General features: G+C 72.5%; 106 protein-coding genes and 2 pseudogenes (1 of these 108 only partly in view). 60 read left to right on the top strand and 48 right to left on the bottom strand.

Going from position 1 to position 114444, the window contains the following annotated elements:
- The 3 genes in view from CLV43_RS06575 to CLV43_RS06565 are tightly spaced (at most 22 nt apart) and all read left to right on the top strand, a layout consistent with a single transcriptional unit that may run on beyond the window.
- A protein-coding gene (locus CLV43_RS06575; protein WP_245886242.1) for an acetaldehyde dehydrogenase (acetylating) crosses the window boundary here: on the top strand, window positions 1-192 show its 3' portion. It extends 681 nt beyond the left edge of the window; only the last 192 of its 873 coding nucleotides appear in the window; its start codon lies off the left edge, out of view; it ends in the stop codon at window positions 190-192.
- The gene (dmpG, locus tag CLV43_RS06570) at window positions 189-1214 is read left to right on the top strand and encodes a 4-hydroxy-2-oxovalerate aldolase (protein ID WP_211304262.1); all 1026 of its coding nucleotides are present in this window, start codon (window positions 189-191) and stop codon (window positions 1212-1214) included. Before CLV43_RS06575 ends, dmpG begins: the two co-directional genes overlap by 4 nt.
- A 22-nt stretch (window positions 1215-1236) precedes the next feature.
- On the top strand, window positions 1237-1926 hold the full coding sequence (locus CLV43_RS06565) for a GOLPH3/VPS74 family protein (protein ID WP_211304261.1): 690 nt from the start codon (window positions 1237-1239) through the stop codon (window positions 1924-1926).
- A 35-nt stretch (window positions 1927-1961) separates the two neighbouring features.
- Here the strand turns inward: CLV43_RS06565 and CLV43_RS06560 are convergent, their stop codons facing one another.
- Both CLV43_RS06560 and CLV43_RS06555 read right to left on the bottom strand, forming a co-directional pair.
- Window positions 1962-3413, bottom strand: a complete 1452-nt coding sequence (locus CLV43_RS06560) for a protein adenylyltransferase SelO (protein WP_106186155.1) — start codon at window positions 3411-3413, stop codon at window positions 1962-1964.
- A gap of 40 nt (window positions 3414-3453) precedes the next feature.
- A complete protein-coding gene (locus tag CLV43_RS06555; RefSeq protein ID WP_106186154.1) occupies window positions 3454-4194 on the bottom strand; it encodes a LysR family transcriptional regulator substrate-binding protein in 741 nt (246 codons plus the stop codon).
- Window positions 4195-4252: 58 nt separating this feature from the next.
- Here CLV43_RS06555 and CLV43_RS06550 point away from each other — a divergent pair, with 58 nt between their 5' ends.
- Complete coding sequence (locus CLV43_RS06550) at window positions 4253-4651, top strand: DUF5997 family protein (protein ID WP_106186153.1); 399 nt, start codon at window positions 4253-4255, stop codon at window positions 4649-4651.
- 9 nt (window positions 4652-4660) lie between these two features.
- Here the strand turns inward: CLV43_RS06550 and CLV43_RS06545 are convergent, their stop codons facing one another.
- The 3 genes from CLV43_RS06545 to CLV43_RS06535 form a co-directional block, all read right to left on the bottom strand.
- The gene (locus CLV43_RS06545) at window positions 4661-5632 is read right to left on the bottom strand and encodes a GlxA family transcriptional regulator (protein WP_106186787.1); all 972 of its coding nucleotides are present in this window, start codon (window positions 5630-5632) and stop codon (window positions 4661-4663) included.
- A gap of 227 nt (window positions 5633-5859) precedes the next feature.
- Entirely contained in the window at window positions 5860-8634 is a 2775-nt protein-coding gene (locus tag CLV43_RS06540; protein ID WP_106186152.1) for an AfsR/SARP family transcriptional regulator, read from the bottom strand.
- Window positions 8635-8832: 198 nt separating this feature from the next.
- Window positions 8833-9345, bottom strand: coding sequence for a GNAT family N-acetyltransferase (locus CLV43_RS06535; protein WP_106186151.1), 513 nt, complete (start codon window positions 9343-9345; stop codon window positions 8833-8835).
- 235 nt (window positions 9346-9580) lie between these two features.
- Between CLV43_RS06535 and mptB the strand changes: the two genes are divergently transcribed.
- Both mptB and lnt read left to right on the top strand, forming a co-directional pair.
- Window positions 9581-11095 (top strand): polyprenol phosphomannose-dependent alpha 1,6 mannosyltransferase MptB, encoded by a 1515-nt coding sequence (gene mptB, locus CLV43_RS06530; protein ID WP_170155717.1) that lies wholly within the window; start codon window positions 9581-9583, stop codon window positions 11093-11095.
- Window positions 11088-12608: an apolipoprotein N-acyltransferase gene (gene lnt, locus CLV43_RS06525; RefSeq protein WP_106186785.1), complete on the top strand. Its 1521-nt coding sequence runs from the start codon at window positions 11088-11090 to the stop codon at window positions 12606-12608. Before mptB ends, lnt begins: the two co-directional genes overlap by 8 nt.
- 48 nt (window positions 12609-12656) lie before the next feature.
- Here lnt and katG read toward each other — a convergent pair whose 3' ends face one another.
- From katG to CLV43_RS06510, 3 genes are all read right to left on the bottom strand, one after another.
- On the bottom strand, window positions 12657-14891 hold the full coding sequence (gene katG, locus CLV43_RS06520; RefSeq protein ID WP_106186150.1) for a catalase/peroxidase HPI: 2235 nt from the start codon (window positions 14889-14891) through the stop codon (window positions 12657-12659).
- A 21-nt stretch (window positions 14892-14912) separates the two neighbouring features.
- Window positions 14913-15347 carry a Fur family transcriptional regulator gene (locus tag CLV43_RS06515; RefSeq protein ID WP_106186149.1) on the bottom strand — a complete coding sequence of 145 codons (435 nt, stop codon included), beginning with the start codon at window positions 15345-15347 and terminating at the stop codon, window positions 14913-14915.
- 61 nt (window positions 15348-15408) lie between these two features.
- Window positions 15409-16626 (bottom strand): cysteine desulfurase-like protein, encoded by a 1218-nt coding sequence (locus tag CLV43_RS06510; protein WP_106186148.1) that lies wholly within the window; start codon window positions 16624-16626, stop codon window positions 15409-15411.
- 106 nt (window positions 16627-16732) lie between these two features.
- On the opposite strand from CLV43_RS06510, the gene CLV43_RS06505 reads away from it, so the two are divergent.
- Window positions 16733-17941: a GNAT family N-acetyltransferase gene (locus tag CLV43_RS06505; RefSeq protein ID WP_106186147.1), complete on the top strand. Its 1209-nt coding sequence runs from the start codon at window positions 16733-16735 to the stop codon at window positions 17939-17941.
- A gap of 7 nt (window positions 17942-17948) precedes the next feature.
- Here the strand turns inward: CLV43_RS06505 and CLV43_RS06500 are convergent, their stop codons facing one another.
- Window positions 17949-18587, bottom strand: coding sequence for a response regulator (locus CLV43_RS06500; protein WP_106186146.1), 639 nt, complete (start codon window positions 18585-18587; stop codon window positions 17949-17951).
- The gene (locus CLV43_RS06495; protein WP_146174662.1) at window positions 18584-19738 is read right to left on the bottom strand and encodes a sensor histidine kinase; all 1155 of its coding nucleotides are present in this window, start codon (window positions 19736-19738) and stop codon (window positions 18584-18586) included. Before CLV43_RS06495 ends, CLV43_RS06500 begins: the two co-directional genes overlap by 4 nt.
- A gap of 162 nt (window positions 19739-19900) precedes the next feature.
- On the opposite strand from CLV43_RS06495, the gene CLV43_RS06490 reads away from it, so the two are divergent.
- Together CLV43_RS06490 and CLV43_RS06485 are read left to right on the top strand one after the other, a co-directional pair.
- On the top strand, window positions 19901-20356 hold the full coding sequence (locus CLV43_RS06490; RefSeq protein ID WP_106186144.1) for a hypothetical protein: 456 nt from the start codon (window positions 19901-19903) through the stop codon (window positions 20354-20356).
- A gap of 104 nt (window positions 20357-20460) precedes the next feature.
- On the top strand, window positions 20461-20649 hold the full coding sequence (locus CLV43_RS06485; protein ID WP_106186143.1) for a hypothetical protein: 189 nt from the start codon (window positions 20461-20463) through the stop codon (window positions 20647-20649).
- A 73-nt stretch (window positions 20650-20722) separates the two neighbouring features.
- On the opposite strand, the gene CLV43_RS06480 is transcribed toward CLV43_RS06485, so the two are convergent.
- The 3 genes from CLV43_RS06480 to CLV43_RS06470 form a co-directional block, all read right to left on the bottom strand.
- Window positions 20723-21577: an NAD(P)H-binding protein gene (locus CLV43_RS06480; protein WP_106186142.1), complete on the bottom strand. Its 855-nt coding sequence runs from the start codon at window positions 21575-21577 to the stop codon at window positions 20723-20725.
- A 120-nt stretch (window positions 21578-21697) separates the two neighbouring features.
- On the bottom strand, window positions 21698-22675 hold the full coding sequence (locus tag CLV43_RS06475) for an acetylxylan esterase (RefSeq protein WP_106186141.1): 978 nt from the start codon (window positions 22673-22675) through the stop codon (window positions 21698-21700).
- A 2-nt stretch (window positions 22676-22677) separates the two neighbouring features.
- Window positions 22678-23739, bottom strand: a complete 1062-nt coding sequence (locus tag CLV43_RS06470; RefSeq protein ID WP_106186140.1) for a LacI family DNA-binding transcriptional regulator — start codon at window positions 23737-23739, stop codon at window positions 22678-22680.
- A 290-nt stretch (window positions 23740-24029) separates the two neighbouring features.
- Between CLV43_RS06470 and CLV43_RS47635 the strand changes: the two genes are divergently transcribed.
- From CLV43_RS47635 to CLV43_RS06435, 7 genes are all read left to right on the top strand, one after another.
- A complete protein-coding gene (locus tag CLV43_RS47635) occupies window positions 24030-24203 on the top strand; it encodes a hypothetical protein (RefSeq protein WP_170155716.1) in 174 nt (57 codons plus the stop codon).
- The gene (locus CLV43_RS06460; protein WP_106186138.1) at window positions 24200-25177 is read left to right on the top strand and encodes an ABC transporter permease; all 978 of its coding nucleotides are present in this window, start codon (window positions 24200-24202) and stop codon (window positions 25175-25177) included. Before CLV43_RS47635 ends, CLV43_RS06460 begins: the two co-directional genes overlap by 4 nt.
- Window positions 25174-26109, top strand: coding sequence for a carbohydrate ABC transporter permease (locus CLV43_RS06455; protein WP_211304259.1), 936 nt, complete (start codon window positions 25174-25176; stop codon window positions 26107-26109). Before CLV43_RS06460 ends, CLV43_RS06455 begins: the two co-directional genes overlap by 4 nt.
- Before the next feature lie 53 nt (window positions 26110-26162).
- Complete coding sequence (locus tag CLV43_RS06450) at window positions 26163-27788, top strand: ABC transporter substrate-binding protein (protein WP_106186137.1); 1626 nt, start codon at window positions 26163-26165, stop codon at window positions 27786-27788.
- Between the two features lie 64 nt (window positions 27789-27852).
- Window positions 27853-29367: a GH39 family glycosyl hydrolase gene (locus CLV43_RS06445; RefSeq protein ID WP_106186136.1), complete on the top strand. Its 1515-nt coding sequence runs from the start codon at window positions 27853-27855 to the stop codon at window positions 29365-29367.
- On the top strand, window positions 29364-30050 hold the full coding sequence (locus CLV43_RS06440) for a glycosyl transferase (protein WP_106186135.1): 687 nt from the start codon (window positions 29364-29366) through the stop codon (window positions 30048-30050). Before CLV43_RS06445 ends, CLV43_RS06440 begins: the two co-directional genes overlap by 4 nt.
- A complete protein-coding gene (locus CLV43_RS06435; RefSeq protein WP_106186134.1) occupies window positions 30047-32062 on the top strand; it encodes a beta-galactosidase in 2016 nt (671 codons plus the stop codon). The genes CLV43_RS06440 and CLV43_RS06435 overlap by 4 nt, the downstream gene beginning before the upstream one ends.
- On the opposite strand, the gene CLV43_RS06430 is transcribed toward CLV43_RS06435, so the two are convergent.
- From CLV43_RS06430 to CLV43_RS06405, 6 genes are all read right to left on the bottom strand, one after another.
- Window positions 32056-33804, bottom strand: a complete 1749-nt coding sequence (locus CLV43_RS06430) for an alpha-glucuronidase (RefSeq protein WP_245886193.1) — start codon at window positions 33802-33804, stop codon at window positions 32056-32058. The genes CLV43_RS06435 and CLV43_RS06430 overlap by 7 nt on opposite strands.
- A 330-nt stretch (window positions 33805-34134) precedes the next feature.
- Window positions 34135-34593 (bottom strand): SUKH-4 family immunity protein, encoded by a 459-nt coding sequence (locus CLV43_RS06425; protein WP_106186132.1) that lies wholly within the window; start codon window positions 34591-34593, stop codon window positions 34135-34137.
- Between the two features lie 380 nt (window positions 34594-34973).
- A complete protein-coding gene (locus CLV43_RS06420) occupies window positions 34974-35645 on the bottom strand; it encodes a response regulator (RefSeq protein WP_106186131.1) in 672 nt (223 codons plus the stop codon).
- Window positions 35642-36949 (bottom strand): sensor histidine kinase, encoded by a 1308-nt coding sequence (locus tag CLV43_RS06415; protein ID WP_106186130.1) that lies wholly within the window; start codon window positions 36947-36949, stop codon window positions 35642-35644. Before CLV43_RS06415 ends, CLV43_RS06420 begins: the two co-directional genes overlap by 4 nt.
- 49 nt (window positions 36950-36998) lie before the next feature.
- Window positions 36999-37964: a Rieske 2Fe-2S domain-containing protein gene (locus tag CLV43_RS06410; protein WP_106186129.1), complete on the bottom strand. Its 966-nt coding sequence runs from the start codon at window positions 37962-37964 to the stop codon at window positions 36999-37001.
- 100 nt (window positions 37965-38064) lie between these two features.
- Window positions 38065-39279, bottom strand: a complete 1215-nt coding sequence (locus CLV43_RS06405; protein WP_106186128.1) for a monooxygenase — start codon at window positions 39277-39279, stop codon at window positions 38065-38067.
- Window positions 39280-39520: 241 nt separating this feature from the next.
- On the opposite strand from CLV43_RS06405, the gene CLV43_RS06400 reads away from it, so the two are divergent.
- From CLV43_RS06400 to CLV43_RS06385, 4 genes are read left to right on the top strand one after another with little or no spacing between them, the layout of a single operon-like run.
- Window positions 39521-40915, top strand: a complete 1395-nt coding sequence (locus CLV43_RS06400) for an extracellular solute-binding protein (RefSeq protein ID WP_106186127.1) — start codon at window positions 39521-39523, stop codon at window positions 40913-40915.
- On the top strand, window positions 40902-41801 hold the full coding sequence (locus CLV43_RS06395; protein WP_106186126.1) for a carbohydrate ABC transporter permease: 900 nt from the start codon (window positions 40902-40904) through the stop codon (window positions 41799-41801). The genes CLV43_RS06400 and CLV43_RS06395 overlap by 14 nt, the downstream gene beginning before the upstream one ends.
- A complete protein-coding gene (locus tag CLV43_RS06390) occupies window positions 41798-42619 on the top strand; it encodes a carbohydrate ABC transporter permease (protein ID WP_106186125.1) in 822 nt (273 codons plus the stop codon). Before CLV43_RS06395 ends, CLV43_RS06390 begins: the two co-directional genes overlap by 4 nt.
- On the top strand, window positions 42619-43674 hold the full coding sequence (locus tag CLV43_RS06385) for an ABC transporter ATP-binding protein (RefSeq protein ID WP_106186124.1): 1056 nt from the start codon (window positions 42619-42621) through the stop codon (window positions 43672-43674). Before CLV43_RS06390 ends, CLV43_RS06385 begins: the two co-directional genes overlap by 1 nt.
- Here CLV43_RS06385 and CLV43_RS06380 read toward each other — a convergent pair.
- Window positions 43638-44114: a MarR family winged helix-turn-helix transcriptional regulator gene (locus CLV43_RS06380; RefSeq protein WP_106186123.1), complete on the bottom strand. Its 477-nt coding sequence runs from the start codon at window positions 44112-44114 to the stop codon at window positions 43638-43640. The genes CLV43_RS06385 and CLV43_RS06380 overlap by 37 nt on opposite strands.
- An 86-nt stretch (window positions 44115-44200) precedes the next feature.
- Here CLV43_RS06380 and CLV43_RS06375 point away from each other — a divergent pair, with 86 nt between their 5' ends.
- Window positions 44201-44464: a hypothetical protein gene (locus CLV43_RS06375; RefSeq protein ID WP_106186122.1), complete on the top strand. Its 264-nt coding sequence runs from the start codon at window positions 44201-44203 to the stop codon at window positions 44462-44464.
- Window positions 44465-44509: 45 nt separating this feature from the next.
- On the opposite strand, the gene CLV43_RS06370 is transcribed toward CLV43_RS06375, so the two are convergent.
- Entirely contained in the window at window positions 44510-45487 is a 978-nt protein-coding gene (locus tag CLV43_RS06370; protein ID WP_106186121.1) for a hypothetical protein, read from the bottom strand.
- 206 nt (window positions 45488-45693) lie between these two features.
- Between CLV43_RS06370 and CLV43_RS06365 the strand changes: the two genes are divergently transcribed.
- The 9 genes and pseudogenes from CLV43_RS06365 (at window position 45694) to CLV43_RS06325 (ending at window position 53264) form a co-directional block, all read left to right on the top strand.
- Window positions 45694-46017: an FAD-binding oxidoreductase/lyase gene (locus tag CLV43_RS06365; protein WP_146174661.1), complete on the top strand. Its 324-nt coding sequence runs from the start codon at window positions 45694-45696 to the stop codon at window positions 46015-46017.
- Complete coding sequence (locus CLV43_RS06360; RefSeq protein ID WP_342749758.1) at window positions 45987-46772, top strand: FAD-dependent oxidoreductase; 786 nt, start codon at window positions 45987-45989, stop codon at window positions 46770-46772. The genes CLV43_RS06365 and CLV43_RS06360 overlap by 31 nt, the downstream gene beginning before the upstream one ends.
- Complete coding sequence (locus CLV43_RS47630; RefSeq protein ID WP_170155714.1) at window positions 46769-47809, top strand: Glu/Leu/Phe/Val dehydrogenase dimerization domain-containing protein; 1041 nt, start codon at window positions 46769-46771, stop codon at window positions 47807-47809. Before CLV43_RS06360 ends, CLV43_RS47630 begins: the two co-directional genes overlap by 4 nt.
- Window positions 47810-47899: 90 nt before the next feature.
- Complete coding sequence (locus CLV43_RS06350; protein WP_106186119.1) at window positions 47900-48211, top strand: hypothetical protein; 312 nt, start codon at window positions 47900-47902, stop codon at window positions 48209-48211.
- A 169-nt stretch (window positions 48212-48380) separates the two neighbouring features.
- Complete coding sequence (locus CLV43_RS06345; protein ID WP_106186782.1) at window positions 48381-49643, top strand: DUF2252 domain-containing protein; 1263 nt, start codon at window positions 48381-48383, stop codon at window positions 49641-49643.
- A 102-nt stretch (window positions 49644-49745) separates the two neighbouring features.
- Window positions 49746-49877: pseudogene (locus tag CLV43_RS49990) on the top strand (LacI family DNA-binding transcriptional regulator); the annotation flags it as partial.
- 139 nt (window positions 49878-50016) lie between these two features.
- Complete coding sequence (locus CLV43_RS06335; protein ID WP_106186118.1) at window positions 50017-50721, top strand: substrate-binding domain-containing protein; 705 nt, start codon at window positions 50017-50019, stop codon at window positions 50719-50721.
- A 171-nt stretch (window positions 50722-50892) separates the two neighbouring features.
- Window positions 50893-52017: an endo-1,4-beta-xylanase gene (locus tag CLV43_RS06330; RefSeq protein WP_106186117.1), complete on the top strand. Its 1125-nt coding sequence runs from the start codon at window positions 50893-50895 to the stop codon at window positions 52015-52017.
- On the top strand, window positions 52014-53264 hold the full coding sequence (locus tag CLV43_RS06325; RefSeq protein ID WP_106186116.1) for an SGNH/GDSL hydrolase family protein: 1251 nt from the start codon (window positions 52014-52016) through the stop codon (window positions 53262-53264). The genes CLV43_RS06330 and CLV43_RS06325 overlap by 4 nt, the downstream gene beginning before the upstream one ends.
- 54 nt (window positions 53265-53318) lie before the next feature.
- On the opposite strand, the gene CLV43_RS06320 is transcribed toward CLV43_RS06325, so the two are convergent.
- From CLV43_RS06320 to CLV43_RS06300, 4 genes are all read right to left on the bottom strand, one after another.
- Complete coding sequence (locus CLV43_RS06320) at window positions 53319-53891, bottom strand: TetR/AcrR family transcriptional regulator (RefSeq protein ID WP_106186115.1); 573 nt, start codon at window positions 53889-53891, stop codon at window positions 53319-53321.
- Between the two features lie 101 nt (window positions 53892-53992).
- Window positions 53993-54979, bottom strand: a complete 987-nt coding sequence (locus CLV43_RS06315) for a hypothetical protein (protein ID WP_211304296.1) — start codon at window positions 54977-54979, stop codon at window positions 53993-53995.
- Between the two features lie 56 nt (window positions 54980-55035).
- Window positions 55036-55764 carry an SGNH/GDSL hydrolase family protein gene (locus CLV43_RS49120; RefSeq protein ID WP_245886191.1) on the bottom strand — a complete coding sequence of 243 codons (729 nt, stop codon included), beginning with the start codon at window positions 55762-55764 and terminating at the stop codon, window positions 55036-55038.
- 683 nt (window positions 55765-56447) lie between these two features.
- Window positions 56448-57296 carry a DUF4253 domain-containing protein gene (locus tag CLV43_RS06300; protein ID WP_106186114.1) on the bottom strand — a complete coding sequence of 283 codons (849 nt, stop codon included), beginning with the start codon at window positions 57294-57296 and terminating at the stop codon, window positions 56448-56450.
- Between the two features lie 252 nt (window positions 57297-57548).
- Here CLV43_RS06300 and CLV43_RS06295 point away from each other — a divergent pair, with 252 nt between their 5' ends.
- Window positions 57549-58292 (top strand): class I SAM-dependent methyltransferase, encoded by a 744-nt coding sequence (locus tag CLV43_RS06295; protein ID WP_106186113.1) that lies wholly within the window; start codon window positions 57549-57551, stop codon window positions 58290-58292.
- 64 nt (window positions 58293-58356) lie between these two features.
- On the top strand, window positions 58357-60141 hold the full coding sequence (locus CLV43_RS06290; protein WP_106186112.1) for an acyl-CoA dehydrogenase: 1785 nt from the start codon (window positions 58357-58359) through the stop codon (window positions 60139-60141).
- Window positions 60142-60145: 4 nt separating this feature from the next.
- Here CLV43_RS06290 and CLV43_RS06285 read toward each other — a convergent pair whose 3' ends face one another.
- Window positions 60146-60742, bottom strand: coding sequence for a TetR/AcrR family transcriptional regulator (locus CLV43_RS06285; protein WP_106186111.1), 597 nt, complete (start codon window positions 60740-60742; stop codon window positions 60146-60148).
- Between the two features lie 108 nt (window positions 60743-60850).
- On the opposite strand from CLV43_RS06285, the gene CLV43_RS06280 reads away from it, so the two are divergent.
- From CLV43_RS06280 to CLV43_RS06270, 3 genes are all read left to right on the top strand, one after another.
- Window positions 60851-61714, top strand: coding sequence for an alpha/beta fold hydrolase (locus tag CLV43_RS06280; RefSeq protein WP_106186110.1), 864 nt, complete (start codon window positions 60851-60853; stop codon window positions 61712-61714).
- Window positions 61715-61716: 2 nt separating this feature from the next.
- Window positions 61717-62829, top strand: a complete 1113-nt coding sequence (locus CLV43_RS06275) for an FAD-dependent oxidoreductase (protein ID WP_106186109.1) — start codon at window positions 61717-61719, stop codon at window positions 62827-62829.
- Window positions 62830-62932: 103 nt separating this feature from the next.
- Entirely contained in the window at window positions 62933-63784 is an 852-nt protein-coding gene (locus CLV43_RS06270) for a DNA-3-methyladenine glycosylase family protein (protein ID WP_106186108.1), read from the top strand.
- Window positions 63785-63808: 24 nt separating this feature from the next.
- On the opposite strand, the gene CLV43_RS06265 is transcribed toward CLV43_RS06270, so the two are convergent.
- The 5 genes and pseudogenes from CLV43_RS06265 to CLV43_RS06250 all read right to left on the bottom strand — a co-directional run bounded on the left by CLV43_RS06265 (window position 63809) and on the right by CLV43_RS06250 (window position 68185).
- Window positions 63809-64021: a hypothetical protein gene (locus CLV43_RS06265; protein ID WP_146174658.1), complete on the bottom strand. Its 213-nt coding sequence runs from the start codon at window positions 64019-64021 to the stop codon at window positions 63809-63811.
- Between the two features lie 133 nt (window positions 64022-64154).
- Window positions 64155-65795 (bottom strand): hypothetical protein, encoded by a 1641-nt coding sequence (locus CLV43_RS06260; protein WP_146174657.1) that lies wholly within the window; start codon window positions 65793-65795, stop codon window positions 64155-64157.
- A 250-nt stretch (window positions 65796-66045) separates the two neighbouring features.
- Complete coding sequence (locus CLV43_RS50430) at window positions 66046-66243, bottom strand: alpha/beta hydrolase (RefSeq protein WP_425445735.1); 198 nt, start codon at window positions 66241-66243, stop codon at window positions 66046-66048.
- A gap of 79 nt (window positions 66244-66322) precedes the next feature.
- Window positions 66323-66832 (bottom strand): annotated as a pseudogene (locus tag CLV43_RS50425) (alpha/beta hydrolase); the annotation flags it as partial.
- Between the two features lie 135 nt (window positions 66833-66967).
- Window positions 66968-68185 carry a PucR family transcriptional regulator gene (locus tag CLV43_RS06250; protein ID WP_106186105.1) on the bottom strand — a complete coding sequence of 406 codons (1218 nt, stop codon included), beginning with the start codon at window positions 68183-68185 and terminating at the stop codon, window positions 66968-66970.
- 133 nt (window positions 68186-68318) lie between these two features.
- On the opposite strand from CLV43_RS06250, the gene CLV43_RS06245 reads away from it, so the two are divergent.
- Complete coding sequence (locus CLV43_RS06245; protein WP_106186780.1) at window positions 68319-69830, top strand: flavin-containing monooxygenase; 1512 nt, start codon at window positions 68319-68321, stop codon at window positions 69828-69830.
- Here the strand turns inward: CLV43_RS06245 and CLV43_RS06240 are convergent, their stop codons facing one another.
- Window positions 69831-70412: a TetR/AcrR family transcriptional regulator gene (locus CLV43_RS06240; RefSeq protein ID WP_106186104.1), complete on the bottom strand. Its 582-nt coding sequence runs from the start codon at window positions 70410-70412 to the stop codon at window positions 69831-69833.
- Between the two features lie 118 nt (window positions 70413-70530).
- On the opposite strand from CLV43_RS06240, the gene CLV43_RS06235 reads away from it, so the two are divergent.
- From CLV43_RS06235 to CLV43_RS06220, 4 genes are all read left to right on the top strand, one after another.
- Window positions 70531-70998 carry a cupin domain-containing protein gene (locus CLV43_RS06235; RefSeq protein ID WP_211304256.1) on the top strand — a complete coding sequence of 156 codons (468 nt, stop codon included), beginning with the start codon at window positions 70531-70533 and terminating at the stop codon, window positions 70996-70998.
- Window positions 70995-71339, top strand: coding sequence for a hypothetical protein (locus CLV43_RS06230; protein ID WP_211304255.1), 345 nt, complete (start codon window positions 70995-70997; stop codon window positions 71337-71339). Before CLV43_RS06235 ends, CLV43_RS06230 begins: the two co-directional genes overlap by 4 nt.
- 118 nt (window positions 71340-71457) lie before the next feature.
- The gene (locus CLV43_RS06225; RefSeq protein WP_106186102.1) at window positions 71458-73548 is read left to right on the top strand and encodes a catalase; all 2091 of its coding nucleotides are present in this window, start codon (window positions 71458-71460) and stop codon (window positions 73546-73548) included.
- A gap of 182 nt (window positions 73549-73730) precedes the next feature.
- Window positions 73731-74888 (top strand): PP2C family protein-serine/threonine phosphatase, encoded by a 1158-nt coding sequence (locus CLV43_RS06220; protein ID WP_106186101.1) that lies wholly within the window; start codon window positions 73731-73733, stop codon window positions 74886-74888.
- Between the two features lie 7 nt (window positions 74889-74895).
- Here the strand turns inward: CLV43_RS06220 and CLV43_RS06215 are convergent, their stop codons facing one another.
- From CLV43_RS06215 to CLV43_RS06185, 7 genes are all read right to left on the bottom strand, one after another.
- On the bottom strand, window positions 74896-75495 hold the full coding sequence (locus CLV43_RS06215) for a TetR family transcriptional regulator (RefSeq protein WP_106186100.1): 600 nt from the start codon (window positions 75493-75495) through the stop codon (window positions 74896-74898).
- Window positions 75496-75516: 21 nt separating this feature from the next.
- The gene (locus tag CLV43_RS06210; protein WP_106186099.1) at window positions 75517-76326 is read right to left on the bottom strand and encodes a fatty acid desaturase; all 810 of its coding nucleotides are present in this window, start codon (window positions 76324-76326) and stop codon (window positions 75517-75519) included.
- On the bottom strand, window positions 76323-77867 hold the full coding sequence (locus tag CLV43_RS06205) for a phytoene desaturase family protein (protein ID WP_106186098.1): 1545 nt from the start codon (window positions 77865-77867) through the stop codon (window positions 76323-76325). Before CLV43_RS06205 ends, CLV43_RS06210 begins: the two co-directional genes overlap by 4 nt.
- Before the next feature lie 98 nt (window positions 77868-77965).
- Window positions 77966-78295, bottom strand: coding sequence for an STAS domain-containing protein (locus tag CLV43_RS06200; RefSeq protein ID WP_170155713.1), 330 nt, complete (start codon window positions 78293-78295; stop codon window positions 77966-77968).
- Window positions 78292-79314: a cobalamin B12-binding domain-containing protein gene (locus tag CLV43_RS06195; protein WP_211304254.1), complete on the bottom strand. Its 1023-nt coding sequence runs from the start codon at window positions 79312-79314 to the stop codon at window positions 78292-78294. The genes CLV43_RS06200 and CLV43_RS06195 overlap by 4 nt, the downstream gene beginning before the upstream one ends.
- Before the next feature lie 7 nt (window positions 79315-79321).
- Complete coding sequence (locus CLV43_RS06190) at window positions 79322-80662, bottom strand: PP2C family protein-serine/threonine phosphatase (RefSeq protein ID WP_106186097.1); 1341 nt, start codon at window positions 80660-80662, stop codon at window positions 79322-79324.
- 90 nt (window positions 80663-80752) lie between these two features.
- Entirely contained in the window at window positions 80753-81337 is a 585-nt protein-coding gene (locus CLV43_RS06185) for a TetR/AcrR family transcriptional regulator (RefSeq protein WP_106186096.1), read from the bottom strand.
- Window positions 81338-81403: 66 nt separating this feature from the next.
- Between CLV43_RS06185 and CLV43_RS06180 the strand changes: the two genes are divergently transcribed.
- The 5 genes from CLV43_RS06180 to CLV43_RS06160 all read left to right on the top strand — a co-directional run bounded on the left by CLV43_RS06180 (window position 81404) and on the right by CLV43_RS06160 (window position 85563).
- The gene (locus tag CLV43_RS06180) at window positions 81404-82294 is read left to right on the top strand and encodes a cyclase family protein (protein ID WP_106186095.1); all 891 of its coding nucleotides are present in this window, start codon (window positions 81404-81406) and stop codon (window positions 82292-82294) included.
- Between the two features lie 128 nt (window positions 82295-82422).
- Window positions 82423-83073, top strand: a complete 651-nt coding sequence (lexA, locus tag CLV43_RS06175) for a transcriptional repressor LexA (RefSeq protein ID WP_106186094.1) — start codon at window positions 82423-82425, stop codon at window positions 83071-83073.
- A gap of 163 nt (window positions 83074-83236) precedes the next feature.
- A complete protein-coding gene (locus CLV43_RS06170; protein ID WP_425445730.1) occupies window positions 83237-83926 on the top strand; it encodes a TetR/AcrR family transcriptional regulator in 690 nt (229 codons plus the stop codon).
- Between the two features lie 121 nt (window positions 83927-84047).
- On the top strand, window positions 84048-84239 hold the full coding sequence (locus tag CLV43_RS06165) for a ferredoxin (RefSeq protein ID WP_106186093.1): 192 nt from the start codon (window positions 84048-84050) through the stop codon (window positions 84237-84239).
- Window positions 84240-84339: 100 nt separating this feature from the next.
- Window positions 84340-85563 carry a cytochrome P450 gene (locus CLV43_RS06160; RefSeq protein WP_106186092.1) on the top strand — a complete coding sequence of 408 codons (1224 nt, stop codon included), beginning with the start codon at window positions 84340-84342 and terminating at the stop codon, window positions 85561-85563.
- 55 nt (window positions 85564-85618) lie between these two features.
- Here CLV43_RS06160 and CLV43_RS46995 read toward each other — a convergent pair whose 3' ends face one another.
- Together CLV43_RS46995 and CLV43_RS06155 are read right to left on the bottom strand one after the other, a co-directional pair.
- Window positions 85619-85813, bottom strand: a complete 195-nt coding sequence (locus CLV43_RS46995; RefSeq protein WP_146174655.1) for an SDR family oxidoreductase — start codon at window positions 85811-85813, stop codon at window positions 85619-85621.
- Complete coding sequence (locus CLV43_RS06155) at window positions 85810-87126, bottom strand: MFS transporter (protein WP_106186775.1); 1317 nt, start codon at window positions 87124-87126, stop codon at window positions 85810-85812. Before CLV43_RS06155 ends, CLV43_RS46995 begins: the two co-directional genes overlap by 4 nt.
- A gap of 388 nt (window positions 87127-87514) precedes the next feature.
- On the opposite strand from CLV43_RS06155, the gene CLV43_RS06150 reads away from it, so the two are divergent.
- Window positions 87515-89332, top strand: a complete 1818-nt coding sequence (locus CLV43_RS06150; protein ID WP_106186091.1) for a flavin-containing monooxygenase — start codon at window positions 87515-87517, stop codon at window positions 89330-89332.
- The gene (locus CLV43_RS06145; RefSeq protein ID WP_106186090.1) at window positions 89329-90909 is read left to right on the top strand and encodes a hypothetical protein; all 1581 of its coding nucleotides are present in this window, start codon (window positions 89329-89331) and stop codon (window positions 90907-90909) included. The genes CLV43_RS06150 and CLV43_RS06145 overlap by 4 nt, the downstream gene beginning before the upstream one ends.
- 336 nt (window positions 90910-91245) lie before the next feature.
- Here the strand turns inward: CLV43_RS06145 and CLV43_RS06140 are convergent, their stop codons facing one another.
- Window positions 91246-91998 carry a GAF and ANTAR domain-containing protein gene (locus CLV43_RS06140; RefSeq protein ID WP_106186089.1) on the bottom strand — a complete coding sequence of 251 codons (753 nt, stop codon included), beginning with the start codon at window positions 91996-91998 and terminating at the stop codon, window positions 91246-91248.
- A gap of 485 nt (window positions 91999-92483) precedes the next feature.
- Between CLV43_RS06140 and CLV43_RS06135 the strand changes: the two genes are divergently transcribed.
- Window positions 92484-92864 (top strand): helix-turn-helix domain-containing protein, encoded by a 381-nt coding sequence (locus CLV43_RS06135; RefSeq protein WP_106186088.1) that lies wholly within the window; start codon window positions 92484-92486, stop codon window positions 92862-92864.
- A 108-nt stretch (window positions 92865-92972) separates the two neighbouring features.
- Window positions 92973-93305: an STAS domain-containing protein gene (locus tag CLV43_RS06130; protein ID WP_146174654.1), complete on the top strand. Its 333-nt coding sequence runs from the start codon at window positions 92973-92975 to the stop codon at window positions 93303-93305.
- On the opposite strand, the gene CLV43_RS06125 is transcribed toward CLV43_RS06130, so the two are convergent.
- Window positions 93299-94867 carry a discoidin domain-containing protein gene (locus tag CLV43_RS06125; protein ID WP_106186086.1) on the bottom strand — a complete coding sequence of 523 codons (1569 nt, stop codon included), beginning with the start codon at window positions 94865-94867 and terminating at the stop codon, window positions 93299-93301. The genes CLV43_RS06130 and CLV43_RS06125 overlap by 7 nt on opposite strands.
- 364 nt (window positions 94868-95231) lie before the next feature.
- On the opposite strand from CLV43_RS06125, the gene CLV43_RS06120 reads away from it, so the two are divergent.
- Window positions 95232-96674 carry an amino acid permease gene (locus CLV43_RS06120; protein ID WP_106186774.1) on the top strand — a complete coding sequence of 481 codons (1443 nt, stop codon included), beginning with the start codon at window positions 95232-95234 and terminating at the stop codon, window positions 96672-96674.
- Window positions 96675-96722: 48 nt separating this feature from the next.
- Here CLV43_RS06120 and CLV43_RS06115 read toward each other — a convergent pair whose 3' ends face one another.
- Window positions 96723-97874: a GNAT family N-acetyltransferase gene (locus CLV43_RS06115; protein ID WP_106186085.1), complete on the bottom strand. Its 1152-nt coding sequence runs from the start codon at window positions 97872-97874 to the stop codon at window positions 96723-96725.
- Window positions 97875-97921: 47 nt separating this feature from the next.
- Entirely contained in the window at window positions 97922-99364 is a 1443-nt protein-coding gene (locus tag CLV43_RS06110; protein WP_245886190.1) for a hypothetical protein, read from the bottom strand.
- Window positions 99365-99497: 133 nt separating this feature from the next.
- On the opposite strand from CLV43_RS06110, the gene CLV43_RS06105 reads away from it, so the two are divergent.
- From CLV43_RS06105 to CLV43_RS06070, 8 genes are all read left to right on the top strand, one after another.
- Window positions 99498-100265: a DeoR/GlpR family DNA-binding transcription regulator gene (locus tag CLV43_RS06105; protein WP_106186084.1), complete on the top strand. Its 768-nt coding sequence runs from the start codon at window positions 99498-99500 to the stop codon at window positions 100263-100265.
- A gap of 104 nt (window positions 100266-100369) precedes the next feature.
- On the top strand, window positions 100370-101422 hold the full coding sequence (locus CLV43_RS06100; RefSeq protein ID WP_245886189.1) for a YeiH family protein: 1053 nt from the start codon (window positions 100370-100372) through the stop codon (window positions 101420-101422).
- 60 nt (window positions 101423-101482) lie between these two features.
- A complete protein-coding gene (locus tag CLV43_RS06095) occupies window positions 101483-101950 on the top strand; it encodes an RDD family protein (protein WP_106186082.1) in 468 nt (155 codons plus the stop codon).
- Window positions 101951-102041: 91 nt separating this feature from the next.
- Entirely contained in the window at window positions 102042-103715 is a 1674-nt protein-coding gene (locus tag CLV43_RS06090; protein WP_106186081.1) for an alpha/beta fold hydrolase, read from the top strand.
- A gap of 107 nt (window positions 103716-103822) precedes the next feature.
- Window positions 103823-104272 carry a hypothetical protein gene (locus CLV43_RS06085; protein ID WP_106186080.1) on the top strand — a complete coding sequence of 150 codons (450 nt, stop codon included), beginning with the start codon at window positions 103823-103825 and terminating at the stop codon, window positions 104270-104272.
- Window positions 104269-104913: a response regulator transcription factor gene (locus tag CLV43_RS06080; RefSeq protein ID WP_245886188.1), complete on the top strand. Its 645-nt coding sequence runs from the start codon at window positions 104269-104271 to the stop codon at window positions 104911-104913. Before CLV43_RS06085 ends, CLV43_RS06080 begins: the two co-directional genes overlap by 4 nt.
- Before the next feature lie 133 nt (window positions 104914-105046).
- On the top strand, window positions 105047-106213 hold the full coding sequence (locus CLV43_RS06075) for a sensor histidine kinase (protein WP_146174653.1): 1167 nt from the start codon (window positions 105047-105049) through the stop codon (window positions 106211-106213).
- The gene (locus CLV43_RS06070) at window positions 106213-106863 is read left to right on the top strand and encodes a response regulator (RefSeq protein ID WP_106186078.1); all 651 of its coding nucleotides are present in this window, start codon (window positions 106213-106215) and stop codon (window positions 106861-106863) included. The genes CLV43_RS06075 and CLV43_RS06070 overlap by 1 nt, the downstream gene beginning before the upstream one ends.
- Here the strand turns inward: CLV43_RS06070 and CLV43_RS06065 are convergent.
- The 3 genes from CLV43_RS06065 to pdxR all read right to left on the bottom strand — a co-directional run bounded on the left by CLV43_RS06065 (window position 106856) and on the right by pdxR (window position 110362).
- Window positions 106856-107752 (bottom strand): RNA polymerase sigma-70 factor, encoded by an 897-nt coding sequence (locus CLV43_RS06065; protein WP_106186077.1) that lies wholly within the window; start codon window positions 107750-107752, stop codon window positions 106856-106858. The genes CLV43_RS06070 and CLV43_RS06065 overlap by 8 nt on opposite strands.
- Window positions 107749-108897: an NAD(P)/FAD-dependent oxidoreductase gene (locus tag CLV43_RS06060; protein WP_211304253.1), complete on the bottom strand. Its 1149-nt coding sequence runs from the start codon at window positions 108895-108897 to the stop codon at window positions 107749-107751. Before CLV43_RS06060 ends, CLV43_RS06065 begins: the two co-directional genes overlap by 4 nt.
- A 79-nt stretch (window positions 108898-108976) precedes the next feature.
- On the bottom strand, window positions 108977-110362 hold the full coding sequence (gene pdxR / locus CLV43_RS06055; RefSeq protein WP_245886187.1) for a MocR-like pyridoxine biosynthesis transcription factor PdxR: 1386 nt from the start codon (window positions 110360-110362) through the stop codon (window positions 108977-108979).
- Between the two features lie 49 nt (window positions 110363-110411).
- Between pdxR and CLV43_RS06050 the strand changes: the two genes are divergently transcribed.
- Both CLV43_RS06050 and CLV43_RS06045 read left to right on the top strand, forming a co-directional pair.
- Window positions 110412-111416, top strand: a complete 1005-nt coding sequence (locus tag CLV43_RS06050) for an aldo/keto reductase (RefSeq protein WP_106186075.1) — start codon at window positions 110412-110414, stop codon at window positions 111414-111416.
- A gap of 221 nt (window positions 111417-111637) precedes the next feature.
- Complete coding sequence (locus tag CLV43_RS06045) at window positions 111638-114265, top strand: type 1 periplasmic-binding domain-containing protein (protein ID WP_146174652.1); 2628 nt, start codon at window positions 111638-111640, stop codon at window positions 114263-114265.
- The last annotated feature ends 179 nt before the right edge of the window (window positions 114266-114444 follow it).

Below are 114444 nucleotides of genomic sequence, written 5' to 3'. Positions count from 1 at the left end.
CCGGTGCAGGTCGTCCCGGTGCCCGACGGGCAGCCCGTGCGCACACTGACCGGCGGCGCGCGGGCGACCCACCAGGTGTCGGTCTTCCTGGAGGTCGAGGGCGCCGCGCACCACCTCCCGGCGTACGCGGGGAACCTGGACATCATGACGTCGGCGGCGCTGCGCGTCGCGGAGCGGATGGCGGCCTCGTGACCGGGCTGTTCGTGCAGGACGTGACCCTGCGGGACGGCATGCACGCCGTGCGGCACCGGATGGCCGTCGAGGACGTGGGTCGGATCGCGGCCGCGCTGGACGCCGCGGGCGTGGACGCCATCGAGGTGTCGCACGGCGACGGACTCGGTGGGAGCAGCCTCACCTACGGGCCGGGCAGCCACACCGACCAGGAGTGGATCGAGGCGGCCGCGGCGGCCGTCTCGCGCGCCCGGCTGACCACGTTGCTGCTGCCGGGGATCGGCACCGTCGCGGACCTGCGGGCGGCCCACCGCCTCGGCGTCCGATCGCTGCGGGTGGCCACGCACTGCACGGAGGCGGACGTCTCCGCCCAGCACATCGCCACCGCGCGGGAGCTCGGCATGGACGTGTCGGGCTTCCTGATGATGAGCCACCTCGCCCCACCACGGGAGCTGGCGGCGCAGGCCGCGCTCATGGAGTCCTACGGCGCCCACTGCGTCTACGTCACCGACTCGGGCGGGCGGCTGACCACGGACGGAGTGCGCGACCGGGTGCGCGCCTACCGCGACGTGCTCGACCCGGCGACGGAGATCGGCGTCCACGCGCACGAGAACCTGTCGCTCTCGGTCGCGAACTCCGTTGCGGCCGTTGAGGAAGGCGCGACCCGCGTCGACGCTTCCCTTGCCGGACAAGGGGCGGGCGCGGGCAACTGCCCGGTCGAGGCGTTCGTCGCCGTCGCCGACCTGCTCGGCTGGCGGCACGGCTGCGACCTGTTCGCGTTGCAGGACGCCGCCGAGAACCTGGTGCGCCCCTTGCAGGACCGCCCGGTCCGGGTCGACCGCGAGACCCTCACCCTCGGGTACGCAGGGGTCTACGGCTCGTTCCTGCGCCACGCGGAGGCGGCCGCCGAGCGCTACGGCGTGGACACCCGTGCGATCCTGGTCGAGGTGGGCGCGCGCGGGCTGGTGGGAGGCCAGGAGGACATGATCGTGGACATCGCCCTCGACCTGTCCGCCCGGTCACGGGAGCCGGACGGGCGCTGAGGGGATGGGGCAGGATGTGCGCATGTCCGCCCCCTCCCCGCACGGCGCGCTGTCCTTGCCCGAGGAGCTGCTGCTGCTCTCGCACCTGGAGAACGGCAAGGTGCGCAGCGCGCGCCAGACGGCGATCGGGTGCGCGGTCGCCGAGCTCGGCGAGCTCGCGCTGCGCCGCCGGATCACCGTGCGGTCGCGGAAGTTCACCAGGTTCGGCGTCGAGGTCCACCAGCTCGGCGGCGACATCCACGTGCTCGACCACCGGCCCACCGGCGTGGCCTGGGCGGACGAGCTGCTCGACGAGCTGCGGTACCGGTCGGTCGCCGAGCGCAAGCCGCTCCCGCTGGCCAAGTGGCTCGACTTCCGCGGCGCGACCCCGCTCGCAGTGCACCGGGCCTCCCTCATCCGCGCGGGTGTGCTGCGGCGCAAGCCCGGCGGGGTGTTCCGGCGCGAGCGCCACTTCCCCGACCCGGCGGCGCGCGAGGCGCTGATCAGCGCGATCCGGACCGTCCACGACGAGGACCGGGCGTTCGACGAGCGCGCTCTGCTGCTGTCCGACCTGCTCGACGGCGTGGAGCTGGTGAAGGACCTGGGCCTCGCGCTCACCTGGCGCGAGCGGCTGGACCGCGCCCGCGGTGCCGGGTCGGTCGCGGACGTGCCGGAGGACCTGCGGGACACCAGCACGGTGCTCGGCGCGGCGGTGCCGTCCCGGCAGGACTGAGCAGGACCTGGCAGGACCGGCGCAGGACCGACCGGTCAGGTGCCGCAGAACGTCCGGTAGGCGTCGGCGAAGTCCCGCGGCGCGGGGGTGGCGAAGCGCTCCAGGCCGGGCCGTTCGACGAAGGGCGAGCGCACCGCGTCCAGGAGCCGGTCCAGCGGGCCCAGGTCGCCGTCCGTGGCCGCCGCCAGAGCCTCCTCGACGAGGTGGTTGCGCGGGATGTACACCGGGTTGACCCGGTCCATCGCGTCGGCGTCCGGGCCCAGCCCGTGCCACCGCGCCAGCCAGGCGTCGACCGCCGCGAGGTCGAGGAACAGCCCGCGCACGGGCTCGTCGTCACCGCGGGCGGCGTGGGAAAGGGCGCGGTAGAACGACGTGTGGTCCACGTGGTCGCCCTGGAGCAGGACGAGCAGGTCGTCGACGAGCGGCCCGGCGTCGGCGGACAGGCCGAGCTTGGCCCGCATCCCGGTCGACCACGCCGCGTCGTACTCGGCCCGGAAGGCCGTGAGGGCCTCCACCGCGAGCGCGATCGCCTCGTCCTGGTCGTCGGCGAGCAGCGGCAGCAGCGCCTCGGCGAGCCGCGCGAGGTTCCACTGAGCCACGGCGGGCTGGTTGCCGTAGGCGTAGCGGCCGCCGTGGTCGATGGAGCTGTACACGGTCGCCGGGTCGAACGCCTCCAGGAACGCGCACGGTCCGTAGTCGATGGTCTCACCGGAGATCGTCGTGTTGTCGGTGTTCATCACGCCGTGGATGAAGCCCACCAGCATCCACCGGGCCACCAGCGACGCCTGGGCGGCCACCACCGCCTCGAACAGCGCGAGGTACGGGCGCTCGGCGGTCGCGGCCGCGGGGTGGTGCCGGGCGATGGCGTGGTCGGCCAGCCTGCGCAGCAGGTCCACGTCGTCGGTGGCGCGCGCGTACTGGAAGCCGCCCACCCGCAGGTGGCTGCTCGCGACCCGTGCCAGCACGGCCCCCGGCAGCACGGTCTCGCGGTGCACCGGGGTGCCGGTCGCGACGACGGCCAGCGACCGGGTGGTGGGGATCCCGAGCGCGTGCATCGCCTCGCTCACGACGTACTCGCGCAGCATCGGGCCCACCGCGGCCAGACCGTCGCCGCCGCGGGCGAACGGGGTCCGGCCGGAGCCCTTGAGATGCAGGTCGCGCGGCCTGCCGTCGGCGTGCGGGAGCTCGCCGAGCAGCAGGGCCCTGCCGTCGCCGAGGCGGGGCGAGTAGTTGCCGAACTGGTGGCCCGCGTAGGCCTGCGCGACCGGGGTAGCGCCCTCGGGGACGTGGTTGCCGACCAGCAGCCGCAGGCCGTCCGGGGTGCGCAGCCATTCGGGGGCCAGGCCCAGGTCCGCGGCCAGCGGCTCGTTGAGCACGAGCAGGCGCGGGTCGGGTGCCTCGTCGGCCCGCCACGGCAGCGCCAGCTCGGGGACCGCCTCGGCGAAGTGGTGGGTCAGCGGGACGACGGGTGCCGGTGCGGTGCTCACGTCCTCCACGGTACGGGGTGCGCGCCGGTTCTCCCGAGGGCTAGGACCGGCGGCGGGGCTTGCCGCGCTTGCCCGCCTTCGGGGCAGCGGTCCGCCGCTGCGGCGTGCGGCCCGCGGGCTTGCCGGCCGTCGCCTTGCGGTTGTCGGCCTCCGGCTTGGCCTGCACGGGCGCGCGGCCGCGGGTGCTGTTGACGGTGCGGCCGCGGACGATGCCGATGAGCTGGTCGATGAGGTCCGTGGTCTCGTCCTCGGTCCACGACAGCGCGACCCGCGACTCCGGGGCGTCGACGAGCGGGCGGTAGGTGAGGTCGCGGCGGTGGTGCAGGCGGGCGAGGGACTGGGGGACCACGAGCAGCCCGATGCCCGCCGCGACCAGTTCGACGGCGGCGGCGGTCGTGGCGGGGCGCTGCAACGCGGGTCGGCCGGGAGGGCCCGCCCAGTCGAGGGCGTCGTCCAGCGGGTGCAGGACGATCTCGTCGGCCAGGTCCTCGGGGGACAGTTCCCCGGCCGCCGCGGCGACGTGGTCCTTGGGCACCACGACGACGGTGGTCTCGGTGTAGAGCGGGATCGCGTGCAGGCCGGTCCTGTCGATCGGCAGTCGCAGCAGGACCGCGTCGGCGGTGCGCTCGCGGACGGCGTCGGCGGCCTGGGCGGCGGTGACCTGGAGCAGCGTCAGCGAGACCTGCGGCAGCCGCTCGGCCCAGAGCCGCACCCACTTGGTGGGCGTCACTCCCGGCACGTACGCGAGGGTGAATGTCGTGGGTACGTCCGGGCCGGTCACGAGGTCAGATTACCGGGCGTGACCGGAGGCGGCGGACGCGCCCGATACCCTGCACGTCATGAAGTCGCAGAAGACCCCCCAGACGATGAAGCCCGCGACAGCGGCGAAGAAGCTGGGTGTGTACCTCGAAGCCACCCCCGCGGAGTTCCAGGAGGGTGTCGTTTCGCGCGACGAGCTCAACGCCCTGCAGGCCGACCCGCCCGAGTGGCTGCGGGACCTGCGCCGCAACGGCCCGCACCCCCGACCGGTCGTCGCGACGAAGCTCGGCATCTCCATCGGCGGTCTCGTGCGGGGTGGCATCACCGAGTCCCTGACCACGGAGCAGATCGAGGCGTTGAAGACCGAGAACCCGACGTGGCTGCGCCAGGAGCGCTCCACCCAGGCGGAGGTCCGGCGGGAAGCCGCGCGCCTGAAGGAGAAGGCCAAGGCGGAGCCGCCGCGCCGCCCGCGTTCCTGACCACCCTCCTCAGTGGACGGACGCCGTCCCGCCGGGTCCGCGGCGGGGCGTGTGCTCCGCCCGGAACCGCGACGGCGGCAGGCCGAACCGGGGCGTGAACGCCTGGCGCAGCGCCTCCGCGGAGGCGAAGCCGCACTGCCTGGCGACGTCCGTCAGCGGCTCGCGCGTGGCCACCAGCAGCCGGGAGGCCGCCTCCAGCCGGGCGTCGCGGACGAAGCGCGCGGGTGTGCGGCCGACGTGCTCGGCGAACAGCCTGCTCAGGTGCCGCTCGCTCACGCCGGCGGACGCCGCGAGCCCCGCCGTGCCGAGGTCGGCGTCCAGGTGGGCGACCACGTGGTCGACGACGCGGCGGACGAGGACCTGCTCGGGGCGCGGGACGCGGGTGAACAGGCTCACCTGCGCCTGGTCGCCGGGGCGGTGCAGGTAGGTCACCATGCCCATCGCCACCCGGCGGGCGACCTCGGGACCGTGGTCCTCCTCGACGAAGGCCAGGGTCAGGTCGAGGGCGGCGGTGACCCCGCCCGAGGTCGACACGACCCCGTCGCGGAGGTAGATCGGCGCGGGGTCGACGTCCACCCGCGGGTACCGCCGCGCCAGCTCGGTCGCGTAGTGCCAGTGCGTGGTGACCCGGCGGCCGTCGAGCAGGCCCGCCGCGGCCAGGACCGTCGCGCCGGTGCACACCGAGGCCACCCGCCGCGACAGCGCCGCGACGCGCCGGACCTGGCCGACCAGCCGGGCGTTCGCCGACGCGGCCTCGTGGCCGAGTCCGCCGGACACGACGAGCGTGTCCACCCGCCCCTCGATCCCGTCCAGCCTGCCCTGGCCGCGCACCTCCAGACCCGTGTCGCTGCGGACCGGCCTGCCCACGGGCGTCGCGAACACCACGCGGTACGGGGGCACGGCGCCCTGGCGGTTCGCGTGCTCGAAGCCGCTCGTCACGCAGGCGACGTCGATCAGCTCGATCCCGTCGAACCCGACCATGACGACCAGGCGGCTCTCCACCCCGCCACCCTACGACCGCGCAGGGGGCCGGAACGGCCAGGAATCCCAGCAAACCGGACGGGGCGGGCACGGGTGGCACGTCCTGCCGTCCACCGCCGCCGACGATCGGGACGTCCTGGTGGCACGGCGGAAGGTGGACGTCATCGACGAGAGCAGCGACGGGTACCGCCGAGGGCGGCGGCTCGTCGACCCAGCGGGAAGTGCCCTCACGCCGACCGGTCGGCCCCGCGCAGACCGCGGGAGCCGAGCTGCCGCAGCACCCGGTCGACCTGCCGGTCGCGTCCCTGGTCGCGGTACAGCCCCAGCGCCTCCTGCCACGCCTCGCGCGCCCGGTCGTCCTGGTCGAGCGCGGTGTGCAGGTGGCCGAGCCGGTCGAGGGTGTCGGCGGCCTCGTAGGTGTTGCCCTGGTGGTGGAACAGGGCGAGCGCCCGGCGGTAGTGCCCGATCGCCTCCCGGTGGCGGCCGGTCCGGTGGTCGATCCAGCCCAGGCTGTCCTGGGTGTGCGCCTCGCCGCCGGGGTCGTCGTGGCGGCGGTGCAGGTCCAGCGCCGCCAGGCAGTGGGCGCGGGCGGTGTCGTGGTCGCCGAGGTGCGCGGTGAACCAGCCCACCATGTTGAGCGCGCTGGCCTCCCACACCGGCAGGTCGAGCGCGCGGTAGAGGTCGAGCGCGTGCCCGGCGTGCTCCAGCGCGCCGCGGAGGTCGTCGCGCAGCTCGCCGACCAGCGCGTGCTGGCGGTGGGTGTGCGCCTGCTCGGCGAGGTCCCGGTGCTCCCGCGCGAGTGCCAGCGCCCGGTCCAGGTGCGCGGTGGCGTCGTCGTGGCGGCCCAGCAGCGAGCAGACGTAGCCGAGGAACCGGCGGGCGCGGGTCCGGGTGGTCGCGTCCGGCAGGTGCTCGGCGGCGGCCAGCGCGGCCCGCCACGCGGTGAGGGCGCTGTGCAGGTGGCCCCGCAGCAGGTGGAACGTGTTCAGCGACCAGGCGAGGTTCCACGCGGTGGCATGCCACCCGTTGGCCACCGCCGTGTGCTGGGCGGCCAGCAGGTTCGGGTGCTCGCGCTCCAGCCACGCGAGCGCCGCCGGGACGTCGGTCAGCGGATGCGGGACGACACCGGGCGCCTCCTCCAGCCGCACGGGCTGGCGGTGGGGCTCCAGCAGGTGGTCGGCGGCGTGCGCGGTGTGCAGGTAGAAGTCGACCACCCGGCGCACGGCCTCGTGCTGCCGGTCATCGGGGGCGGTGCCCGCGGCGCAGCCGCGGACCAGGTCGTGCATGGCGCTCCGGTCGTCGTCGGTCCGGTCCAGCAGCGAGGCCTCCTCCAACGCCCGCAGCGCCCGGCGGGTCCGAGCGGGGGACAGGCCGGTGAGGGCGACGGCGGCGGGCAGACCGATGTCCGGGCCCGGTGCGGCGCCCAGCAGGCCGAAGACCGCGCGCTGCTCGGCGCTCAGGTCGCGCAGCGACCAGGACAGCACGGCGGGCAGGCTCGCGGCCGGGTCGCGGTCGTCCAGCGCCTCCACACCCAGCTCGCGCAGCTCGTCGGCCAAGGCGGCCAGCGGCGCGCCGGAACGGGTCTGCGCGCGACCGGCGATGACGGCCAGCACCAGCGGGAACCCGCGGCACAGCCCGACCAGCTCGGCCACCGCGGCGGGCTCGGCCTCGACCCGACAGGCGCCGAGGCGGCCCACGAGCAGGGCGCGCGCCTCGGTATCGGTCAGCACGTCCAGCGGAACGTGCTGGGCCCCGTGCCCGGTGACCAGGCCCGTCTGCCGGGCGCGACTGGTCACCACGGCGACGCAGGTCGGTGTGCCCGGCAGCAGCGGGGCGACGTGCGCCGAGTCGACGGCGTTGTCCAGCACCACCAGCATCCGCCGCCCGGCGACCAGGCTGCGGAACAGGGCGACGCGGGCGTGCGGGTCGGCGGGCACCCGGTCCGGTTTCACGCCGAGGGCGTCGAGGAACCCGCGCACGGCCACGGCGGGGTCCATCGGCTCGCCGTCGGGACCGAAGCCGTGCAGGTCGACGAACAGCTGCCCGTCGGGGAACCGGTCGACGTTGCGGTGGGCCCAGTGCAGCGCGAGCCAGGTCTTGCCGACGCCGCCCACCCCGGCGATGGCCGAGACGGCCACCGAGCCCGCCGGGCTCCCGGCGTCCCGCAGGGCGGTGTCGAGCCGGTCCAGCTCCGCGCGGCGGCCGACGAACGGGCCGGGCGCGGCGGGCAGCTGCCGCGGCACCACGGAGGGAGCCGACGTGGTCGTGGCGGTGCCGAGCTCCGGGTCGGCGGCCAGGATCCGGTGGTGCAGGTCCTGCAACGCGGCGCCGGGGTCGGTGCCGAGCTCGTCGACCAGCCGCCGCCGGACCTCCCGGTAGTGCGCCAAGGCGTCGGCCGTGCGCCCGGCGCGGTGCAGGGCCAGCAGGTACTGGCCCGCGACCCGCTCGTCCAGCGGGCGGTGCGCCACGCGGGCGGACAGGTCGGCCACCAGGTCCTCGCCGTGCCCCAGTCGCAGCAGGACGTCGGTGAGGTCGTGCTCCGCGCCCCAGCGCTCGTGCCGGAGCCGGTCGCGTTCGATCTCGGCCCACTCGCCCCCGACCCCGGTCAGCGCCTCACCGCGCCACAGCGCCAGCGCCTCGGTCAGCAGCCCGGCGGCCCGCTGGTCGTCGGCGGCGCGGGCACGGGCGCACAGGTCGCGGAACCGGTGCAGGTCCACGGCGTCGGGCGGCACCCGCAGCACGTAGCCGCCCGCCTGCCTGCGCACGGTCGCGCCCGAGTCCGCCAGCACCCGCCGCAGCCGCGACGCGTACGAGCCCAGGGTCTCGCGGCTCCGCTGCGGCGGCCGCCCGCCCCAGACGCGGTCGACCAGCACGTCGGTCGACACCACCCGGCCCGCGTCGACCAGCAGCGCGGCGAGCACGCACCGCTGCCTCGCCGGGCCGGCGTCGACCGCCCGCCCGTCCCGCCACACCCCGACGTCACCCAGCAGACGAAGCTCCACGCCCCCCAGACCTCCCCGGTGCCCGGTGGTTCCACCCCGCGGCCAGCCTAACGACGACGTGGACCGGGGGACACGGGTTTCGGCACAGGGGTCCGCACCTGCGGATTTCGGGGATCCGCAACGGTTTCCACCGGTCGGCGCGACACCATCGCCGTGCCCGGTACCGGCTCCGCAGGGGTGTTGTGCGACGCGGACCGGTCAGCGCGGTCCGGCCCCCGGCGTCGGGCCGAGGTCGATCCGGTACCGCGCGGCGCCGGTGCCGGGCACGCCCTCCAGGACGCCGCCGTTGCGCTCGATCGTCCTGGCCGACGCGGTGTTGTCGGCCGCGCACACGAGCCGCACCCGGTCCAGGCCGGCCGCCCGTGCCTCGTCGAGCATCCGCCCGAGCGCCCACGTGCCCAGCCCGCGCCCGCGCGCCGACGGCCGGACGCCGTAGCCGATGTGCCCGGCCCGCCGGACGAGGTCGGCGTCCCCGAGGCGCAGCGCGATCCCGCCGAGCACCCGGCCGTCCTCGACGATCCACCGGTACACCGCTCCGCCCGCCCGTTCGGCGTCCAGCCTGGCGACCCAGGCCGCGAACCCGGCCGGGGAGCGGACCTCGTCGGACGGGTGGATCCCGAAGCCGTCCTCGTGGATGCCGGGGCCCCAGTCGTCGTGCGCCTCGAGCCAGGCGGAATGGGCGCGGACGGTGGGCCCGATGAGCTCGGGCATACCCCCGACCCTAGCGATCTTCGCCCGCGCGGGCCGTTGACCAGCGGTGCGGCGCGATCTCCGGGGTGTGGGCGTCGTGCCGGTCGTACGCCGTGTCCTCCCGTGGTCGTACGCGGCCATGCGACCGCGGTGTGATGCGTGATGATCGATTCGCCGGCCAGCATCGTCGCAAGCGGTGGCGGCGGGATCACCCGTCGTCGCCGATCGGGGCTCGGACGGTTCACTCGGAGGACAGATGGCACTCCCGGCGACGGATCGACGTCCGCTCACGACGGCCGCCGCGGCGCCCGCGGTGACCGGGCCGGGGGAGCGGACGCCGGACCTGCTGCGTTGGACCGGGTTCGGCGGTGTCGTCCTGCTCACCGCCGCCGCCTGGACCGGGGTGGTGTCCACGTCAGGGGGATGGGCCACGGCGTCCCTGGCCGCCGGTGTCGCCGGGGTGGGCCTGGTGGTGCTGTCGTGGGTGCTGCTGGGGCGTCCTGTCCTCGCGGGCAGGCCGAGGCCGAGCTCGCGGTGGCTCAAGCGGACGCTGGTGCTCTGGTGCGGCCCGCTGCTGGTCGCCCCGCCGCTGTTCAGCCGGGACGTGTTCAGCTACCTCGCCCAGGGCGAGGTGGCCGCGCGCGGTCTCGACCCCAACACCACCGGGCCCGCGCAGGGCCTCGGGGCGGCCTCGGAGGTGGTGGAGCGCGTCGGCGTCTACTGGCGCGAGACGCCCTCGCCGTACGGCCCGCTGTTCGGCGCCGTCGAGCGGACGGTCGCGCAGGTGTCGACCGGCGACCCGGTCGTCGGCATCGCGCTGCACCGCCTGGTCGAGGTGCTGGGGCTGGTCCTGGTCGTGTGGGCGGTGCCCCGGCTGGCCGCGACCGTGGGGACGTCGGCGCGCGCCGCGCTCTGGCTGGGCGTGCTCAACCCGCTGGTGCTGTGGCACCTGGTGGCCGGGGTGCACAACGACTCCCTGATGCTGGGCCTCATGCTCGCCGGGACGGCCGTCGCGCTCGGCGCGCTGGGGGAGCGGGTGGAGTGGTGGCCGCTGGCGTTCGGGGTCGTGCTGATCGCGCTGGCCGCCGAGGTGAAGATGCCCGCGCTGGTCGCGCTCGCGGTGGTCGGGACCGCGCTGGCCCGCCGTCGGGGCGGCCGGGTCGGCGACTTCGCCCTGGCCGGGGTCGGCATGGTCGCGGTCTTCGTCGTGGTGTCGGTGCTCGTCTCGCTGCTCACCGGGCTCGGCTTCGGCTGGTTGCGGGCGCTGGGCACTTCGGGGCGGGTCAACAGCTGGATGGCACCCACGAACTGGGTCGGTTTCCTGACCGGGGGTGCGGGCGCACTGGTGGGTGCCGACATCATGCAGACCATGATCGGTGTCGGGAAGGTCGTCGGGTACGCGCTGACGGTGGTCGGGATCGCGCTCGTGCTGCGCGCGCAGCTGCGGGGTCGGATCGGTGAGGTCACCTCGTTGGGGGTGGTGCTCGGCCTGGTCGTCGTCTTCGGTCCGGTGGTGCAGCCCTGGTACCTCCTGTGGGCGGTGGTGCCCCTCGCGCTGTGCCTGCCGGTGGGCCGGGCGTGGACGTGGCTGACAGGGGTGGTGGCCGTGTTCGCCGTGCTGGTCCCGCCGCTGGCGGGGAACTTCTCCGGTCGGGTCGGCCACCTCGTGGCGGGCTACGCGATCGGGGTCCTCCTGGTGGCGGCGGCGTTCGTGGTGCTGCGGGGTGCCGGTCGCACGGCGGTCCGGGAAAGGGCGACGGCACGTGTCTGACCTCGCTGTCGCCGTCCACGACCCCGCTCAGGCCAAGCGCGCGTGGGTCACCGGGACGGCCTTGCGGTACGCCGCCGCCGCGCTGGCGGGCGGGCTGCTGCACGCCGCGTTCCCGCCCCGCACGATCTGGTGGACGGCGGTCCTCGCCTTCGCGGTGCTGTGGTCCGCCCTCGACGGGGCCCACGTCCGCCGGGCCGCGCTGCTGGGCTTCGTGTTCGGCCTGGCCTTCTTCCTGCCCCACCTGCTGTGGATCGACGACTTCCTGGGCCGCGACTTCGGACCCGCGCCGTGGCTGGTGCTGTCCGCGCTGATGGCCCTGTTCACCGCCGCCGCGTGCGCGCTGGTGCCGCTCGTGGCGCGGCTGCCCGCCGCACCGGTGTGGGCGGCGCTGCTGTTCGTGCTCCAGGAGACCGCCCGCGGACGGCTGCCCTTCAACGGCTTCCCCTGGGGGCGGGTGGCCTTCGGCCAGGTCGAGGGGCCGTACCTGCCGCTCGCGGCGGTCGGCGGGGCGCCGCTGGTGTCGTTCGCGGTCGTGGCGACGGGGTTCGGCCTGGCTGCCTGGGCGGCGCGGCCGCGGGACGTCCGGCGGGCGTGGCCGGTGCTGCCGCTGGTCGCGGCGCTCGCCGTGGCACCGGCCGTCGGGGTGGACGCGCAGGACGGCGTGCGCACGGTGGCCGTGGTGCAGGGCAACGCGCCGGACGTGGGCCTGGGGCTGCTCGGCGAGCGGGACGTGTTGCGCCGCAACCACCTGCGCGCCACGACCGGGCTGGCGGACGCGATCCGGGCGGGCCGGGTGCCGAGGCCGGACCTCGTGGTGTGGCCGGAGAGCGCGACCGGTACCGGCGACCGCGACCCGGTCCTGGACGGAGCCGTGGCGGACCTCGGCGTGCCCACGCTGGTCGGCGCGCTGCGCAAGGTCGACGGGGACGAGGAGAACGCCGTCATCGCGTGGGACCCGCGCACCGGCGCGGGGGAGTCCTACACCAAGCAGGAGCTCGTGCCGTTCGCCGAGCACATCCCGCTGCGGTCCCTGGCCCGCCTGGTCACCCCGTTCGCCGACTCGCCGGACCTGCGCGCGGGCACCGAACCGGGAGTCCTGGACGTCGCCGGAACCCGTGTGGGCGTGGGGATCTGCTACGAGGTGGCCTACGACGCGGTGCTGCGCGAGAGCGCCGCCGCGGGCGCCCGGCTGCTCGTGGTGCCGACGAACAACGCCTGGTACGGGCGCGGCGAGATGACCTACCAGCAGCTCGCCATGTCCCGGCTGCGCGCGGTCGAGCACGGGCGGGCGGTGGTCGTGGCGGCGATCAGCGGCGTGAGCGCGGTGGTGCGGCCCGACGGCAGCGTGGCGCGGTCGTCCGGGATGTTCACCGAGGACCTGCTCGTGGACACCGTGCCGCTGAGGTCGGACACCACGGTCGCCACGAGGTGGGGCGGTGTCCTGGAGGCCCTGTTCACCCTCGCCGCGCTCGCCGCGTGCGCGGTCGGTCTGCGCGGCCGCCGTCGAGCGTGATGCCGGGCGTCCGGGTCGGCGGGCGCGCCGCCGACCCGGACACCGGTATCACGCGATGTCGAACCGGTCGAGGTCCATGACCTTGACCCAGGCCGCCACGAAGTCGCGCACGAGCTTCTCCTTGGAGTCGTCGCTCGCGTACACCTCGGCGACGGCGCGCAGCTCGGAGTTCGAGCCGAACACGAGGTCGGCGCGGCTACCGGTCCACTTGACCTCGCCCGTGCTGCGGTCGCGGCCCTCGAAGGTCTCCGCGTCCTCGGACGTCGCCGTCCACTCCGTGTCCATGTCGAGCAGGTTCACGAAGAAGTCGTTGGTCAGCGACCCCGGGGTCGAGGTCAGGACGCCCACGGTGGACTCCTGGTGGTTCGCGCCGAGCACGCGCAGGCCGCCCACGAGGACGGTCGTCTCGGGCGCGGTCAGGGTGAGCAGGTTCGCGCGGTCGACCAGCAGGTACTCCGACGGCAGCCGGTTGCCCTTGCCCCGGTAGTTGCGGAACCCGTCGGCGGTCGGCTCCAGCGCGGCGAAGGACTCCGCGTCGGTCTGCTCCGCGGACGCGTCCCCGCGGCCGGGCGTGAAGGGGACCGCGACGGGGAAGCCCGCGGTCTCGGCGGCCTTCTCCACGGCGGCGGACCCGCCGAGCACGATGAGGTCGGCCAGCGAGACCTTCTTGCCGCCGGTCTGGGCGGAGTTGAAGGACTCCTGGATCCCCTCGAGGGTGCGCAGCACCTGGGCGAGGGTGTCGGGGTTGTTGACCTCCCAGCCGCGCTGCGGCTCGAGGCGGATGCGGGCGCCGTTCGCGCCACCGCGCTTGTCGCTGCCGCGGAACGTCGAGGCCGACGCCCACGCGGTGGAGACGAGCTGGGAGACGGTCAGGCCGGAGTCGAGGATCTTCGCCTTGAGGTCCGCGATGTCGGCGTCGTCGACGAGTTCGTGGTCGACGGCCGGGATCGGGTCCTGCCAGATCAGCGTCTCCTGCGGGACCAGCGGCCCGAGGTAGCGCTGGATCGGGCCCATGTCGCGGTGGGTCAGCTTGAACCAGGCCCGTGCGAACGCGTCCGCGAACTGGTCGGGGTTCTCGTGGAAGCGGCGGGCGATCGGCTCGTAGACCGGGTCGAACCGCAGCGCGAGGTCGGTCGTCAGCATCGTCGGCGGGCGGACCAGCGAGCCGTCCTCGGGGTCCGGCACGGTGTTCGCGCCCGCGCCGTCCTTGGGCTGCCACTGGTGGGCGCCCGCGGGGCTCTTGGTCAGCTCCCACTCGTAGCCGAACAGGTTGTCGAAGAAGCTGTTGCTCCACGTCGTGGGCGTGGCGGTCCAGGTGACCTCCAGGCCACTGGTGATCGCGTCGCGGCCCTTGCCGCTGCCGAACGCGTTCTTCCAGCCGAGGCCCTGCTCCTCGATGGACGCGCCCTCGGGCTCGGGACCGACGTACTGGTCCGGGTCGGCCGCGCCGTGGGTCTTGCCGAACGTGTGGCCGCCCGCGATCAGCGCGACGGTCTCCTCGTCGTTCATCGCCATGCGGCCGAACGTGTCGCGGATGTCGCGCGCCGAGGCGAGCGGGTCCGGGTTCGCGTTGGGGCCCTCGGGGTTGACGTAGATGAGTCCCATCTGGACGGCGGCGAGCGGGTTCTCCAGCTCGCGGTCGCCGGTGTAGCGCTCGTCGCCCAGCCAGGTGCGCTCGGGGCCCCAGTAGACGTCCTCGTCGGGCTCCCACACGTCGGCGCGGCCACCGGCGAAGCCGAAGGTCTTGAAGCCCATCGTCTCCAGGGCGCGGTTGCCCGCGAAGATCATCAGGTCGGCCCACGAGATCGAGCTGCCGTACTTCTTCTTGACCGGCCACAGCAGCCTGCGCGCCTTGTCCAGGTTGCCGTTGTCCGGCCAGCTGTTCAGCGGTGCGAAGCGCTGCATGCCCGCGCCCGCGCCACCGCGGCCGTCCTGGACGCGGTAGGTGCCCGCGCTGTGCCACGCCATGCGGATCATGAACGGGCCGTAGTGGCCGAAGTCGGCGGGCCACCACTCCTGCGAGGTCGTCATCACCGCGTCGACGTCGCGGGTCAGGGCGTCGAGGTCCAGCGTGGCGAACGCGGCCGCGTAGTCGAACTCGCCACCCATCGGGTTGGCCGCGACGGCGTGCTTGCGGAGGATCGCGAGGTTGAGCTGGTTCGGCCACCAGCCGCGGTTGCCCCCGCCCTCGGTCGGGTGGTTCAGGCGCCCGGTCGAGACCGGGCACCCGCCGGCGCTCTCCTCGTTCATCTCTCCAACGACGGCGTCAGGACTGTCAGACACGGGAATCCTTCCGAGATGTGCTCAGGAGCTACTTGTTGTGGTGGAGCAGGCGGGGCACAGGCCGTGGTAGACGACCTCGGCCTCGTCGATCGTGAAGCCGTGGTCGTCGGACGCGGTCAGGCAGGGCGCGACGCCGACGGCGCAGTCGACGTCGGCGATGGCACCGCACGACCGGCACACGACGTGGTGGTGGTTGTCCCCGACCCGTGCCTCGTAGCGCGCGGCGGAGCCCGGAGGCTCGATGCGACGGAGCAGCCCCGCGGTGGTCAGCGCGCGCAGCACGTCGTAAACGGCCTGGTGGGACACTCCGCCGAGCCCCTGACGAACGATACCGATGATCGAATCGGTGTCGGCGTGCGGGTGGTCGTGGACCGCGGACAGCACCGCGACCCGCGGTCGCGTCACGCGCAGGGACACCCCGCGCAGCATGCTCTCGAAGTCCGACGGCGTTGGCACGCCCAGGAGTGTGCCCTCCTTTCTGGACTCAATCAAGAACAGGTTTCGGTGCCGTGTCGGATCAGCCCGCGGCCTTCGGCAGTTCGGCCACGGCGGCCAGGAACCGGTCGACGTCCTCGCGGTCGTTGTAGTGCGCCAGCCCGGCGCGCACCGCACCGCCGGTGTCCCGCAGGCCGAGCACACCGGTCAGCTCCCACGCGTAGCTGTGCCCGTGCCACACGTTCACCCCGTTCATCGCCAGGTGCTCGGCGACCTCCGCGGGCGTGTGGCCCGCGACCCGGAAGTACGCGATGGCCGTGCGCCGGGCGGGCTTGCCGTACAGCGTCACGTCGGGCAGCCCGCCGAGACCGCCCAGCAGCACGTCGAACAGCTCCTGCTCGTGTGCGCCGACGGCCTCCATCGAGACGCGCAGCCGTTCGCGGCGGGGGAGTGACGGCAGCGGTAGCGCGAGCCCGGCCAGGTGCTCGATCGCCGCGGTGACACCGGCGAGGTCGGCGAACGGCGAGGTGCCGGTCTCGAACCGCTCCGGCACCCGGTCCGGCGACGGCGTCAGCTTCTCGGCGGGCAGGGACTCCAGCAGTGCGGGGTCCGCCACCAGCGCGCCGATGTGCGGACCGGCCCACTTGTACGCGCTGGTCACGAAGAAGTCCGCGCCGAACGCCCGTACGTCGGGCAGGTCGTGCGGGGTGGAGTGGACGCCGTCGACGAACGTGAGCGCGCCCGCCGCGTGCGCCTTCGCGGTGATCGCGGCGACGTCCGGCCGGGTGCCGAGGATGTTGCTCGCCGCCGTGACGGCCACCAGCCGGGTGCGGTCGGTCAGCAGGTCGTCGTACTGCTCCACGGGCAGCTCGCCGGTGTCGACGTCCACCTCGGCCCAGCGGACCACGACGCCCGCGCGGGCCGCCGCCTGCACCCAGGGGCGGACGTTGGCGTCGTGGTCGAGCCGGGACAGCACGATCTCGTCGCCCTCCCGCCAGCCCTCGGCCAGCGCGTGCGCGAAGCGGTACACCAGCGTCGTGCTGTTCGGTCCGAGCACCACCCCGGCCGGTTGGCCGCCGGTCAGGTCCGCGACGGCCTGCCGGGCCTCGGCGACGATCGCCATCGACCGCGCGCTGGCCGGGAACGGGCCGCCGACGTTGCCGATGCCGAGCCGGTAGGCCGACGAGATGGCGTCGATCACGGAGATCGGCGTCTGGGTGCCCGCGGCGCCGTCGAGGTAGGCGTACCCGTCGCCCAGCGCGGGGAACGAGGAGCGGATGGCGGCGATGTCGAAGGTCATGCCCCCAGCCTCACCCAGTACGGCTCGCGGCGAAAGCGGAAGATCCGGCTACAGGTCAGGTTAGGCTAACCTTTCTGTTCGTTTGCACTGGTCAGAAGGATGAGCCATGGGTGACGACCCTTTCACAGTCCGTGTCCTCACGCCCCGCGACGTGGTGTCGCTGCGCCGCGTGCTGGCGAGCGCGTTCCTCACCGAGCTCGACGACGGGCGGCCGGAGCGCGTGGAGCACGTGATCGAGTTCGACCGGACGGTCGGCGTCTTCCAGGACGACGACCTGGTCGGTGTGAGCGCGGTCCTCTCCCGTGAGATCACCCTCCCCGGCGGGGCCGTCGCTCCGACCGCCGCCCTGACGACCGCGGGCGTGCGGCCCGGCTACCAGCGCAAGGGTGTGCTGAACCGGCTGGTCTCGACCCTGGTCGACGGCATCGACGAGGCGTTCGCGATCCTCTGGGCCTCCGAGGGGGCGATCTACAGCCGCTTCGGGTGCGGTTCGCTCGCCTCCGACCTGCTGCACCTGGAGCTGCCGCACGGCGCCCCGTTCCACGCGGGCGTCGACATCGGCGAAGCCCTCGTCCGCGAGGTCTCCCGCGCCGAGGCGCTGCCGGTGCTCGAGGAGCTCTACGACCGGGTCCGGACCTCGCGCGTAGGCTGGCTCGGCCGCACCGGGCGCTCGTGGGAGTTCCACCTCGCCGACGACGACCGCTACCGCGACGGCCTCTCCGCGTTCCGCTTCGCCCTGCACCCGCGCGGGTACGTCGTCTACCGGGTCCGGACGGCATGGGACGCGCGTGGCCCGAAGGACGAGCTGCACGTCCACGAGCTCGTCGCGGAGACCGACGTGGCCCACGCCGCCCTCTACCGGCACCTGCTCGACCTCGGTCTCGGCGGCGAGGTCAAGCACTACACCTCCGCCGACGACCCGGTCGTCCACATGCTCGCCGACCCCCGCTCCGCCATCCGCCACCGCAACGACGCCCTGTGGGTCCGGCTCGTCCACGTCGACCGCGCCCTTGAGCTGCGCCACTACCTGTCCGACGTGGACGCCGTGGTCGAGGTCCTCGACCCGCTCGTGCCGCGCAACGCGGGCCGTTGGCACCTCACCGTCGAGAAGGGCCGCGCCACCGTCCGCCGCACCGACGCGGCACCGGACGCCACCGCGGACGTCGCCGCACTCGGCTCCGCCTTCCTCGGCGGCACCCGCCTCACCGTCCTGGCCCGCGCGGGCCGCGTCCGCGAACACACCCCCGGCACCGTCGCCGCCCTGTCCACCGCCTTCCTCGGCGACCACGCCCCGCACTGCCCGGAGCTGTTCTGACGCCGGTCTAGAGGAGCCCGGCGGCGTGGGCGAGCAGGGCGAGGCGGACGCGGTTGTCGGTGCCGGTCTTGGCGAGCAGCGAGCCGACGTGCGTCTTGACCGTGGTGACGCCGAGGTGCAGGAGGTGGGCGATGTCGGCGTTGCCGTGGCCCTGGGCGAGCAGGACGAGGACGTCGCGTTCCCGCGGGGTGAGCGGTGGGAGGGTGGTGGGGACGGTGGCGCGGTGGCGTTCGGTGGCACGGCCGACCACCCGGCGCAGCACGGTCGGGCTGAACGGGGGCTCGCCCGCGGCGGCCCGGCGGACGGCGTCGAGCAGGTCCTCCGGAGCGGAGTCCTTGAGCAGGAACCCGTACGCGCCCGCGGACAGGGCGCCGTAGAGGTGCTCGTCGTCGTCGAAGGTGGTGACGACGACGATCCGCGCGTTCCGGTGCCGGGCGAGGATGCGCCCGGTGGCGGTGGTGCCGTCCATGCCGGGCATCCGCAGGTCCATCAGGACGACGTCGGGGCGGTGCTCGTCGACCGCGCGGACGGCCTCGTGGCCGTTGGAGGCCTCGCCGACGGTCTCCACGTCCGGCGCGGAGTCGCACAGCATCCGCAGCCCGGCGCGGACCAGGCGCTGGTCGTCGACCAGCAGGACCCGGATCACCGGAGGTCCGCGGGGTTCGTGCGGGGGAACCTGGCGGTGACGTGCCAGCCCGCCGGGGTGGGGCCCGCGCGGAACGTGCCGCCGAACACGGTGACGCGCTCGGACATCCCGATCAGCCCGTGCCCCGACGCGCCGCCGGGCCGCTGCCGGGGGACCCCGTCGTTGAGGACGGTGATCTCCACGTGGTCCGCGGTCCCGCGCACCTCGACCTCCACGTTCGCCCCAGGGCGCGCGTGGCGCATCACGTTGGTCAGCGACTCCTGCACGATCCGCAGCACGGCCAGCCGCCGCACCGAGTCGAGGTCGCCGCCGAGCTCGGTGATGGAGCAGGTGACGCCGAACCCGGCCCGCCCGCACCGCTCGGCGGCCTGCCGGATCGCCGGGCCGAGGCCGTCCGGGCTGAGCACGGCGGCGTCGGACGCGCTGGGCGCCCGCAGCACGGCCACGAGGTCGCGCAGGTCCTTGAGCGCGTCGGACCCGGTCGTGTGCACGTCGTCGAGCGCCGCCCGGAGCGTGGCGGCGTCCGGCGCGACGTGCCGGGCCACGCCCACCCGGAGCACGATCGACGAGACGTGGTGCGCCACCAGGTCGTGCAGCTCGCGGGCGATGGAGGTGCGTTCGGCCTCGCGCGCCGCGCGGACCTCGGCGTCGCGCAGCCGTTCGGCGTCGAGCCCGCGCCCCCGGTAGTACCGGGTCAGCTCGCGCGTCGACCGCAGGTGCCGCCCGGCCAGCACCGGAACACCCACGACGATGAGCAGCCGCAGCGCCGTGGGCACCGGCTCGACCTCCGGTTGGGACAGCAGGTAGCACGCCCCCACGCCGGTCGCCGCCGCGCACCCCGCGGCCAGCTGCGGGAACCACGGCCGTCGCATCGCGAGCTCGCCCAGCGCGAACGCGGCCAGCAGCTGCACGACCGCGAGGCTCGCGGGGCTCAGCAGCAGGGCTGCGAGCAGCAGCGACGACTGGGCGAGGCTGACCGCCAGCGGCGCCCGGTGGCCCAGCAGCACCAGCGCGCACCCGAGCAGCGACAGCGCCCAGACCCGCGGCGTCACCGCGTCCCGCGGCTCGAACAGGAAGACCAGCGCGGCGGGCACCAGCACCAGCGGTGCCAGCCGGAGGGTCCACCGCGCCGGGGTCGGCCAGGTAGTCACAACCCCCGAGCCTATGGATCCCGGAGGGGCGCCGCCTCCTTCGATGGGAGGAGGCGCTTCCTCCCGCGGGCCGGGAGGTCGGGCCGCCAGGACGGTCCGCGCCGCCCGCGGACTCGCGAGCATGGTCACCGCAAGTCGAGCCGACCCACCCCTGGAGCCCCCGTGATCTGGTCGAAGCCGCCGTCCAGGACGATCCTGTGCGTCCGCCTCCTGCTGTCCGCGATCTTCCTGTTCTACGGGAGCGTCAAGCTGCTGGGCGGCCAGTACTACTACGGCGACTGGACGATCTCGAAGTCCACGGCCGACGGCACCTCGCTGGTGTGGGCCTTCTACGGGTACTCGCCGTTCTACGGCCGCGTCACCGGGCTGTTCGAGTTCGTCCCGGCCGTCATGCTCCTGTTCCGCCGCAGTGCGTTCGCGGGTGCCGCCGCCCTGTTCGCGGTGAGCCTCAACATCACGCTCATGGACTTCGGGTTCGACTACCCGATGGTCAAGTACTTCGCCGCCGCCTACACCGCCCTGTGCGCGTTCCTGCTCGTCCGGGACCGGGCCAAGCTGACCGCGGTGTTCCGCGACCCCGCCGTGGAGGAGTCGCCGACCGCGGACCGGAGGGGGTGAGATCTTCATGCCCACCCACGTTATGGCGTAACTACCGGCCCCTTTCCCGGTGTCAGCAGAATGCGGAGGAACAACCGGTGCGACACCAACGGGGAGAACGACAGATGAGCATCGACACCCGAACCGACACACCCACCACCGCCGACGAGGCCGAGCTCGTGATCTACGAGTTCGACGGGCCGCGGGCCGGTGTCCTGGACGACCTCGGGTTCTGCGTCCACACCGACAGCAGCTGGGTCGCGGAGCGCCCGGCGCCCGCCGTCCAGCCGCCCTTCGGCTACCTCGTGGGGTAACGCCCCGACCGGTGACGCGGGCCGCCCACGGTGCGGTGGGCGGCCCGTCGTCGCGGTCTACCCGCGGGCGCGCTCAGCCGAGCGCGGCCCGCAGGACCTCCCGCAGCGGCACCGGAGGACGGCCGAGCAGGGTGGCGAGGGTCGGGTCCACCTCGGCGAAGTCGCCTCGCGCGCTCGCGGTGAACAGGCCGACGAGCAGGTCCGCGGCCTCCTCGGGGACACCGTGGGAGAGCAGGCCCGCCCGGTACTCCTCGTCCGTCACGACCACCCGGCGGATCGGCCGTCCGGTGAGCTCCGAGGCGATCGCGGCGACGCCCGCCATGTCGATCGCCTCCGCCCCGCTGAGGGCCGGGGTCACGCCCTCCAGCACGTCCTGCGTCAGGGCGATCGCCGCCGCCTCGGCCAGGTCGGCGTGCGCCGTCCACGAGACGGGACCGTCCTGCGGCAGGGCCAGCTCGCCGGTCTGGACGGCCGCACCGAGCAGCATGACCGCCGAGGACGCGTAGAAACCGTTGCGCAGGACCGTGTAGGGCACCCCGGACGCGCGCAGCGCAACCTCGCTCGCGGCGTGGTCGGGCATGGGCGGAAAGGCCGAGACCGGCCGCGCGCCCAGGTGGCTGGTGTACACGAGGCGCTCGGCGCCGGACTTCGCCGCGACGTCGATCGCCGTGCCGATGAGGCGCACCGCCTGGTCCCCGGTGGTGTCCGTCGACATCAGCAGGATCCGAGACGCTCCCTCGAACGCGTGCTCCAGGCTGCCGGCGTCGGCGAAGTCGCCCCGCCGGACCCGCACGCCCCGAGCCGCCAGCCCCTTCGCCTTCTCCGGGTCGCGCACGCTGACGCCGACCTGCTCCGGTGCGACCCGGTCGAGCAGCCGTTCGACGACCGCGCCGCCGAGTGCCCCGTTTGCACCGCTGACAATGATCATGAGAACCCGTTGTCCCGCTTCCCGTTCGACATCCGCCCACGTGCTGGGCGTGGTGACGACGATGCCCCGCGGAGCGCCGAAGAGGAATGATCGTCGAGGTCGGGACCGTTACCCGTGGGGTCATACCGGGAGGTGGTCGTTCATCCAGGAGAGTTGGCGGACCACGTGGTGGGCGTCGCCGCCCTCGTGGTGGTTGTAGGGGTACACGGCGATCTCCTTGCGGTGCAAGGGGGTGCCCAGCGCGTTGAACGCGGCGAAGACACCGGACGGCGGGCAGATCGTGTCGCGCAGCCCGGTGGCGAACAGCGCCGGTGCCGTGGTGCGGCCCGCGAAGTGCACACCGTCGAAGTAGGACAGCGAGTTGAGCACCCGCTCGGCGGACCTCCGGTGCACGGACAGGTACCGCACGATCTCGTTGTAGGGCTCGGCGTCGGTGATGCCGATCGCGCGTTCCACCTGGCACAGCAGGGGAGCGCTGGCGAGCAGGGCGTCCACCCGGTTGTTGAGACCGGCGGCGGCGATGGCCAGTCCGCCGCCCTGGCTGTTGCCCACCACGGCCGCGCTCTCCACGTCGGGCAGCGCGAGCGCCGCGTCCACGGCACGGGCGGCGTCGGTCAGGAGCCTGCGCAGGTAGGCGGTTCCGGGGTCGCCGATGCCGCGGGTGAGGAAACCGGGGGCCGACGGGGCCGAGCCGACCGGGTCCGGGGTGTCGCCGCCGTTGCCGTACTGGCCGCCCTGGCCCCTGGTGTCCACGAGCAGGTGGGCGTACCCGGCACTGGGCCACAGCAGGCGTTCGACGGGCAGGCCCCGGCCGCGGCCGTAGCCCGGGTACTCGACGACGACGGGCAGCGGGTGGCCCTGGGTACCCGCGGGCCGCGAGTACCAGGCGCGGATGGGGTGGCCCGCGTAGCCCGCGAACGCGATGTCCCAGGTGTGGATCAGCGCCAGGCCGGTGGTGATCGGGTCGACGGCGATCAGCGGCTCGAACCGGGCCGCGTCGTCGAGCGTCGAGGTCCAGAAGTGGTCGAAGTCCGCCGGTTTCCGCACGGTGGGGCGGTACTTCTCCAGTTCGGCGAGGGGCAGGTCGAAGAGGGCCATGGTCAGTCCTTGTGGGCTGGTGGCGGGGCGGTGCTCTGGCGGACGACCAGTTCGATCGCCAGGTCTATGCGCTCGTTGCGCGGGCGTTCGCCGCGGGCGAGGGTGAAGACCATCTCCGCGGCGGTCGTGGCCATCTCGCGCAGGGGCTGGCGCACGGTGGTCAGCGGCGGCCCGATCCACTCGGTGACGTCCAGGTCGTCGTAGCCGACGATCGACAGGTCGTCCGGAATGGACAGTCCGAGCTCGCGGGCCGCGCGCATCACGCCCAGCGCCTGGAAGTCCGAGCCCGCGAAGATCGCCGTGGGGCGGTCCGGGCGGTCGAGCAGCGCCATGCCGTGGTCGTAGCCGCCGTGCACGTAGAAGTCGCCCCACCGCACCAGGTCCGGCTCGACCGCCAGTCCTGCCTCGTCCAGCGCGCTGCGGTAGCCGTCCACCCTGGCGCGGCTGCACATCACGGTGGTGGGGCCGGAGACGACCGCGATGCGGCGGTGGCCGAGCCCGATCAGGTGGCGGGTGGCCGCGAGGCCTCCGGACCAGTTCGCCGAGCCGACCGTGGGGACACCGGGCTCCGGCTCGCCCGCCGTGTCCACGACGACGAACGGGATGTTGCGCGTCGTCAGCTGGTTGCGCTGGTCCTCGTCCAGGTCGGCGAGCACGAGGATCACGCCCAGCGGCCGCCGGGTGAGCAGGTCGTCGAACCACTCCCGGCGCGGCCGGTGCTCGCCGCCCAGCTCCGACAGCACGACGGCGGCGCGCTCGTTCGCGGCCGCCTGCTCGACACCGCGGATGATCTCCGTGGCCCACGCCGAGTGCATCTCGTGGAACACCAGGTCGATGAGCGCGGGGCGGGACGACTCGCGGGCCCGTCTGCGCCGGTACCGGCGCTGCTCGATCACGCTCTCGACCCGCGCACGGGTGTGGGCGGCGACGTCGGGCCTGCCGTTGAGGACCTTCGAGACGGTCGGGATCGAGACACCCGCCTCCGCGGCGATGGAGGCGATGGACGCGGGCGGCGGGGTGTCGCCGTCCGACGGGTCCGCACCTGTTCCGAGCGGAGTGCTCATGCTGACCCCTTGTCCTGCGTCGATCCCGGCACCTCGGCGACGTCCTAAAGTTTCGGAGCAGGAGCCTAAACGTTAAATGCGGCAAGGGCTAGTGATCATCGTTCGACCTTCTGGTCACATATATGAACAGAGCTGGGCTGATCGGTGTCCGGATGAGGCCGTAGTTATGTCCGATGAGTGGTTGACGCTCCTCGTTGATGCCCCTACCGTCTCCTCACCGGACCAAAGTATCGGGCTTGATTTCGATACTTTCGGCCTTTCACGACGACGTGATCGGAGGTGCCTGGTCGATGGTGGACAGGGCGGCCGAGGGCACCTGCGACGCGGTCCCGCCGCCGCCGGGCGGCACGACCGCCGGGACGGCGACCGGAGGCGGTCACGCCCCGTCGGTGAGCACCTCCCGCGGTGAGGTGGACGGCGTCCCGGTCGTCGCCGGGGCCGGTCGGGAGGCGGTGGGCGGATGAGCGTCGACACGCGCGAACCCGAGGCCCTGCCCAAGCCGCCGTCCGCGAAGACCCCGCGGGACCGGCGGGTGGGGCGGACCTGGCGCAAGGCGCTGCGGCGCGACTGGCAGCTCTACTCGCTGGCGCTGGTGCCGCTGCTGTTCTTCCTGGTGTTCCGGTACCTGCCGATGCTCGGCAACGTCATCGCGTTCCGCCGGTTCGTCCCCGGCGGCAGCCTGTTCGGCGAGACGTGGGTCGGCCTGCGGTACGTCACGATCTTCCTCGACGACCCGACGTTCTGGCAGGTCTTCGGCAACACCTTCGTCCTGGGCGCGCTGACCCTGCTGTTCTGCTTCCCGCTGCCGGTCGTGCTCGCGCTGCTGCTCAACGAGGTCCGGTCGCGGCTGTTCAAGCGGTTCGTGCAGACGGTGTCCTACCTGCCGCACTTCCTGTCGCTGGTGATCGTCGCCGGGATGGTGCTGCAGCTGACCTCGATCGAGGGCACGGTGAACCAGGTCGTCGAAGCGTTCGGCGGCAGCCCGATCGCGTTCATGCAGGGCCCGCAGTGGTTCCGCACCATCTACGTGTCCTCCGAGGTGTGGCAGACCGTCGGCTGGGGCACGATCCTCTACCTCGCCGCGCTGACCACCATCGACGACCAGCTCTACGAGGCCGCCAGGATCGACGGCGCCAACCGGTGGCGGCAGACCTGGCACATCACGCTGCCGGGGATCCGGCCGACGATGGTGACCCTGCTGATCCTCAACACCGGCACGTTCATGGCGATCGGCTTCGAGAAGATCCTGCTGCTCTACAACCCGCTGACCTACCCCACGGCGGACGTGATCTCGACCTACCTGTTCCGGGTCGGCCTGGTGTCCAACAACTTCAGCTACGCCGCCGCGATCGGGCTGTTCGAGTCCGCCATCGGGCTGGCGCTCGTCCTGTCCGCCAACGCGATCTCGCGCCGCACAGTGGGGACGAGCCTGTGGTGACCACCGACCCGGCCGAGCTGGCCGAGCGCATGGGCAAGCCCGCCGCCGCACGGCCGACGCGCGTCGGCGACACCCGCGGCTACCGGGTCTTCCGCGTGGTCAACGTGGTCCTGCTGCTGGTGGTCGCCGCGGTCACGCTGTACCCGTTCGTCAACATCGTGGCGCAGTCCTTCAGCGACGAGCAGTACATCCGCACGGGCCGGGTGAACCTGGTGCCCCGCGGGTTCAACCTGAAGACCTACGGGATCATCGTGTCCGACCCGACCTTCTGGAACAGCTACCTGAACACCGTCGTGTACACGGTGACGGCCACGCTGATCTCGCTGGTGCTCACGACGACGTACGCGTACGTGCTGTCCAAGCACCACCTCAAGGGGCGCGGCCTGCTCGTCGGCGTCGCGGTGTTCACGATGTTCTTCAACGGCGGCCTGATCCCGAACTACGTGCTGATCTCCGAGCTGGGCATGAAGAACACGCTGTGGGCGGTCGTGCTGCCCAACGCGATCAGCGTGTTCAACCTGCTGGTGATGAAGGCGTTCTTCGAGAGCCTGCCCAAGGAGCTGGAGGAGGCGGCGACGGTCGACGGCCTCAACACCTACGGCGTGCTGCTGCGGATCGTGCTCCCGTTGTCCAAGGCGGTGATCGCGACGATGGTCCTGTTCTACGCCGTGGCCAACTGGAACTCGTGGTTCTCGGCGTTCCTCTACTTCGACCGCGCCGACCTGTTCCCGGTCACGGTGTACCTGCGCAACATGGTCTCCGGTGCCACCACCGCGACCTCCATGGGCAGCACCGACAGCGACGTCGGCCAGGTCAACTCCAACATCAAGTCGGTGACGATGGTGCTCACGGTCCTGCCCGTCGTCGTGATCTACCCCTTCATCCAGCGGTACTTCGTGTCGGGCGTGATGCTCGGCGCGGTCAAGCAGTAGGGCGCACCACCTCCCGGGTCGACGACGGAGTCACACCTCTTGAGGAGAGCACGATGCGAACGAAGTGGAACCGCGTACTCGCGGCGTTGACCGCCGCCGGGCTGGTGGCAGGCCTGGCGGCGTGCAGCGGGGAGGAGGGGGCCGCGGGGGGAGCGGACCTCGACGGCAAGCGCGTCGCCGCGATGACCGACTACAAGGCGGGCGACCGGTTCAAGGCCACCGAGCCGGTCGAGCTCCGGGTGCTCTACAGCGACCACCCGAACTACCCGGTGAAGGACGACTGGTTGCTCTGGTCGGAGATCACCGGCCGGACGAACGTCAAGGTCAAGCCGACGATCGTGCCGATGAGCGACTACGAGCAGAAGCGCAGCCTGGTCGTGGGCGCGGGCGACGCGCCGGAGATCATCGCCAAGACCTACCCCAACCAGGAGGACGCGTTCGTCGCGTCGGGCGCGATCCTCCCGGTGAGCGACTACCTCGACCTGATGCCGAACCTGAAGGCGAAGATCGAGAAGTGGAAGCTCCAGCCGGAGCTCGACACGCTGCGCCAGGACGACGGCAAGTTCTACCTGCTGCCCGGCGTGCACGAGGCGCCGTGGCCGGACTACACGCTGGCCTTCCGCACCGACGAGCTGACCAGGCTGGGCCTGGCCGCGCCGAAGACGTGGGACGAGGTCTACACCGTCCTCAAGGCGATCAAGGCGGCGCACCCGGACAGCTACCAGCTGTCGGACCGGTTCGAGGGCAACAGCATCCTCAACGTCGCCGCGCAGACGTTCGGCACCACCGCGGGGTGGGGCTACGAGCAGTCGCAGTTCGACGAGGGCGGCAAGAAGTTCGCCTACACCGGGGCGACCCCGGAGTACCGCAAGCTGGTGGAGTACTTCCACAAGCTGGTGGCCGAGGGGCTGATGGACCCGGAGAGCTTCACGCAGAAGGACGAGCCCGCGATCCAGAAGTTCGCCACCGGCAAGTCCTACGCGATCAGCAGCAACGCCCAGACCATCGTCAACGACTACCGCCCCGGCCTCAAGAACATCCCCGGCGCCACGGTCGCGAAGATCCCGCTCCCGGCCGGTCCCCAGGGCGACGTCATGCGGGTCACCAGGCTGGAGAACGGCCTGATGATCTCCGCCAAGGCGCTGCAGAGCGACAAGTTCGTGGCGATGATGCAGTTCGTCGACTGGCTCTGGTACTCCGACGAGGGCGCCGAGTTCGTCAAGTGGGGCGTCGTCGGGACCACCTACGACAAGGACGCGACCGGCAAGCGGGCGCTCAAGTCCGACATCGGGTTCGGCGGCATGAACCCCGACGCCCCGAAGAAGCTGCAGAAGGACTTCGGCTTCCAGGGCGGCGTCTTCGCCTACGGCGGCAGCACCGAGCTGCTCCAGTCAATGTTCACCGAGGAGGAGGTCGCCTTCCAGAAGGCCATGTCCGCCAAGAGGAACCTGCCGCTCGCCCCGCCCAGCCCGTTCACCGACGCCGAGCGCGAGCAGGCCACGCTCTGGGAGACCCCGCTCAAGGACCTCACCAAGCAGGCGACCCTCCAGTTCATCCTCGGCGACCGCGACCTGTCCACCTGGGACGCCTACGTCAAGGAGCTGGACGGCAAGGGCATGGGCCAGTACGTGCAGCTCGTCAACACCGCCTACGAGCGGTACAAGCAGAAGAACGGCTGACCACCGCGGGCCGGTCCTCCCGCGACCGGCCCGCCCATCCGCACGCACGCAGGGGAGGGCCACCGTGGAACCCACCACCGCACGCCTGTCCGACTCGTGGCGCCACTGCGTCGGCACGGGACGGCTCAACCTGGCGCTGAGATCGGACTACCGGGAGTCGCTCGCGCTCGTGCAGCGCGACATCGGCTTCCGCCACATCCGCGGCCACGGGCTGCTGTCCGACGACATGGGCGTGCACCGGAAGTCCGCTGTGGACGGTGGCACGCGGTACTCGTTCACCTACCTGGACCAGGTGTTCGACACCTACCTGGAGCTGGGTGTGCGGCCGTTCGTGGAGCTGGGGTTCATGCCGTCCTCGCTGGCCTCCGGCGACGACACGGTGTTCTGGTGGAAGGGCAACATCACCCCGCCGCGCTACCCCAGCGAGTGGGCGGCACTGGTGCGCGCGGTGGTCCTGCACCTGGTCGACCGCTACGGCGTCGACGAGGTGCGCACCTGGCCCATCGAGGTGTGGAACGAGCCGAACCTGGTGGAGTTCTGGAAGGACGCCGACCAGGAGGCGTACTTCCGGCTCTACGAGACCACCGCGCGGGCGGTGAAGGACGTCGACGCTGGCCTCCAGGTCGGCGGGCCCGCCCTGTCGCCCGGCTCCGACGACTGGTGGGCGCCGTTCGCCGACTTCGCCACCCGCCGGGACGTGCCGGTCGACTTCGTCAGCAGGCACGCCTACTCCTCCGGTCCCGCGCAGCACATCCCGTTCGGCACCTACCAGACGCTGGAGCCGCCCAGCTCGCTGCTCGACCAGTTCGACGCGCCGCGCAAGCACCTGGCGGGCACGGCGCTGGCCGGGCTCCCGGTGCACATCACCGAGTTCAACTCCTCCTACCGGCCGGACAACCCGATCCACGACACGGCCTACCACGCCGCGTACCTGGCACCGGTCCTGGTCGGCGGCCTCGACCTCGTGGACTCCTACTCCTACTGGACGTTCTGCGACGTGTTCGAGGAGGTCGACGTGCCGACCTCGGTGTTCCACGGCGGTTTCGGCCTGCTCACCCACCGGCAGGTCCCGAAGCCGACCTACCACCTCTACGCCTTCCTGGCCCGCATGGGCCCGCTCGTCCTCGCCTGCGGCGAGGACCACCTGGTCTGCGCGGACGACGACGGGCGGGTCACGGTGCTGGCGTGGCAGCCCGTCGGCGGGACGGCCGCGCCGGACGTGCCGGACCGGCACGAGGTCCGGGTCTCGGTCCCGGTGGTCGGGACCCGCGCGTTCGTCCGCCGGGAACGGGTGAACGAGCACGACGGCAACGCGTTCGCGGCCTGGCGCGAGCTCGGCAGGCCGGACTCGCCGGACACCAGGACGTTCGACCTGCTGCGCGACTGCGCCCGTCCGGCGGTGGAGCACCGGTCGCTCGCGGTCGACGGCGGACGGGTGGAGCTGGTGCTCCCGTTGGCGCGGCACGAGATCACCTTCGTCGAGGTGCGCCCGGTGCGCCCGCAGGAGCACACCGGGCTGGACGACCGGCGGCTGCTCGGCGGCTCCGACGACCGGCTCGTCGCGGAGCACGAGCGGTGACGGCCACCTCGGACCCGGCCGCCGAGATCGGCGGCGACCTCCTGTCGCGCGTGTCGGCCGTCGTGTACTGGTTCCTGGTCGTCGAGGTGCTGCTGGTGCTGACGACCGCGCCCGCGCTGGTCGCGGTCGTGCTCCTGGCGGGCGGCGAGGGGAACGCGCCGCTGATCGGCCTGTGCTTCGTACCGGTGGCCCCCGCGCTGTCGGCCGCGGTCTTCGCCTGGCGGGTGTTCCGCACCGACCGGGACCTGGCGCCCGCCCGGCACTTCCGGCGCGGCTACCGGCTCAACTGGCTCGACGTGCTGCGCTGGTGGGTGCCGACGCTCGCGGTGCTCACCCTGATCGGCTTCACCCTGGCCAACCTGGACGCGGCGGGCGTGCCCGCGGGGTACGGCCCGGTGCTGGTCCTGGTCGCGCTGGGTGTGCTGGTGTGGGCCGCGCAGGCCCTCGTGCTGTCCTCCGCGCTGTCGCTGCGGACGCGCGACCTCGTGCGGCTGGCGGGCTACTACCTCGGCGCCCGCCCGGCGGTCGCGCTCGGCACGCTGTCGCTGGTCGTCGCCGCCGTCGGCATCGTGGCCCTGACCTCCGACTGGGTGCTCGTCCTGCTGGCCTCGCCCGGCACGTTCGTCCTGCTGCGCAACGCCGACCCGGTGCTGCGCGACGCCACCGGGAGGTTCACCGCATGACGCGGATCGGCTACGGCGGCGACTACAACCCGGAGCAGTGGCCGCGGGAGGTGTGGGACGCCGACTACCGGGCGTTCGCACTGGCGGGCATCGACACCCTGACCGTCGGCGTCTTCGCCTGGGCGCACCTGCAACCGGCGGAGGACCGCTACGACTTCGCCGTGATGGACGCGATCGTCGGGCGCGCCACCGCGGAGGGCAAGAGGATCGTGCTCGCCACGCCCACCGGTGCGATGCCGCCCTGGCTCGCTCACGCCTACCCGGACGCGTGCCGGGTGGACTTCGAGGGGCGCAGGCACGTCTACGGGCAGCGGCACAACGCGTGTCCGTCCTCTTCGGACTTCCGCAGGCTGTCGTCGGCGTTGGCCGGGCGGCTCGCCGACCGCTACGGCGCCAACAAGGCCGTCGTGGCCTGGCACGTCGGCAACGAGTACGGCGGCGCGTGCTGGTGCCCGGCGTGCGGCGCGGCTTTCCGGGACTGGCTGCGGAAGTCCTACGGCGACCTCGACCGGCTGAACCACGCGTGGAACACGGTGTTCTGGTCGCACACGTTCACCGACTGGGAGCAGATCCCGCCGCCGAACGCGCTGTCGGAGCACTGGCGCGGACCGGACCACACGGCGTTCCAGGGGATCACCCTGGACTACCGGCGGTTCATGTCCGACGCGCTGCTCGGCGGGTTCCTCGCGGAGAAGGCCGCGATCCGCGAGCACGTGCCGACCACACCCGTCACGACGAACCTGATGGGCCTCTACCAGCCCGTCGACTACCACCGGTGGGCACCGCACCTGGACTTCGCGTCCTGGGACAACTACCCGCCCGCGGACCCGTCACCGGTGCGCACGGCCGCGCGGATGGCGTTGGCGCACGGGCTCGTCCGCGGGCTCAAGGGCGGGAAGCCGTTCTGGGTCATGGAGCAGACCCCGTCGACGACCGCGAGCCGGGACGTCAACCCCGTCAAACGGCCGGGTGTGCTGCGGTTGTGGTCGTGGCAGTCGGTGGCGCACGGCGCGGACGCCGTCCTGTACTTCCAGATGCGCAACTCGCGGGGTGCCTGCGAGAAGTACCACGGGGCGGTGCTCGACCACGCGGGCAGGACCGACACGCGGGTCTTCCGCGAGGTCGCCGAGCTCGGTGCCGAGCTGGCACGGGTCGGCGACGCGGTGCTGGGCGCCCGGACACCCGCGCGCGTGGCGCTGCTGGTCGACTGGGACAGCTGGTGGGCGGTCGAGATGTCCGACGGGCCGAACCGCCACGTGCGCTACCTCGACGTGGTCACCGCCTACCACCGCGCGCTGTGGCAGGCGGGCGTCCCGCTCGACGTGCTGCCGGTGACGGCCGACCTCACCCGCTACGACGTGGTCGTGGCACCGTTGCTGCACATGGTGAAGGGCGACCTCCCCGAGCGGGTGTGGGACCTGGTGGACCGCGGCGGGTCGTTCCTGACCACGGCGCTGTCCGGCCGGGTGGACGAGGACGACAACGCGTTCCTGGCCGACGTGCCGGGGTCGTTCGCGGGCCTGCTCGGGGTGCGGGTGGAGGAGACCGACGCGCAGCCGCCGGACGTGGTGAACCCGGTGTCGTTCGGCGGTGCCGCGCACGACGCCCGGCACGTGTTCGAGGTGGTCGTGCCGGAGTCGGCGGAGGTGCTCGGCACCTACGGCGCCGACTTCTACGCCGGGACTCCGGCGGTCACCCGCGCCGCGCGGGGGCGGGGGAGTGCCTGGTACGTCGGCACCTTCCTCGACGACTCGGGTGTCGCGGCCGTGGTGCGGTCCGTGCTGGCCGAGCACCGGCTGGTCGGGCCGCTGGCCGACGTGCCGGGCGTCGAGGTCGCCGAGCGCGTCACGGTGGCGGGGGAGCGGTACGTGTTCGTGTTGAACCACAGCGGTTCCGCGGTCACCGTGCCGTGTCCGGCGGGTGGTGTCGACCTGCTCGGCGGGCGAGCGTTCACCGCCGGGGACGACCTGGCGCTGGCCCCGACGGCCGTGGTCCTGCTGCGCTGTCAGTAGATCCGACGGCCGCGAGCGTCGGGCACGCCGGACTTGCGGTGGAAGTAGGTGTTCACCTGGTCGCGCCACTCGGTGGCGGACCGGAGCTGCTCGCCGAGCAGCTCGGTGACCCGCCGGAACGTCGACGCTGGCACCCGGCCCTCCAGCTCCGCCCAGGTGGCGGCCATCCGGACCACCTCCTCGCGGCCGTCGAAGTGGGTGTCGTAGATGTGCTGGACGACCGTGGTGCCCGAGTGCAGGACGTGGCCGTACGGGACGTGGTGGAAGAACAGCAGCAGCTCGTCCGGGCAGGTCTCCGGCGACTCGTAGAGGTTCCGCCAGGGCGGTGGGAACTGCCCGGTGAACCCGGTCCCGGTCGCGCGGGTGCGGTCGACGCCGACGCCGTCGCGGTCGGCGAAGTGGTAGGTGCCCCAGGGGGAGTACTCGTACCCGTCCACGTCGGGCCCGTAGTGGCCGCCGGGGCGGACCATGAAGCCGACGCCCAGCGGCGCGGTGTACTTCTCGTAGGTGCGCCAGGAGTCGTCCACGAGCCGGTGCAGCGGTCCGCGGACGTCCGGGTCGGCGAACGTCAGGCCGATCCACTCGTCCAGGACCTCCGCGGAGGTCAGCCGGTCGTCCCACGCGAGCCTGCCGAACCCGTAGAGGTTGGCCTGCGCCAACGGGTGCCCGGTCCAGAACGGGTCGTCGCCCGCGTTGGACACGGCCACCACGCCGCCCGCGGGCCCGCTCGCCCGCCCGGCCGCGATGTCCGCGACCGTGCCCTCCTCCTCGCCCCACGGCCGGAACGAGAGCATCTCCCGCCACAGCGGCACGAGGTGGCACACGTGCTTCTGGTGCCCGGTGTACTCCTGCGTCACCTGCAGCTCCACGGCCAGCCGCGTCGAGGGCATCGCCGCGATCACCGGTGACACCGGCTCGCGCGTCTGGAAGTCGATCGGCCCCGCCTTCACCTGCACGACGACGTTGTCGTCGAACCTGCCGTCCAGCGGCGCGAAGTGGTCGTGGGCGGCCCGCGCCCGATCCGTCGTCCGGTCCCGCCAGTCCTGGCGGTGGTTGTAGACGAACGCGCGCCAGAACACCGTGCCGCCGAAGGGCTTCAGCGCCCGCGCGAGCGCGTTCGCCCCGTCCGCGTGGTCGCGGCCGTACCCGAACGGCCCCGGCTGCCCCTCCGAGTCGGCCTTCACCACGTAGCCCGCGAAGTCGGGGATCGCCGCGTAGACGTCGGCGGTGGTCCGCGCCCACCAGTCCCGCACCTCGGGGTCGAGCGGGTCCGCGGTGGCCAGTCCGCCGAGCGTGACCGGCGCGGCGAAGCTCACCGACAGGCACACCTTGATGCCCTGCGGGCGGAACACCGCGGCCAGCCGGACCACGTCGGGCAGCAGGTCAGTCAGCAGCCGCGCCTCCGTGCGGTGCACGTTCACGTTGTTCAGGCCCACCCGGTTGATCCCGATGGAGGCGAGCAGCCGCGCGTAGGCGGCGACCCGGCCCAGGTCGGCGCGCACCACCCCGTTGTCGTAGAACAGGGAACCGCCCGCGTAGCCGCGTTCGACCTGCCCCATCACCGGGTGGACGTCCACGTTGTCCCAGTGGTCCAGCATCCGGATCGCCTGCCGGGGCGCGACCCGTTCCGTCCAGGTCCCGTCGAACGCCGCTTCGCCGCGCCGCACCACGTGGTGGAACCCGTAGAGCAGTCCGGGGCCGCCGTTCGCGTGGACTGTGGTGGTCCTGTCCTCTCGTGTCACGGTGAACGCTTCTGTTCCGCCGTTCCCGCATATCAGGTCCAGGTCCACGGGTTCTTGGCTGTCGACCAGTACGCCGCCGTGCTCTGCCACCGCTGCCGCAACCTCGCCGCGCACTGTGTCGACGAGTGGTCCGCTCCCGGCGATCCGGATCCGCCGGGAACCCAGTGGCCGCAACGCGAACGAGGGAAGCCAGGCCGGGTCCACGCCGTGGGGGAGGGGGGCGGTGGATTGGTTCATGCATTGAACTTAAGGAGGGATGGCTTGGTGGGGCAAGGCTTCTTGTTGGTCGGTGTCCACCGTGGTTTCAGTGTTGGTCGAAATTGGTGGGGTCTAGACCGGTATCGCGTAGCCGAGTTCTTCCGCGGCGGTGGACCAGAGGCTCTCCGGGTCGGTTACCGCGGGTGCGTCGATGCTGCGGAGTTCTGCCATCAGGGCCTCGGTGAAGGCGTCCGCGCGGGCCATGACGTCCTCGTCGTCATCGTCGTCGTCCGGGTAGTCGTCGCGGTCTTCCATGGCGTCGACCTCGGCGCTGGCGCGTTCGTAGACCAGGGAGCAGGCGATCAGGGAGGGGATGTCGGAGTTGACGAGGTGGGGTTCGGTGTCGTCGTCCATGTAGAGGTGCACGTGGCCGGTTTGCCGGTCTACGGCGAGGGTGCTGATGCCGTCGTCGCGGGCGATGACGGTGCAGTTGTGGTGGGGGAGGAGGGGGAGTGGGGCGGTCGACCAGGTGCCGGGGTAGGGCACGGTGCCGCGTTGGGAGAGGAGGGCGAGGAGTTGGGCGTCGTCCACGGTGGGAGTTTATCGGGGGTGGGGTGGGTGGGGGTCGCCTGGTGTTCTAGCCGCGGTGGGGCTCGCCCGGTGTCGCTTCCACGGTCTACGGGGTGTCGCTACAGCTGTCTCCGGGTGCGGTCGGCTTGACTTGGGGCCCCTTTTTTGGGCTTCGTCGGGCGAAAAAGGGCAGGTGGTAGAGCCTGCCCGCCGACTCATTTTAAGCCCAAAAACCCCAAGTCAAGCCGACCGCACGAGCGGACGAGCGTGCTCGCTTCCAGCGTCGTTGGGGGCTTGTGTGTTGGTTCCAGCGTCGTCAGGCGACTTGTGTTTTGGTTCCAGCGTCGTTGGGCCGCTTGTGTGTTTGTTCCAGCGTTGTTGGGCGGCTGGTGTTCTGGGTTTTACTCCGGTGCGTTGGGGCGGGTTAGGCCTAGGTCGTAGGTGAGGATTACGGCTTGGACGCGGTCGCGGGCGCCGATTTTGGCCAGGACACGGCCTACGTGGGTTTTGACGGTGGATTCGGAGAGGAAGAGGCGTGCGGCGATTTCGCCGTTGGTCCAGCCTTGGCCGATGGCCAGCAGGATCTGGTGTTCGCGGGTGGTGAGGGTGGAGAGGCGGGGGTCGTCGGTTGGTGGGGTGGTGGGTGGTTCGAGGTGTTGGGTGAAGGTGTCGAGGAGGCGGCGGGTGAGGGCGGGGGCGATGACGGCGTCGCCTGCGGCGACGGCGCGGATGCCTGCGAGGAGTTCTTCGGGGTGGGCGTCCTTGAGGAGGAAGCCGCTGGCGCCCGCGCGCAGGGCGGCGTGGGCGTACTCGTCGAGGTCGAAGGTGGTGAGGATGAGGACGCGGGACCGGCCGCCGGTGTCGACGATGCGGCGGGTGGCCTCGATGCCGTCCATGCCGGGCATGCGGACGTCCATGAGGATGACGTCCGGGTGCAGTTCGGAGGCCATGCGGACGGCCTCGGTGCCGCGGGAGGCCTCGCCGAGGACCTCGGTGTCGGGGTTGCTGTCGAGGAGCATGCGGAAGCCGAAGCGCTGCAACGGGTGGTCGTCGACGATGAGGACGGTGGTCATGCGGCCCCCGTGGTCGCGCGGGGTGCGGACAGGGCGAGGGTGGCGTGGACCGTCCAGCCGCCCCGCGGGGTGGGGCCCGCGCCGAAGGTGCCGTCGTAGAGCGCGGCGCGTTCGCGCATTCCGGTGAGGCCATGGCCTTCGTCCTGGCCGGCGGCGGGGCGGTGGGTGCCGGGACCGGTGTCGGTGACGTCGATGCTCACGCGGGTGTCCTCGACGGTGATGGCCAGGGTGATCGTGGTGTTGCCGCCCGCGTGCTTGAGCGCGTTGGTCAGGGACTCCTGGGCGATGCGGTACACGGCGAGCTGCACGCTGCGGTCGAGGGAGGCCAGGTCGCCGTCGGTGTGCTGCACGACGTGCGGACCGGCGGCGCGGATCCGGGCGCACAGGTCGTCGACGTCGATGCCGCCGGGGTGCAGGGCGAGGTCGGTGGGGTCGGTGTGCTCGCGCAGCACGCCGAGGCTGCGGCGCAGCTCCCGCAGTGCCTGGCGGCCGGTGTCGCCGATGAGCAGCAGCGCCTGGCGGCCGCGGTCGGGTGACAGCGCGGCGGCGTAGCCGCCGCCGTCGGCGAGGGTGATCATGACGGAGACGTGGTGGCCGACGATGTCGTGCATCTCGCGGGCGACGCGGGTGCGTTCGGTGGCGGCGGCGAGCCTGCTGCGCTGGTCACGTTCGACCTCCAGACGGGCGGCGCGGTCGCGGAGTCCGGCGAGCTGGACGCGGCGGATCCGCAGGGCGAGTCCGACCGAGACCGCCGCGATGATGTTGGTCAGGATGTAGAAGAACGCGTCCAGGAACGACACGTCGTTGCGGACCCGCAGGATCATCAGGGTCAGGACGGCCATCGTGACGGCGACGGCGGCGGGCAGCCGCCGCGGCACCCCGTGCAGAGCCAGGCTGCACAGGGCGATCAGCACCGCGGCGTCGGCGCGCAGCCAGGCGCCCAGCGACCACTGGACGAGGAACACCGCGATCACGACGCCCAGCACCGGTCCCGGCCACCGTCTGCGCCAGTACAGCGGCAGTACCAGCCCGGCCTGGAGCGCGACGGTCCCCTGCCACGACAGGTGGTTCACGGTCGGGAGGATGGTGTGGTCGGCGTAGTCCGCCGAGCAGCCGCACGGGACCAGGTCGGGCACGCAGAACACCAGCACGACACCCACGACCAGGGCGAGGTCGGTCAGCCACGGCCGGGCGGCGTCGTGCCGCTGGAGCCGCCGCCACAGGCGGGAAGCGCGCTCGTACAGGGGATGGCTCCACAGCGCGTCCGCCTCATCCGGTCCGGACGTGGTGCTTACGGGGGTCACCCGCCCATCGTGGTCGACCGGGCGCGGGCAGGTCGGCGCACCCCCGTGGTCACGCGGTCACGACGAATCCGTCGACGACCCGCACGGGGATGCGGACCAGCGGGGCGTTGGCCGGGCCTCCGGTGACCCCGCCGTCGCGGTCGAAGGTCGATCCGTGGCAGGCGCAGCGGAACCCGTCCTCGACCGGCGCGACCGGGCAGCCCTGGTGCGTGCACGCGGCGTTGACCGCCAGGAAGGTGTCGGCGACCGGCCGCAGCAGGTAGGCGGGTGTGCCGTCGGGCGCGGTGAACCTCGTGGACGACCCGACCGCGACGCTGTCGACGGCGGCGATCCTGGTGCCGGCCTCGGCGGGCGGCGGGGCCGCGGGTTGCTCGGACGGGCGTCGCGCGAGGGCGAGTGCGCTGCCCGCGGCGATCCCGAGCGCCGCCGCCACGGCCGCGGTCGCACCGCCGAGCACGACCACGCGGCGGTCGACCTCCTCGGCGGTGCCGAACCGCCCGGAGCCGGCTCGCACGCGTCGGCGCAGCGGGGTGGTCACCGTGAGCACACCCGCGTCGCCCGCGAGGACCAGCGGGGTCCAGGCGAAGGCGAAGACGATGTCGGAGCCGAAGTAGTACGGGCTGGTGGTCCAGCTGACCACCAGGAAGAAGCCGACCGCCAGCAGGAGACCGCCGAGCGCGGCCAGGCGGGTGAACAGCCCCAGCAGGGTGCCGAGCCCGACGGCGACCTCGGCGAACGCGATGGCCGGACCGGCTACCGCGGAGTGGTCGGCCAGCGGCGACACCAGCGCCCCGATGGGCGAGGTCGTCGCGGCGTGCAGCATCTGGGCGTGGACGCCGAGAGGGGACGAGTCGTCGAGGTAGACAGGGTCGAGGAGCTTGGACAGCCCGGCGTAGGCGAACGTGCCGCCGAGGAAGGCGCGCAGGGGCAGCAGGACCCAGCCCGGCGAGGCCAGCCGGGGATCGGCCCGCAGCCTGCCGGACAGGGTTCGCGGCCGGGTGGTGGGGGAGGCCATGGACGAGGTGTTCCTTCGTGGTCGGGGACGCCACGTGGTCGGGGAGCCCGGGGGGAGCTCCCGGACCACGTGGCGCGCGCGGAGCCCGGACGGGCTCGGGTCATGCGGTGGCGGGGCTGTAGAGCAGCAGGCCGATGCACATCTCGTCGCTGGTGCCGTCGCCCCAGACCACGTACCGCGGCGGCAGCGTCTTGAGCTGGGGCAGCTGCTTGCGCAGGGACGCGTCGTGGGTGCAGGTGACCCGGATCCGGTCGCCCGCCTTGACGTCGACGGGCGCGGGGGTGGGCCGCATCTTCTGGGCGTCGAAGTCGAACACCGGCACGTCGAGCAGGGTCTGCGCGGTGGGGGTGCCGGGGTTGAGCTCCACCTTGATGGAGCGCCCGAGCAGGTGCATGTGGCCCAGTGCCGCGTAGATCGTGAGGGCCTGCGGCGCCTCCACGTCGCAGGTCTGGGTGTTGCCGGGCTTCGGCACACCGCCGCCGCACCGCTCGACCAGCCTGGCCTCCGTGCCGCCGACGTCCTCGCCGAACCGCTTCGCGACGTCCGCGACCGCCGTCGCGCGGTCGCACAGCGGGCCGGACTCGCCCTCGGCGCAGGGCAGCTCGATCGGCACGTCCAGCGGGGCCGTGTCCAGCGGCTTGGTGGCGGCCGTCCCCGCCTTCATCCGCAGCCGGACGCTGGACTTGTCCGTCTCGCCGGACTTCCCGTCGGTGGCGAGCAGGTTGTAGTGGATCTGCAGGACGACCAGGCTGCCGGGGGTGACCGGGAACCCGACGTCCTGCTGGAGCAGCGTCTCGGTGCCGTTGGGCGTCCAGGTGTCCACCCACACCGGGGGCTTGGCGCCGCCCCGCAGCCCACTGTCGCCGAAGCAGGTCCAGCCGTCGCCGGGGGAGCCCGCGTCCTTGGCCTTCGCCTCCTCCGCGATCTCGGGCGGCACGACGAACACCAGGGCGTGGTGCACGATCGGCGCGTTCTGGGGCTGGAACCGCGTGCCCGTGAGGAATCCGGGCTCGGTGATCTTCGGGTCGAGCAGCAGGCAGCGGTACTCGTCGGTGCCGCCGTTGGGCGCGGAGGGCTGGTAGGGGTTCGACATCGACAGGTCGACGAACCGCTCGCCCTCCCGCAGCGGCGCGGTCGGCACCGGCGCGCCGGTGGCGGTGTGCCCGGCGTGACCGGAGGCGGCCGACGACGTCGCGGAGGCCTCACCGGACTTGGCGTCCGTGGTCGCCGACGAGCAGCCCGCCAGCACGATCGCCAGCGCGGCGCCCGCCGCCGCGAGTGCCCGCGTCCGCGGTGCTCTGGTGCGGTTGGTCATGACACCCTCTCGTCCGAGCCGCGCCTGGTAAGCGGCTTCCTCTTGGCACGCTAGGAGGTGCGGCGGCGGTGGTTCGTCATCCCGTGGTGCGATCGGCGGCATGCGGCGTAGTACCGCGGTACCACCCGCGACGACGGGGAGTGAGGCGCCGGAGTCGCCCATTAGGGCGCTGCGGCTGCGCGGTTCGGGTGCCATGTTGGAGTCCGGCGTACCGACGGGACCTGTGGGCGGGGGATCGCGGATGGGACGGACAACGGCGTTCGTGCTGGTGGCGGTGGGTGTTCTGGTCACCGGGTGCCTGGGCGGGACGACGGTCGAGGACCCGGCGCGCAACGCCGACGCCAAGGACGTGACGTTGACGATCGTCGCGAACGCGGTGTCGGGCGGGAAGAACGCGCGCGGAGCGGACTGGATCGCGAACTGGGTGATCCCGAGGTTCACCGAGGCCCAGAAGGCCAAGGGCGTGACGATGGCGGTGAGGTTCGAGCAGAGCGGCACGGCCGACGAGGCGTTCAAGACCAAGGTCGCGCTGGACTTCAAGACCGGTGGCGGCGGCGACGTGGTCGAGCTGGACGGCATCTGGCTGGGAGAATTCGCCCAGGCGGGACAGGTCAAGCCGCTCGACGACGTCGTGGGGAAGGCCGATGTCGACGCGTGGGACGGCTGGAAGCAGATCCCGGAGGCGGTGCAGGGGCTCGGCCGGTTCGAGGGCAAGCGGTACGGCGTCCCGATGGGCACCGACGGGCGGGTGCTGTACTACAACAAGAAGCTGTTCGCGCAGGCCGGGCTGCCCGCCGACTGGCAGCCGAGGAGCTGGGACGAGCTGCTGTCCGCCGCCGCGGCGTTGAAGGCGCTGCCCGGTGTCACGCCCCTCCAGCTCAACGCGGGCACCGCGATGGGCGAGGCGACCTCGATGCAGGGTGTGCTGCCCGCGCTGGTCGGTACCGGGAAGCCGGTGCACGAGGACGGCAAGTGGCAGGGCGCGACCTCCGGGGTCAAGGACGTCCTGGGTCTCTACCAGCGGATCTACCGCGACGGGCTGGGCGATCCGGTGCTGCAGCAGGAGGCGAACGGGCGGGACCGGTCCTTCCGGCTGTTCGCCGAGGACAAGATCGGCATCCTGCTGGAGGGCGACTACTTCTGGCGTTCGGTGGTGGAGCCCAAGAACGGCGTGGCGAAGATGGCCGACCGGGACGCCGCCGTCGGCTGGGCCCTGATGCCCGCCCAGCGGCCCGGTGCCGGTGTCGGCGGGCAGGACTTCGTCAGCATGTCCGGTGGCGGCGTGCGGGTGGTCAACCCGAACTCGCGGTTCCCCAAGCAGGCCTGGGAGTTCATGCGGTTCCTCAACTCCGCGGAGGCGGTCAAGGCCTCGCTGGCGGGCACCGCCCAGATCACCCAACGGGGCGACGTGAACGACGAGGTGCTGGCGGGCGACCCGATGCTGTCCTTCGTCGCGGACAAGGTCCTGCCGATCACCCGGTACCGGCCGGGGCTCGCGGACTACCCGAAGGTGTCGGCGGCGCTCCAGCAGGCCACCGCCGACGTCGTCGCGGGCAAGAGCCCGGACGACGCGGCGAAGGCCTACCAGGACGCGCTGGTCAAGGCCGTCGGCGAGGGATCCGTTGCCACGGGCTGACCTCCGCGCGAGCGGGCCCCGCGACGTGGCCGGGCTCGGTGTCGCGCGGGCGGTCGGGTTCGTGGCGCCCGCGCTGCTGCTGGTCGGCGTGTTCCTGGTCTTCCCCGCCCTGTGGACGCTCTACATCGGCGTCACCGACTACCAGCTCACCGGGCCGGCGGCCGCGGCGCCGAGCGCGGTCGGACTGGACAACTTCGCCGCGGTGCTGGACGACGCGCTGTTCACGAACTCGTTGTGGCTGACGGCGCTGTTCGTCCTCGGGTCCGCGGTGGTGGGCCAGAACGCCCTCGGCTTCGCGCTGGCGTGGCTGCTGCGCCGGGTGCGGCCGTGGCTGCGCCGCACCACCGAGGGACTGGTGCTGCTGGCCTGGATCCTGCCCGGCCCGGTGGTGGCCTACCTCTGGTTCGCGGTGCTCAGCCGCGACGGCGGCACCCTGGGCCTGCTGCTGGACGACCCGACGACGGCCTGGCTCGTCCAGTACCCCATGGTCAGCCTCGTCGTGTTCAACGTCTGGCGCGGCACCGCGTTCTCCATGCTGCTCTACACCTCCGCGCTGGCCGCCGTGCCGCCGTCGCAGCTGGAGACCGCGCGGCTGGTCGGCGCGAACGGGTGGCAGGCGGTCCGCGACGTGGTGTTCCCGCACATCCGCGGGCACGTGCTGACCAACACGCTGCTCATCAGCCTGTGGACCGCCAACGACTTCACGCCGTTCCTGCTCACCGCGGGCGGCCCGAACCACGAGTCGGAGGTGCTGCCCGTGCTGATCTACCGGCAGGCCCTGGAGGGCGGGCGGCTGGGGTACGCGTCGGCCATGTCATCGCTGCTGCTGGTCGGCAACCTGGTGGTCGCGCTGGTGTACCTCAGGCTGCTGCGGAGGCGGGCGTGACCCCGGCGTGGGTGGTGCGGCGGATCGGGCTGTACGTCCTGGTCGCCGTGGTGCTGGCGTTCTTCGCGGTGCCGGTGCTGTGGCTGGCCTCGGCGCCGTTCGACGCGCGGCCGGGGCTGGGACTGCGGTGGCCGGACTGGACGTTCGCCAACGTGGCGACCACCTTCCGCCACCCGTACGCGGTGACGTCGCTGGTCAACTCGGTCCTGCTGTGCGTGGTCGCGACCGCGGTGACGACGGTGTCCGCCGCGCTGGCCGCGTACTCGCTCTCGCGCGTGCGGATCCCCGGCCGCGACGCGCTGCTGTACCTGCTGCTGTTGCTGTCCAGCGTGGTGACCGGCACCGCGGCGATGGTGCCGATCTTCGTGCTGATGCTCCAGCTCGGTCTGATCGACTCCCGGTTCGGGACGGCCCTGGTGATCGCGGGCGGCATGCTGCCCGCCGCGATCTTCATCCTCAAGGACTTCGTGGACTCGGTCCCGCGCTCCTACGAGGAGTCCGCGCGGGTGTTCGGCGCCTCGCCGGGGCAGGTGCTGGGCCACGTGGTCCTGCCGGTCGCGCGGCCGGGGGTCGCGACGATCCTGGTGTGGTCGTTCGTCAACGCGTGGGGCAACTTCCTGCTGCCGTTCCTGCTGCTGCGCGACGTCGGCAAGCAACCGGCGGCGGTGCTGCTGCGCACCTTGCAGGACGAGGGCGGCAGCGCCGACCTTGCGGTCATCCCGGTGTTCTCGCTGCTGTACTCGATCCCGGTGGTCGTGCTGTACCTGTTCGTCAGCAAGCGGTACGGGTTCCGCTTCCACGGAGGGATCAAGAGCTGATGGCGGGCGTCGAGATCGGTGGTCTGTCCACTGTGTACCCGAACGGGGTGCGCGCGGTGGACGGTCTGGACCTGGGTGTCGTCGACGGCGAGCTGTTCGCGTTGCTCGGCCCGTCCGGGTGCGGCAAGACCACGCTGCTGCGCACGATCGCGGGACTGGAGCAGGCCACCGACGGGAAGGTCCTGATCGGCGGGCGCGACGTGACGCGGGAGCAGCCCGGCTCGCGCGGGGTCGCGATGGTGTTCCAGGACTACGCCCTGTTCCCGCACATGACCGTGGCGGAGAACATCGCCTACCCGCTGCGGGTCCGCCGCGCCCCCAAGGCGAGGCAGCGCGAGGTGGCCGAGCGGACCGCGGCGGGACTGAGCCTGTCCGGGCTGCTCGACCGCAGGCCGGGTCAGCTCTCCGGCGGCCAGCAGCAGCGCACCGCGCTCGCCAGGGCGGTGGCGGTGGAGGCCGACGTGCTGCTGCTCGACGAGCCGCTGTCCAACCTGGACGCCCGGCTTCGGTTGGAGGCGCGGACGTTCCTCAAGCGCCTGCAACGGGAGCTGGCGCTCACGACGGTGTTCGTGACGCACGACCAGGCGGAGGCGTTGGCGCTGGCCGACCGGATCGCGGTCATGGAGTCGGGCCGGATCCGGCAGCTCGGCACGCCGCGTGAGGTGTTCCAGCGGCCCGCCGACACGTTCGTCGCGAACTTCATCGGCTCCACGCCGATGAACCTGCTCGACGGCGTGGTCCGCGGCGACGGGGTCGAGTGCGTCGGCGCGCTGCTGCCGCTGCCCGCCGACCTCGCCGACGGCACGCCCGTCGTGGTGGGCGTGCGGCCGGAGTACCTGACCGTCGCGGCGGAGGGGATCGCCGGTCGGGTGTCCATCGTGGAGAACCTGGGTGTGACCTCGTTGGTGACGCTGGAGTGCGCCGGCGGCACGCTGGTCGGCCTGACCGTCCCGGAGCAGGAGGAGCCCGCCGTCGGTGACGCGCTGCACGCCTGCCCGGCACCCGGTCGGCTGCTCTGCTACGGCGAGGACGGCCTGCTGCTCGGGGCCGTCTGAGGATCGGCGAGACCGGTGACGAGCCGGTCGAACAGGCGGGTGAACGTCGCCGACTCCTCGGCGGTCCAGTCGGCCATGGCGTCGACGAACACGTCCCGCAGCCGCTCGCGCATCGCCCCCACGGTCCGTTCGCCGAGCTCGGTGAGCACCAGTGTGGTGGCACGCGCGTCGGTGGGGTGGGGCTGTCGGGCGAGCAGCCCCGCCTGTTCGAGGCGGGTGGCGTAGCGGGTGGTCACGGTGCGTTCGAGGCCGATCCGCGCGGCGAGCTCGCTGGTGGTCGCCGGGCCGAGGCGGGCGAGCCCGGACAGCACCGGGTAGGTCGTCCCGTCCACGCCCTCGGTGTCGGCGATCAGCACCCGGTACAGGTGGGCGCGGCTGCTGCGCAGCAGGAGGTCGCCGAAGGCGGCGGCGACCCGCGCCCCGTCGTCGCGTCTGGACATGTGACCCAGGGTACGTGCAATCCACACGCACCTCCTGCTACCGTCAAGGTGCGTGTAGATTACACGCACTTGGTGAGGAGGCAGCCATGACCGAGCCCGTTCGTCCCGAGGACGTCCTGCCCGACGGCGTGGACTTCGGTGTCCTGAACGGCGTCGAGGTCCGCAAGGGCAGCGTCGCGGCGTTCGTCGCCAACGCCAAGCGCCTCGACGACCTCCGGCCCGGCTCGCCCGAGCACGACGGCGTCCTGGCCGAGCTGCGCCGCCTGGTCCCGGCGCTGCGGGCCGTCGGCGTCCTCGACGTCTTCGCGCCCCGGTCGGCGGCGCTCGCGGACGTGATCGCGGGGGAGTGAGGCCACCGGGGTCGGGGAGGACCAGCGGGGTCCTCCCCGGAGCGGTCAGTAGTCGCTGTTGCCCCTCTTGTCGTAGGCCGAGTCCGGCACGGTGAACCGCGGCTTCCCGCCCGGCGGGTTCGCCATCTGGACGAGGTCCTTGGGGCCGAAGTCGCCCAGCTCGTGCAGTTCGATGCCGCATTCCGGGAAGACGGCCGCGACCCAGGCGGTGGGGACGTTCCACGCGATCCCGAACGACTCGTAGTGGGCCGCGTTCTCGTGCACGGGCTCGGCGGGAGCGTCCTCCTGGGGTTTCGCGGGGCCGCCCTGGAAGTCCTCGCCGTACACGACGGACCTCATCACCTTCTCCAGTTCGAGCAGCGCGGTGTCGTCGGTCCCGAGCGCGGTCGAGCGGTCGAAGGTGAGGTCGTTCAGGAGCGGGAACCCGCGCTTTGTCGAGGTGCCGTGCGCCGGCACGAGGGTGGCCCTGCCCTCCGTCACGAACCCGTGCGCGTCGAGGAAGAGGTGGACGTGCGGGTACTCGACGGCGCCGTTCGGGCCCCACGCGAAGTGCTCGGACTTGGTGGCCCCGCTCTTCCCCGCCTTGGTGCGCACGCCGCCGGGGAGCTTCGCGGGCCACTGGAAGCCCAGTTCCTTCGAGGCCTTCGCCTTGCGCATCGACTCGACGCGCAGGAGGGCCTTGTCGAAGTCCTTCGTCCGCTTCCCGGCCGGGATCCCGACGTCGTCGTTGAGGAAGGAGACCAGGGTCTGGATGTCCGGACCGCTCAACGCCACCGCGTTGCCGCCGTCGGACGGGAAGATCTCGTTGCCCTTCCTGGTCCACTCGATCCCGCCGAACGTGAAGTCCGCCTTCTTCGCCGCGGCCGCGGCGGCGGCCAGTCCGTTCCAGTCGCGGAACTCGTCGAGCAGCACCACGTGCGGTGCGGTGGAGGTGTGGATCGTGCCGGCGTTGACGTTCCGGTACAGGTGGATGAAGTGGTAGTCGTTGAGGTGCAGAACGAGGTCATCGGCGCGGATCTTCACCCGTCGAGGCTATTCGGCGCCCGATCCCCCGTCAGGGTGGAGTTCTCCCCGCGGCATCGCGAAAACGAATCGGATCTGGGCCGTCCACGAATCGCGAGCGACCCTCGGAACAGCGGACACCTTCAGGTGAAGCGGCCGGTCCGGGACGCCCGCGGGTCCACCACGCGCGCTATTCCTCTGAGGCGGCGCGCGGACGAGCCCGCCCGGTGAGGAGACGCCGATGCACGGGCCTGTCGACCTGGTCGTCGTCGGCGGTGGCGCGGCTGGTGCTCGCCTCCCTCCCGCTGTGGGCCCGGTTGCAGGCCGGGACCGACGAGGAGCTCAACACCCGCACGGGCTGCCTGTGGTTCGGCGACCCGCGCGCGCCCGGCGCGGAAGGGCGGATCGACGCGGTGCAACGGATCATGGCCCAGCTGGACGTGCCGTTCGAACGCCTCACCGCCCACGAGGTGACCCGGCGGTTCGGCTTCACGGGCATCCGGCGTGGTGGACGGGGTTCCTGCAGCCCGACGGCGCCGCCACCGACGTGAAGGCGACCCTGCGCGCGTTGCACCGGTCGGCCCGCGACTCGCCGCACGTCGAGCTGCGGCAGGGGGAGCGGGTCACCGCGATCCGCGCCGGTGCCGACGGCGTCCGCGTCGAGACCGACGCCGGGACCACCGTCCACGCGGCCAAGCTCGTGATCGCCGCCGGTCCGGAGACCAACTCGGTGCTGCGGCTGCTGGGTCTGGAGCTGGACACCAGGACGTGGACCATGGTCTCGGCCTACTTCCGCACCACCTCGCCGGCCGCGGACCTGCCGACGTGGATCGACTTCCAGGCCTCGACCGGCACCGATCCCGGTCTCTACTACGGGTTCCCCGAGCTGTCCTGGGAACGCCCCGGCTTCGCGCGGGTCGGCGCGAACTACCCGAGCGCTGTCCGGCGCGAACCGGACGACCGGCCTGGACCGCCCGACCAGGGGGTCGTCGCCCTGATCGGGGACTGGGTGCGCGGGCACATGCCGTGGCTGGACCCGACCCCCGTCGACGCCTCCGCGTGCGTCTGCTCACTGTTCACCCGTCCCGACGCGCCCGGTCTGCTGGCGCGCGAGACCCTGGTCGACCTCGTGCCGGGACACCCCGACGTCGTCGTCTGCGTCACCGGCTGGGTGTTCAAGATCGCCCCGCTGCTCGGTGCGATCTGCGTCGACCTCGCCCTGGAGGGCCGCACCGGCCACGACGTCACCACGGCGGCGTCGAGCCCGGACCTGTGGCGCCCCACCGCGGTCGGGTCGTGGCGGTGACCGGGCGGCACCTGGTCGAGCGCGTCCGGACCGACGAGGGGGTGGTGCTCTTCGTGGTGCGCGACCGCGCCCTGGACGCCGGTCCGGCCAACGGCGGGCTGCGGCTGCTGGCCTACGGCAGCGAGCACCGCGCGCTCGGCGACGGCGTGCGGCTGGCCCGCCGGATGACGCTCAAGCACACCCTCTACGCCACCGGGTTCTCCGGGGCGAAGCTGACCGCGAGCGCGGACCCCACGACGGTCGACCGGGGCGCGCTGCCGCGTGCGGTGGGGGACGTCCTCAACAGCCAAGGCGGCAGGCTGTACACGGGCTGCGACATGAACACCACCGACGCCGACATGCGGGTGCTGGCCGGGTTCTCGCCGTACGTGCTGGCCGCCGTGGACGCCGGTCTGGCCACCACCCACGGCGTGGTCGCCGCCGTCCGCCAGGCCGTGGGCGGACCGGTCGCGGGGAGGGCGTTCCTGGTGCACGGCGTCGGGAAGACCGGCGCGTCGGTGGCCGCGATGCTCGCCGGGGACGGCGGCCGGGGCACCACCTACGACCACGACCCGTCGGCACGGCCGGTGCCCGGCTGCACCGCGCTGCCGCCCGCGGCGGCCTGGTGGGACCGGCCGGTGGACGTGCTGGTGCTCTGCTCGGCCTCCGGCGTGGTCGACGAGCGCGTCGCGGACCGGCTGCGCTGCCGGGTCGTGGTGAGCGGCGCGAACTGCCCGTTCACCAGCCGTGCGGTCGAACGGCGGCTGGTCGCGCGCGGCGTGCTGTGCGTGCCGGACGTGGTGGCGAACGCGGGCGCGGTCATCTGCGACTCGGTCGAGCACCACCGGCCCGCGGAGTTCCGGTCGTGCCCGCCGCAGGAGGTCTACCGGTTCGTCGCCGCGACGGTCGCCGACCGGACCGCCGAGCTGCCGCGGTTGGCCGGAGGTGACGCCCTGCGGGTCGACGTGGCGTTGCGCCTGCTGCTCGACAGGTCACCGGACGCGGTGTGCGGGCGCCGCTTCGCGGTGCCGGAGCGCGCGTGCCCGGCGCCCGCGTGACCTCCGGGGTCCCGAAGGTGTGGTCGGAGATCACCCGGTATGGGTCGTGTGACGCGGAAAGGTCGGCCGGGGCGGCGCAAGCTCACGATCATGAACTGGGTCGTGGTGTTGAGTTGGGTCCTGCCGATCGTGGGTGGCTGCGGCACCTACCTGGCGCGCGACCACCGCGTGGGGTGGGTGATCGGGCTGGGCACCCAGGTGATGTGGATCATGCTGGGGATCGTGACCGGGCTGACCGGGCTCGCCGCGTCCGCGCTCTGGTTCGGGGCCATCCAGTTCCGCAACTGGCGCACGTTCACCCCGCGGGTGGTGCACCAGCCCGCGTGCACCGGGTGCCCGTGCGCGGCGACCGCGACCGCGCCGCGACGACGCCGGGCCGCCGTCGGGGCGCCCGCGAGGTGATGATGTGATCTGCCCCTGCTGAACGGACGACCGTCCACGAGGGAACCGGAGTGCCGTCCGGGGCGTCTTGGACGTGGAGCGGGGAGGTCCGCTCGATGAAAGGGGCACTGCCTTGACTGATCGAGGCGATCGCATCGTCGCCGTCCTCGAGGACGCGTTCGAGGACCTGATGTCGGCCGACCCGGCCGCTTTCCGGGCCAAGTTCCGGAAGATGGCGGCCGAGCCGTGGGCGTTCTACCGCGGGAGCGCGTGCCTGTTCTACGCGGACATGGCTCAGGAACCCGACAAATGGGCCGACGAGCGGACAAGTCGGGTGTGGATCCAGGGCGACCTGCACGCCGAGAACTTCGGGACCTACATGGACGCCGAGGGCACCCTGGTGTTCGACGTCAACGACTTCGACGAGGCCTACCTCGGGTCGTTCACGTGGGACGTGCGGCGGTTCGCGGCGAGCATGGCGCTGCTCGGCTGGCGCAAGGCGTTGTCGGACCGGATCATCGAGGAGCTCGTCCGCACCTACGTCACCGCCTACGTCAACCAGGTCCGGTCCTTCGCGGAGAACCCGAACGACGAGCTGTTCAGCCTCCGGCTCGACAGCACGGAGGGCGCGCTGCACCAGGTCCTGCTGCAGGCGCGGCTGGCCACCAGGGTCGAGCTGCTGGACGACACCACGGTCATCGTCGACTACGAGCGGCGGTTCCGCCGCGACCGCGCGGGCGTGCGGGAGCTGGGCGACGAGGAGCGCGCGGCCGTCGAGCGGGCGTTCGCCGGCTACCTGGACACCATCCCCTCCGGCAAGAAGGCGAGCAGCAGCCTCACCTACGCCGTCAAGGACGTGGTGGGGCGCAGCGGTTTCGGCATCGGCTCGGCCGGGCTGCCCGCGTACAACGTCCTGGTCGAGGGTCGCACCCAGGCGTTGGAGAACGACGTCGTCCTGTCGATGAAGCAGGCGAACGTGGCCGCCCCCAGCCGGATCGTGCGCGACGAGCACATCCGCGAGTACTTCACCGACCACGGCCACCGCACCGCCGTGTCGCAGCGGGCGTTGCAGGCGCACGCCGACCCGTGGCTCGGGCACACCGAGATCGACGGCGTGGGGTACGTGGTGTCCGAATTGTCCCCGTACGTCTCGGATCTGGACTGGTCGGACCTCACCGAGCCCGCGGACATGCTGCCGGTGCTGGGTTATCTCGGCCGGGCGACCGCGAAGATGCACTGCGTCGCCGACTCCGACTCCGAGCAGACGCTGGTCGACTTCCAGTGCGAGGAGGCCATCGCCGCCGCGATCGGCGACCGCGACACCGAGTTCGCCGACTCGGTCGTCGAGTTCGCCCTGCGCTACGCCGCGCAGACCCGCGAGGACCACCGGCTGTTCGTGGACGCGTTCCGCGAGGGGCGGATCAAGGGGATCGAGTCGACCGAGGCGCGCTGACGGCTCGGGGTGGGTCCGCCGCCCGATCGGCGGACCCGCTGCCGTCGTCGGGGTCCGGTAAACCCCGCGCACCCGGAAGTCGTTGGCATCCAAGGTGTGCCGATGAGGCCGACCTTGGAAGACGTCGCCAGGGCCGCGGCCGTGTCCCGTGCCACCGTGTCGCGAGTGGTGAACAACCAGCCGGGGGTGGCGCCACCGGTGCGCGAGTGGGTGCGGGGGATCATCGCGGAGACCGGGTACCAGCCGCACCTGGGCGCGCGGGCGCTGGTGTCCGGGCAGGCGGACGTGGTGGACCTGGTGATCGTGGACGACGACCCGCGGGCGCTGAGCGCGAACCCGCACTACTCGCGGGTCATCTCCGGGGGGGGTGGAAGTGCTGGCGCGCAACGAGGTCCAGCTGCGCGTGAAGCTGGTGACGCGCGCCGGGACGGCGCGGCTGCTGACCGCCGACACCCGTCCACTCGGGACGCTGCTGGTCAACGTCCACGCCGACCTGGCGGCGCGGTTGCGGCGCGACGGCCGGGTGGTGTCGATGGGGCGGTCGGCCCCGCGCGTGCCGTTCTTCGAGCCGGACAACGCGGCCGGGGTGCGGATGGCGGTGCGGCACCTGCTCGACAGCGGCCGCCGGAGGATCGCGGCCGTGCACGGCCCGGTGGACAACCCGTGCGCGGTGGACCGGCGGACCGGGTACCTGGAGGCGATGGCGGAGGTCGGGCTGGAGCCGGTGTCGCTGGAGGGCGACTTCACCCGTCCGACGGCGCTGCGGGCGGCCCGTGAGCTGTTCGCCGGGCACCCGGACGTGGACGCGGTCTTCGCCGCCTGCGACCTGACCGCCTCGGCGGTGCTCCAGGCGGCGGCCGAGTCCGGTCGTCGGGTACCCGACGACGTGGCCGTGGTGGGGTTCGACGACAGCGTGCTCGCCTCGTCGGCCAGCGTCCCGCTGACGTCGGTGGCGAGCCCGGTGGAGCGGCTGGCGGCGTCGGCGACGATGGTGCTGCTGGAACCCGCGTCCCGCGGTGTCGGCCGCGCCCGCGTCCCGGTCGGGCTCACGGTGCGCCGCAGCAGCGTGGCGGTCTGAGAACGCGGTAGCCCCTGGTAGGTCTTCCACGGCGGGTCCTCGGTGGCCTCGCCGGCTTTGGCGACCCTTGACGGTGACGCGGCTGTCCTTTTAAGGTCCGGCGTACCGAAACATTTCACCTGTACGGTCGAAAGTTTCGGAATCAAGCCGTCGCAAAGGAGCGAGAGCCTGATGAAGCCGACCCGCCTGGCCACCGCGGTGCTCGCCGCCGTGGCACTGACGGTCCCGCTGACGCCCGCGACCTCGGCCGCGCCCGGTGTCGACGACCGGTCGCCCGGCCACGCCGGGAAGAACACCCTGCGCCGCGCCGCCCCGAAGGGGTTCCACATCGGGACCGCCGTCGCGGGCGGCGGGCACCACGAGAGCCAGCCCTACCCCGACCCGTTCACCTCGGACCTGCCCTACCGCAAGGTGCTCGGCGCCGAGTTCGGCTCGGTGTCCGCCGAGAACCAGATGAAGTGGGAGTACGTCCACCCGGAGCAGGGCCGCTACAACTTCGGCATGGCCGACGCCATCGTCAGGTTCGCCCGGCAGCACGACCAGGTCGTGCGCGGGCACACCCTGTTGTGGCACAGCCAGAACCCGGCGTGGCTGGAGCAGGGCGACTTCACGCCCGACCAGCTGCGCTCGATCCTGCGCGACCACATCAAGACGGTCGTCGGCCGCTACAAGGGCCGCATCCTGCAGTGGGACGTGGCCAACGAGATCTTCACCGACACCGGCGAGCTGCGCACCGCGGACAACATCTGGCTCCGCGAGCTGGGACCCGGCGTCATCGCCGACGCGTTCCGCTGGGCGCACGAGGCCGACCCGAAGGCCAAGCTGTTCTTCAACGACTACGGCGTCGAGAGCGTGAACGCCAAGAGCGACGCCTACCTGGCGCTGATCAAGCGGCTGCGCGCCGAGCACGTGCCCGTGGACGGCTTCTCCGCGCAGGCGCACCTGAGCATCCGCTACGGGTTCCCCGGTGACCTGGAGACCAACCTGAAGCGGTTCTCCGCGCTGGGGCTCGGCACCGCGATCACCGAGCTGGACGTGCGGATGGACCTGCCCGAGGGCGGTGTGCCGACCGTGGCGCAGCTCGCGCAGCAGGCCGACTACTACACCCGCACGCTCACCGCGTGCCTGAACGTCAAGGGCTGCGACTCGTTCACGATCTGGGGCTTCACCGACAAGTACTCCTGGGTGCCGGTGTTCTTCCAGGGCGAGGGCGCGGCGACGGTGATGTGGGACGACTTCTCCCGCAAGCCCGCCTACTACGCGCTGCGGTCCACTTTGGACAAGGCGCGCCGGTGAAGCGGGGGTTGGCCGCCGTCGCGGCGGCGGCGCTGCTGCTGTGCGCGCCGCAGGCGTCCGCGACCCCGCACCGGTCGTGGGTCGGTGCGTGGGGGACCTCGCCCACGACCGTGCCCGCCTCGGACACGACGGCGTTCGAGGACCAGACGCTGCGGCAGGTCGTCCACCTCTCGGTGGGCGGTGGCGGCCTGCGGGTGCGGCTGTCCAACGAGTTCGGCACCCAGCCGCTGGTGATCGGCGAGGCGCACGTGGCCCGCCGCGCCGGGACGACGTCGTCGGTCGACCCGCGCACCGACCGGCGGCTCACGTTCGGCGGGCGCGCGTCGGCCACCGTGCCACCGGGGGCGCCGCTGCTCAGCGACCCCGTGGCGCTGTCCGTCGCCGCCGACTCCGACCTGGTGGTCAGCGTCCACCTGCCGCGCCGGACCCCGGCGACCACCGTGCACGCCTTCCCCTACCAGGACGGCTACGCGGCGGCGGGCAACGTCACCGGCAGCGCGGACATCACGCCCACCGAGGTGCTGGGCAAGTGGTACTTCCTCACCGGCGTCAGCGTCACGGGCGGTCGGGACTCCACCGTGGTGGCGTTCGGCGACTCGATCACCGACGGCGCCGAGACGACCCGCGGCGCCGACCGCCGCTGGCCCGACGTGCTGGCCCGCCGGTTCCAGGCCGACCGCGACCTGCGCCACCTCGGCGTCGTCAACTCCGGCATCAGCGGCAACCGCCTGCTGCACGACCCGAACCCGCCCGCGGGCAGCCCGGCGGAGGGGTACGCGAACTACTTCGGCCAGGCCGCCCTGCGCCGCTTCGACCGGGACGTCCTGGCCCGGCCCGGCGCGTCCCACGTCATCGTGCTGCTGGGCGTGAACGACCTCGGCCACCCCGGCACCAGCGCACCCGAGTCGGAGAGGGTGAGCGCCCAGGACGTCATCGACGGCCACCGCAGGCTGATCGCCCGTGCGCACGCACACGGCCTGCTCGTCCACGGCGGCACCATCACGCCGTTCAAGGACGACACGTTCGGCTTCTACAGCCCGGAGAACGAGGCCGCCCGCCAGACCGTGAACCGCTGGATCCGGACGAGCGGCGAGTACGACGGCTACGTCGACTTCGACCGCGCGGTCCGCGACCCGGCCGAACCCGACCGCCTGCTGGCGGGCTACGACAGCGGCGACCACCTGCACCCGAACGACGCGGGCATGGCGGCACTGGCGGCGGCGGTCCCGTTGCGCCTGTTCCGCTGAGGACCGGTGCGGGGTGACCTCCCGACGCCCAAGGTCACCTCGCACCGCCCGCACCTACTCCACGGGCTCCGCGAGCACGGTCCGCAGCGCGTCGAGCGTGTCCCGCACGATCTCGGCCAGCGACCCGTCGTCCTGGTCGAGCCACCGGGTGATCCCCACGCCGAACGCCGTCACCCCGGCCTGCGCGGCCAGGGTCGCCGTCAGGTCGTCCACCCCGCGCTCCAGGAAGCCCTCGCGGATCGCCTTCGACAGCGCGGAGAGCTTCCACAGCTCCCGCTCCCGCAGCCCCGCGTCGGTCTGGATCACCGAACGCCGGGTGCGCATGTACTCGCGCTGCCCCTCGAACACGCCCTCGGCGATCGTCCGCAACCCGTGCAGGATCACCGCCATCGGTCCCAGCGACGGCGGCGCGTCGGCCATCATCTTCGCGACCAGCGCCGGGAACTCCTCCTCGCCGACGAACAGCACCTCGCGCTTGTCCGCGAAGTGCCGGAAGAACGTGCGGGTGGTGAGCCCGGCACGGGCGGTGATCTGCGGGACCGTCGTCTCGGCGAACCCCTGCTCGACGAACAGGTCCACGGCGGCGCGCTTGAGCCGGTCACGCGCGTCCGGTTCCCATCTGCCCACCCGGCCATCCTAACCGACGACACCGGATGTCATCCGGGGCGAACCGCGCCGTCACCACCGGACCGGCAGCTCGGCCAGGCGCGCGGTGAGCAGCTCGGAGATCACCCGGTGGTCGGCGAGCGACGGGTGCCAGTCGCAGCCGAGGTGGTCGAGGCGGGGGTCGTCGTAGTACCAGTAGTGCACCCGGCCGTCGCCCCGCCGGTTGTGCTCCTCGACGACCCGGCGGGCCGAGTCGGCGAACGTCGTGGTCCCGCCCGCGGCGGTGGCGCTGACGACGATCGTGGTGTCGGCGCCGTACCGGGCGCGGAGGTGGTCCAGGAACCCGTGGTAGGCCTCCTCGTACGCCGACACCAGGCTTTCCGGCGTCCACCGCTCGCCGGGGCCCACCGGCGTGGAGAAGTCGTTGATGCCCAGGCCCACGACGACGACCTGCGGATGCCACGTGCGGGGGACGGGCCAGGTGCCGCCGTTCTGGGACGCGCGGTCGTAGGAGGTGCGGAAGTCGACGTCGGGACTGCCGCCGCCGTAGTTGCGCACCATGCCCAGGCCGGACTGGGCGGTGATCTGGTAGTCGGCGCCGAGCCCGCGCGCGGTGAGCGCGCCGAAGGACAGGTCCGCGTCGGTGTTGCGGTCCACGCCGCCGGTGGTCGAGCAGTCGCGGGTCGTGGACGCGTTGCCGTAGCCCGCGGTGGCGGGAGCAGGGCACCGCCCGGTGCGGCGACGAACCCGTCGAACTCCCCTTCCGCCCACGGGCTTTCGGTGCGCTTCACCAGGCGGACGTCGTGCACGGCGGGGGAGAGGCCGCCCACCCAGTACGTGGTGCGGCCGGGCGTGACGAGGGTGGCGACGGTGGTCCCGTCGACCTGGACGTCGTAGTCGTTCACGCCGTCCGCCAGCGCGATCCCGACGCCGGTGCCGCGGAACCGGCCCTCGAACGAGATCCCCGGCCACGTGTACCGGACGGCGTGGCCGGTCGGGGTCACCCGGCCCACCGTGTGCGCGGTGGTGAGCGGGCCCGCCTCGGCGACGGGAGCGGTGGCCGTCGTGCCGAGCAGGACGAGGACGGCCAGGGGCAGCACGAGCTTCATCGGGGTCTCCTGTCCGGGCACGGGGGCGCCGCGGTGGACACCCCCGTGCCCACCGGTCACTTGAGGTGGCTCGCGAGGTCGATCCGCTGGTTCCGCAGGGCGGTGGCGACGACGACGGCGATCTGCCTCGCGCCCGCCGCCTCGAAGTGCGTGTGGTCGGCGCAGAAGAACGCCCCCACCGGACCGCTGCCGTAGTCCCCGTTGTTGGGGCAGAGCTTGAGGTTGTTGTAGAGAGCCAGGCTCAGCTTGTGCAGGTCGATCAGGGGGACCCCTGCGGCGGTGGCCGCCGCGGAGGTCTCGGTGAGGAACCCGCGGTTGCCGACTGCCGTGCTGCCGCTGCACGTGATCGCCGCGACCGGTGTCACGAAGATCGCCCGGACACCGCGGTCCGCGGCCGCCTTCGCGATGACGGCCAGCAGCTGCTGGTAGCGCGCGGAGCCGACGTGCCGCGGACAGCCGGGGTCGCCGTCGTTGATGCCGAACTGGACGACCAGGTAGTCGCCGGACTTCATGCCGGTGGACGGGTCGAGCATGCCCGACCAGCGCTGGGAGTAGGTCTGCGAGCTCAGGACGCACTCGCCCGCGGCGTCCTTGGCGCCCGTCACGGCGGACTCGTGGAGCCAGGTCTGGACGCTGCGGCCCGCGACCGCGTTGTTGACCACGGTGACGCCGTCGTCGAACAGCGCGTCGAACTGGTTGCCCCAGCCGACCGGGCAGCTCGTCCTGGGATCGGCCATGGTGGCGTCACCGGCCAGTGCCGCCAGTGCGAACAGCTTGTGGCTCAAGGGGATCCTCGTCGATTCTCCGGCAGGGTGTCGTTGGTGGACGGTGGGTCAGGAGCCCAGCGTCGCGGAGATGAGCGGGGTCGACCGGCGCTCATGCCGATGCAGCCGTCGGCGGCCGGCACGAGGCAGGCGCCGCCCACGGCGATCTGCGTGTGCGCGGTGCCCAGGCGTTCGCCGACCAGCCGTCCGTGCCCCGGAGTCGAGCTCCAGGCCCTGGAGTGCGGGTGGGGTCGAGTTGGTGAGCACCGTTGCCCCTGTCTTGAGGTTCTGGGAGCGTTCCCAGGAATACTCAGGGTAACGGAGTGATCATGGTGGGTCGATGTTGTGGAGTGGTGCGGGTGGTGCTTTGGGTAGCGGCTTGGCGTCGGGTGTCGGTGCCGCGGTCTCCGGGGGTGTCGCTACAGCTGTCTCCGGGTGCGGTCGGCTTGACTTGGGGCCCCTTTTTTGGGCTTCGTCGGGCGAAAAAGGGCAGGTGGTGGAGCCTGCCCGCCGACCGATTTTAAGCCCAAAAACCCCAAGTCAAGCCGACCGCACTAGCGGACGAGCGCCGCTCGCTTCCAGCGCCGCCGGGGAGGTTGCTCGCTTCCAGCGTCGCTGGACCGTTGGCTTTTGGTGCCAGCGTTGTCGGGCAGCTTGGTCGCTGCTTCCAGCGTCGTTGGGCTGCTTGCTGGCTGGTCAGGTGGTTAGTCCCACCAGAAGGTCCAGGAGTGGTCGTTGATGAGGCGTTCGGCGTAGGCGGAGAGGGTTTCGGTGCCTTGCCAGATGTTGTCGGGGCAGAAGGCGAAGTGTTCGGCGGCTACGGCCAGTGCCTCGGCCTGGGTGGTGGGTGGGGAGGAGATGCTGAGGACGAGGGTGGCGAAGCCGAGGCCGATGATCCTGGCGCCGAAGCGGTCTTCCCAGTTGCGCAGGACCGCGGAGATCTCGGCGGTGTCGTTGGTGTGGTTGACCGGGCCGGTCCAGCCCGCTGTGGTGAGTGCGTCGGAGCCGCGGGTGGCGGCGACCAGGCCGAGGCGCATGGAGTTGTGGCCTGCGAGGAGCTGTTCGGCGAGGCCGTCGGCGGCGCGGTCGGGGTCGATGCGGGCGGGTGGTGGTTGGGAGAGGCCGGGCCAGGTGTGGCCGTAGGGGGCGGTGACGGCGAGGCGTTCGGCGGGGGTGAGGGTGTCGTCGGGGTTCTCGGAGGTGTAGTCGTCCCACCAGGTCGCGAGCAGCTTGGCCGGGTCGTGGTCGGCGGGGGAGGACATGTCGCCGGGCACGACCTCGCCGTTGCCCCAGGGGCGGTATTCCTCGTCGTCGTCGTCCAGGGCGTCGAGCAGCAGCGGCCACAGGCCGGACCTGGCGTGCTCGGCGCGCAGCCGTGCCCACAGGCCCTCGGGGGCGGGCTTGTCGCTGAGCCAGAACGCGGGCCGGTCGCCTTCCTCCTCCTCGGAGACCACGGGACGGCCCGGCGGGAGGCCGACCGCCAGCGATCGTCCGTCGGTGCCGTCGGTGAACAGGGCCCGCAGCTCGGCGGGGAGCGGTGGTTCGGAGGTCACGGGCGAAGCGTAGGGCGTCGGTCCGACAGCGGGCGGAGGGAACGTCGGCGCGTCGCCAGTACGCGCGGGCGCGGACGGCGAAGACCGATCGGTTCCCTGCGGACTCCCGCCGGGTACCGCATCCGGCGACGCCCTGGTCGCCTCGTAAGCCGAGGCGCGACCCCACCACCGCGCGGACGATGGTCGCCGTGAACCGTGACCTCGCCTGATAACCGTTGGACGTCGTCGCCCGGCCGCGGCCAGGATCGGGGCATGCGACAGGACGAGATCTGGGACGTGGAAGCGGCCGAGGGCTACGACACGCCGGGGACCGGGATGTTCGCGCCGGAGGTGCTGACGCCGACCGTCGACCGGCTCGTGGAGCTGGCCGGTGGCGGGCGGGTGCTGGAGTTCGCGGTCGGGACGGGGCGGGTGGCGGTGCCGCTGCTGGAGCGCGGGGTTCCGGTGAGCGGGGTCGAGCTGTCCCGGCCGATGCTCGCCCGGTTGCGCGAGAAGGTCGACGAGGCGGCGCTGCCGGTGGTCGTGGGGGACATGGCGACCGCGGTCGTGCCGGGGGAGTTCACGCTGGTGTACCTCGTCTACAACACGATCTCCAACCTGCTCACCCAGGACGGGCAGGTGCGGTGCTTCGTCAACGCGGCCCGCCACCTCGTTCCGGGCGGGCGGTTCGTGGTCGAGCTGGGCGTGCCGGACCTGCGCGTGCTCCCACCCGGCCAGGACGCCGCGGTGTTCGGCACCGCGCCCGGCTACATCGGCCTGGACACCTACGACCTCGTGCCGCAGCACCTGGTCTCCCACCACTTCCGCTTCCACGAGGACGGGAAGCGGGAGGCGCGGCTGTCCCGCAGCACCCATCGGTTCGTGTGGCCCGCCGAGCTGGACCTGATGGCGCGGATCGCCGGGTTCACCCTGGAGACCAGGCACGCCGACTGGCGGGGCGCGCCGTTCACGGGCGAGTCCACCTCGCACGTGTCGGTCTACCGGCTGGGTGGCTGACGCGTCGGCGGGGCGGGCGTGAGATGGTGCGGGAAGGCACCGTCCCGAACCGCTGGAGGCCGCCATGGCGTCAACGATCCTGTCCCGCCGGGATCTCGAGTTCCTCCTCTACGAGTGGCTCGACGTCACGGCGCTGACCTCGCGGGAGCGGTTCCGCGAGCACTCGCGGGAGACGTTCGACGCGGTGCTGGAGCTCAGCGCGGAGATCGCGACGGAGCACTTCGCGCCGCACAACAAGAAGGCCGACGCGAACGAGCCGGTGATGCTGCCCGACGGCACGGTCGAGGTGGTCGACGAGGTGGCGCGGGCGCTCAAGGTGTTCGCGGACGCGGGCCTGACGGCGGCGCAGTTCGACGAGGAGATCGGCGGGATGCAGCTGCCCGCGGTGCTGGCGCGGGCGTCGATGTGCTGGTTCCAGGCGGCGAACGCGGGCACGTCGAGCTACCCGCTGCTGACGGTGGGCAACGCGAACCTGCTGGTCGAGTACGGCACGCCGGAGCAGGTCGACCAGTGGGTCCGGCCGATGCTGGAGGGTCGGTTCTTCGGCACGATGTGCCTGTCGGAGACCGGTGCGGGCTCCTCGCTGGCCGACATCACCACCAGGGCGCTGCCGCGGGACGACGGCACGTACCGGGTGAGCGGCACGAAGATGTGGATCTCCGGCGGTGACCACGGGCTGTCCGAGAACATCGTGCACCTGGTGCTGGCGAAGGTCCCCGGCGGCGGGCCGGGCGTGAAGGGGATCTCCCTGCTGGTCGTGCCGAAGTTCCTGGCCGACGGCACCCGCAACGACGTGACCCTGGTCGGCCTCAACCACAAGATGGGCAACCGCGGCACGACGAACACCGTGCTCGCCTTCGGCGACGGCACCCACCCGGTGGACGGCGAGCCCGGCGCGGTCGGCTACCTCGTCGGCGAACGCCACCGCGGGCTGGCCTACATGTTCCACATGATGAACGAGGCGCGGGTGGGCGTCGGGTTCCTGGCCACCGCGCTCGGCTACACCGGGTACCTGAAGGCCGTCGAGTACGCCAAGTCCCGCACGCAGGGCCGTCCGCCCGCGGCCAAGGACCCCGCCGCGCGACCGGTGCGGCTCATCGAGCACGCCGACGTCCGGCGGATGCTGCTGGCGCAGAAGTCCTACGTGGAGGGTGCGCTGGCGCTGGGCCTGTACTGCTCGCTGCTGATCGACGAGCAGGAGACCGCGGCGACCGACGACGACCGGGAGCGCGCCGGGGTGCTGCTCGACGTGCTGACGCCCATCGCGAAGAGCTGGCCCGCGCAGTGGTGCCTGGAGGCGAACAGCCTGGCGATCCAGGTGCACGGCGGCTACGGCTACACCCGCGACTACGACGTGGAGCAGCTCTACCGGGACAACCGGCTCAACCAGATCCACGAGGGCACGCACGGCATCCAGGGCCTGGACCTGCTGGGGCGCAAGGTCGTGGCGGACGGCGGCGCGGGGCTGCGGCTGCTCGTCGACACCATCGGCGCGACGGTGGCCCGTGCCGAGACCGGTGGCCCCGACCTGGTCGAGTACGCGACCGCGGTCGCGGCGGCGACCCGGCGGCTGGTCGACGTCACGAAGATCCTGTGGTCGGCGGGCGACCCCACGACCACGCTGGCCAACTCCTCGGTCTACCTGGAGGCCACCGGGCACGTGGTGGTCGCCTGGATGTGGCTGGAGCAGCTGCTGGCCGTCGGTGCCAAGGAAGGCGCGTTCTACGACGGCAAGCGCCAGGCCGCCCGGTACTTCCTGCGCTACGAGCTGCCCAGGACCACCGCGCAGTTCGACCTGCTCGCCTCGCTGGACCGGACGACGCTCGACACCGAGCCCGACTGGTTCTGACCGCTCAGGGCGTGGTCGCGCGGACTCCCGCGAGCACCACGTCGGTGATCCGCTCCGCGTCCGCGCGGGTGAACGGCCGCTGGTCGCGGCCGACCTGCAGGTGCACCGGGCCGGACAGCAGGTCGGCGAGCAGCTGCGCGTCGACCGGGGGCAGCTGACCGAGCCCGACCGCGCTGTCGAGCCTGCGCCGGAGCAGGTCCACCCGCCTGTCGATGACGGTGTCGACCGTGCGGCGCACCTCGGCGCTCTCGGGCGAGGACTGGATGGCGTGCATGAGGGCGCGTCCCCACGGGTCGGCCAGGCTGGTGGCCATCGCGACCAGGAAGTCCACCAGGTCCTGGCGCAGGTCGCCGGTGTCCGCCAGCGGCGCCATCTCCTCGGCGACCCCCATCAGCGCCTCGCCGACCAGCACGTCCCGGTCGGGCCAGTTCCGGTACACGCTCATCTTGTGCACGCCCGCCAGCTCGGCGACCTCCTCGTAGCGGAAGCCCGCGATGCCGTGCCGCGCGACCAGGCGCACCGTCGCGTCGAGGATCTGCGCTCGCACGCGGGCCGTGCGCCCACCGGGGCGCTGCGCCACCTGCCTCGGGCTGTCCGTCATCCGTCGTCCGCTTCCGTAGTGCGTTCCGCGTGCCCGTGGATCTTCCCAGACGCCGGCTCCGACGATGGGGTACCTTAAAGTGACAGATAGAAACTTTAAGGGAGGACCATGACGGACTACCCCTCCGCGCCCGCCGGCCCGCTGGCCGTCGGGAACGACCCCGCCACCGGCCGGGTGGACGCGGGCGACATCGGGATCGCCTACACGGAGTCCGGCTCCGGCGAACCCCTGGTGCTGCTCCACGGCGGTGAGAGCGGCCGCATCCAGTACGACGTGTTCCGACCGCTGCTCGGCGACGGGATCCGCGCCATCGCCTACGACCAGCGCGACACCGGCGACTCCACCAACCCCGACGCGCCCTACGACCTGGAGGACCTCGCGCGGGACTGCGCGGCGCTCATCCGGGGGCTCGGCTACGAGCGGGCGCACGTGTTCGGCGCGTCGTTCGGCGGGCTGGTCGCGCTCCAGCTCGCGATCAGCGTCCCCGAGGTCGTGCGGACGCTGTCCGTCGGCGCGACCGTCGCCCGCGTCGCGTTCGTGCCGGGATCGGTCACCGGCGACATCGTCGACCTCCCGCCCGACCGGCGCGCCCGGAAGATGCTCGACTTCGTCCTCACGCCCGAGGGGCGGGCGTCCGAACAGCTCGTCGCCGAGACCATGGCCGTGCTGGTGCACCGGCCCGCCGCCCAGGACGCCCGGCGGCTCGACGCCGTCCGCGGTGTCGACCTCACCGACCGGCTGTCCGCGATCACCGCACCGACCCTGCTGGTCTACGGCGGCGACGACCCGGCGGCACGACCGGACGTCGGCCGCGGGATCGCCGACGCCATCCCCGGCGCACGGCTCGAGGTGATCCCGCGGGTCCGCCACGGGATCACGTTGGAAGGCAAGGACATCACCGCCCGGCTGGTGCGCGAGCACGTCCTCGCCCACCCGCACGACGACGTCCGCACGACGACAGGGAGCAAGTGACCATGGACATCCTCATCTCCGGCGCGGGCATGGCGGGCCTCGCCACCGCGCTCGACCTCTCCGCGCGCGGCCACCGCGTCACCGTCGTGGAACGCGCGTCGCACTTCCGCGTCAACGGGTCGCCGATCGACGTCCGCGGCGACGCCCTCGGGATCCTGGAGAAGATGGGCCTGCTGGACCGCGTCCGCGAGCAGCGGGTCCTGACCACCGAGCTGGTCCAGTTCGTCGACGACGACGGCGAGCCCGTCGGGCGTCCGAGGAGCGCCGACATCGGCGACTCCCCGGACGACCTGGAGATCGCCAGGGAGGACCTCGCGAACATCCTCGTCGACGCGCTCCCGCCGGACGTGGAGATCCTCTTCCGCGACTCCGTCCGCTCGCTCGACGACGACGGCACGGGGGTCGACGTCGCCTTCGCGTCCGGTCACCGGCAGCGCTTCGACATCGTGGTCGGCGCCGACGGCCAGCACTCGCGGGTGCGCGGGCTGGTCTTCGGGCCGGAGGGCGACTTCGCCCGCCACCTGGGGTACTACGTCGCGCTCGCCGACCTGCCCGACGAGGTCCGGCCGCACCGGATGAACCCGATGTACAACGCCCCCGGCAGGCTGGCGGGGATCGCGCGGTACAAGGACAGGGCGCTGGCGGTGCTGATGTTCCGCTCGGACCCGATCGACTACGACTACCACGACCTCGACGAGCAGCGGCGGATCATCGTCGACGCCTTCGCGGGCACCACGGGGTGGAAGGTGCCGCAGCTCATCGAGGCCGTCCGCGTCGACCCCGAGCTGTACTTCGACTCGTCGAGCCAGATCCACATGCGGACGTGGCACCGCGGCCGGGTCGTCCTCGTCGGCGACGCCGCGCACTGCGCCACCAGCCTGTCCGGCCGCGGCACCTCGCTCGCGTTCACCGGCGCTTACTTCCTCGCCGAGGAGCTGGACCGGGCGGACGGCGACCACGTCGTCGCGTTCGAGCGCTACGAGACCCGCCAGCGCCCGTACGCGGAGTTCGCGCAGAAGAGCGTGGACGCCGGGGCGGACCTGATCATCCCGCCGACCTGGGAGGCCATCGCCGCGCGCAACGAGCGCCTGGACGGGGTCGCTCCGGCGCGCTGACGCATGTGGTGGGGGACGCGTGGCACTCGTCCGTCCAACTTGCCCATGTCAGTATTCTGACATACGATCCATGTCAGTTACCTGACATGGATCGGAAGGTGTCATGACCCGCCACGAGCTGACCGTGGACGTGCTGGGGCCGTGGTCGCTGGCCACGAGCAAGCGGTTCTGGGAGGGCTTCGCGCCCGCCGCGCTGCCCTCCCAGGACGGCGCCCCGCCCGCCGAGGTGCGGACGGTGTTCCGCGTCGAGGGTGACTGGAGCCGCGCCGAGGCCCGCGTCACCCAGGAGGACGGCAAGGCGCGCGTCGTCGTGACCGGTGACGGCGACCTCGACCGGGCCGCCGCGCAGGTCGGGCGGTTCCTCTCCCTCGACGTCGACGCCCGCGACTGGCCCGAGGTCGGCCGCCGCGACCCGGTCATCGCCGAAGCCCAGCGCCACCTGCCCGGCCTTCGACCGTGCGGCTTCCACTCGCCGTACGAGGCCGCGGCGTGGGCGGTGCTGTCGCAACGGCTGCGGATCGTGCAGGCCGCCCGACTGCGCGACGGCCTCCTCGGCCCCGACGGCGCGTTCCCCGCACCGGCCGAGCTCCGCACCCTCGCCCTGGACCTGCCCGGCCGCAAGACCGAGTACCTGCACGCGGTCGCCGACGCCGCCCTCGACGGCCTCCTCGACACCACCCACCTCCGCACCCTCGACCCCACCGAGGCCGTTCACGCCGTCCGCCAGGTTAAGGGCCTCGGCCCGTTCGCCGCCGAGTTGGTCGTCCTCCGCGGCGCCAACGCCCCCGACGCCATCCCCCACCACGAACCCAGGCTGGAGGACGAGGTCACCCACCGCTACGGCACAGGCCGCACCCTCGCCGACGTGTCGGCGTCTTGGCGCCCGTTCCGAACTTGGGCGGCGGTTCACCTGCGGATCCTGCGGGAGGAGCGGACGCACGAGATCGGGGGGTGAGAGGACGGCTGCCCGGCCTGCGACCTAGGTTCGCGACGTGTGATCGGTCGTCGAGTGGTCGGCCTTCTTGGAGTACACGTCGTCCAGCGTGTCGAGAGCGGCGAAGAGGTCGCGCACGGAGGTCTGGGAGGAGCCGGATGTCGCGGTCCAGGTGTGCACCGGTACGTAGTAGCCGGAGTAGGTGTCTCCGGTGTCGTCGTCCTGTGCGGCCCCGCCGAACAATCCGGAAATCCCCATCGCCATCTCTCCTCAGTGGTGTGAGCTGTCCTCGGATTTACGCTCTAGCGCCTTCGAAGATCATGTCAACCTCGCGCGTCGATCTGGCCGTTCGGCTTTGACGGTAGCAGTCGACGCCTGTCCCGGGTACGGCTCATTCGACTTTTTTCGCTAGAAGGTGTGAATAGTTCCACGTTCTCACCAAACATTGGTATCCGATCCTCATCGCGTTCACCAGTGCCAGTCCCACCACTACAGCCCACCAGGCGTCGGTCACGCCGAGAAAGGCGCGACCGTCGGGGAGTTTCGGCCATTCGAAGTTGTCCGGATAGCTCTCGTGGAGCAGGAACAAGGCGCTGCCCGCCAGTGACAGGACGGCTGTCAAGATCAGGCAGAATCGCGCGGACATCGTTCCTTCGAGCAGTTTCCTGGATGGGGCGTCGAAACCCAGCCACGTCGCCGCGAGTGCGGGAAAGGCAAGGAGGAATGCCGGTGCGTCGGTATCCGACTCCCCGAATCGTGAACTGACGAAACCGATGAGCCACAGGATGGCGAACGCGGCGATCGCGGTGATGGTGGCCCGCAGGACCGTGCCCGGTGGCACCTCGAAGAACTTGAAGACCAGGGTGGGTCTCTCCCGTTCCTGGAGGGTGGGCATGTACCGGCAGTAGAAGTGGGCGTGCGGTTGTCCGAGACGTCGGCGGAAACGGCAGTGCGGAGTGGTGGGTGCGAGTTCCGCGGTCCGCTGCAGGATCGAGGAGAAGCCGACGGCCTCCTGGCCCGCCAGGTAGAGGTCGTTCGGCGCGTGGACGTGGAGGTGGTAGCTCTCGGCGGTGGAGGCGTTCGCGATGTCCACGGTGAGCCGCACCGGTCGCGTGCCGAACACCAGTCGCACGTAACCGCCGAGGGACCACCGGCGGCTGGATCGCGGCGAGGTGAACTTGACGTCCGGCGTCTGCGTCAGGTGGTACTTGAAGCGGTGTCGCGGTTCCGTGCCGACGTTGCCGATGGACGCGACGATCGCGTAGTGGCTCGTGAGCTGCTCGACGAACTTCACGGCCAGTTTGAGGGCCACCGGGTTGGCGACCTCCAACGTCCTTATCGCGTCCACTCCGGTCGGGTCCACGGAATCGGACGCCCGGCCGTCGCGCCGCTCGACGATCCCGCGCAGGGCGAGCATTTCGGCTTTGTCGGTCTCGCGTGGCAGCGGGTCGTTGAAGCCGAGTCCTTCCGCTCCCAGGAGCAGGACGTGGAGGACCTTCGCCGCGAGGCTGAGGTACTGGCGGTAGGACAGCCACTGGGTCTCGTCGTTGTTCGCGTGGAGGATGTGGAAATCGTCCAGCAGTTCGCCCTTCTTGTTGAGGACGACCGGGATGTGGATGTGCTTGGACCCGTTCCCCACCATCAGCTTGCCGGGGATCTCCACGTCGATCGTGCAGGCCTTGGTGAGCGTTCGGCGATCGGGCGTGTACTCCTCGACCACGCGGCGGCGGAACTGCTGGGGCATCGTGATGGCGGCGGCGAAGATCTTGGCCTCGACCAGGGTGACGTCGCGAGCCAGCCTCGCCTCGTGCTGGAGGGCGAGTACGGGACCGTCCGGGACCTGGTGGAACGGGAACGGTTTGGCCGGTGGGGCGAGGAAGAAGCGGGTGTGGAAGAACCACGTGTGCACAGCGGCGAAGGCGAGTCCGAGCAACATGGTCAGGACGAGCGACTGCCAGCCCGAGCCGGAACTGCGGTAAACGCCGGTCGCGATCATGATGTTGAGCACCGACAGGGCCACGAGGATCATCACGGAAACTAATTTGAGGAAGCCTCGCAACATTCGTTCGCCCTATCTCGCAATTCGCAGGTCGAACGCGTTATCGAGAAGTCGCTACCAATCGTTACCGATCTGCCGACCCGTCACTCGATCGGGCTGGCGGTTGTCCTGCGCAATCGAATCGAATGTCCGGTATCACGACTATTGCGGGCCGGTCCGCGAATATTCGGGCGAAGTCGTCCCTGTTCGCTTGGAATAGGTGCGCCACGGCCAGGGCGTCACCTCAGAACAACGCCCTGCGCAGTGCCGTCGCCTGCGCCTCCCAGAACCCCCGCGCGACCCGCGTCCCGCGGAACATCCCGTCGAACCCGTGGAACGCCCCCGGCACGGTGACGACCTCGCAGGGGACGCCTGCGGACTGGAGGCGGGAGGCGTAGGTGAGGTCTTCGTCGTGGAAGAGGTCGAGGGTGCCGACGCCGATCCAGGTCGGGGGGAGGCCGGTGAGGTCGTCGCGGCGGGCGGGGGCGGCGTAGGGGGGAGGTGGTGGGGGAGCCGGGGGTGGTGGCGAGGTAGGAGGTCCAGGCGTAGCGGTTGCTCTTGGGGGTCCAGAGGCGGACGTGGCGGGTGTCGTGGTCGGTGCGGAGCACGGTGCGGTCGTCGAGCATGGGGTAGACCAGCAGTTGGAACGCGGGGCAGACGTCGTCGTGGTCGTGGGCGTACAGGGCGAGTCCGGCAGCGAGGCCGCCGCCCGCGCTGGCGCCGCCGAGGGCGATCCGCGACGGGTCGACGCCGCGGGCGTCGGCGTTCGCGACGAGCCACAGCAGTGCGGCGTAGGCGTCTTCGACGGCGGCGGGCGCGGGGTGGGTGGGGGCGAAGCGGTAGCGCGCGGCGACCACGGTGATGCCGAGGTCGCGGGCGAAGCCGATGCTGGAGGGCTCGTCCTGCTCGGGTGAGCCCATGAGGTAGCCGCCGCCGTGCAGCCACAGCAGGGCGGGGGCGGTGCCCTCCAGGGCCTTCGGCCGGTAGACGCGGACCGAGACGCCGGGTGCGACGACGTCCTCGATGAGCATGTCGTCCGGTGTGGCCGGTGTCCTGGGCTTCACGCGCTGGGCGAGGCGGGTCGCGCGGGGGCCCATCGAGAACTTCGGGAGGAACCGCGCGAGCGCAAGTTCGGGGTGGAACGCGGACATGGGGCCTCCGGTGGCTCAGGGGCGGGGGCGGCCGCGCCAGCGCGCGACCTCCAGGGCGACGCCGACCTCGAGCGCGTTGTCGGCCAGCGGGCGGGGGAGCAGGCGGTCGGCGCGCGCCAGCCTGCGCAGCAGCGTGTTGCGGTGCGTGTACAGGCGTTGGGCGGCACGGGAGGCGTTGCACTGCTCGGCCAGGAACGCGCGCACGGCCTCGGTGAGGTCGGGCGGCGCGGTCTCCAGGCGGCCCAGGACGCGCTGGACGAACTGGTCGGCGCCCTCGCGGTCACCGGTGACGAGCGCGACCAGCTCGACGTCGTCGTGCGTGGCGACCTGCTGCGGCGAGGACAGCCGGGCGAGCATCCGCTGCGTGGCGAGCGCCTGGAGGTGGCTGCGCCGGAAGCCGTCGACACCGGGCGCGGGGGAGCCGAGGGCGATGTGCACGCCCGGCGTCGCGGCGCAGGCCGCGCGGGCGCGGTCGACGTCCGGCGCGGTGTGCAGCCACACCCACCGGGTCGCGGCGCTCGCGAGCACGACAAGCGGGCGGTCCGCCCCGGTGGCGAGGTCGTCGGCCGCCCGGTCCAGCGCGGACAGGTCGGCGTCGGGGTCGTCGCTCCAGATGACGGCGGCGGTGTGGGTCGGGGTGAGCGCGTAGCCGAGGCGCGCCTCGGCGTGGGCCCGGCCGATCGGCGCGCCCTCGACGAGCAGGGTGGTGATCTCGCGGCGCTCGGCGTGCGTGCCACGGGTGAGCTCTTCGCGTTCGCGTTCCATCCGGGCGGCGATCGCGGCCACGGTGTCGTCGACGAACGTGGAGATCGACCGGCAGGTCACGTCCAGGAGCTGGCGCAGCTCCTCGGTGTCGGACGTCAGCGTGAACGCGATCCGGATCCACAGCCGCAGCGCGACGCCCTGGCCGACCCGGTAGGAGTCGAGGGTGGCCTCGTCCAGGCCGCGGCGCACCAGGTCGCGGGCCGTGGCGAGGGTGGCCGCACCGACGTTGGCGGGCACCGGCGCGCCGGGGTCGCCCACGTTGGCGGCGGCCCAGAACAGCAGGTTCGAGCGGTTGGTCTGCCGGGTGGCCGCGTTCAGCACCGGGTCCGCCGCCACGGCCCGCCGGGACTCGCCCGCCAGGGTGGCCTCGTCGAGCTCGTCGAGCCATTCCCGCGGCGGGTTGAGCGCGATCTCGGCACCCCGGCGGATCAGCTCCCGGATGTGCGCGGGCGGCCGCGGCCAAGGCATGGGGCCACCTTAGCTCCGCTGGTGCACTGTGCACTCCTGTCGACGGCACGAGGTGCAGTCCGCTCTTGCCCGTGGGAACGTGGGATCCGCAAGATCGGGAGTGTTCGGCCACGCCAGCAGCGAGGAGCCGTCGATGGACACCTCCCCCGACCCGGACGCCGTCGAGGACCTCGACGTCCTCGTCATCGGCGCCGGGATCTCCGGCATCGGAGCGGCGCGCTACCTCAAGCGGGCGCACCCGCGGCGCACGTTCGCCGTCTTGGAGGCGCGCGGCGCGATCGGCGGCACGTGGGACCTGTTCCGGTTTCCCGGCATCCGGTCGGACTCCGACCTGCACACCTTCGGCTACGAGTTCAAGCCGTGGCTCGACGAGCACGCGATCGCCGACGGCGACGCCATCCTGCGCTACGTCCGCGAGACCGCCGCCGAGAACGGCATCGACGGCCGGATCCGGTTCCACCACCGGGTGCTCACGGCGGCCTGGTCGAGCGCGACGGCGCGGTGGCGGGTCGAGGTCGAGCGCACCGACACCGGCGAGCGGACGGCGCTGACGTGCAACTGGCTGTTCTGCGCGGGCGGCTACTACCGCTACGACGAGGGCTACACGCCGCACTTCGAGGGGCGGGAGCGCTTCGCGGGCCCGGTCGTGCACCCGCAGCACTGGCCGGAGGACCTGGACACGACGGGCAGGCGCGTCCTGGTGATCGGCAGCGGCGCCACGGCGGTCACGCTGGTCCCGGCGCTGGCGAGGACGGCCGCGCACGTCACGATGCTCCAGCGCACGCCGAGCTACATCATGCCCGTGCCGTCCAAGGACGGGTTCGCGAACCTCGCGCTCAAGGTGCTCGGCCAGGAGCGCGGCTACCGGCTGGCGCGGCGCAAGAACATCGCCCAGCAGCTCGCGATCTGGCGGTTCTGCCGCAGGTTCCCCCGCGCGGCGCGCAGGCTGATCCGCGCGATCACCGTCAAGCAGCTCCCGGCGGGCTATCCGGTCGACGAGCACTTCAACCCGCCCTACAGCCCGTGGGACCAGCGGTTGTGCGTGGTGCCCGACGGCGACCTGTTCCGGTCGATCGGCTCCGGGGCGGCGTCGGTCGTGACCGACCGGATCACCACGTTCACCGAGCGCGGGGTGCTGCTGCTGTCGGGGCGCGAGCTGGAGGCCGACGTCATCGTGACGGCCACGGGCCTGAACGTGCAGGCGTTCGGCGGGGTCGAGCTGTCCGTCGACGGCGAGCCCGTCCGGCTGCCCGACACCGTGACCTACAAGGGGATGATGCTGTCCGGCGTGCCGAACCTCGCCTACGCGGTCGGCTACACCAACTCCTCGTGGACGCTGAAGATCGGGCTGCTCTGCGAGCACTTCTGCCGCCTGCTCGCGGTGATGGACGCGGGCGGCCACGACACCTGCGTGCCGGTGGTCGGCGACCCGGCCATGCCGACCCGGCCGTTCCTCGACTTCGGCGCCGGGTACGTCCGCCGCGTGGTCGACCGGCTGCCCAGGCAGGGCGACCGGGCGCCGTGGTCGACCTCGACGGACTACCACGCCGACGTCGAGCTGCTGCGCAGGCTGCCCGTGCGGGACGACGGCCTGCGCATGTCCGCCAGCACCGCCGCGTCCTCCGCCGTGGACGCGCCCCGCTGACTACCGCGTCGCCGCCGCGGTCAGGGTCCGGGCGGTGCGCACGAGGCTCTCTACCGCCGCGTCGGCGGACAGGTCGCACAGGTCGACCAGCGTGAACACGGCCTCGGCGCTGATCACGACGGCCAGGTCGCGGGTGAGCCGCCGCACCGCGTCGGGGTTGGCGGTCGCGCTCCACGGCGCGAGGGCCCGCTCGATGAGCGCGAACCTGTTCCCCGGCCGCACCACGGGACGCGGTTGGACGATGGTCGCGGCGATGATCGCCCGGAGCGCCGTCTGGCGCCGCAACGCGCTGCGCGCCAGCACCTCGGCGGCGTGGCCGATCCGCTCGACCGGGTCGACCGACCCGGCGACGGGCTCCATCACCGCGTCGGGGTCCATCCGGTTCGTCACCTCGCCGAGCAGCGTGACCAGGTCGGGGAAGTACCGGTAGGCCGTCGCCTCGGAGACCTTCGCGGCCGCCGCGACCGCGGGCATCGTCAGGTCGCTGTCGGTGTCCACCAGCTCCTGCGCGGCGGCCACGATGGCCGCGCGGGTGCGCTCCTTCTGGTTGCTGCGCTGGCTGGGCCTCGTCGTGCCGGTCATCGCTTCCTCCTCGTCGGGTCGCGACTGTAGCGGACTCTCGCGATGAGAGGAGGCTTGCACGAGTTATTCGTGAGAGCGTACTGTTTTCATGACAGTCCACTCTCATGGAGGAGTACCAGTGGTTCCCATCTCGATCGTCGGTCCCGGTGAAGGGGAGGTCGTCCTCTCCTCCGACACGGTGCGGATGCGCGTCCTGGAGGACGGCAGCACGACCGCCCACCGGCTCGGGATCGCCGAGATCACGCTGGCGCCGCACGCGCCGGGCCCGCCCCAGCACCGGCACGCCGAGCACGACGAGGGGTTCTACGTGGTCTCCGGGACCGTGCGCTTCACCATCGGCGACGAGGACCACGACGCGGGTCCCGGCACGCTCGTCATGGTCCCCACGGGTGCCCCGCACACCTTCGCCAACCCCGGCGACGAGCCCGCGGTGGTGGTCAACACCTTCACCCCGGACACCTACGTGCAGTACTTCCGGGACCTGCGCGACATGATCGAGCGTGGCCGGCCGCTCAGCGTCGACGACGTCGCGCCGGTGATGGCCCGCTACGCCACCGAGCCCTCGACCGAGTACGCGGCCTCGTGATCGTCCTGCTCGTCCTCAACGCGCTGGTCGCGACGGCGGGCACCGGGTTCGCCGTGGCGGCGGCGGTGCGCCCGGAGTCGTTGAGCTACAGCGACGCGCCGACGGCGGGGGAGCGGTTCTACGCCTGGATGTACACCGCGCGGGGCGTCCCGCTCGGGGTGCTCACGGCGGTGGTGCCCTTCGTCGCCACGGGCACCGCCGCCGTGCTCTGCCTCGTCGCGGCCGCGGTGGCGCAGGCCGCGGACGCGGGGATCGGCCTCTCGCGGGGCGAGCGGCGGATGGTGGTCGGCGCGGGCGTCGCGACGCTGGTCCACGTCGTCACCGCGGTCGCGGTCGGGTGATGTCCACAGTGGACCGGTGAACCCGGACGGGGTGGATCCGCTTGCGGCCGCGGGGAACGGGTACCCGGCGTCGGTACCGGCAGCCGTTCCCGGCCGCCGTCCTCCGAAGGAGTCCCAGATGCCCCCCAAGCGCCAGCGCGACCAGGCAGCGCCCAAGTCGACGAGCCCGACGGGCAAGGCGGAGGTCGCCGCCAACGTCGGGGACGACCGGCGGGCGCAGGCCGGGCGGTACCTGACCACGTCGCAGGGGGTCCGGCTGAACGACACGGACCACTCCCTGAAGGCCGGTCCGCGCGGCCCCACGCTGCTGGAGGACTTCCACCTCCGCGAGAAGATCACGCACTTCGACCACGAGCGCATCCCCGAACGGGTGGTGCACGCCCGCGGTGCCGCCGCGCACGGGACGTTCCGCGCCTACGGCAACGCCGAGTCCGTCACCAAGGCCGGGTTCCTCGCCAAGGGCCGGGAGACGCCGGTCTTCACCCGCTTCTCCACGGTCCTGGGCTCGCGCGGGTCGGCGGACACCGTCCGCGACGTGCGCGGGTTCGCGGTGAAGTTCTACACCGAGGAGGGGAACTTCGACCTGGTCGGCAACAACATGCCGGTGTTCTTCATCCAGGACGGCATCAAGTTCCCCGACGTCATCCACGCGGGCAAGCCGCAGCCCGACCGGGAGATCCCGCAGGCGCAGTCCGCGCACGACACCTTCTGGGACTTCGTCTCGCTGCACACCGAGGCGACCCACCACGTGATCTGGGCGATGTCCGACCGCGGCATCCCGCGTTCCTACCGGACCATGGAGGGCTTCGGCGTCCACACGTTCCGGCTGGTCAACGCGGCGGGGGAGACCTCGCTGGTGAAGTTCCACTGGAAGCCGGTCGCGGGCGTGCACTCGCTGGTCTGGGAGGAGGCCCAGATCGCGGCGGGCGCCGACCCGGACTTCCACCGCCGCGACATGGCCGACGGCATCGAGGCGGGCGCGCCGCTGGAGTTCGAGCTGGGGCTGCAGGTGCTGCCCGACTCCGAGGACGAGACGTTCGAGGGCATCGACCTGCTCGACCCGACGAAGCTCGTGCCCGAGGAGCTGGCCGAGGTGGTCCTCGTCGGCAAGCTGACCCTGGACCGCAACCCGACCGACTACTTCGCCGAGACCGAGCAGGTCGCCTTCCACACCGGCCACCTCGTGCCCGGCATCGAGATCACGAACGACCCGCTGATGCAGGCGCGGATGTTCTCCTACCTCGACACCCAGCTGACCCGGCTGGGCGGGCCGAACTTCGCCCAGCTGCCGATCAACTGCCCGCACGCGGCGGTCAACGACAACCTGCGCGACGGCATGCACCAGACCGCGATCCACCAGGGCATGGCGCCGTACAAGCCGAACACCGTGGACGACGACCAGCCCGAGCTGGCCACGGAGGCCGAGGGGGCCTACGTCCACCTGCCCCGCGAGGTCTCCGGGCCGAAGGTCAGGGCGAACCCGGTGTCCTTCGACGACCACTTCTCGCAGGCGACCCTGTTCTGGCGCAGCATGAGCCAGGTCGAGCAGGCGCACATCGTCGAGGCCTACACGTTCGAGCTGTCCAAGCTCTTCGAGAAGCCGATCCGCGAACGCGTCCTGGGCGTGCTGGCGAACGTGGACGCCGAGCTGTGCGCCAGGGTCGCGGCCGGGCTCGGCCTGCCCGCGCCCGAGGGCGACCCGGCCCGCGGCGTGGTGCCCTCGCCCGCGCTCTCGCAGGTGACGACCGAGGTCGGCCCCGTGGCGGGCCGGGTGGTCGGCGTCGTCGCGGGACCCGGTGCCGACCTGGCCGGGATCGGCAGGCTGCGCAAGGCCGTCGAGGCGAAGGGCGCCGTGCTGCACGTGGTGGCCCAGGTCGGCGGAGAGCTGACCAAGGGGCGCGCCAAGGAGACCGTCGAGCGGACGTTCCTGGCGACCCGGTCGATCGAGTACGACGCCGTCGTGGTCGCCGCGGGCACCGTGGCGAACGACCCCCGGTTGGTCGTGCTGCTCCAGGAGGTGTTCCGGCACTGCAAGGCGCTCGGCGCCTGGGGTGACGGCGCGGCCGTGCTGGAGGCCGCCGGGATCGACACCTCCGCACCCGGCGTCGTGCTGGGCGACAGCGTCGCCAAGCCGTTCACCGCCGACCTGCTCACGGCGCTGGGCAGGCACCGGGCGTGGGACCGCGCCGTGCCCGCCGGAACGGCCTGACCCCGCACCCCGCCGCCGCCCACCGGGTCCATCCCGGTGGGCGGCGGCGTGTGCGGTGGGCCGGGTCGACGCCCATGTCGTAGGCTTCCTGATCGGATCGACGTCCCAGGGCCCGGCGATCCCGCACCCGCACGGCACCCCGCCCGCGTTCGGTGGTGGAGCCGCCCGGTGAGGAGGCGGACATGGAGACGGCCCGCGGTGACTCGGGAGTCGAGGACGACGTCCTCACCGCCCTCCGCAGGTCCGAGGCGACCTACCGGGCCCTGTTCGAGCGGCTCGACGAGGGGTTCTGCATCCTCGAACGCGCGACCACGGACGTGCCGGGGCAGCTGGACTTCCGCTACACCGCCGCCAACGCCGCCCTGGAGACGCAGTCCGGGGTCGCGGGCGTGGTCGGGCGCACGATGCGCCAGGTGCTCCCCGGCGAGCCCGAGGACTGGTACCTGGTCTTCGACGAGGTGCTGCGCACCGGCGAGCCCATTCGGTTCCAGCAGAGCCTCGGGACCTACGGCCGGGAGCTGGAGCTCTACGCGTTCTGCGTCGACCCGGACACCCGTGCCGAGGTGGCCGTGGTGTTCGCCGACATCACCGAGCGGGTGCGGGCCGAGGCGCGGGAGCGCGAGCTGCTGGCGGAGCGGTCGCAGGTCGCGCTGACCCTGCAACGGGCGATCCTGGGACCGGTGTCGCTGCCCGACTCGTTCGCGGTGCGCTACGAACCGGCGATCTCGCAGGTGGGCGGCGACTGGTACGACGTGGTGCCGCTGCCGGAAGGTCGCTGCGGCGTCGTCGTCGGCGACGTGGTGGGGCACGGCCTCGACGCCGCGGCGGTGATGGGGCAGCTGCGCAGTGCCGCGCGAGCGCTGTTGTTGCAGGACCACGGACCCGCCAGCGTGCTGTCGTCGTTGGACACCTTCGCGGCCATGCTGCCGGGGGCGCGCTGCACGACCGTCTTCTGCGCGGTCATCGACCCCGGCGACCAGGTCGTCGTGTACTGCAGCGCGGGACACCTCCCCGCACTCGTGGTCGACCCGGACGGCGGCCACCGGTGGCTCGACGGGGCGCTCTCGGTGCCGTTGGCGGTCATCGCGGGGGTCGAGCGCGTGGAGGCCAGTGCCGCCCTGCCCGCCGACGCCACGCTGCTCCTCTACACCGACGGCCTGGTCGAGCGCCGCGACGACGTGCTCGACGCCGGGCTGCTCCGCACGGCCGAGGTGGTGGTGCGGCACCGCGCGTCGTCGTTGGACGCCCTCGCCGACCTGCTCGTCCGCGACCTGATGGACCCCGGCCACGACGACGACGTCGCCCTGCTGCTCTACCGGAGGTCCGGCGGGACGGGCTAGCGCGGCCTCACGCCGGGTCCGCGGGGAGGAAGGCGTCGATCATGCTCGCCATCCGCTTGGCCGAGTCGAAGATCGCGGCCCCGCGGGACCGGTCGCCGTCGAGGTGCGCCAGCATCTCCAGGCCGAGGTAGAAGGCCAGGACGGTCATGGCGACCTCCTGCTTCGGGATGAACGCGGCCAGCGGGGTGCCGTCGAGGAAGCGGCCGATGAGCGAGCCGGTGAACTCCTCCCACCGGTCGATCTCGGCGCGCACCCCCAGCGCCAGCCCGCTGGACCGCGCCGCGCCCGCGACCAGCTGCTGCACGGCGGCGATGTGCCCGGTGGAGATGTCCTCCTCGTACAGCTCGCGCAGCGTCCGCAACATCTCCTGCGCGCGGTCGAGGTGGTCGGTCCGCTCGGTGTAGCGGGCCATCCGGAGGTCGCTGCTGTGCCGCATGGCGGCCAGGAACAGGTCGTCCAGGTCGTCGAAGTGGTAGTAGATGACGCCGGGGGTGAAGCCGCCCGTCGTCGCGATCGCCCGTGCGGTGGTGGCGGGGAAGCCCTGTGCGGCGAGGGTGTCGATGGTGGCGCGCAGGATGCGGTCGCGCGCCTCGGCTTTGCGGGTCATCGCCGCCAACCTTAAAGGTGCTCAGGGCACCCGGTGCGGTCGGACTCCCTCGCCGGCGAGGAACGGGTCCAGTCGGCGGCCCAGCTCCGCGAGGTGGTGGCTCGGGACGCTCGGGTACAGGTGGTGCTCGAGGTGGTAGGTCAGCTCCAGGAACATCGCCGGGATGATCCGGCCCCGCAGGGTGCGGGTCTGGGTGAGCGGCGTGTCGCCGTAGTCGTGGTGCGGGAGGTACACCGTGAGCAGCGGGTACACCCAGCTGCCGACGACGGCCATGACGGCGTAGACGAGCAGCGCGGGCGTCCTGGACCACAGCAGCGCGCCGCCGCCGAGCGCGAGGAACGGCGCGCAGGCCTCTACGAGGAGCCAGGTGCGCTGGACCCGGTCGCCCGCGGCCCGCCTGAACGCCCACCGCCACAGGCCGACCAGGAACACCGGCCCGTACAGCACCGCGCCGACCAGCGACAGGTTCGCCGGGTAGCCCTCCGGGTCGTCCTCGTGCGGGAAGATCCGGTGGTGCTGCTCGTGCGTGGCCCGGTAGGCGTGACCGCTCTCCAGCAGCACGAGACCGCACAGGAACAGCGCCCACTCGGTGCCCTTGCGGCCGAGGCCGATGGACCGGTGCACGACGTCGTGGGTCACGGTCACCACCGCGACGAAGATGCCGAACACCACGACCGGTGTGAGCCACCACGCCCACGGCGTCGAGTCCGCCCACCACGCCGTGAGGGCGAACACCGCGACCCCGACCGGGGGACGCGCCAACGCGATCAGCCGCCTGCGCCGGTCCGTCGCGAGCAGGTCGGTGCCGAGCTCGGCCAAGGAGGGTTTCACGCTGTCCTCACCTTCGATCGACGTGCCGTCCGCAGGACCCCTTCGGCGACGATCCGGCTGCCCAGGACGCACGCCACCGTGCCGAGCCCCGGCCAGGTGGAGTCGCCGACCAGCCGGAAACCGGGAACGCCCAGGTCGTGCGGCACGGCGTGCTGGTTGCTGTTCGCGGGGCTCTGCCGGACCCCGCCGACCGCGCCGCGCGGGCGCGAGGTGAACCGCTCGTAGGTGCGCGGTGTGCCGACCTCGCGCACGACCGCGGCCTCGGCGAGCTCCGGGTACACCCGGCGCGCCTGCTCGACCAGCAGGTCGCCGAGCGCGTCCCGCCGCCGGGCGTGCCCGACGTCGTCGAGCCCCTCCCAGTCGGCCAGCTCGGTGTGGGTCGACAGCATGACCGCGCGGAACCCCGCCGGCGCGCTGTCGGTGTCGCCGGGGGCGGAGACGGACACGAACATGTTGTTCCCGTCGCCCAGCCGGGTGCCGTAGGAGCGCAGGATCTGGTGGTGCGTCAGGGTCCGCCCGGCGACCTCGTGCTCCGGCACGCCGAGGCAGACCACGACGGCGCCGCCGAGGTCGCCCGCGTCGCGGCGCAGGAACGGCGCGAGCGCGGCCCGCACCCCTGGCACGTCGCTGATCCCGGCGGTCGCGGCCGCCGTCACCGAGCTGACCACCTGGCCCGCGTGCACGGTGCCGCGTCCGCTGTGGACGACGAAGTCGTCGCGCGAGCCAATGATCCGCTCGACCCGCCAGCCAGTGCCCAGGACGCCGCCCAGCGAGCGGTAGTGCGCGACCAGCGCCCGCCAGAAGCCGCGCATCCCGCCGGTCGCCCTGGTCAGCCCGGCGCCCCGGATGGTGATGCCCAGCGCGGCGTTGACCAGCGGCGCCCGGTCCACGGTGCTGTGCACGGTGTCCTCGACCAGCATCGCCAGCAGCCCGACCAGCGCCGCGTCGTCGCGCAGGCCGTGGTGGGCCAGCGCCCCGCCGAGCGTCCCGCCGATGTGCCGGGCCAGCGGCAGGTCCCGCGGCCGCATCGCGCGGGCGTTGTGCAGGACGTCGGCCGGGGTCCGCATCGGCATCCGGACCCCGGCGCGGCTGGCCCGCCAGAACCCGTCGGCCAGCCGGTCGAGCAGTGCCCAGAACGCCCGGTGGTCCGGCGTGTCCCCGAACGCCCGCAGCCGCTCCCGGTGCCACGCAGCCTTCTCCCGGTGCAGCACGACCGTGCGGTCCGGCAGCCAGGCGGCGTAACCGGGCAGGCACTCCCCGGCGGGCGGGGGCATGCCGACGGAGTCGAGCAGTTCGGCACCCACGCCGCCGGGCTCGAAGTCCACCAGCGTGGTCGCGCCCACGTCGAAGCTGAACCCCCGCCTGCGGTAGTACCCGGCACAGCCCCCGGCGTGGCCGTGCGCCTCCAGCACGACCGTGGACAGACCCCCGGCCTGCAACCGCAGCGCCGTCGCCATCCCGGCCAGCCCGCCGCCGACGACCGCCACGTCGTATCCGCGGTCCGCGAGCGACGACCTTGGTTGAACGCTCGTTCTGAACATGCGTTCAAAGTAGCGGGCGGCCTGAAGGCGGGCAAGGGTCTGTCGTTGTTCTGCCTGCCGACGGCGGGTGGGATCAGAGCAGCTTCGGGCTGGTCAGGTCATCGGGCGGGTGGGCCCACCTCGTCGGAGGTGGGCAGGAGGGTGCCGAGGCCGGTGACCCTGAGCACGCGGGCGAGGAAGTCGGGGACGTGGGAGAGGGTGGCGGTGGTGCCGTGGCGGACGCCGGCCTTGTACGCGGCGATGAACACGGTGAGCCCGCTGGAGTCGACGAAGGCCAGCTCGGTCAGGTCCAGCGTCACGTCGGCGTCGGCCAGCAGGGGGACGAGGGCGTCCTGGAGCTTGGGGGCGGTGCTGACGGTCAGTGCGCCCGCGACCGACACGACGACTCGTCCGGGTGTGCGTTCGAGTGTCCACGACAACTCGTTCACCTTGCGTGTTCTCCTTGGGGGACAAGGCCTTCGGTCCAGTGGCGTCGGACGAGGCCGTGTGCGGCGGGGTAGTCGCGCAGCGCGGTGGCGAGCTCGTCGCCCAGCTCGGCGGACAGCCGGGGGTCGGCGCCGCGGACGGTCAGCAGGTGGTCGATCCACCTGGCGGTCTCGGCCAGCGGGCGCGGGTCGCCGGTGAGCAGTGCGGCGGAGACCGCGTGCACGGCCTGGTGCGGGACCTCGCGGGCGACCTCGGTCGCCGGGCCGTCGGTGGTGGTGGCCGACCAGCGGTCGCGCAGGGTCTGCACGAGGCGCTGGTGGCCGACCTCGATGGCGGCCTGCTCGGCCATCGGCGCCTTGGGCAGCGGGGCCGCCCGGCGCACGACCGGCGGCAGGTGGTGCAGCGCGTCCACGGCACCCTGTGCGTGCGGTGCCCACGCGGTCGCGCCGAGCGCCCGTGCGCGCACGTCGTCCGAGCCGAACGCGGAGCCGCCGACCATGATCGGGACGCCCGCGGTGGTGCTGGCCTCGATGAACCGCCGGGTCGTCGGCAGCGCGCCCAGCACCGAGCAGCTGACCGCCGTCGCGTCCGGGCCGACGTCGTGCAGGCACTGGCTGAGCCGGGCGGGGGAGGTGCTCGCGCCGAGCAGCACGGTGTCCCAGCCGTCCAGCCGGATCGCGGTGCCGATGATCATCGCGGGCAGCGCGTGCCACTCGCGCTCGGCGCAGGCGACGACGACCTTGCCCCTGGTCACCGGGACGCGGTCGGCGAAGCGGGTGACCACCTCGGTGGCCGACACGGCGACGGCGGTCGCGGCGTGCTCCTTGGCGACCGTCCACTCGCCGCGCTGCCAGCGGTCGCCGACCGCCCGCTGGCCGTGCGCGATCACGTCCACCAGCACGGCCAACGGGTCCACGCCGTCGTCCAGGAGCCCTTGCACGAGGGCGATCGCGGCGGGCGCGTCCACTGTGGACAGCGCGTGGTCGAAGGCCTCGGTCGGCAGCCCGTCGGGCGTCGTCACCGCTCGGTCACCGCTCGCAGGACACCGCGAGCAGGGCGATGTCGTCGTGGGCGCGGCCGTCGAGGTACTCCACGACGCTCTGCTCCACGGCCTCGCACACGGCCACCGGACCCGCGCCCGCGTAGGCGGGCAGCAGGGCCAGGAGCCGGTCCATGCCGTAGAAGCCGTCGGACCCCCTGGCCTCGTCGACGCCGTCGGTGAACATCAGCATCGTGTCGCCGGAGGTGAGGGTGAACCGGACCTCGGTGTAGTCGATGTCGCGCACCACGCCCGCGGCGATGCCCGCGACGTCGAGCTGGTCCACCACGCCGTCGGCGTGCACCACGATCGGCGCCGGGTGCCCGGCCACCGCCACGTCCACCTCGGCGGACGTGCCGTCGGGGGAGGGGCGGAAGCGGGCGCAGACCACCGTGACGAAGCGGGTGGAGTCGTTGTCGCACAGCACGTTGTTCAACGCGCCCAGCACGGCGGAGGGCCGCCGGTCGAAGTGCGCGGCGGTGCGGACGCCCTGCCGGGCGCGGCCGGTGAGCACGGCGGCCTCGACGCCCTTGCCGCACACGTCGCCGAGCACCAGCAGCCAGTCGTCGTCCGAGCCGTGCACGTCGTAGAAGTCGCCGCTGATCTCCAGGTGCTCGGCCGCGGGCCGGAACCGGGCCGACACGCGGGCACCGGGGATGGCGGGCAGTGCCGGCGGGCGCAGGCTGGCCTGCAACACGGACGTGATCCGGCCGCGCTCCTCGTAGAGCCGCGCGGAGTCCAGCGCCAGCGACGCCTGGTCGGCGATCAGCCCGGCGAACTCCACCTCCTGCTCGGGGAACCCCCGACCGGCGCCGCGGATCATCACCAGCGCGCCGATCGTGCTGCCGCGGGCGCTCAGCGCCAGGCACAGCACGTCCGCCGGGCGCAGCCCGATCGCCTCGTCCCGCAGCCGGGGGTCGGGGATCATCGTCCCCAGCGCGCCCGTGCTGTCCAGCTCCATGGCCACGTGCAGCAGCTCGTGCTGACCGGACCGCAGCACGCGGTCCAGCCCGCTGCCCTCGACGAGCGCGCGCGGCACGCCCGAGGTGTAGGTCGGGTCGGAGCCGCCGTGCAGGTCGAGCCCGCCCGCGTCGTCGACGAGGACCAGCATCGCCCAGTCGGCCATCCGCGGCGTGATGAGGTCGAGCAGGCGGAGCACGGTGCGGCGGAGGTTGAGCGACCCGGTCAACGCGCTGGTCACGTCGATCGCGAGGTCGACGCGCAGCTGGGCCTGCGCCAGCAGCTCGTGGTCCGTGGCGGCGGTCTCGTCACCCAGCACGGACCGGTCCACCGGGTCCACACGCAGCGCTCTCTGACCACTGGCGGTCATGTCTTCCTCCTCCCCGACGAGGATCGGGCTGGGAGGAGTTTACCTACCGGGTGGTCGGCATCCCGTGAGTCCACGCCCGAGCGCCCCGAACTACCGCGCGAGCAGGCCGCGGACGACCAGCCCGAGGACCCCGTCGAACTCCGCCCCGATCCCCGGCCGCGCCCACTCCGAGGCGAGCAGGGGGTGCTGGAACCGGGCCACCGCGTCGAAGACGGCCCGCGCCGCCACGTCGGGCGGTGTGGGGGCGAAGTCGCCGGACGCGAGGCCCGCCTCGACGATCGCCCTGAGCTGGGCGAGCAGCTCGGTGACGTGCTCCTCGACCACGTCGGTGTGCTCGACCGCCAGCGTCCGGTAGGTCTCGAACAACTCGGGGTCGTCCAGCGCCTTCGCGCGCTTGCTCTCGAACGCGGCGGTGAGCCAGCGGCTCAGCCGTTCGGGCGCGGGGTCGTCGCTCGCGGCGATGGTCGCGAGGACGGCTCGTGCGCGGGTGAGCCAGCGCCTGGTCACGGCCCCGCGCAGCGCCGCCTTCGACGGGAAGTGCCGGTAGACGCTGCCGTGGCTCACCCCGAGCGCGCGCGCCACGTCCAGCACGGTCGCCTTGGCGAGCCCGTGGCGGCGCAGGACGTCCTCGGTGGTCGTGAGGATCGTCTCCACCCGCAGCACGTCCTTGGTCATCGCCAAACGATACAGGTGACTGACAGAATCTGGATTCTGTCAGTCAGATCCCCTAGGGTCGGCCGCATGGAAGACCTGATCGACATCACCGAGCTGGACAACCGGGGGCGCTGGGGTGCCGAAGACGAGCGCGGCACGCTGAACCTGATCACCGACGAGGTCCGCGCGAGAGCCGCCGCCGAGGTCCGCACCGGGCGTTCGGTGTCGCTGGCGCTGCCCATCCGGCCGACCCCGATCCTCAGCGGCCCGTTCGTGCCCGAGACGTCCGAGTCCTCCGCGGTCCAGCACGTGATGGTGCTGGCGGAAGCGCCCCCGCCCGTGACGGCGGCGGCGGACCTGGTCGTGGTCACCAACCACCACGCGAGGTCGACGCACGTCGACGCGCTCTGCCACATCGCCGTCGACGGGCTGGTCTACCCCGGACGGCCGCGGTCGGAGAGCGTCGGCGCGTCCGGCGCGGTCCACGGCTCCACGACGGCGTTCGCCGAGGGCTTCGTCACGCGGGGAGTGCTCCTGGACCTCGCCGCGGGCGGACCGCTGCCCGCGGGCCACCCGGTCACCTCGGTCGACCTCGACGCCGCCGAGGAGCGCCAGGGCGTGCGGCTCGAACCCGGCGACGCCCTCGTCGTGCGCTGCGGCTGGGGGTCGGCGCCCGACCCGTCCGGGCCCCTGCCGGGGATGAGCGTCGACGCCGTGCGGTGGATGCACCGCCGCGGCGTCTCGCTGTTCATCGCCGACGTGGGGGAGGCCCTGCCCCCGCTCGACCCCGCGCGGCCGCTGCCCCTGCACGCGATCGGCCTGGCCATGATGGGCATGCCGCTCGTCGACGCCGCGGCGGTCGACGACCTCGCCGCCGTGTCCGCGGAACTGGGGCGGAGCAGCTTCCTGCTGTCCTTCGCACCGCCCAGGTTCCTCGGGCTGACCGGGGTTCCGGTGAACCCGCTCGCCATCTTCTGACGGCGTGGCGCGAGTCCGGTGTGGACCGCGGTCCGGCGGTCCACACCGGACTCACGATCGGGGGACACCGGGGACGTCCGGCGGTCGCGCGTCATCGGCACGGGGCGCCTGCCTTTACCATTCCGCGGGTGACCGCCTACGACGATCTCGACCTCGACACCTCGACCCTGCCGGTGCGCCAGCAGCGGATCCTCGTCGCCATCCGGGACTGGTCGACGCGGTACGGGTACTCGCCGAGCACGCGCGAGATCGGCGAGGCGGTCGGGCTGCGGTCGCCGTCGTCGGTGTCCAAGCACCTGGCGAGCCTGGAGGACAAGGGTTTCCTGCGCAGGGGCGCGTCGATGTCGCGGCCGATCGACGTGCGGATGTTCCTGCGCGAGCCGTCCTCGGGGGAGCGGGCCGACGACTCGGTGCGCGTCCCGGTGGTCGGCGACATCGCGGCGGGCAGCCCGATCCTGGCCGAGCAGCACGTGGACGACGTGCTGCGGCTGCCGCGCGAGCTGGCCGGTCGCGGTCGGGTGTTCGGGCTGCGCGTGCGCGGCGACTCGATGGTCGACGCCGCGATCTGCGACGGTGACATCGTCGTGGTGCGGCAGGAGTCCGAGGCCCACTCCGGGCAGATCGTGGCCGCGATGATCGACGACGAGGCGACCGTCAAGGTGTACCGGCGGCGCGGCGGCCACGTGTACCTGGAGCCGCGCAACCCCGCCTACGGCGTCATCGACGGCGACCGGGCGGTCGTGCTCGGCACGGTGGTCTCCGTGCTGCGCAGCATCTGACCGGGGGTCGTGACAGCGTGATTAAATCAGTTGCTTGACTCAGGTCGCTCTGTCCGGTTTGACTGGGTCCGTCATACCGCCGAACGCGCAGGAGGTCGCCCGTGACGCAGGTCGATGACGGGACGACGATCGGCGCGGCGCCGCGCCGCCTGCCTGTACGGTTGTGACCGTGGTGGTGGATGTCGGCAGAACCCCGCGGGCGGCCCAGGTCGGCGCCACCCGTCACCAGATCCTGACCACGGCCGAGCGGCTGTTCGCCGAGCAGGGCCTCTACGCGGTGTCCAACCGCCAGATCAGCGCGGCGGCCGGGCAGGGCAACAACGCGGCCGTCGGCTACCACTTCGGCACCAAGGCCGACCTCGTCCGCGCGATCGTGCACGCGCACTCCCGGCGGATCGAGGCCCTGCGCGTGGACGCCGTGGCGGCCGTCGCCGGGTCGAGCGAGGTCCGCGACTGGGTGGGCTGCCTGGTGCGGCCGCTCGCCGGGCACCTGGCCTCGCTCGGGCAGCCCACGTGGTTCGCCCGGTTCAGCGCGCAGGTCATGACCGACCCGGCGTTCCAGGGGATCGTGTCCGACGACGCGCTGGCCGAGGCATCGCTGCGCGAGGTGCTCGAGAACCTTGGGCGCTGCCTGCCGGACATGCCCGCCGACGTGCGCGTCGAGCGCGCCCACATGGTCCGCCACCTCCTCGTGCACGTCTTCGCCGAGCGCGAGCGCGCCCTCGCCGACGGGGGAGCGACGCCGCGGCCCACGTGGGACGCGGCGGCGACCGGGCTCGTCGACGCGATCACGGGGCTGTGGACCGCCCCGTTCACGGTGGACGAGCCGTCCGGGGTGCTCGCCTCCGACTGACCGCGGGCCGACCGCTCCGCAGTCGTCCCATCACGTTGCGTCGTCCTCTGTCTTCGGACATGATTAAGTCAGTCGATTGACTCAATCGATCTGCTTGACGAGGGGCGAAGGAGTGCGACGGATGAAGGTCTTCGTGGACGAGGACAAGTGCTGCGGCGCGGGGTCCTGCGTGCTGTCCGCGCCGGAGGTGTTCGACCAGCGCGACGACGACGGCGTCGTGGTGCTGCTGGACGCCGAGCCCGCCGAGCACCTGCACGCGGCGGTGCGCGAGGCCGTCCAGGTGTGCCCCGCGGCGGCCATCACCCTCGCGTGACGGGCATCGCCCCCGACCGGGGCGCGCACCCCACGGCCCCGACGAACTGACGCCCTCCGCCGTGCCCGAGACGGCGGCGGTCCCACCGGAAGGACAGGCGATGACGAGCACGATGGACCCCGCGGGCCACAGCCCGGCCGAGGTTCCCGAGTACCCGATGCCCAGGGCGGAGGGCTGTCCGTTCGACCCGCCGCCCGCCCTGCGCGAGCTGCAGGAGCAGGCGCGCGTGACCCGCGTGAAGCTGTGGGACGGCACCACCCCGTGGCTGGTCACCCGGCACGCCGACCAGCGCGCCGTGCTCACCGACCGGCGGGTCAGCGCCGACATGACCCACCCGACCTACCCGCGGCAGGCGGCGGGCGGCGGCGGCACGCTGAGCTTCATCGGCATGGACGACCCCGAGCACGCGCGGCTGCGCCGCATGGTGGGCCCGGCGTTCATGGTGAAGCGGGTCGAGGAGATGCGGCCGATGGTCCAGGCCATCGTCGACGACGCGATCGACGCGATGCTGGCCGGGCCGAACCCGACGGACCTGGTGGAGGCGTTCGCGCTGCCGGTGCCGTCGCTGGTGATCTGCAAGCTGCTCGACGTCCCCTACGGCGACCACGACTTCTTCCAGGCCAACAGCAGGACCATGATCAACCGGAACTCCACCCCGGACGAGCGGACGTCCGCCTCCGCCCGGCTCGCGGAGTACCTCGGCGCCCTGGTCGCCCGGAAGCTGGAGAAGCCCGGCGACGACCTGCTGTCCCGGCTGGGCGAGAAGATCAAGGCGGGCGACCTGACGGTCCGCCAGGCCACCGAGATGGCCGTGCTGCTGCTCATCGCCGGTCACGAGACCACCGCGAACATGATCGCGCTGAGCACGGCGTTGCTGCTGCGCAACCCCGACCAGCTGGCGATGCTGCGCGAGTCCGACGACCCGGCGCTGGCGCGGAGCGCGGTCGAGGAGATGCTGCGCTACCTCAACATCACCCACGGCGGACGCCGCCGCGTGGCGCTGGAGGACCTGGAGGTCGCGGGCTGCCCGGTGAAGGCGGGGGAGGGCCTGGTGATCCCGAACGACATCGCCAACCGCGACCCCGAGGCGTTCCCGGACCCCGACCGGCTCGACATCACCCGCTCGGCCCGCCACCACGTGGCCTTCGGGTTCGGGGTGCACCAGTGCCTGGGGCAGCCGCTGGCCAGGCTGGAGCTGGAGATCGTCTACCGCAGCCTGTACCGGCGGGTGCCGAACCTGGCGCTGGCCACCGACTTCGAGAAGGTGCCGTTCAAGCACGACGGGTTCGTCTACGGCGTCTACGAGCTGCCGGTGAGCTGGTAGTCCGGTCCCCGCGTCCGTCCACTCCGCACCGTGCGGAGTGGACGGACGCGCGCGGTCAGACCGCCGACCACCCGTTGTCCACGGGCAGCACCACGCCGTTGCGGTCGCTCGCCGCGTCCGAGGCGAGGAACACGACCGCGAGCGACCTCGTCAGGCCCACGACGCCGTGCTTGGACGCGGTGTTGACGACCGCGCCCTTGCCCTTGGCGGGCATGTGCGGCATGACCACTCTGTCGCCCCGGAGGCTCACGTCCGGATCTTCCGCGGGATGAAGACCGCCACGGCGGCCGCGACGAGGGCCGCGCCCGCGCCGATCGCGATGATCACCCGGAACCCGGCCAGGGACGGCACGACCGCGGGTCCGAACGGGACGGTCAGCTGCGACAGGACCACGCCCGCGACGGCGCTGGACACCGAGGTGCCGATGGACCGCATGAGCGTGTTGAGGCTGTTGGCGGCCGCGGTCTCCGACACCGGCACGTTGGCCATGATCAGCGACGGCATCGCGCCGTAGGCCAGCCCGATGCCCGCGCCGATCAGGCACGAGACGAGCACCAGCTGCCAGATCTGGCTCATCAGCAGCAGGTTGAGCGCGTACCCGGCGGCGACCACGAGGGTGCCCGCGATCAGCGTCGTGCGCGGCCCGCTGGTGCGGGTGATCCGGGCGGAGACCGGGGCCATCGCCATCATCACCAGCCCGGACGGGGCGAGGACCAGGCCGACGACGAACATCGGCTGGCCGAGGCCGTGACCGGTGGCGGCCGGGAGCAGCAGGAGCTGCGGCAGGACCAGCGACATCGCGAACATCGAGAAGCCGAACACGGCGGAGGCGAGGTTGGTCAGCGCCACCGGCCTGCGCCCGCTGGTGCGCAGGTCGACCAGCGGCTCCCTCGTGCGCATCTCCCATCGGCCCCACGCGAGCAGGACGACGACCGCGACGGCGATCAGGCTGAGCGTGAGGCCGCTCGTCCAGCCCCACGAGGTGCCCTTGGACACGGCCAGCAGGAAGCACACCAGGACGATCGTGAGACCGATCGCGCCGACGAAGTCGAAGCGCCCGCCGGTGCGGACCGACGACTCCGGCACCAGCGCCACCACCAGTGCCGTGGCCACCACGCCGAGCCCGGCGGCACCCCAGAACAGCACGTGCCAGTCGAAGCTGTCGGCGACCAGCGTCGCCACCGGCAGGCCGAGCGCGCCGCCGACGCCGAGCGAGGCGCTCATCAGCGCGGTCGCCGAGCCGAGCCGTTCGGTGGGCAGTTCGTCGCGCATGATGCTGATGCCCAGCGGGATCACGCCGGAGGCGAGGCCTTGGAGGACCCGCGCCACGACCAGCGGTGCCAGGCTCGTGCTCAGCGCGGCCAGCACCGAGCCCGCGACCAGCAGGCCGAGGCTGACCAGCAGCATGCGGCGCTTGCCGTACATGTCGCCGAGCCGTCCGACGGTCGGGGTCGCGACGGCGGCGGCCAGCAGCGTGGCCGTGATCGCCCAGGCGGTGTCGGCGGCCGTGGAGCCCAGCAGCGCGGGCAGCCGGGGGACCAGCGGGATGACGACGGTCTGCATCAGCGCCACCGTGACGCCCGCGAACGCGAGCACGGAGACGACGACGTTGGGCCGCCTCACCTCGATGGCCGGTGCGCCGGGCGGTTCGGCCCGCGCGATGGATGGTGTGGACGGCACGAGCGGCCTCCGGTCGTGTGTGCGACTTGGTTCGCCATGATTAAAGCAGCCGCTTGACTTAGCGCGACGGGGCCGTGGCGCAGGTCATCCGCCGTGACGCGCCGGGGTCGGTCGATGACGGAACGCCACCACCTGCGCTTTTAAGTCAGTCATTTGACTCAAACTCGGGAACTCGGTTAGCTGGATCCATCGAGGCCGAAGATCGTCCGCCCGATCCCGTTCGCGGCGCCGCGAACACCCTCGTGCCATCCAGCGCAGCAGAGAGGTGTGCATGTCCACGCCACAGACCTCGCCCGTCGTCCCCGCCGAGCTCGGCTTCGACCCGGAGGAGCTCCGCGCCCGGTACCGCGCCGAGCGCGACCGCCGGATCCGCCCGGACGGCAGCGCGCAGTACCGGCGTGTCGACGGCGGGCTCAGCTCGTACGCCGACGACCCGCACGCCGACCGGGAGCTCACCAGGGCACCCCTGGAGGACCGGGTCGAGGTGGTCGTGGTCGGAGCCGGGTTCGGCGGACTGCTCGCGGGCGCGCGTCTGCGCCAGGCCGGTGTCGAGGACATCCGGGTGGTCGACGAGGCCGCCGACTTCGGCGGGACCTGGTACTGGAACCGCTACCCCGGCATCCACTGCGACATCGAGTCCTACGTCTACCTCCCGCTGCTCGAGGAGGTCGGCTACGTCCCGAAGTGGAAGTACGCGCCTGGGGAGGAGATCCGGCAGCACTCGCGGGCGGTCGCCCGGCACTTCGACCTCTACCGCGACACCTGCTTCCAGACCCGCGTGACCGGACTCCGCTGGGACGACGACACCTCGGAGTGGATCGTCACCACCGACCGCGGCGACCGGATGAGGGCGCGCTACGCGGTGGTGTCCAGCGGCACCCTGAGCCGCGCCAAGCTGCCCGGCATCCCCGGCCTGGAGACGTTCGCGGGCAAGGCGTTCCACACCAGCCGCTGGGACTACGACTACACCGGCGGCTCCGCGGACGGCGGGCTGGACAAGCTGGGGGACAAGCGCGTCGCCGTCATCGGGACCGGCGCGACCGCGATCCAGGTCGTGCCGCACCTCGGTCGCGACGCCGAGCACCTCTACGTGTTCCAGCGCACGCCGTCCTCGGTCGACGTCCGCGGCAACCGCCCCACCGACCCGGAGTGGGCGCGGTCGCTCACCCCCGGCTGGCAGCGCCGCCGGATGGACAACTTCCTCGGGATCGTCACCGGCGGGCACGCCGAGGAGGACCTGGTGGCCGACGGCTGGACCGGCAGCGCCCGGCTGCTGCAGAACCTCATCCCCAGCAACGCCTACGCGGATCTCTCCCGCGAGCAGCGCGAGCAGGTGGACGAGATCGTGGACTTCCAGAAGATGAACGAGGTCCGCGACCGGGTGGACGCCGTGGTCGCCGACCCGGCCACCGCCGAGCTCCTCAAGCCCTGGTACCGGTACATGTGCAAGCGGCCCACGTTCAGCGACCACTACCTGGAGACGTTCAACCGTCCGAACGTCACCCTGGTCGACACCGCCGACCACGGCGGGGTGGAGCGCATCACCGGGAACGCCGTGGTGGTCGGCGGCCGCGAGTACGAGGTCGACTGCATCGTCTTCGCGACCGGGTTCGAGGTCGGCGTCTCCGGTGTCCTGGCCGGACTGCTGCCCGTGCACGGCCGCGGCGGCGTCGCGCTCACCGAGTACTGGGGGCAGGGCCCGAAGACGCTGCACGGGTTCTACAGCCACAACTTCCCGAACCTCTTCCACCTCGGCCCGCTGCAGAACGCGAGCTCGGTGAACTTCGTGCACATCCTCGACGAGCAGGCGTCCCACGTCGCCGCGGTGATCGAGGAGGCCCGTGAGCGCAAGGCCAGGTACGTCGAGCCGAGCCCGGAGGCCGAGGGCGCCTGGGTCGCCGGTATCCGCGCCAACGCCCCGGACCTGCACAGGTTCCAGGCCGAGTGCACCCCCGGCTACTACAACAACGAGGGCAAGCCCCGGCAGCGCCGCGAGTCCTTCGTCGACGGGCCCGTCGCGTTCCACGAGGAGCTCAGGCGCTGGCGCGCCGACGGCGGCATGGACGACGTCATGGTCGTGGCCGAATGAGCAACCGCTACGGGCACGTCGAGCCCACGAGCGCCTCGCGGACCGTGCGCAGGCTCACCCCGCCGAACCCGCTGTGGGGCTCCAACGGCGTCGCGTTCGGGCCGGACGGGCGGCTGCACGTCGCCCAGTTCCTCGCCGGGCAGATCAGCGCCGTCGACCTCGCCTCCGGCGACGTCGAGGTGGTCGTCCCACTGGACGGCCCCGTCCAGGCACCCGACGACCTCGCGTTCGGCGCGGACGGGTCCATGTACATCACCGACCTGGTCCCCGGCCGGGTCTGGCGGCGCGATCCGCGGGGCGGGTTCACCCTGGTGACCGACCAGGTCGCCGTGCCGAACGGGATCACCTGCGTCGGCGACCGGCTGTTCGTCAACGAGATGCGGCCGGGCGGCCGCCTGCTGGAGCTGTTCCCGGACGGCGGCGACCCGCTCGTGCTCGCCGACGACCTGGCCATGGGCAACGCCATGCAGCTCGGCCCTGACGGCTGCCTCTACTACCCGCACATGTCGACCGGCGAGGTCTTCCGCGTCCCGCTCGACGGCGGCCCACCCGAGCTGGTCGCCGAGGACGTGCACGAACCGGTCGCCGTCCGCTTCTCCCTCGACGGCACCCTGGTGGTGCTGTCCCGCGGCGCCACCGGCATCGTCACCCGCCTCGACCTCTTCGGCTCCGGCGACCGGACCGTCGTCGCCAGCGGCGTGGTCGGCCTGGACAACGCCGCGTTCGACGACGACAACCGCATGTTCGTCTCCAGCTTCGCCGGCGGCGGCATCACCGAACTGCACCCCGACGGCCGCACCAGACCCGTCGTCCCCCACGGCCTGGACGGCCCCTACGGCGTCACCGTCGACCTCGCGGGCACCGTCCGCGCCGCCGACCACTACCGCATGGTCGACCCCACCGACGGCACCACCCACGAGCTCACGACCTTCGTCCACGGCATCACCGCCGACGGCCCCCTGTTCCACCTGACCTCCCAGTACGGCGACGTCCGCACCTACGACCCGACCACCGGCACCTTCCGCACCCGCGCCAGGAACCTCAACCGCCCCACCGGCATCACCACCCGCGAGGACGGCACCCTCGTGATCGCCGAGTCCGGCACGGGCCGCGTCCTCACCATCGACGAACACGACACCGTCGAAGTACTGGCCGACGGCCTCGACCGCCCCGTCGACGTCGCACTCGACTCCGCCCAACGCTGCTACGTCACCGACGACCTCCGCGGCACCGTCTCCCGCCTCGAACACGGCAAACCAACCCCCGTGGCCGAAGACCTCGACACCCCACAGGGCCTCGTCGTGCACGGCCACGAACTGCTCACCGTGGAAGTCGGAAAACGACGGCTGACCGCCATCGACATCACCACCGGCCAAACGAGGATCGAGGCCGAAAACCTCCCTGTCGGCCAACCCCCAGGCCCCACCCGCCCAGACCCCGAACCCGCCCTCTTCACCCACGGCATCCCAGGCATCCCACGCCAATTCGCCGGCCTGGCAACCGCACCGGACGGCTCGCTCTACCTATCAGCCAACGGCGAAGGCACAGTCATCCACCTATCCCCACCCGTGCAATAGGCAACCACCACAAACGGCGAGCAAACGGCCCACCAACGCTGGAACAAACACACAAGCGGCCCACCAACGCCGGAACAAACACATAAGTCCCCAACGAAGCTGGAAGCGAGCATGCTCGTCCGCTGGTGCGGTCGGCTTGACTTGGGGTTTTTGGGCTTAAACTTGCGGCGGCGGGCAGGCTCTACCACCTGCCCTTTTTCGCCCGACGAAGCCCAAAAAAGGGGCCCCAAGTCAAGCCGACCGCACCCGGAGACAGCTGTAGCGACACCCCCCCCAAGAAACCACCGCACCGATACCCCGTCCATGACCCCCGCCACCGACTCCCCGAACCACCCCCTACCCCCCAACCTCCACCGCCGTAGCCACAAACCTCACCGCCAACTCCCTCACCTTCACGTTCTCCCTCTGCGACTGCTCCACCAGCAACCGGAACGCCACCTCCGCGTCCACCCTCCGCACCGCCATCAGGATCCCCTTGGCCTGGTCGATCACCGCCCTGGAGCCCAGCGCCTCCTTCAGCTGCCCGATGTGCTCCAGGCTCTGCCGGTACCTCCGGGCCGCCCGCAGCGCCGCTTCGGCCGCCGCCGTGTACAGCTCCAGCAGCGCCGCGTCGAGCGCGTGGAACCCGTGTTCCTTCTCCCCGTACAGGTTCAGCGACCCGTGGTACTCCTCGTCGATGAACAGGGGCGCGGACAGGAAGCTCGCGACTCCCGACCCGGCGGCCGAGGAGGCGAACGCGGGCCACCGCTGGTGGGCTTCGGTCACCGACACCCGAACCACCTTCTTGGTGCGCGCCGACTCCAGGCACGGTCCCTGCCCCGACCGGTACTGGTGGCCGTCCAGGTGGACGGCGTGGTCGTGGCTCACCGCGGCGGTCTTCGGCGTGCCGTCGCCGACCATGGTCACCGTCGCCAGGTCGGCCTCGGGGATCGCGTGGATGGCCTGGAGGCACACCCTGCGCAGGATGACGTCGAGGTCCTCGTCCTGGTCGAGGGTCCGCGACAGCCGTTCCACCGCGCCGGTCACGTCGTCGAGCTGCCGGACGAGCTGTTCGGTCACCGGGTCTCCCGACCCGTTCTGCTCCGCCATCCCGCCTGCCCTCCTCGTCGTGTGCCCCACGGTGTACCCGGTGGGGCGGGCGGCGACACGGGCCGAAGGCCCTGTCGACTACCTCGTTGCCGCAGGTGAGAAGGCCTGAGTCACCCGATCGAGCAAATCTGTGCCGGCGAGGGTAGACATTCGCGGATGGTGGTGGGTAGTGTCCTCCTCGTTGGACGACAGGATCAGGCCCGCGGGCCTGATCACCAGAGGAGAAGGGGAGGGTTGCACACCATCGGATCGCCTGCCTTCGGCCGATAGCGCCGGGCGGGTACCGCAGTCCCGTCGGATAGGGCTTTCCCATCGGATTGGAAGGTGGTCTTCGGTTACGCACAAGCGATCCCCGCTGTTCCCGCCACTCGGGCGGACGAAGCGGAAAGAGGAGATCGGCCTGCTGGCCGATCGATGGCAGTGAAACCCACAATCCTGGAGCCCCGGTGCCACGGCACCGGGGCTCCTCGTGGCGCGGAGGCTCGATGACAGCAGAGGACGACCGGCAGCACCCGCCGAACGCGGTACCCCCACCGCAGACGGCGGCGGAGAAGTTCGACGACGACCACTACCCCGCCTACACGATGGGCCGGGCGGCGGAGATGCTCAACACCACGGCGGGTTTCCTGCGCAGCCTGGACGAGGCGAAGCTGATCGAGCCGCAGCGCTCCAGCGGCGGCCACCGGCGCTACTCCCGCCACCAGCTGCGGCTGGCCGCGCGCGTGCGCGAGCTGGTCGACCGGGGCACCGGGCTGGACGCGGCCTGCCGCATCGTGACCCTGGAGGACCAGCTCCAGGAAGCCAGGGACGCCAACAAGCCCGCGCACCGGCCGGGCGACCCCTACCCACCGCTGCGGGGCGTCTGACCGGGAACCGGTCCCCCCTGACAACGCACGACAAGAGGACGAAGGGCCTGGCGGGCGCCGGGCCCAGCGGCACGCGGAAGCACACGACAGAGAGGACGTTCCGTGCTGATGACGTCGAAGGACGACCTGGTCGTCGGGGTCGACCGCACCCCTGGCGCCACGGTCGTCACCGCCACGGGCGAGCTGGACGCGAACACCGCGCGGGCGCTCGACGAACGCCTGTCCCGGCTCGACGCCACGTCCGGCGTCGTGGTGCTGGACCTGACGGGCATCACGTTCTGCGACTCGGTGGGGCTCGCCTGCGTCCTGGCGGCACCCCACCGCGGCGTCGACCTCCGGGTCGTCGGCTCCCGGCAGGTGGCCAGGGTGGTGGCGCTCGCCGGGACGGACACCGAGCTGCCGCTCTTCCCGACGGTGGCGGCCGCGACCGGTCGTCAGTAGCCGATCGCGGTGGCGGCCACCTCCCGCAGGGACGTCGCCGTCGCCGGGGCGAGGTAGAGCGGGCCGAGGGCGCGCGGCGACTCGCGGAACAGGATCCCGTACAGCGTAGCGGCGTCCAGGTAGATCGCGGTGTCGTTGGGGTGCTTGCCGTCGGCGACGATCAGGTACGACGTGCCCTTCGCGGCGACCAGCGCCTCGAACTCCTCGCTGATCGGCGCGAGCGCGTTCGGCGTCGGCAGTCCGGTCGACAGCGCGGCGTAGTTGGTGTCGATCGCGGCGACGTTGGCGGCCCGGCTGGGGAACGGCGCCGGGTCCACGAGCGCCCAGTTCTTGAACAGCACCACCTTGCCTCCCGGTTTGAGCGCCCGGCCGAAGGTGGGGGAGTAGGTGTCCACCAGGGTGCGGGCCGCAGCGGCCGGGTCGGTGGCGACCAGGGTGCTGTACTCCTGCAGCACGACGTAGTCGTACTTCGTCGACCCGCTCAGCGCGGCCGCGACCTCGCCGCCGTCCCACGTCTGCTGGAGCGTGTTGCCGAAGTGGACCACCTCGGTGAACCGCAGCGTGCGGCCCGCCGCGGTCGCCAGCTGCTGCACCACCTTCGGCGTGTCCGCGCCGGTCGCGGTGGTCGCCGTGCCGATCAGGCTGTTGCCGACGAACAGGACGTCCACCGGGGCGGGGGCCACGGCCGTCGCCGAGACGCTGAACCGCACCGTGAACGGCGCCCCCAGCGGCCCCGACGCGTTGGCGCCCGAGTAGGCCTGGACGGTCAGCGCGTACGAGTCGGCGGTGGCCAGCAGCGGGCAGTCGACGTAGTCGTTGCACAGGAAGTAGGGCGCGGTGTTCTCGGTGCGCGTGTACGTCGATCCCTTGGCGCCCACCAGGGTGAAGCCGACGCTGCCCGCGGTGACGCCGTTGGCGAGCGTCGCCCGCAGGCTCAGGCCGCGGTTGGCCAGGCGGGTCAGGTCGACCACCGAGCCGTCGACCAGCGGGCTCAGCCCGAGCACCGGTTTGCGCGACGCGTTGTTGACCAGCGCCACGTCGGCGACCGCGCGGGTGGCGGTGGCCGTGCCGCGGACCTGGAACTCCCACATCGAGTAGCCGTAGGACGGCAGCGCCCGCCCGGTGAGGTCGATCCGCACGTACCGCGCGGTGCCGCTCACCGCGATGTCCTGCCTGCCGCCGGTCCCGGTCGTCGTCGAGTACGCCGGGGTGAAGGTGCTCCCGTCGGTCGACAGCCGGATCGTGAACGCCTTCGCGTACGCGCTCTCCCAGTTCACCGCGACCTGGCTGACCGTCGTCGCGGCGCCGAGGTCGACCTGGAACCACTGCTCCGCCGAGAACGCGCTCGACCACCGCGTGCCGTCGTTCCCGTCGACCGCCGCTGCCGCCGCCGTGCCCGCCGACTCGGTCGACGACGCCGTCACCGGCTTGCCCTGCGACACCACCGCGTCCGCCGCCGCGGCCCGCGGCACCGCGCCGGTGAGGAATCCGGCGAACAGGCCGAGGAGCACCGCGCCGAGCACGAGCCGGTGCCGGTTCCGCGATGTGTCCAGGACGGTCATGGGGGCGCCTCCCGAGTGGTCCGCAACGGCAAGCCTCCCAACGCGCCCGGCAGTCCGGGAAGACCCCTGACGACCGGTCTCCGTTGACGCTTCACAGCCGCGGGGGAGGTGGTCATCCACCTGGGACGCCCGCGCGCTCCGGTTAAACGGGAGCGTCGACTGTAACGATCGGCGGCGGCTCTCTTGACACGCCTGGTCCGCAGCGAGCAAATGGATCGGGTTTTGCCCATAAGACGGACCTGCCTGACCCTCTGCATCGAGGAGGACACCGGTGAGCGACGAAGTCGACAGTCCGGCCGCACCACAGTCCGCTGACGAGAAGCGGTTGCACGAGCTCGGTTACGCCCAAGAGCTGTCCCGCACCATGTCCGGGTTCTCGAACTTCGCGGTGTCCTTCACGATCATCTCGATCCTGTCCGGGTGCCTGACCCTGTACGGGTTCGGGATGAACACCGGCGGGCCCGCGCTGATCGTGTGGGGCTGGCCGTTCGTGGGGCTGATGACGCTGGTCGTCGGCCTGGCGATGGCCGAGGTGTGCTCCAGCTTCCCGACGGCGGGCGGGCTGTACTACTGGGCGGCGAAGCTGGCGCCGAGCAACGGCGCGGCGTGGTCGTGGTTCACCGGGTGGTTCAACTTCCTCGGCCAGGTCGCGGTGACGGCGGGCATCGACTTCGGCGCTGCGTTCTTCATCAACGCGTTCCTGGACCTGCAGTTCGGGTTCGCCGCGACGCCGGCCCACACGATCCTGATCTTCGGCCTGGTGCTGGTGCTGCACGGCCTGCTGAACACCTTCGGCGTGAAGCTGGTGTCGCTGCTCAACGACATCAGCGTGTGGTGGCACATCGTCGGCGTGCTGGTGATCGTCGGCGCGCTGGTGTTCATCCCGTCCGAGCACCAGTCGGCGAGCTACGTGTTCACAACGTTCGTCAACAACACCGGGTGGACCTCGCCGCTGTACGTCGGTCTGCTGGGCTTGTTGTTGGCGCAGTACACCTTCACCGGCTACGACGCCTCGGCGCACATGACCGAGGAGACGCACGACGCGGCCCGCAGCGGTCCGCGCGGCATCGTGATGTCCATCGTGGTCTCGCTGGTCGCGGGCTGGGTCCTGCTGGTGGGCATCACCTTCGCCATCCAGGACTACGACGGCGCGATCGGCAGCTCGACCGGCGTGCCGCCCGCGCAGATCTTCATCGACGCGCTCGGCGCGACGGGTGGCAAGCTGCTGCTGCTGATCGCGATCGGCGCGCAGCTGTTCTGCGGCATGTCGTCGGTGACGGCGAACTCGCGGATGATCTACGCGTTCTCCCGCGACGGCGCGCTGCCCGCGTCGAAGTTCTGGCACAAGATCAACAAGCGCACCCGGACGCCCACGAACGCCATCTGGCTGGCCGCGGGCGGCGCGTTCGTGCTCGGCCTGCCGTACCTGTGGAACCCCACCGCCTACGCGGCGGTCACGTCGATCGCGGTGATCGGCCTCTACATCGCCTACGTCATGCCGACGCTGCTCCGGCTGCTGCAGGGCGACCGGTTCCAGCGCGGACCGTGGCACCTCGGCCGGTGGAGCAAGCCGATCGGCGTCGTCGCCGTGGTCTGGGTCGTCTTCATCAGCGTGCTGTTCATGCTGCCGCAGGCGAGCCCGGTGACCGCGAAGTCGTTCAACTACACGCCGATCGCGGTGCTCGTGGTGCTCGGCTTCGCGGGCGTGTGGTGGCTGGTCTCCGCCCGGAAGTGGTTCACCGGCCCCAAGGTCCAGGGCACGCCGGAGGAGCTGGCGGCGATCGAACGGGACCTGGACTCGGTCTGACCGGCGGCCCGCGGACGTGGCCACCGGGAGGCGGTGGCCACGTCCGCGTCACGGCACGTAGTAGGTCAGCAGGTCGGCGCGGACCGGCGGGAACAGCGCGGCCATGAGCTCGCGCGCCGGTCCGGGGTAGACGTCCGGGTGCCGTTCGGCGAGGCCTTCGATGCCCAGCGGACCGAACAGCAGGGCGGGCACGAGGTCGGGGGCCACGCCCGCGCCGCCGACGGACGCCGGTCCGGCCAGCACACCGCCGGCGGTCATCGGCCCGGCCTGCCCGTCGGTGCAGCGGAAGCGCACGTGCGAGCGGAAGAACGAGACCACGACGTCGCCGTCGTAGCCGTCCGCGCGTCGGGACAGCAGCGGACGCAGGTGTTCCAGGAGCTTGGCGGGATCGGCCACCCGCGAGCAGTACATCTCCGCGTTCCGCGGCGGCGGCCCGAGGAACGGCGCCAGCCGGTTGCCGGGCCGGTCGGTGACCTCGACCTCGACCTCGTCCTCCGGACCGAGGCCGAGGACGTGGTGCAGCAGCGCCTGCTCGGCGGCGGCGTCCACGGCGGCGACCTCGGTGAGCTGGGAGTCGGCGGACCTGCCGGTGCCGACCGGGACGCCGTCGCGCTCGACGACCCAGAGCGTGCTGCCCTCGCGCGCCACCAGCCAGCGCCAGCACGCCGCCGAGTGCGGCATCCGCAGGTCGAGATCGGCCTGGAGGCCGTCCTGCAACGCCGCCATGACCTTGATGTCGTCGACCTCCGCCCGCCGCACCACGTGCCCCGCGACCGCGGGCGGCGGCGTGGCGACCGGGCGGGTCGGCGGGATCGGGATGGCGTAGGTGTAGCCGAACTGGCGGTAGAAGTACGGGATCCCGACCATCACCTGGGCCAGGTGCCCGCGGGCGGCGGAGCGCTCGTGCGCCCACGCCATCAGCCGCCGCACCAGGCCGCGGCCCTCGTACTCGCGGTCGGTGGCGACCAGCTCGACCTGGCCCGCCGGGATCTCCACCCCGCCCAGCACCAGGGTCTCGTCGAGCAGCGTCAGCGTGGAGACGACCCGGTCGCCGTCGACCACCACCGCGCAGGACTCCCAGCCCTGGTCGGGGTCGTCCACGACGAGCCGGTGGTCCAGCGCGTCCTCCTGCTCGCCCCGTTCCGCCAGCAGGGCGGCGATCTGCTCCAGGTCACCAGGTCCGGCCGTGCGCAGCTCCATCCCCCGAGTGTCCCGACCCCGGCCCCCGGAGTGCCAGCGGTTTTCCGCTACCCCCGAGCGCGCATGACGATCAGGTCGCCGTGACCGCCGTAGCCGAGCACGGGCTCGGCGAACTGGGTCCCGTCGAAGGTGACCAACCACCAGTCCCGGCCGACCGGCAGCAGCACCGGGTGCGGGATGTTGGTGCCGTACGGGGCGTCGAGCTCGCCGAGCTTGGCCATCGAGGAGAGGTCGTAGACCGGGTACTCGCGGGCGTCGCCGTCGCTGGCGAACAGGTACCACCTGCCGCCGACGCGCTGGATGATCGTGCCCTCGGTCTGGTCGACGGTCCGGTCGGCGCCGACCAGGGTCAGCGACTCGGCGTAGTCGGCGCCCGGCGGCCCGGTCGCCAGCGCGGGGTGGAACACGAACGCGGGCTGCTGGGCCTCGCTCTCCACGAACGCCAGCCGCCAGCGGCCGTCCACGAGCGTCAGCGCCGGGTCCCACGAGCTGACGGAGGTGGGCAGCGCGAGCTGTTCGGTGGGGATGACGTGCACCCCGGACAGCACGTCCGCCCGCGTGGTGGCGTGCCGGACGTGCACGCCCTTGAAGTCGAAGTCGCCCCAGGAGCTCATCAGCAGGATGAACCGGCGGGTGCGGTCGTCGTAGACGATCTGGCCCGCGTGGTCGCCGAGGACGACCCCGTCGCGGGCGAAGAACAGGGCCGCGACCTGCTCCACGCGGGTCGGGTCGGCCAGGTCCAGCGTCCACACCGCCCAGTGCGCCTGCTGGAAGAACCCGAGCCCGGCGTTGGTCATCGTCAGGTACAGCTTGCCGTCGCGGATGAACGGCCTGCCGTCGGCGTGCTGCACCACGTGCGGGTCGCGCACCCCGGCCTGCCCGTAGTACCCGGCCCGCACCCGGCCGAGCCGCACCTGGCCGCGACCGCCGTAGGCGTAGTCGAGCCCGCCCAGCACCGCGGGCACGCGCAGGTCGACCAGCGCCCGCACGCCGTCGCGCTCGGTCAGCACCGGCTGACCGTCCACGAGCACGGTCACCGCGTTCTCGTTCACCACGACGGCCAGCCCGTAGGACCCGGACACGGTGACCGCGGCCGACTTCACCACCGTGGTCGTCCCGCCTGCGGTGACCTCGATGGTGGCCCGGCCCGCGACCGGGTCGACGGTGCCCAGCACGGACGTGCCGCCACCCGCGAGGCCCGCGACCGCGGCACCGGAGCGCACCTCGACCAGCACCGTCCCGAACGGCGCCCGCGGCCGCACCCCGGTCCTGACCAGCTTGTCCGACGCCGGGGCGGCCCGCTTGTCGTACTGCTGGAACCGAGGGGCGATGAGGTCGAACGGGCGGAACTGGTGGGCGATCTCGAAGTGCAGGTCGAACGGCGTCGGCGCGCGGTCGGCCGTCGCCGTCGCCTGGCTGAGCAGTGCGGGGACCGCGACGGCCCCCGCGACACCCCGCAGCAGCGTGCGGCGGTCGATCCCGTTGGCCATCGCGTGCCCTCCCTTGATCGGCACACCGACATGTACCCGGAGCGGCTGGGACGCGCCAGGGATTGATCGGAAGTGGCACCCCGAACGCTCCGCGGCGGTCGACTTCGGTCGGAACCGGTCATAGCGTGGGACCGTGTTCGCCGCCGAACGTCGCCAGGTCATCCTCGAGCTGGTCCGCGCCAACGGGGCCGTGTCGCTGCGGGAGCTGGCCAGGATCGTCCGGGCGAGCGAGGTGACCGTCCGGCGCGACCTGCGTTTCCTCGACGCGGAGGGTCTGCTCTCGCGCAGGCGCGGCGGCGCGGTCGCCTCGGACGGACCCGCCTACGAGCCGAGCCACTCCGAGAAGACCGGGGTGGCCGGAGCCGCCAAGGAGGCCATCGCCGAGCTCGCCGCGGGCCTGGTCTCGCCCGGCGACGCGATCGTCGTCGGCGCGGGCACGACCACCCAGGCGCTCGCCCGGCACCTCGCCCGCCTGCCGCGGCTGACGGTAGTGACGAACTCGCTGCTGGTCGCCCAGGCGCTCGCCCGCAGCCCCGGCGTCGAGGTGCTGCTGCCCGGCGGCGTCCTGCGCGGCCCCATCTTCGCGCTCGTCGGCAGCACCGCCGAGCAGGGGATCGGCGGCCTGCGCGTGCAGCGCGCCTTCCTGTCCGGCAACGGCCTGTCGGCCGCCCGCGGTCTGTCCACCCCGAACACCGAGGTCGCCGGGGTCGACCGGGCGATGGCCGCGATCGCCGACGACGTGACCGTGCTGGCCGACCACACCAAGATCGGCGTCGACACGATGGTCCGCACCGTGTTCCCGGACCGCATCACCCACGTCGTCACCGACAGCCACGCCCCGAGCGACGAGCTCGACGGGCTGCGCGCCGCCGGTGTCACCGTCCACGTCGCCGAGGTGTGATCCCGGCCGGCGTCCGGTGACGTTCCCCTCGGGCCGCTCGCTGTCGTGAGTAAATGTCCGTACACTCCGACGAGAAATGTACGGACATTGAGACGAGGTTTCTGGTGACCGCTGTACTCCCACGGCCGTCGTCCGGCTCCGAGCGCCGGACCGGGTGGTCCGCGCGGGTGGTGCCGGGGCTGGGGGTGGCGGTGGTCGTGGCCGGGATCGCCTCCGGGTTGGGCAGGCTGGTGCCGGTGGTCGGTGGGCCGGTGTTCGGCATCGTGCTGGGCGTGCTCGCGGCGGCTGTGGTGCCGGGTCTGCGGGACGGCCGGTTGGTGCCCGGTTACGAGGTGGCCGCCAAGGCGGTGCTCCAGCTGTCGATCGTGGTGCTCGGGGCGGGGCTGTCGTTGCGGCAGGTGCTGGAGGTCGGCGGGGAGTCGTTGCCGGTCATGCTCGGCACCCTCGCGGTCGCGCTCGGCGGTGCGTGGCTGCTCGGCCGGTGGCTCGGCGTGCGGGGTGACGCGCAGATCCTGATCGGGGTGGGCACCGGCATCTGCGGGGCGTCGGCGATCGCGGCGACGACCGGGGTGATCAAGGCGAAGCAGGAGCAGGTCGCCTACGCGGTCGGCACGATCTTCGTGTTCAACATCGCGGCCGTCCTGCTGTTCCCGCCGATCGGCCACCTGCTCGACCTGAGCCCGCACGCGTTCGGCCTGTGGGCCGGGACCGCCGTGAACGACACGTCCTCGGTGGCCGCGGCGGCCTACTCCTACGGTGGCGACGCCGGGTCGTACGGCATCGTCGTCAAGCTGACCCGCTCGCTGATGCTGGTCCCCGTGGTGGTCGTGCTCGCGGTGCTGACCGCCCGCAAGGAGGCCCGGTCCGGGGTCGGGTTCAGGAGCATGCCGTGGCGCCGGATCGTCCCGGTGTTCCTGGTCGGCTTCCTCGTCGCCGCGGCGCTCGGCACCCTGGGTGTCGTCCCCGCCACCTGGCACCCCGCGCTCACGGCGCTGGGCGCGTTCCTGATCACCACCGCGCTCGCCGGGATCGGGCTGTCGCTGCGGCTGTCCGCGATGCGCCGGGCGGGCACCCGCCCGCTGCTGCTCGGCGGCCTCCTGTGGCTCACGGTCGCGGCGAGCAGCCTCGGTCTGCAGGCGCTCACCGGCCACCTCTGACCGACCCCCACCTGAGACGCGGGCCGTTTCGGCGCTCCGGCTTCTGGAAAGGCTGCCGGGATGGCCGAAGGGGAGACCGTGGTCCTGCGCCGCTACGCGCAGTACGTGCTGGACCAGCTGCTGGTCATGGTGGCGACGGTCTCGGCGACGCTGTGGGGAGCGGCCGCCGCCTACTCGTTGGTCCGGATCGGTGTGCCCGGCAAGGTGCTGTACCTCCCGCTGGTGCTGCTCGCCGCGGTCCCGTTGCTGGGCACGATGTGGGCCGAGGTGTGGGTGCCGCACCGGCAGGGCGGTGCCACGCCGGGCATGCGGCGGCTGGGGCTGCGGATCGTCCGGACCGACGGCGGGGAGCCGAGCCTGCGCGACTACCTCGTGCGCTGGCTGCTGTTCGCGGTCGACGGGCTGTTCCTGTGCCTGGTCGGGGTGGTGCTGATCGCGGTCACGCCGCGGCACCAGCGGTTCGGCGACCTCGTGGCGCGCACGGTCGTGGTGCGCGAGCGGAAGACCCGCCTAGTCCCGGAGGACTAGCCGCCGGCCCGACTCCGTACTCCCGGCCGAAGTCGCCGGGCACCCGGCCCCGCCAGGATCGCGGTCCCGTACCTCGATCCGAAAGGCCATCATGCGACGAAAGGCGAAGGTCGCGGCGGCGGTGGTGCTGGCCGCCGTCACGGCGGTCGCACCCGCCCACGCCGACCCGCTCGACCCCTACACCGGGCAGCAGGTCACCTGGGGGCCGTGTGCGTTCACCCCCGCGGAAGGAGCGCCCGCCGTCGAGTGCGCGCTGGTGAAGGTGCCGCGCGACTGGGCGGCCCCGGCGTCCGGTGTGGACCTCGACGTCTCGCTGAGCCGGTCGAAGGCGACCGGCGAGCGCAAGGGCGTGCTGCTGCTCAACCCCGGCGGACCCGGAGGCCAGGGCACGGGGTTCGCCAACTCCCTGGCGGGCCTCGCGCCGGAGGTCAACGGGCAGTACGACTTCATCGGCATGGACCCCCGCGGCACCGGCACGTCGCCGCAGGACCGCGGGTTCCAGTGCCACGTGCCCACCGGCCGCCTGCCGCAGGGGCTCCTGGACGCGCGGGACAGGTCGGCGCAGAGCATCGCGGCGCACCAGCAGCTCCCGCGCGCGATCGCCGAGGCGTGCCAGAGCGACGCCATCGCGCCGTACATCACCACCTGGCAGACCGTCCACGACATGGACCTGGTGCGCGGCCTGCTGGGGGAGGCGAAGCTCAACTACCTCGGCTACTCCTACGGCACGTGGCTCGGCGCGAAGTACGCGTCGCTGTTCCCGGCGCACACCGGGAAGGTCGTGCTGGACTCCAGCGTGAACTGGCAGGGCAGGCTCCAGGCCGCGTTCGAGGCGTTCCCGGAGATCGACCAGCGGCAGTTCGACGTCCAGTACCTGCCGTGGATGACCCGGCACTACCCGGACGTCGTCGGCTCGACGCCGGCGGAGGCGAAGGAGACCTGGGAGCGGGCGCGCGGGTACTTCGCCGCGCACCAGCTGCCGCCGGACAACTTCGACCGCGCGTTCGTCGGCATGGGCAGCCCGCTGGGCTGGCTGCTGGCCACGCTGGTGTTCGTCGTCTCCGCGAACAGCGCCGACGGCGGCGCGGCGGTGGACCCGGAGTCGTTGCGGGACCTGGACGAGGTGTCGCGCGCCGAGTTCGGCGTGCCCGCCGCCGACCTGACGCCCGAGCGGATCACCGCCGCGGGCCCGGACTACACCGACGTGCCCGGCACCCGGTTCGCGGTGGCCTGCGGTGACCAGCAGACCCGTTCCGCGTCCTGGTACCGCGCGCTGAGCGACCGCCAGGGCCCGCTGAACCCGGTGTACGGCTGGGCCTACGGGCTCTCGGAGCCGTGCGGCTTCTGGTCGGACGCGCCGCGGCAGCAGCTGCCGACGCTGCCCCCGCAGGTCGCGGCGAACGTGCTCGTGGTGCAGGGCGAGATGGACCCGCAGACGGGGTACGAGCAGGCGCGTGCCGCCGTGCGCGCCGCACCCGGCGTCGGGTTCGTCTCGGTGGACGACGCCCCGTACCACGGCCAGTACGCCACCAGCGGCAACCCGTGCGTCGACGGCATGGTGAACGTGTTCCTGCTGGACAACTCCCGGCCCGGCGCCGTGGTGTGCCCCGGCGTGCCGCTCCTGCAGGAGGACACCGTGTTCCCCGTCGCCGGACCCGTGACGGCGCCGGTCGCCGTCCAGGCGGCGCAGGAGCCGAAGCCCGCGACCCCGTTGCGGGACAACGTCCAGCGCTACCTCAGCCGGGTCAACTCCGTGCTCGGGTGACACCCGGCCGATCCCCTAGTGCCCGCGCACTAGGGGATCGGCCGAAAGAACTAGGCGGAACGTCCTTGTCCGGCAAGGCATCCGGGAAAGGCCATAGCTTCACCACCATGGTTACCACCAAGAACGGCCTCACCCCTCCGTCCACGATCATCACGGCCTTCTTCGGCTTCCTGGCCTCCACCGTCGTGAGCCTGGCGGCCATCGTCCTGCTGGCGGGATCGCACGGGCAGCTCGTCGACTCGCTGCGCCAGTCCAACCCCTCCATGACCGACGAGCAGCTCCAGAGCACGGCCACGCTGGGCCTCGGCTTCGCCATCGGGGTCGCGGCGGTGATCGCGCTGGTGCACCTGTGGCTCGCGTTCAAGCTCAAGGCGGGCCGCAACTGGGCCCGCGTCGTGCTGACCGTGATCACGCTGCTCCAGCTCGCCTCGATCGTCGCCACCCAGGGCAACACCGCGGTCGGCTACGCCAGCTGCGCGATCGCCGTCGTCGCCGTGGTCCTGAGCTACCTGCCCGCGTCCAACGCCTACATCGCGGACGTCAAGCGCTCGGCGTGATCCGGGTGCTCGTCGCCGACGACCAGACGTTGGTGCGCACGGGTTTCCGGCTCATCCTCGACGCCGAACCCGGCATCCGGGTCGTCGGCGAGGCGGCCGACGGGGACTCGGCCGTGCGGCTGGCGCGGCGGCTGCGCCCGGACGTGACCGTCGTGGAGGCGCGGCTGCCGAGGATCGACGGCATCCGGGTCACCGAGCTCCTCGCGGGCGTCCCGGACCCGTTGCGGGTCCTCGTGGTCGCCCTCCACGACGTCGACGACACCTTCCGGGCCGCCTCGGCGGCGGGCGCGTCCGGGTTCCTGTTCAAGGACTCCCGGCCGCGGCTGCTCGTCGAGGCCGTGCGCGCCGCGGCCCGCGGCGAGGCGGTGGTGTCACCGCCGATCGCCACGAGGTTGTTGCGGCACTTCACCCGCACCGGCCGCCGGACCCCGCGGCGGGATGACGCCCGGCTGACCGCGCGGGAGTCCGCCGTGGTGCTGGCGGTGGCCCGCGGACGCACGGACGTCGAGATCGCCGCGGACCTGTCGATCTCGACGTCCACCGTCAAGACCCACCTCGCGGGCGCCCGGACCAAGCTGGACGCCCGCAACCGCACCGAGATCGCCATCTGGGCGTGGGAAGGGGGACTCGTCCCCGAATGACCCGACACCGCGGAGCGACCACGACCCTCCTACCGGGACCGCTGCGCGCGGGCGGTCCGGAGGCGGACCGCCGAAGACCCCGCCCACCCGCCCGGCGGGCGGCACCGGGCACGGAGTGGGCATGATCGTGCCCATGACCCCAGTCGGACCGCGGCCACGTCGCGGCGTGCTCGTCGCGGAGGTCGTCGCGCTGGTGGTGGCGACGATCGCGGACACCGTGCTGGGGGTCGGGAAGGGCAGCGCGCCGGGCGTGCTGGGACCCCTGCTGACGACCCTCGTGCCGTACCTGGGGACCGCGGTGGCGGTGCTGGCCGTCCTGCGCCGCCGCTTCCCGGACCGCGTCGCCGTCCTCGGCTGGTCGGTGATCGGGTTCTCGCTGGCCAGCACGGGAGCCGCCTGGCTGATCGGCGGGGGAGCGGCCGCCCAGCCCGCGGCCACCGAGGTCCTGGGCATCGCGCTGCTCGCGGGCGCGGCGTGCAGGCGCCTGCGGCCGGTGGCGGCCGGGGTGCTCGCGACGGCCGCGGGCGTGGCGGTCGTCGCCGCGCCCGTCGTGCGCTACGGGGTCGACTCGCCCGTGGCGCTGGCCGCCGTGCCCGCCGCGCTGCTGTGGGGCACCGCGCTGGCGTTCGGCCTGGTGCTGCGCGACGCCGACGCCCGGCACGTGGCCACGCTGGAGCGCGTGCGCGAGGGTGAACGCCTCCAGCTGGCCAGGGAGCTGCACGACCTGGTGGCCCACCACGTCAGCGGCATCGTCGTCCTGGCGCAGGCCGCGCACGCGCTGGCGGAGAACCCGGCGGTGCCCGACCAGGACCCGGTCGAGGTGTACCGGGAGGTCGAGCAGGCGGGCGCGGAGGCCCTCACGTCGATGCGCAGGCTCGTCGGGATGCTGCGCAGCGACCCCATGCCGTCGCTGCCCGGCGGCACCCTCGGCGACGCCGTGCGGGCCGCCACCGCGGGGCAGGCCGACGTCGACATCCCGGACGAGCTGGACGTCATGGCGGTGCCGTCGGACCTGTCCGGGACCGTGCACCGGATCGTGCTGGAGTCCATGACCAACGTGCGGCGGCACGCCCCCGAGGCCACCGCCGTGGAGGTCGGGGTCAGCCTGGAGGAGGACGACCTGGTGCTGGACATCCGCAACGACGGGGTGAGCGGCGACCGGTCCGGGAGCGGCTACGGTCTGGTGGGCATGGCCGAACGGGCCGCCGCGCTGGGCGGCGCGTTGAGCGCCGGACCGGAACCCGGCCGTCGCTGGCGCACCACCGCGCGGCTCCCGCTGCGCACCGAGGAAGGGGCCTGATGCCGATCCGGGTGCTGATCGCCGACGACCAGACGCTGGTGCGCACCGGTTTCCGGCTCATCCTCAACGCCGACCCGGAGATCGAGGTCATCAGCGAGGCCGCGGACGGCGAGTCGGCGGTGCGGCTGGCCCAGCGCTTCCGGCCCGACGTGACCCTGATGGACATCCGGATGCCCAAGCTCGACGGCATCCGCGCCACCGAGCTGCTCGCGGGTCCCACCGTCGCCGACCCGTTGCGGGTGGTCGTGGTGACGACCTACGACGTGGACGAGAACGTCTACGCCGCCCTCCTCGCGGGCGCGTGCGGGTTCCTGCTCAAGGACGCGGGTCCCCGGCTGCTGGTGGAGGCGGTGCACGCGGCGGCCAAGGGCGAGTCGATGGTGTCGCCGTCGGTCACCGTCCGGCTGCTGGCGCACTTCACCAGCGACCCGAACAGGTCCCTCGTGCGGCCGGACGTCCCGTTGACGTCCAGGGAGCTGGACGTCGTGCTGGCCGTCGCGAGAGGACGGACGAACGCGGAGATCAGCGCGGAGCTGCGGATCTCCCTGTCCACGGTCAAGACGCACCTGGCGAGCGTGCAGGGCAAGCTGGAGGCGCGCAACCGCACCGAGATCGCCATCTGGGCGTGGCGCAACCGGCTGCTCACCTGAGGTCGAGCCCGACGGGGTGGACGGTGCCGGTGGCTACGGCGCGGAGCTTGTCCGGGTTGGCGACGTTGTGCACGGCGGCGATCAGCCCGCGGTCGTCGAGGTCGAGGGTGAGCGTGCCGATCACCCGGCCCGCGCCGGTGAACACGACGCCGGGGCTCCCGTTGAGCTCGACCACCTCGGCGGAGATGTCGGCGATGGCGACGCCCTCGTAGGGCCGGGTGGCGACGCCCGCGAACCACGCGGCGACCCTGGCCGCGCCGACCACCGGGCGCATGGCCTGCCGCACCTTGCCCCCGCCGTCGGTCCACAGCGCCACGTCCGGCGCGAGCAGGTCCATCAACGCGTTGATGTCACCCCCGGTGGCGGCGGCGAAGAACCGCTCGGTCACCTGCCGCTGCCGCGCCCGGTCGGCGGGGAAGCGCGGCCGCCGCGCGCGCACGTGACCGCGGGCCCGGTGCGCGGCCTGGCGCACGGTGTCCTCGGAGCGCGCGACGGCGTCGGCGATCTCGGCGTAGCCGAACCCGAACGCCTCCTTGAGCACGAACACCGCGCGCTCCAACGGGGTCAGCGCCTCCAGCACCACGAGCAGCGCCACCGACACCGACTCCGCGGCCTCCGGGTCGTCGACGCCGGTGAGGATCGGCTCCGGCAGCCACGGTCCCGCGTAGACCTCCCGGCGGGCGCTCGCCGACCGCAGCCGGTCCACGGCCACGTTGGACACGATCCGCGCGAGGTAGGCCTTCGGGTCGGCCACCCGCGAGCGGTCGGCGGCCGTCCACCTGAGCCAGGTGTCCTGCACCGCGTCCTCGGCGTCGGCCGCGGAGCCGAGGATCCGGTAGGCCACCGAGAACAGCAGGTCGCGGTGGTCGGCGAAGGCGTCGTCGGTCATCGGGTGTACCGGCCGCCGCGCGGCCAGACCGACCCCATGCCGGGGAAGGTCCTCAGCCGCCGGTAGGTCGGCCACGGCGATCCGCTCACGGTCTCCTTGTACCAGACCGCGATCCGCCCGGTCAGCGCCGACCTCCGCGGCTCGCCGTCGGGTCTGGTGAACTGCACGACGGCGTCGTGGCGGCCCAGGCTCACCGGCGCGTGGTAGTAGCCGAACCGGAAGTCCTCGAGCCGCTTGCCAGTCAGCTCGCGCACGATGGACCCGGCGGCGTGCACGCCGGTCGGCATGCCGCTCTGGCAGGTGCCGTGCAGGACGCCGAACGCCTGCCGGACCGCCGCCGCGTCCCCGACGGCGTAGACCTCCGGGTGCGACACCGACCGCAGCGCGGCGTCCGTGACGATCCGGCCGCGTCCGTCGACCTCCAGCCCGGCGGCCGCCGCCAGCGGCGACACCCGCACCCCGCTGGTCCACAGCACCACGTCCGCCCGCACGTCGCCGCCGTCGGCCAGCTCGACCGAGTCCGGCAGCACCTTGACGACCTCGACGCCGCTGAGCACCCGCACGCCGAGCCGGTCCAGCGCTGCGGCCACGTGCGCCTTCGCCTTGCGCCCCAACGAGGATCCCGGCTCGTCCCGGCCGAGGAGCACGACGTCCGCCTCCGGGTGCCGCTCGGCGATCTCGGCCGCCGCCTCCACCCCGGTCAGCCCGCTGCCGCACACCACGACCGTCCCCGCGCCCAGCCGGTCCGCCAGCAGCTCGGCGTCCCGCGCGCTGTCCAGGGTGTGCGCGTGGTCCTCGACGCCGGGCACGCCCGCCGGGTCGGCGACCGCGCCGAGCGCGTAGACCAGCGTGTCGTAGGGCAGCACCCGCTCGCCGTCCACGCGCACGGTGCGCGCCGCCGCGTCGATCCCGGTGACCCGGCCGCGCACGAACTCGACACCGGTGCCCTCCAGCAGGTCCGGCACGCGCAGCCGCGCGGTCTGCTGCCCGGTGGCGGTCTGGTGCAGCCGCAGCCGTTCGGTGAACCGCCCGGTCGCGTTGACGAGCGTGATCCGCACGTCCGCGCGCCGCCTCGTGCGCGCCGCCAGCACCACCGCCGTCATCAAGCCCGCGTACCCCGCTCCGAGAACCACGATCCGGCGCATCGCCCCGTCCTTCCCTCGCGTCCTGCCGACGAACACGGGACGAGGCAGCTGGGGGAGACGTGAAGCCAGGTGACCGGCGTCACAGGAGCGAGGCGAGCAGGGCGATGGCGGGCACGACCGCGTTGTCGGCGAGGTCGCCGTAGCCCAGGACGAGCGTCGGCTCCTCCGGCGGGGTGTCGAGGTAGGTCGCGAGGTCCACCAGGTGCAGGCCCCGTGCCTCGGCACGGCGGACCAGCGCCGCGGTGTCCACCGCACCGGCGAGGTGCAGCAGCAGGTGCAGACCCGCGGCCACCCCGGTGGTCCGCGAGTCCGGCAGGTGCTCGGCCAGCGCCGCCACCACCGCGTCCCGCCGGGCCCGGTAGCGCAGCCGGGCCGCCCGCAGGTGGCGGTCGTACCCGCCCTGCTCGACGAACGCGGCGAGCGCGAGCTGGTCGACCACCGGCGGCGTCGCCGCGGCCGGGTTCGCCGCGCGGCAGGCCTCCGCCCAGGCGGGCGGCAGCACGTGCCAGCCGATCCCCAGCGCGGGGCTCAGCGTCTTGCTCACCGACCCGAACAGCGCCACGTGGCCGGGCGCCATGCCCTGCACCGCGCCGACCGGACGCCGGTCGTAGCGGAACTCCGCGTCGTAGTCGTCCTCCAGCACCAGCCCGTCCACGTCCCGCGCCCACGCCACGAGAGCCGCCCGCCGGGCGGGGGCGAGCACCGTGCCGGTCGGGAACTGGTGCGCGGGCGTCACGACCACCGCGCGCACCCCGCCCAGCAGGTCGACCCGCACCCCGTCCTCGTCCACGGGCACCGGCACCACCGCCAACCCGGCCGCCGCGACCGCGTCGCGGGTGCGCCCCCAGCACGGGTCCTCGACGGCCACGGCGGTGACGCCCCTGGCCTCCAACGCCCGGCACACCTGCGTCACACCCGCCGTGACACCCGCGGTGACGGTGACGTCCCGCGGCGCGGCCGACGCGCCCCGGCACCGCCGCAGGTACTCGGCCAGCACCGCCCGCAACCGGGGATGCCCGGCGCGCGGCGGCACCCCGAGGTCGGTGTGCGGCATCGTGGTCAGCGCGTGCCGCAGCGCCTCGGCCCACCTCCGCCGCGGGAACGCGCGCAGGTCGGGCACACCGGGGGCCAGGTCGTAGCGCGGCGCCGACGCGGCGACCCGTGCCGCGCGAGGCTCCCGCTCGTGCCCCTCCGGCGACCACGACACCCGCGTCGCCGCCCCGGTCCGCGCCTCCAGGTAGCCCTCCGCGACCAGCTGCGCGTACGCCTGCGTCACCAGCCACCGCGAACACCCCAGGTCGGCCGCCAGCTTCCGGCTGGGCGGCAGCGCCGTCCCGACCGGCAGCACCCCGTCCCGGATCACCGCCCGCAACGCCCTGGCCAGCCGCTCGTGCCGGGCGCCGCCACCCGGACCGGACAGGTCCAGCAGCACGTCCCAACCCAGATTGGTCTGCGATTCCGGCACGGAAACGGACCGTAGCACCGGACCGATCCGCCCTACCGTGGAACCCGTGATGAAGCGAACCGAACTCGGGCGCACCGGCACGACCGTCGGCCAGGTCGCGCTGGGCTGCATGCTGATGGGCACCTACACCGACGAGCCCACCTCGTACCGGATGCTCGACTCGTTCCTGGACGCCGGCGGCGACTTCCTCGACACCGCCAACTGCTACTGCTGGTGGCACTCCGGCGGCGCGGGCGGCGACAGCGAGGAGCTGCTCGGCCGCTGGCTCGCCCGCACCGGCCACCGCGACCGCGTCTTCCTGGCCACCAAGGTCGGCGGCATCGTCACCGACGTCCCCGCCGCGCTCGTCGACGGCAAGGCCGACTGGGACGTCGCGGCGCGGCACTTCGAGGGCACCGGCGCCGACGTCGTCCGCCACGGCATCGACGCGAGCCTGCGCAGGCTCGGCACCGACCACGTCGACCTCTACTACGTCCACGTCGACGACCTGACCACACCGCTGGAGGAGACCCTGGAGGCGTTGGACGGGATCGTGCGCGCGGGCAAGGTCCGCTACATCGGCTGGAGCAACGTGCGGACCTGGCGGCTGGAACGGATCCGGCAGCTCGCCGACCGCCACGGCTGGGCGGCCCCCGTCGCGGTCCAGCAGCAGCACTCCTACCTCCGCCCCGCTCCGGGCGTCGACCGCACGGGCATCGCTGGCCCGGAACTGCTGGACTACCTGACCCACCACGACGACCTGTCCCTGGTCGCCTACTCCCCGATCCTCCAGGGCATCTACGACGACCCGGCCAGGCGTGCACGCCACGGCATGTGGACCACCTACACAGGCCCCGACTCCGAGGCCCGCCTCGCCGCCGTCGGGAAGGTCGCCGCCGACCTCGGGGTGACCGGCAACCAGGTCGCCTTGGCGTGGCTGCTGCACCAGCGGTCACCGCGGGTGATCCCGATCGCCGGGACGCGGACTTGGGGGCAGTTCGAGGCGTTCCTGCCCGCGTTGGGGGTGGAGTTGGGGGTGGAGCACCTGGAGCTGTTGGCGGGGGCGGGGGCTTAGGGTGGCCTGATGCCGATCGTATTGTCGTTCACCATTCGGAAGACCGCACGATTGCGGCTTTAGATCATCGTTCAATTCACCCATTGGTGTAAATGAGAAATCTTGTCTGCATTCGTCCTCAAATGGTTCCATGTCGTTTCCCATCCAGAGAACGACACCGCACAAATGCGGTACTACCAATACCGCGGATCTTTCGTCCGCGTTGAGGCGATGGTGGACAGTTGACCGAACAAGATGTGGACGAGATCGGCTCGCTGGTCGAGCCACTGGCGGACTTGATCAAGGAGATCGGGGTCCTGACCACGCGGTGGCGCGGTGACCGCGGCCAACCGATTGTGTCCCTGACGGGCGCGGTCGGCGCGTCACCGGCTTTGGGCACACTGCTCGACGGCCTGCGCACCCCCAAGTCGCGCCAGGTCCCGCACGCCAGGGTCGACGCGGCCGGGGGCGACGGCCTCCGGGAGTTGTTGTCGAGCGCGGCCGAGGACCTGGTGATCGGACCGTTCGGCCGTGGCCATCCGTTGAGGTTCCGGCGTTTCTGGTTCCTCGACTGGTTGATGAACCAGTCGGAGCTCGAAGGGACCGAACGGGAACGACGGGCCGAGCTGGTGAGGCGGGTGCGCAGGGCGTCGGGGCCGAGGTCGGAGCTGCCCAAGCTGGGGGCGTCGGTGTTGACCGGCTGGTCCGGGCTGGTGCTGCTGGTCGTGTCCGCGTTCGTTCCCGCGATCGTGTTCCGGGTGCTGGTGAGCGGGCGTGTGCCCGGACCCGGTCGGGTGTTCCGCTGGTTGATGCGGCAGAGGTACGCGTCCCGGCAGTCGTCGGACTTCTGGGCGTTCGCGTTGCGGCTGACCGACAACGCGAAGGGACACCGCGACCCCGACCAGGTGCGACGGCTGCTGGTGCACGCGTTCCTGCAAGACCTGCGCGACCAGTACCGGCGGGTGCCGTGGAGGATCCGGCCGTGGCGGCGCACCGCCTACCCGGTGCTGCTGGTCGACAACGTGCGCGGCGACGGACCCGGCGCTGACCTGCTGCGCCTCATCGCCGTGGTGCGGAAGCACTCCGACTCCGCGGACCCGCTTCTGGTCGTCACGGCCGAGGACGGAACTTGCCCTGTCGAGCTCCCGCCGGGTGACGTCGTGCCGCTGGCCTTGGCCGACGACGCCCTGCGCCGGTGGCGCGAGCTCCCGCGAGGTGAGCGCGGGTCCGGCCGCTTCCTGGTGAGGATCCCCGCGTTGAGCGGGTTGGAGCGCTTCCCCGCGCTGATCCCGGAGATCGAACCGCGACGTCCGCCGTGGCTCGTGCACCGCGCGGCCCTTGTCCTGGTCCCGTTGCTGCCTGTCCTGGCGAGTTGCGCCTGGCTCTTGCAAGGGCTGCGTTCCGACTGTTCGCCGGTGCACTTCGGTGGGCGGGTCGACGTCTCGATGGAGGACGGGCAGTGCGTCGGCTACAGCGACGACGCGCGCCAGTTCTTCGGCTCCGACGAGGGCCTCCGCAAGATCCAGGGGAAGATCTTCGAGCAGAACCAGGAGGCGAAGGACATCGCCGAGGGCAACGTCGGGCGGCCGCAGGTCACCGTCGTCTACCTGGGCACGCTGACCAAACCGGGGGTCAACCCCGACGAGGAGACCTTCGCCGCCGAACGCGAAGAGCTCGAAGGCATCGCCGTGGCGCAGCACCAGGCCAAGCTGGACGCGGCGGTCGACCCGAACGCGCCGGTGCTGCGCGTGGTCGTCGCCAACGCCGGGCTGGAGATGCGGTCGGCCGAGAAGGTCGCGCGGTCGCTGACGTCGTTGCAGCGGGACGACCCGACCGTGGTCGGGGTCGTCGGGCTGGTGGAGAGCCGCACGTGGACGAGGGACGCGCTGAAGAGCCTGAGGCAGACGGGTCTGCCGGTCATCGCGCCGACGCTGTCGGCCGACGGCGTCGGATCGGTGTCGACCCAGTACCTCCAGATCGCCCCGCCCAACCTCGACCAGGCCGCGATGGTGCGCCAGTACACCGTCGACGTGGTCAGGAAGAAGTCCCTTGTCAACTACTACAGCTTCGGCGCCGGGGGCAAGGAAGCCGACGAGACCGACCTGTACGTCAACACGCTCCGCCAGGACCTGAAAGCGGCTTTTCCGGGTGGGGACTACCAGGAGCACTACTGGAACGGCCAGTCGCTGGGCGAGGTCTGCCCGAAGGACGGGCAGTTGGACGGCGTGGTCTTCTTCGGTGGCCGCTACTCCGAGTTCGGCGGGTTCGCCAAGCAGCTCGCCAAGGACTGCAGCGGGAACATGCCGGTGGTCATCGGCGACGACTCCGTCAACCGCTACATGGCCAACGCCTCCCTGCGGGAGCTCGCACCCGAGAACCTGCGGTTGGCCTACGTGTCCAAGGGGTCGTTGGCGTTCTGCGACCGGCTGAGGTCGACGGATGACCCGGTCCGCAGGGACTTCCGCGCTGCCGTCCGCGCCGTCCTGGGCAAGTGCGACGACGAGGGGAAGCTGCCGGTCGGTGAACGGGTCGGCCTCGCCTACGACGGTGTCCAACTGCTGCTGCTCGGCGTCCGGGACAAGGCCTCGCAGCGGCTGGAGGACGGGGGCGAGCGGGCCTGGGACCCCGGACTTGTCGTTCCCGGCCAGCTCCACTCCACGATCCGGGAGGTGGCCGGGGAGAATCACCAGGGAGTGACGGGCGTGATCACCTTCGACGGCGACGGGGTCGTCAAGGGCAAGCCGCTGTCCCTGTTGTGCGCCACCGACATCAGGAAGGCGTTCCGGTCGGAGGACGACGTGCCGAAGGAGATCTACCGGACGGGTGTGGCGGACAGCGCCGCACCGCCGACCCCCGCCAGGTGCGAGTAGGACGGCAGAGCCGGGTCGGTCGTGGGGCCGACCCGGCTCGGCGCGCCCCACCCCCGGCCGCAGGGAGCCGCGGTCGGGGGAGTGGGTCCTAGTAGGGCTTCGTTAGGTGCTGTCGACCTGGGGTTTCTGTGGGTTGGTTGTGGCCTGGGCGGGTTGTCGACAGGTGTGGCAGACGCCGG

The organism is Umezawaea tangerina (assembly GCF_003002815.1).
Taxonomy (GTDB): Bacteria; Actinomycetota; Actinomycetes; order Mycobacteriales; family Pseudonocardiaceae; genus Umezawaea; species Umezawaea tangerina.
The sequence above is the reverse complement of the archived record's forward strand: the minus strand, read 5'-3'. Positions and strand labels throughout refer to the sequence as shown.

Coding starts and splice junctions, on each gene's coding strand:
- CLV43_RS06115 (WP_106186085.1), bottom strand. CDS start 97,874: ATGGAGCTGCGCACGGCCGGACCTGGTGACCTGGAGCAGATCGCCGCC.
- CLV43_RS06075 (WP_146174653.1), top strand. CDS start 105,047: ATGACCCCAGTCGGACCGCGGCCACGTCGCGGCGTGCTCGTCGCGGAG.
- CLV43_RS06140 (WP_106186089.1), bottom strand. CDS start 91,998: ATGGCGGAGCAGAACGGGTCGGGAGACCCGGTGACCGAACAGCTCGTC.
- CLV43_RS06280 (WP_106186110.1), top strand. CDS start 60,851: ATGACGGACTACCCCTCCGCGCCCGCCGGCCCGCTGGCCGTCGGGAAC.
- CLV43_RS06270 (WP_106186108.1), top strand. CDS start 62,933: ATGACCCGCCACGAGCTGACCGTGGACGTGCTGGGGCCGTGGTCGCTG.
- CLV43_RS06215 (WP_106186100.1), bottom strand. CDS start 75,495: ATGACCCGCAAAGCCGAGGCGCGCGACCGCATCCTGCGCGCCACCATC.
- CLV43_RS06505 (WP_106186147.1), top strand. CDS start 16,733: ATGGGTGACGACCCTTTCACAGTCCGTGTCCTCACGCCCCGCGACGTG.
- CLV43_RS06275 (WP_106186109.1), top strand. CDS start 61,717: ATGGACATCCTCATCTCCGGCGCGGGCATGGCGGGCCTCGCCACCGCG.
- CLV43_RS06475 (WP_106186141.1), bottom strand. CDS start 22,675: ATGGCCCTCTTCGACCTGCCCCTCGCCGAACTGGAGAAGTACCGCCCC.
- CLV43_RS06330 (WP_106186117.1), top strand. CDS start 50,893: ATGAAGCCGACCCGCCTGGCCACCGCGGTGCTCGCCGCCGTGGCACTG.
- CLV43_RS06410 (WP_106186129.1), bottom strand. CDS start 37,964: ATGGCCTCCCCCACCACCCGGCCGCGAACCCTGTCCGGCAGGCTGCGG.
- CLV43_RS06155 (WP_106186775.1), bottom strand. CDS start 87,126: ATGCAGACCGTCGTCATCCCGCTGGTCCCCCGGCTGCCCGCGCTGCTG.
- CLV43_RS06315 (WP_211304296.1), bottom strand. CDS start 54,979: ATGAAGCTCGTGCTGCCCCTGGCCGTCCTCGTCCTGCTCGGCACGACG.
- CLV43_RS06160 (WP_106186092.1), top strand. CDS start 84,340: ATGACGAGCACGATGGACCCCGCGGGCCACAGCCCGGCCGAGGTTCCC.
- CLV43_RS06180 (WP_106186095.1), top strand. CDS start 81,404: ATGGAAGACCTGATCGACATCACCGAGCTGGACAACCGGGGGCGCTGG.
- CLV43_RS06565 (WP_211304261.1), top strand. CDS start 1,237: ATGTCCGCCCCCTCCCCGCACGGCGCGCTGTCCTTGCCCGAGGAGCTG.
- CLV43_RS06350 (WP_106186119.1), top strand. CDS start 47,900: ATGAACTGGGTCGTGGTGTTGAGTTGGGTCCTGCCGATCGTGGGTGGC.
- CLV43_RS06110 (WP_245886190.1), bottom strand. CDS start 99,364: ATGGCCAACGGGATCGACCGCCGCACGCTGCTGCGGGGTGTCGCGGGG.
- CLV43_RS06435 (WP_106186134.1), top strand. CDS start 30,047: ATGACGCGGATCGGCTACGGCGGCGACTACAACCCGGAGCAGTGGCCG.
- CLV43_RS06090 (WP_106186081.1), top strand. CDS start 102,042: ATGCGACGAAAGGCGAAGGTCGCGGCGGCGGTGGTGCTGGCCGCCGTC.
- CLV43_RS06130 (WP_146174654.1), top strand. CDS start 92,973: ATGACGTCGAAGGACGACCTGGTCGTCGGGGTCGACCGCACCCCTGGC.
- CLV43_RS06450 (WP_106186137.1), top strand. CDS start 26,163: ATGCGAACGAAGTGGAACCGCGTACTCGCGGCGTTGACCGCCGCCGGG.
- CLV43_RS06065 (WP_106186077.1), bottom strand. CDS start 107,752: ATGACCGACGACGCCTTCGCCGACCACCGCGACCTGCTGTTCTCGGTG.
- CLV43_RS06295 (WP_106186113.1), top strand. CDS start 57,549: ATGCGACAGGACGAGATCTGGGACGTGGAAGCGGCCGAGGGCTACGAC.
- CLV43_RS06380 (WP_106186123.1), bottom strand. CDS start 44,114: ATGTCCAGACGCGACGACGGGGCGCGGGTCGCCGCCGCCTTCGGCGAC.
- CLV43_RS06375 (WP_106186122.1), top strand. CDS start 44,201: ATGACCGAGCCCGTTCGTCCCGAGGACGTCCTGCCCGACGGCGTGGAC.
- CLV43_RS06400 (WP_106186127.1), top strand. CDS start 39,521: ATGGGACGGACAACGGCGTTCGTGCTGGTGGCGGTGGGTGTTCTGGTC.
- CLV43_RS06125 (WP_106186086.1), bottom strand. CDS start 94,867: ATGACCGTCCTGGACACATCGCGGAACCGGCACCGGCTCGTGCTCGGC.
- CLV43_RS06550 (WP_106186153.1), top strand. CDS start 4,253: ATGAAGTCGCAGAAGACCCCCCAGACGATGAAGCCCGCGACAGCGGCG.
- CLV43_RS06205 (WP_106186098.1), bottom strand. CDS start 77,867: ATGTTCAGAACGAGCGTTCAACCAAGGTCGTCGCTCGCGGACCGCGGA.
- CLV43_RS06510 (WP_106186148.1), bottom strand. CDS start 16,626: ATGACCTTCGACATCGCCGCCATCCGCTCCTCGTTCCCCGCGCTGGGC.
- CLV43_RS06245 (WP_106186780.1), top strand. CDS start 68,319: ATGGACACCTCCCCCGACCCGGACGCCGTCGAGGACCTCGACGTCCTC.
- mptB (WP_170155717.1), top strand. CDS start 9,581: ATGGCACTCCCGGCGACGGATCGACGTCCGCTCACGACGGCCGCCGCG.
- CLV43_RS47635 (WP_170155716.1), top strand. CDS start 24,030: ATGGTGGACAGGGCGGCCGAGGGCACCTGCGACGCGGTCCCGCCGCCG.
- CLV43_RS06545 (WP_106186787.1), bottom strand. CDS start 5,632: ATGGTCGGGTTCGACGGGATCGAGCTGATCGACGTCGCCTGCGTGACG.
- CLV43_RS06470 (WP_106186140.1), bottom strand. CDS start 23,739: ATGAGCACTCCGCTCGGAACAGGTGCGGACCCGTCGGACGGCGACACC.
- CLV43_RS06165 (WP_106186093.1), top strand. CDS start 84,048: ATGAAGGTCTTCGTGGACGAGGACAAGTGCTGCGGCGCGGGGTCCTGC.
- CLV43_RS06190 (WP_106186097.1), bottom strand. CDS start 80,662: ATGACCGCCAGTGGTCAGAGAGCGCTGCGTGTGGACCCGGTGGACCGG.
- CLV43_RS06460 (WP_106186138.1), top strand. CDS start 24,200: ATGAGCGTCGACACGCGCGAACCCGAGGCCCTGCCCAAGCCGCCGTCC.
- CLV43_RS06535 (WP_106186151.1), bottom strand. CDS start 9,345: ATGCCCGAGCTCATCGGGCCCACCGTCCGCGCCCATTCCGCCTGGCTC.
- CLV43_RS06050 (WP_106186075.1), top strand. CDS start 110,412: ATGAAGCGAACCGAACTCGGGCGCACCGGCACGACCGTCGGCCAGGTC.
- CLV43_RS06480 (WP_106186142.1), bottom strand. CDS start 21,577: ATGATCATTGTCAGCGGTGCAAACGGGGCACTCGGCGGCGCGGTCGTC.
- CLV43_RS06225 (WP_106186102.1), top strand. CDS start 71,458: ATGCCCCCCAAGCGCCAGCGCGACCAGGCAGCGCCCAAGTCGACGAGC.
- CLV43_RS06240 (WP_106186104.1), bottom strand. CDS start 70,412: ATGACCGGCACGACGAGGCCCAGCCAGCGCAGCAACCAGAAGGAGCGC.
- CLV43_RS06070 (WP_106186078.1), top strand. CDS start 106,213: ATGCCGATCCGGGTGCTGATCGCCGACGACCAGACGCTGGTGCGCACC.
- CLV43_RS06095 (WP_106186082.1), top strand. CDS start 101,483: ATGGCCGAAGGGGAGACCGTGGTCCTGCGCCGCTACGCGCAGTACGTG.
- CLV43_RS06345 (WP_106186782.1), top strand. CDS start 48,381: ATGTCGGCCGACCCGGCCGCTTTCCGGGCCAAGTTCCGGAAGATGGCG.
- CLV43_RS06135 (WP_106186088.1), top strand. CDS start 92,484: ATGACAGCAGAGGACGACCGGCAGCACCCGCCGAACGCGGTACCCCCA.
- CLV43_RS06265 (WP_146174658.1), bottom strand. CDS start 64,021: ATGGGGATTTCCGGATTGTTCGGCGGGGCCGCACAGGACGACGACACC.
- CLV43_RS06150 (WP_106186091.1), top strand. CDS start 87,515: ATGTCCACGCCACAGACCTCGCCCGTCGTCCCCGCCGAGCTCGGCTTC.
- CLV43_RS06060 (WP_211304253.1), bottom strand. CDS start 108,897: ATGCGCCGGATCGTGGTTCTCGGAGCGGGGTACGCGGGCTTGATGACG.
- CLV43_RS06250 (WP_106186105.1), bottom strand. CDS start 68,185: ATGCCTTGGCCGCGGCCGCCCGCGCACATCCGGGAGCTGATCCGCCGG.
- CLV43_RS06420 (WP_106186131.1), bottom strand. CDS start 35,645: ATGACCACCGTCCTCATCGTCGACGACCACCCGTTGCAGCGCTTCGGC.
- CLV43_RS06285 (WP_106186111.1), bottom strand. CDS start 60,742: ATGACGGACAGCCCGAGGCAGGTGGCGCAGCGCCCCGGTGGGCGCACG.
- CLV43_RS06120 (WP_106186774.1), top strand. CDS start 95,232: ATGTCCGGGTTCTCGAACTTCGCGGTGTCCTTCACGATCATCTCGATC.
- CLV43_RS06485 (WP_106186143.1), top strand. CDS start 20,461: ATGAGCATCGACACCCGAACCGACACACCCACCACCGCCGACGAGGCC.
- CLV43_RS06185 (WP_106186096.1), bottom strand. CDS start 81,337: ATGACCAAGGACGTGCTGCGGGTGGAGACGATCCTCACGACCACCGAG.
- CLV43_RS06385 (WP_106186124.1), top strand. CDS start 42,619: ATGGCGGGCGTCGAGATCGGTGGTCTGTCCACTGTGTACCCGAACGGG.
- CLV43_RS06405 (WP_106186128.1), bottom strand. CDS start 39,279: ATGACCAACCGCACCAGAGCACCGCGGACGCGGGCACTCGCGGCGGCG.
- CLV43_RS06145 (WP_106186090.1), top strand. CDS start 89,329: ATGAGCAACCGCTACGGGCACGTCGAGCCCACGAGCGCCTCGCGGACC.
- CLV43_RS06085 (WP_106186080.1), top strand. CDS start 103,823: ATGGTTACCACCAAGAACGGCCTCACCCCTCCGTCCACGATCATCACG.
- CLV43_RS06220 (WP_106186101.1), top strand. CDS start 73,731: ATGGAGACGGCCCGCGGTGACTCGGGAGTCGAGGACGACGTCCTCACC.
- CLV43_RS06290 (WP_106186112.1), top strand. CDS start 58,357: ATGGCGTCAACGATCCTGTCCCGCCGGGATCTCGAGTTCCTCCTCTAC.